Source organism: Streptosporangium sp. NPDC002544 (genome assembly GCF_040295965.1).
Taxonomy (GTDB): Bacteria; Actinomycetota; Actinomycetes; order Streptosporangiales; family Streptosporangiaceae; genus Streptosporangium.
In genome coordinates this window covers 1-115,343 of the sequence record NZ_JBEOWJ010000022.1, presented here as the reverse complement: position 1 = coordinate 115,343, position 115,343 = coordinate 1, and the positions used below count along the sequence as shown (strand labels likewise).

101 protein-coding genes and 1 pseudogene (1 of these 102 running past the window's edge) are annotated in these 115,343 nt (G+C 69.1%); 55 read left to right on the top strand and 47 right to left on the bottom strand.

Going from position 1 to position 115,343, the window contains the following annotated elements; translation table 11 throughout:
* The 3 genes in view from ABT061_RS29860 to ABT061_RS29850 are tightly spaced (each overlapping or abutting the next) and all read right to left on the bottom strand, a layout consistent with a single transcriptional unit that may run on beyond the window.
* On the bottom strand, positions 1-198 hold the start of the coding sequence (locus ABT061_RS29860; RefSeq protein ID WP_350924168.1) for an enoyl-CoA hydratase/isomerase family protein. The gene continues 585 nt to the left of window position 1, outside the view; the window shows 198 of its 783 coding nt (coding positions 1-198); its start codon is at positions 196-198; its stop codon lies beyond the left edge, outside the window.
* On the bottom strand, positions 195-1,736 hold the full coding sequence (locus tag ABT061_RS29855) for an AMP-binding protein (protein ID WP_350924166.1): 1,542 nt from the start codon (positions 1,734-1,736) through the stop codon (positions 195-197). The genes ABT061_RS29860 and ABT061_RS29855 overlap by 4 nt, the downstream gene beginning before the upstream one ends.
* Entirely contained in the window at positions 1,733-2,353 is a 621-nt protein-coding gene (locus ABT061_RS29850) for a TetR/AcrR family transcriptional regulator (protein ID WP_350924164.1), read from the bottom strand. Before ABT061_RS29850 ends, ABT061_RS29855 begins: the two co-directional genes overlap by 4 nt.
* 81 nt (positions 2,354-2,434) lie before the next feature.
* Between ABT061_RS29850 and ABT061_RS29845 the strand changes: the two genes are divergently transcribed.
* The gene (locus ABT061_RS29845) at positions 2,435-2,659 is read left to right on the top strand and encodes a response regulator transcription factor (RefSeq protein ID WP_350924162.1); all 225 of its coding nucleotides are present in this window, start codon (positions 2,435-2,437) and stop codon (positions 2,657-2,659) included.
* A gap of 825 nt (positions 2,660-3,484) precedes the next feature.
* On the opposite strand, the gene ABT061_RS29840 is transcribed toward ABT061_RS29845, so the two are convergent.
* Positions 3,485-4,564, bottom strand: coding sequence for an alpha/beta hydrolase family protein (locus ABT061_RS29840; RefSeq protein ID WP_350924160.1), 1,080 nt, complete (start codon positions 4,562-4,564; stop codon positions 3,485-3,487).
* 340 nt (positions 4,565-4,904) lie between these two features.
* Entirely contained in the window at positions 4,905-6,038 is a 1,134-nt protein-coding gene (locus ABT061_RS29835) for an alpha/beta hydrolase family protein (RefSeq protein WP_350924158.1), read from the bottom strand.
* Between the two features lie 148 nt (positions 6,039-6,186).
* Between ABT061_RS29835 and ABT061_RS29830 the strand changes: the two genes are divergently transcribed.
* From ABT061_RS29830 to ABT061_RS29820, 3 genes are all read left to right on the top strand, one after another.
* On the top strand, positions 6,187-7,284 hold the full coding sequence (locus ABT061_RS29830; protein ID WP_350924156.1) for a sensor histidine kinase: 1,098 nt from the start codon (positions 6,187-6,189) through the stop codon (positions 7,282-7,284).
* Positions 7,281-7,952, top strand: a complete 672-nt coding sequence (locus tag ABT061_RS29825) for a response regulator (RefSeq protein WP_350924154.1) — start codon at positions 7,281-7,283, stop codon at positions 7,950-7,952. The genes ABT061_RS29830 and ABT061_RS29825 overlap by 4 nt, the downstream gene beginning before the upstream one ends.
* A 98-nt stretch (positions 7,953-8,050) precedes the next feature.
* A complete protein-coding gene (locus ABT061_RS29820; RefSeq protein WP_350924152.1) occupies positions 8,051-8,446 on the top strand; it encodes a hypothetical protein in 396 nt (131 codons plus the stop codon).
* On the opposite strand, the gene ABT061_RS29815 is transcribed toward ABT061_RS29820, so the two are convergent.
* Positions 8,438-10,726 carry a glycoside hydrolase gene (locus tag ABT061_RS29815; RefSeq protein WP_350924150.1) on the bottom strand — a complete coding sequence of 763 codons (2,289 nt, stop codon included), beginning with the start codon at positions 10,724-10,726 and terminating at the stop codon, positions 8,438-8,440. The genes ABT061_RS29820 and ABT061_RS29815 overlap by 9 nt on opposite strands.
* A 172-nt stretch (positions 10,727-10,898) precedes the next feature.
* On the opposite strand from ABT061_RS29815, the gene ABT061_RS29810 reads away from it, so the two are divergent.
* The 7 genes from ABT061_RS29810 to ABT061_RS29780 are packed head-to-tail and all read left to right on the top strand — an operon-like array spanning position 10,899 to position 18,749.
* A complete protein-coding gene (locus ABT061_RS29810; protein WP_350924148.1) occupies positions 10,899-12,263 on the top strand; it encodes an ABC transporter substrate-binding protein in 1,365 nt (454 codons plus the stop codon).
* On the top strand, positions 12,260-13,126 hold the full coding sequence (locus tag ABT061_RS29805) for a carbohydrate ABC transporter permease (protein ID WP_350924146.1): 867 nt from the start codon (positions 12,260-12,262) through the stop codon (positions 13,124-13,126). Before ABT061_RS29810 ends, ABT061_RS29805 begins: the two co-directional genes overlap by 4 nt.
* Positions 13,127-13,164: 38 nt before the next feature.
* A complete protein-coding gene (locus ABT061_RS29800) occupies positions 13,165-13,977 on the top strand; it encodes a carbohydrate ABC transporter permease (RefSeq protein WP_350924144.1) in 813 nt (270 codons plus the stop codon).
* Entirely contained in the window at positions 13,974-14,822 is an 849-nt protein-coding gene (locus ABT061_RS29795) for an NAD-dependent epimerase/dehydratase family protein (RefSeq protein ID WP_350924142.1), read from the top strand. Before ABT061_RS29800 ends, ABT061_RS29795 begins: the two co-directional genes overlap by 4 nt.
* Before the next feature lie 2 nt (positions 14,823-14,824).
* On the top strand, positions 14,825-16,075 hold the full coding sequence (locus ABT061_RS29790; RefSeq protein ID WP_350924140.1) for an enolase C-terminal domain-like protein: 1,251 nt from the start codon (positions 14,825-14,827) through the stop codon (positions 16,073-16,075).
* A 25-nt stretch (positions 16,076-16,100) separates the two neighbouring features.
* Positions 16,101-17,126 (top strand): LacI family DNA-binding transcriptional regulator, encoded by a 1,026-nt coding sequence (locus ABT061_RS29785; protein ID WP_350924138.1) that lies wholly within the window; start codon positions 16,101-16,103, stop codon positions 17,124-17,126.
* Positions 17,127-17,147: 21 nt separating this feature from the next.
* Positions 17,148-18,749 carry an FAD-dependent oxidoreductase gene (locus ABT061_RS29780; RefSeq protein ID WP_350924136.1) on the top strand — a complete coding sequence of 534 codons (1,602 nt, stop codon included), beginning with the start codon at positions 17,148-17,150 and terminating at the stop codon, positions 18,747-18,749.
* Between the two features lie 40 nt (positions 18,750-18,789).
* On the opposite strand, the gene ABT061_RS29775 is transcribed toward ABT061_RS29780, so the two are convergent.
* On the bottom strand, positions 18,790-19,059 hold the full coding sequence (locus tag ABT061_RS29775; RefSeq protein ID WP_350924134.1) for an integrase core domain-containing protein: 270 nt from the start codon (positions 19,057-19,059) through the stop codon (positions 18,790-18,792).
* 515 nt (positions 19,060-19,574) lie between these two features.
* Here ABT061_RS29775 and ABT061_RS29770 point away from each other — a divergent pair.
* Positions 19,575-23,054, top strand: coding sequence for a M28 family peptidase (locus ABT061_RS29770; protein WP_350924132.1), 3,480 nt, complete (start codon positions 19,575-19,577; stop codon positions 23,052-23,054).
* A 96-nt stretch (positions 23,055-23,150) separates the two neighbouring features.
* Here the strand turns inward: ABT061_RS29770 and ABT061_RS29765 are convergent, their stop codons facing one another.
* Positions 23,151-26,033, bottom strand: a complete 2,883-nt coding sequence (locus ABT061_RS29765) for a helix-turn-helix transcriptional regulator (protein WP_350924129.1) — start codon at positions 26,031-26,033, stop codon at positions 23,151-23,153.
* Positions 26,034-26,698: 665 nt separating this feature from the next.
* On the opposite strand from ABT061_RS29765, the gene ABT061_RS29760 reads away from it, so the two are divergent.
* From ABT061_RS29760 to ABT061_RS29730, 7 genes are all read left to right on the top strand, one after another.
* A complete protein-coding gene (locus tag ABT061_RS29760) occupies positions 26,699-28,672 on the top strand; it encodes a prolyl oligopeptidase family serine peptidase (protein ID WP_350924127.1) in 1,974 nt (657 codons plus the stop codon).
* 36 nt (positions 28,673-28,708) lie between these two features.
* Positions 28,709-28,867, top strand: coding sequence for a hypothetical protein (locus ABT061_RS29755; protein ID WP_350924125.1), 159 nt, complete (start codon positions 28,709-28,711; stop codon positions 28,865-28,867).
* Positions 28,864-30,135 (top strand): NAD(P)/FAD-dependent oxidoreductase, encoded by a 1,272-nt coding sequence (locus ABT061_RS29750; protein WP_350924123.1) that lies wholly within the window; start codon positions 28,864-28,866, stop codon positions 30,133-30,135. Before ABT061_RS29755 ends, ABT061_RS29750 begins: the two co-directional genes overlap by 4 nt.
* A gap of 252 nt (positions 30,136-30,387) precedes the next feature.
* A complete protein-coding gene (fabG, locus tag ABT061_RS29745; protein ID WP_350924121.1) occupies positions 30,388-31,149 on the top strand; it encodes a 3-oxoacyl-ACP reductase FabG in 762 nt (253 codons plus the stop codon).
* Between the two features lie 254 nt (positions 31,150-31,403).
* Complete coding sequence (locus ABT061_RS29740) at positions 31,404-32,213, top strand: enoyl-CoA hydratase/isomerase family protein (protein WP_350924119.1); 810 nt, start codon at positions 31,404-31,406, stop codon at positions 32,211-32,213.
* A complete protein-coding gene (locus ABT061_RS29735) occupies positions 32,210-33,862 on the top strand; it encodes an AMP-binding protein (protein WP_350924117.1) in 1,653 nt (550 codons plus the stop codon). The genes ABT061_RS29740 and ABT061_RS29735 overlap by 4 nt, the downstream gene beginning before the upstream one ends.
* The gene (locus tag ABT061_RS29730) at positions 33,855-34,508 is read left to right on the top strand and encodes a DUF6308 family protein (RefSeq protein ID WP_350924115.1); all 654 of its coding nucleotides are present in this window, start codon (positions 33,855-33,857) and stop codon (positions 34,506-34,508) included. The genes ABT061_RS29735 and ABT061_RS29730 overlap by 8 nt, the downstream gene beginning before the upstream one ends.
* Positions 34,509-34,532: 24 nt before the next feature.
* On the opposite strand, the gene ABT061_RS29725 is transcribed toward ABT061_RS29730, so the two are convergent.
* Complete coding sequence (locus ABT061_RS29725; protein WP_350924113.1) at positions 34,533-36,083, bottom strand: PucR family transcriptional regulator; 1,551 nt, start codon at positions 36,081-36,083, stop codon at positions 34,533-34,535.
* Positions 36,084-36,546: 463 nt separating this feature from the next.
* Here ABT061_RS29725 and ABT061_RS29720 point away from each other — a divergent pair, with 463 nt between their 5' ends.
* The 10 genes from ABT061_RS29720 to ABT061_RS29675 all read left to right on the top strand — a co-directional run bounded on the left by ABT061_RS29720 (position 36,547) and on the right by ABT061_RS29675 (position 48,850).
* Entirely contained in the window at positions 36,547-37,617 is a 1,071-nt protein-coding gene (locus tag ABT061_RS29720) for an ABC transporter substrate-binding protein (protein ID WP_350924111.1), read from the top strand.
* A gap of 25 nt (positions 37,618-37,642) precedes the next feature.
* A complete protein-coding gene (locus ABT061_RS29715; RefSeq protein ID WP_350924109.1) occupies positions 37,643-38,710 on the top strand; it encodes an ABC transporter ATP-binding protein in 1,068 nt (355 codons plus the stop codon).
* Positions 38,688-39,563 (top strand): ABC transporter permease, encoded by an 876-nt coding sequence (locus tag ABT061_RS29710; RefSeq protein WP_350924107.1) that lies wholly within the window; start codon positions 38,688-38,690, stop codon positions 39,561-39,563. Before ABT061_RS29715 ends, ABT061_RS29710 begins: the two co-directional genes overlap by 23 nt.
* A gap of 5 nt (positions 39,564-39,568) precedes the next feature.
* On the top strand, positions 39,569-40,375 hold the full coding sequence (locus ABT061_RS29705; protein ID WP_350924105.1) for an ABC transporter permease: 807 nt from the start codon (positions 39,569-39,571) through the stop codon (positions 40,373-40,375).
* Between the two features lie 17 nt (positions 40,376-40,392).
* On the top strand, positions 40,393-41,382 hold the full coding sequence (locus tag ABT061_RS29700) for a phosphotriesterase family protein (protein ID WP_350924103.1): 990 nt from the start codon (positions 40,393-40,395) through the stop codon (positions 41,380-41,382).
* A complete protein-coding gene (locus ABT061_RS29695; RefSeq protein ID WP_350924101.1) occupies positions 41,379-42,221 on the top strand; it encodes an acyl-CoA thioesterase family protein in 843 nt (280 codons plus the stop codon). The genes ABT061_RS29700 and ABT061_RS29695 overlap by 4 nt, the downstream gene beginning before the upstream one ends.
* A 177-nt stretch (positions 42,222-42,398) precedes the next feature.
* Positions 42,399-44,444, top strand: coding sequence for a hydantoinase/oxoprolinase family protein (locus ABT061_RS29690; RefSeq protein WP_350924099.1), 2,046 nt, complete (start codon positions 42,399-42,401; stop codon positions 44,442-44,444).
* Positions 44,445-44,487: 43 nt separating this feature from the next.
* Complete coding sequence (locus ABT061_RS29685; protein ID WP_350924097.1) at positions 44,488-46,302, top strand: hydantoinase B/oxoprolinase family protein; 1,815 nt, start codon at positions 44,488-44,490, stop codon at positions 46,300-46,302.
* Entirely contained in the window at positions 46,299-47,630 is a 1,332-nt protein-coding gene (locus ABT061_RS29680; RefSeq protein WP_350924095.1) for an NAD(P)/FAD-dependent oxidoreductase, read from the top strand. The genes ABT061_RS29685 and ABT061_RS29680 overlap by 4 nt, the downstream gene beginning before the upstream one ends.
* Positions 47,630-48,850 (top strand): acetyl-CoA C-acetyltransferase, encoded by a 1,221-nt coding sequence (locus ABT061_RS29675; protein ID WP_350924093.1) that lies wholly within the window; start codon positions 47,630-47,632, stop codon positions 48,848-48,850. The genes ABT061_RS29680 and ABT061_RS29675 overlap by 1 nt, the downstream gene beginning before the upstream one ends.
* Positions 48,851-49,028: 178 nt before the next feature.
* Here ABT061_RS29675 and ABT061_RS29670 read toward each other — a convergent pair whose 3' ends face one another.
* Entirely contained in the window at positions 49,029-49,715 is a 687-nt protein-coding gene (locus ABT061_RS29670; RefSeq protein WP_350924091.1) for a GntR family transcriptional regulator, read from the bottom strand.
* A 129-nt stretch (positions 49,716-49,844) separates the two neighbouring features.
* Between ABT061_RS29670 and ABT061_RS29665 the strand changes: the two genes are divergently transcribed.
* The 11 genes from ABT061_RS29665 (at position 49,845) to ABT061_RS29615 (ending at position 61,262) form a co-directional block, all read left to right on the top strand.
* Positions 49,845-50,294 carry a tripartite tricarboxylate transporter TctB family protein gene (locus ABT061_RS29665; protein ID WP_350924089.1) on the top strand — a complete coding sequence of 150 codons (450 nt, stop codon included), beginning with the start codon at positions 49,845-49,847 and terminating at the stop codon, positions 50,292-50,294.
* A 10-nt stretch (positions 50,295-50,304) separates the two neighbouring features.
* A complete protein-coding gene (locus ABT061_RS29660; RefSeq protein WP_350924087.1) occupies positions 50,305-51,855 on the top strand; it encodes a tripartite tricarboxylate transporter permease in 1,551 nt (516 codons plus the stop codon).
* Between the two features lie 66 nt (positions 51,856-51,921).
* A complete protein-coding gene (locus tag ABT061_RS29655) occupies positions 51,922-52,920 on the top strand; it encodes a Bug family tripartite tricarboxylate transporter substrate binding protein (protein WP_350924085.1) in 999 nt (332 codons plus the stop codon).
* Positions 52,921-52,930: 10 nt separating this feature from the next.
* On the top strand, positions 52,931-53,698 hold the full coding sequence (locus tag ABT061_RS29650) for an SDR family NAD(P)-dependent oxidoreductase (RefSeq protein ID WP_350924083.1): 768 nt from the start codon (positions 52,931-52,933) through the stop codon (positions 53,696-53,698).
* A 50-nt stretch (positions 53,699-53,748) separates the two neighbouring features.
* The gene (locus ABT061_RS29645; protein WP_350924081.1) at positions 53,749-54,735 is read left to right on the top strand and encodes a zinc-dependent alcohol dehydrogenase; all 987 of its coding nucleotides are present in this window, start codon (positions 53,749-53,751) and stop codon (positions 54,733-54,735) included.
* Positions 54,732-55,589, top strand: coding sequence for a sugar phosphate isomerase/epimerase family protein (locus ABT061_RS29640; RefSeq protein ID WP_350924079.1), 858 nt, complete (start codon positions 54,732-54,734; stop codon positions 55,587-55,589). Before ABT061_RS29645 ends, ABT061_RS29640 begins: the two co-directional genes overlap by 4 nt.
* Entirely contained in the window at positions 55,586-56,380 is a 795-nt protein-coding gene (locus ABT061_RS29635; protein ID WP_350924077.1) for an SDR family NAD(P)-dependent oxidoreductase, read from the top strand. Before ABT061_RS29640 ends, ABT061_RS29635 begins: the two co-directional genes overlap by 4 nt.
* A complete protein-coding gene (locus ABT061_RS29630; RefSeq protein ID WP_350924075.1) occupies positions 56,377-57,180 on the top strand; it encodes an SDR family NAD(P)-dependent oxidoreductase in 804 nt (267 codons plus the stop codon). Before ABT061_RS29635 ends, ABT061_RS29630 begins: the two co-directional genes overlap by 4 nt.
* 32 nt (positions 57,181-57,212) lie before the next feature.
* On the top strand, positions 57,213-58,082 hold the full coding sequence (locus ABT061_RS29625; protein WP_350924073.1) for an alpha/beta fold hydrolase: 870 nt from the start codon (positions 57,213-57,215) through the stop codon (positions 58,080-58,082).
* Positions 58,083-58,165: 83 nt separating this feature from the next.
* The gene (locus tag ABT061_RS29620) at positions 58,166-59,152 is read left to right on the top strand and encodes a 3-carboxyethylcatechol 2,3-dioxygenase (RefSeq protein ID WP_350924071.1); all 987 of its coding nucleotides are present in this window, start codon (positions 58,166-58,168) and stop codon (positions 59,150-59,152) included.
* A 181-nt stretch (positions 59,153-59,333) separates the two neighbouring features.
* The gene (locus ABT061_RS29615; protein ID WP_350924069.1) at positions 59,334-61,262 is read left to right on the top strand and encodes a propionyl-CoA synthetase; all 1,929 of its coding nucleotides are present in this window, start codon (positions 59,334-59,336) and stop codon (positions 61,260-61,262) included.
* A 115-nt stretch (positions 61,263-61,377) separates the two neighbouring features.
* Here the strand turns inward: ABT061_RS29615 and ABT061_RS29610 are convergent, their stop codons facing one another.
* The 8 genes from ABT061_RS29610 to ABT061_RS29575 all read right to left on the bottom strand — a co-directional run bounded on the left by ABT061_RS29610 (position 61,378) and on the right by ABT061_RS29575 (position 70,593).
* Positions 61,378-62,382 carry an N-acetylglucosamine kinase gene (locus ABT061_RS29610; protein WP_350924067.1) on the bottom strand — a complete coding sequence of 335 codons (1,005 nt, stop codon included), beginning with the start codon at positions 62,380-62,382 and terminating at the stop codon, positions 61,378-61,380.
* A gap of 5 nt (positions 62,383-62,387) precedes the next feature.
* On the bottom strand, positions 62,388-63,275 hold the full coding sequence (locus ABT061_RS29605) for an alpha/beta hydrolase (RefSeq protein WP_350924065.1): 888 nt from the start codon (positions 63,273-63,275) through the stop codon (positions 62,388-62,390).
* Positions 63,276-63,343: 68 nt separating this feature from the next.
* Positions 63,344-64,738 (bottom strand): NAD(P)/FAD-dependent oxidoreductase, encoded by a 1,395-nt coding sequence (locus ABT061_RS29600; RefSeq protein WP_350924291.1) that lies wholly within the window; start codon positions 64,736-64,738, stop codon positions 63,344-63,346.
* Between the two features lie 200 nt (positions 64,739-64,938).
* Positions 64,939-65,775: an ABC transporter permease gene (locus ABT061_RS29595; protein ID WP_502991499.1), complete on the bottom strand. Its 837-nt coding sequence runs from the start codon at positions 65,773-65,775 to the stop codon at positions 64,939-64,941.
* A gap of 46 nt (positions 65,776-65,821) precedes the next feature.
* Entirely contained in the window at positions 65,822-66,673 is an 852-nt protein-coding gene (locus ABT061_RS29590) for an ABC transporter permease (protein WP_350924063.1), read from the bottom strand.
* A gap of 42 nt (positions 66,674-66,715) precedes the next feature.
* Positions 66,716-67,945: a polyamine ABC transporter substrate-binding protein gene (locus ABT061_RS29585; RefSeq protein WP_350924061.1), complete on the bottom strand. Its 1,230-nt coding sequence runs from the start codon at positions 67,943-67,945 to the stop codon at positions 66,716-66,718.
* Positions 67,946-67,964: 19 nt separating this feature from the next.
* Positions 67,965-69,110 carry an ABC transporter ATP-binding protein gene (locus tag ABT061_RS29580; protein ID WP_350924059.1) on the bottom strand — a complete coding sequence of 382 codons (1,146 nt, stop codon included), beginning with the start codon at positions 69,108-69,110 and terminating at the stop codon, positions 67,965-67,967.
* A 25-nt stretch (positions 69,111-69,135) separates the two neighbouring features.
* Positions 69,136-70,593 (bottom strand): gamma-aminobutyraldehyde dehydrogenase, encoded by a 1,458-nt coding sequence (locus tag ABT061_RS29575; protein ID WP_350924057.1) that lies wholly within the window; start codon positions 70,591-70,593, stop codon positions 69,136-69,138.
* 193 nt (positions 70,594-70,786) lie between these two features.
* Here ABT061_RS29575 and ABT061_RS29570 point away from each other — a divergent pair, with 193 nt between their 5' ends.
* On the top strand, positions 70,787-71,281 hold the full coding sequence (locus tag ABT061_RS29570; RefSeq protein WP_030906137.1) for an Lrp/AsnC family transcriptional regulator: 495 nt from the start codon (positions 70,787-70,789) through the stop codon (positions 71,279-71,281).
* A 4-nt stretch (positions 71,282-71,285) separates the two neighbouring features.
* Here the strand turns inward: ABT061_RS29570 and ABT061_RS29565 are convergent, their stop codons facing one another.
* Both ABT061_RS29565 and ABT061_RS29560 read right to left on the bottom strand, forming a co-directional pair.
* Positions 71,286-71,972 carry a DivIVA domain-containing protein gene (locus tag ABT061_RS29565; RefSeq protein ID WP_350924054.1) on the bottom strand — a complete coding sequence of 229 codons (687 nt, stop codon included), beginning with the start codon at positions 71,970-71,972 and terminating at the stop codon, positions 71,286-71,288.
* A gap of 319 nt (positions 71,973-72,291) precedes the next feature.
* Positions 72,292-75,051: a glycosyl hydrolase family 95 catalytic domain-containing protein gene (locus ABT061_RS29560; protein WP_350924052.1), complete on the bottom strand. Its 2,760-nt coding sequence runs from the start codon at positions 75,049-75,051 to the stop codon at positions 72,292-72,294.
* Between the two features lie 797 nt (positions 75,052-75,848).
* Between ABT061_RS29560 and ABT061_RS29555 the strand changes: the two genes are divergently transcribed.
* Positions 75,849-76,634, top strand: coding sequence for an ATP-binding cassette domain-containing protein (locus tag ABT061_RS29555; RefSeq protein ID WP_350924050.1), 786 nt, complete (start codon positions 75,849-75,851; stop codon positions 76,632-76,634).
* A complete protein-coding gene (locus ABT061_RS29550) occupies positions 76,631-77,302 on the top strand; it encodes a hypothetical protein (protein WP_350924048.1) in 672 nt (223 codons plus the stop codon). The genes ABT061_RS29555 and ABT061_RS29550 overlap by 4 nt, the downstream gene beginning before the upstream one ends.
* A gap of 315 nt (positions 77,303-77,617) precedes the next feature.
* Here the strand turns inward: ABT061_RS29550 and rlmN are convergent, their stop codons facing one another.
* Positions 77,618-78,742, bottom strand: a complete 1,125-nt coding sequence (rlmN, locus tag ABT061_RS29545) for a dual-specificity RNA methyltransferase RlmN (protein ID WP_350924045.1) — start codon at positions 78,740-78,742, stop codon at positions 77,618-77,620.
* A 72-nt stretch (positions 78,743-78,814) separates the two neighbouring features.
* On the opposite strand from rlmN, the gene ABT061_RS29540 reads away from it, so the two are divergent.
* On the top strand, positions 78,815-79,897 hold the full coding sequence (locus ABT061_RS29540; RefSeq protein ID WP_350924043.1) for a suppressor of fused domain protein: 1,083 nt from the start codon (positions 78,815-78,817) through the stop codon (positions 79,895-79,897).
* A 6-nt stretch (positions 79,898-79,903) separates the two neighbouring features.
* On the opposite strand, the gene ABT061_RS29535 is transcribed toward ABT061_RS29540, so the two are convergent.
* The 6 genes from ABT061_RS29535 to ABT061_RS29510 all read right to left on the bottom strand — a co-directional run bounded on the left by ABT061_RS29535 (position 79,904) and on the right by ABT061_RS29510 (position 85,139).
* Complete coding sequence (locus ABT061_RS29535) at positions 79,904-80,728, bottom strand: phosphatidate cytidylyltransferase (protein WP_350924041.1); 825 nt, start codon at positions 80,726-80,728, stop codon at positions 79,904-79,906.
* A 74-nt stretch (positions 80,729-80,802) separates the two neighbouring features.
* On the bottom strand, positions 80,803-81,360 hold the full coding sequence (gene frr / locus ABT061_RS29530) for a ribosome recycling factor (protein WP_343971771.1): 558 nt from the start codon (positions 81,358-81,360) through the stop codon (positions 80,803-80,805).
* A gap of 276 nt (positions 81,361-81,636) precedes the next feature.
* On the bottom strand, positions 81,637-82,332 hold the full coding sequence (gene pyrH / locus ABT061_RS29525; RefSeq protein WP_350924039.1) for a UMP kinase: 696 nt from the start codon (positions 82,330-82,332) through the stop codon (positions 81,637-81,639).
* A 122-nt stretch (positions 82,333-82,454) separates the two neighbouring features.
* A complete protein-coding gene (gene tsf, locus ABT061_RS29520; protein WP_350924037.1) occupies positions 82,455-83,288 on the bottom strand; it encodes a translation elongation factor Ts in 834 nt (277 codons plus the stop codon).
* Positions 83,289-83,396: 108 nt separating this feature from the next.
* The gene (rpsB, locus tag ABT061_RS29515) at positions 83,397-84,302 is read right to left on the bottom strand and encodes a 30S ribosomal protein S2 (protein WP_350924035.1); all 906 of its coding nucleotides are present in this window, start codon (positions 84,300-84,302) and stop codon (positions 83,397-83,399) included.
* 228 nt (positions 84,303-84,530) lie between these two features.
* A complete protein-coding gene (locus ABT061_RS29510) occupies positions 84,531-85,139 on the bottom strand; it encodes an ArsR/SmtB family transcription factor (protein ID WP_350924033.1) in 609 nt (202 codons plus the stop codon).
* A 103-nt stretch (positions 85,140-85,242) separates the two neighbouring features.
* Here ABT061_RS29510 and ABT061_RS29505 point away from each other — a divergent pair, with 103 nt between their 5' ends.
* Positions 85,243-86,490, top strand: coding sequence for an MFS transporter (locus ABT061_RS29505; RefSeq protein ID WP_350924031.1), 1,248 nt, complete (start codon positions 85,243-85,245; stop codon positions 86,488-86,490).
* A 23-nt stretch (positions 86,491-86,513) separates the two neighbouring features.
* Here the strand turns inward: ABT061_RS29505 and ABT061_RS29500 are convergent, their stop codons facing one another.
* A complete protein-coding gene (locus tag ABT061_RS29500) occupies positions 86,514-87,866 on the bottom strand; it encodes a CoA transferase (protein ID WP_350924029.1) in 1,353 nt (450 codons plus the stop codon).
* Between the two features lie 86 nt (positions 87,867-87,952).
* Here ABT061_RS29500 and ABT061_RS29495 point away from each other — a divergent pair, with 86 nt between their 5' ends.
* Positions 87,953-88,585: a murein hydrolase activator EnvC family protein gene (locus ABT061_RS29495; RefSeq protein ID WP_350924027.1), complete on the top strand. Its 633-nt coding sequence runs from the start codon at positions 87,953-87,955 to the stop codon at positions 88,583-88,585.
* A gap of 93 nt (positions 88,586-88,678) precedes the next feature.
* On the opposite strand, the gene dprA is transcribed toward ABT061_RS29495, so the two are convergent.
* On the bottom strand, positions 88,679-90,007 hold the full coding sequence (gene dprA / locus ABT061_RS29490) for a DNA-processing protein DprA (protein WP_350924025.1): 1,329 nt from the start codon (positions 90,005-90,007) through the stop codon (positions 88,679-88,681).
* Positions 90,004-90,663 carry an ATP-binding protein gene (locus ABT061_RS29485; RefSeq protein ID WP_350924287.1) on the bottom strand — a complete coding sequence of 220 codons (660 nt, stop codon included), beginning with the start codon at positions 90,661-90,663 and terminating at the stop codon, positions 90,004-90,006. Before ABT061_RS29485 ends, dprA begins: the two co-directional genes overlap by 4 nt.
* A 79-nt stretch (positions 90,664-90,742) precedes the next feature.
* Between ABT061_RS29485 and ABT061_RS29480 the strand changes: the two genes are divergently transcribed.
* From ABT061_RS29480 to ABT061_RS29470, 3 genes are read left to right on the top strand one after another with little or no spacing between them, the layout of a single operon-like run.
* Positions 90,743-91,921: a tyrosine-type recombinase/integrase gene (locus tag ABT061_RS29480; protein ID WP_350924023.1), complete on the top strand. Its 1,179-nt coding sequence runs from the start codon at positions 90,743-90,745 to the stop codon at positions 91,919-91,921.
* The gene (locus tag ABT061_RS29475; RefSeq protein ID WP_350924021.1) at positions 91,918-94,527 is read left to right on the top strand and encodes a tyrosine-type recombinase/integrase; all 2,610 of its coding nucleotides are present in this window, start codon (positions 91,918-91,920) and stop codon (positions 94,525-94,527) included. Before ABT061_RS29480 ends, ABT061_RS29475 begins: the two co-directional genes overlap by 4 nt.
* Complete coding sequence (locus tag ABT061_RS29470) at positions 94,524-95,117, top strand: DUF6262 family protein (RefSeq protein ID WP_350924019.1); 594 nt, start codon at positions 94,524-94,526, stop codon at positions 95,115-95,117. Before ABT061_RS29475 ends, ABT061_RS29470 begins: the two co-directional genes overlap by 4 nt.
* Before the next feature lie 273 nt (positions 95,118-95,390).
* Here ABT061_RS29470 and ABT061_RS29465 read toward each other — a convergent pair whose 3' ends face one another.
* From ABT061_RS29465 to rpsP, 12 genes and pseudogenes are all read right to left on the bottom strand, one after another.
* Positions 95,391-95,855 carry a hypothetical protein gene (locus ABT061_RS29465; RefSeq protein ID WP_350924017.1) on the bottom strand — a complete coding sequence of 155 codons (465 nt, stop codon included), beginning with the start codon at positions 95,853-95,855 and terminating at the stop codon, positions 95,391-95,393.
* Between the two features lie 200 nt (positions 95,856-96,055).
* Positions 96,056-97,051 (bottom strand): annotated as a pseudogene (locus ABT061_RS29460) (ATP-binding protein); the annotation flags it as partial.
* 62 nt (positions 97,052-97,113) lie between these two features.
* Positions 97,114-97,467, bottom strand: a complete 354-nt coding sequence (locus ABT061_RS29455; protein ID WP_350924013.1) for a YraN family protein — start codon at positions 97,465-97,467, stop codon at positions 97,114-97,116.
* 167 nt (positions 97,468-97,634) lie between these two features.
* Complete coding sequence (locus ABT061_RS29450) at positions 97,635-97,958, bottom strand: DUF2469 domain-containing protein (RefSeq protein WP_030511723.1); 324 nt, start codon at positions 97,956-97,958, stop codon at positions 97,635-97,637.
* Entirely contained in the window at positions 97,955-98,683 is a 729-nt protein-coding gene (locus ABT061_RS29445; RefSeq protein WP_350924010.1) for a ribonuclease HII, read from the bottom strand. The genes ABT061_RS29450 and ABT061_RS29445 overlap by 4 nt, the downstream gene beginning before the upstream one ends.
* Before the next feature lie 64 nt (positions 98,684-98,747).
* Positions 98,748-99,341, bottom strand: a complete 594-nt coding sequence (gene lepB / locus ABT061_RS29440; protein ID WP_350924008.1) for a signal peptidase I — start codon at positions 99,339-99,341, stop codon at positions 98,748-98,750.
* Positions 99,342-99,350: 9 nt separating this feature from the next.
* Positions 99,351-100,217, bottom strand: a complete 867-nt coding sequence (lepB, locus tag ABT061_RS29435; protein ID WP_350924005.1) for a signal peptidase I — start codon at positions 100,215-100,217, stop codon at positions 99,351-99,353.
* Between the two features lie 155 nt (positions 100,218-100,372).
* The gene (gene rplS, locus ABT061_RS29430) at positions 100,373-100,726 is read right to left on the bottom strand and encodes a 50S ribosomal protein L19 (RefSeq protein WP_350924003.1); all 354 of its coding nucleotides are present in this window, start codon (positions 100,724-100,726) and stop codon (positions 100,373-100,375) included.
* Between the two features lie 276 nt (positions 100,727-101,002).
* Complete coding sequence (gene trmD / locus ABT061_RS29425; RefSeq protein WP_350924001.1) at positions 101,003-101,794, bottom strand: tRNA (guanosine(37)-N1)-methyltransferase TrmD; 792 nt, start codon at positions 101,792-101,794, stop codon at positions 101,003-101,005.
* Between the two features lies 1 nt (position 101,795).
* Entirely contained in the window at positions 101,796-102,311 is a 516-nt protein-coding gene (gene rimM, locus ABT061_RS29420; protein ID WP_350923999.1) for a ribosome maturation factor RimM, read from the bottom strand.
* A gap of 93 nt (positions 102,312-102,404) precedes the next feature.
* Positions 102,405-102,647, bottom strand: a complete 243-nt coding sequence (locus ABT061_RS29415; RefSeq protein ID WP_030906210.1) for an RNA-binding protein — start codon at positions 102,645-102,647, stop codon at positions 102,405-102,407.
* 1 nt (position 102,648) lies between these two features.
* Positions 102,649-103,116, bottom strand: coding sequence for a 30S ribosomal protein S16 (gene rpsP / locus ABT061_RS29410; protein ID WP_350923997.1), 468 nt, complete (start codon positions 103,114-103,116; stop codon positions 102,649-102,651).
* A 258-nt stretch (positions 103,117-103,374) separates the two neighbouring features.
* Between rpsP and ABT061_RS29405 the strand changes: the two genes are divergently transcribed.
* Positions 103,375-103,950 (top strand): hypothetical protein, encoded by a 576-nt coding sequence (locus tag ABT061_RS29405; RefSeq protein ID WP_350923995.1) that lies wholly within the window; start codon positions 103,375-103,377, stop codon positions 103,948-103,950.
* On the opposite strand, the gene ffh is transcribed toward ABT061_RS29405, so the two are convergent.
* The 5 genes from ffh to ABT061_RS29380 form a co-directional block, all read right to left on the bottom strand.
* On the bottom strand, positions 103,928-105,487 hold the full coding sequence (gene ffh / locus ABT061_RS29400; RefSeq protein WP_350923993.1) for a signal recognition particle protein: 1,560 nt from the start codon (positions 105,485-105,487) through the stop codon (positions 103,928-103,930). The genes ABT061_RS29405 and ffh overlap by 23 nt on opposite strands.
* Before the next feature lie 85 nt (positions 105,488-105,572).
* Positions 105,573-106,166 (bottom strand): GTP-binding protein, encoded by a 594-nt coding sequence (locus tag ABT061_RS29395; RefSeq protein ID WP_350923991.1) that lies wholly within the window; start codon positions 106,164-106,166, stop codon positions 105,573-105,575.
* Positions 106,147-106,605: a DUF742 domain-containing protein gene (locus ABT061_RS29390; protein ID WP_451935512.1), complete on the bottom strand. Its 459-nt coding sequence runs from the start codon at positions 106,603-106,605 to the stop codon at positions 106,147-106,149. The genes ABT061_RS29395 and ABT061_RS29390 overlap by 20 nt, the downstream gene beginning before the upstream one ends.
* Positions 106,606-106,629: 24 nt before the next feature.
* Positions 106,630-107,043, bottom strand: coding sequence for a roadblock/LC7 domain-containing protein (locus ABT061_RS29385; RefSeq protein ID WP_326646986.1), 414 nt, complete (start codon positions 107,041-107,043; stop codon positions 106,630-106,632).
* Positions 107,044-107,086: 43 nt separating this feature from the next.
* Complete coding sequence (locus ABT061_RS29380) at positions 107,087-110,092, bottom strand: nitrate- and nitrite sensing domain-containing protein (protein WP_350923989.1); 3,006 nt, start codon at positions 110,090-110,092, stop codon at positions 107,087-107,089.
* A gap of 677 nt (positions 110,093-110,769) precedes the next feature.
* Between ABT061_RS29380 and ABT061_RS29375 the strand changes: the two genes are divergently transcribed.
* The 5 genes from ABT061_RS29375 to ABT061_RS29355 all read left to right on the top strand — a co-directional run bounded on the left by ABT061_RS29375 (position 110,770) and on the right by ABT061_RS29355 (position 115,258).
* Positions 110,770-111,756 (top strand): ABC transporter substrate-binding protein, encoded by a 987-nt coding sequence (locus ABT061_RS29375; protein WP_350923987.1) that lies wholly within the window; start codon positions 110,770-110,772, stop codon positions 111,754-111,756.
* Positions 111,753-112,541 (top strand): ABC transporter permease, encoded by a 789-nt coding sequence (locus tag ABT061_RS29370; protein WP_350923985.1) that lies wholly within the window; start codon positions 111,753-111,755, stop codon positions 112,539-112,541. The genes ABT061_RS29375 and ABT061_RS29370 overlap by 4 nt, the downstream gene beginning before the upstream one ends.
* Positions 112,541-113,332 carry an ABC transporter permease gene (locus ABT061_RS29365; protein WP_350923983.1) on the top strand — a complete coding sequence of 264 codons (792 nt, stop codon included), beginning with the start codon at positions 112,541-112,543 and terminating at the stop codon, positions 113,330-113,332. Before ABT061_RS29370 ends, ABT061_RS29365 begins: the two co-directional genes overlap by 1 nt.
* A 9-nt stretch (positions 113,333-113,341) precedes the next feature.
* Positions 113,342-114,124: an ABC transporter ATP-binding protein gene (locus ABT061_RS29360; protein WP_350923981.1), complete on the top strand. Its 783-nt coding sequence runs from the start codon at positions 113,342-113,344 to the stop codon at positions 114,122-114,124.
* A gap of 129 nt (positions 114,125-114,253) precedes the next feature.
* Positions 114,254-115,258: a methyltransferase gene (locus ABT061_RS29355; protein WP_350923978.1), complete on the top strand. Its 1,005-nt coding sequence runs from the start codon at positions 114,254-114,256 to the stop codon at positions 115,256-115,258.
* The last annotated feature ends 85 nt before the right edge of the window (positions 115,259-115,343 follow it).

Sequence of the window (115,343 nt, the reverse complement as noted above, 5' to 3'; positions counted from 1 at the left end):
CTTCAGGTCGGTACCCGCCGAGAACGCCCGGCCGGTGCCGGTGAGCACGACCACGCGCACGGCCGGGTCGTCAGCCGCCTCCTCCAGGGCGGTGACCAGCTCACGGTAGGTCTGGTCGCGGAAGGCGTTGAGCACCTCGGGCCGATCGAAAGTGATCACCATGGTGGCGCCCTCGTGGCGTACCTTCAGGTCGGTCATCGTTTCCCCGTCTCTCTGTCGAATGCCGTCTCACGGCTGATGGGCAGCAGATGCTTGGCTATGCGCTCGGATGGGGTCATCGGGAACGCGTCGACGAACTCCACGAACCTGGGCACCTTGAAGGCGGCCAGCCGCGCGGCGACGAACGCGGTCAGTTCGGCCGGTTCGACCGGCGCGACGAGCTGCACGAGGGCCTTGGCCTCTTCGCCCAGTACGTCGTCGGGCACGGGGATGACGGCGGCGGCCCGCACCGCCGGGTGCTCGGCCAGTACGGCCTCCACCTCGGCGGCGGCGATGTTCTCGCCGCCGCGCCTGATCATCTCCTTGAGCCTGCCGACGAGGTGGAAATGTCCTTCGGGGTCGCGGTAGCCGAGGTCGCCCATCCGGTACCAGCCGTCGGTGAACAGCGCCTCCTCGCGGCCCCAGTAACCGAGCATCATCGGCTCGCCGCGTACGACGATCTCGCCGATCTCGCCGTCGGGCAGCGTGGCGCCGTCCTCGCCGACGACCTTGGCCTGCTTGCCCGGAACCTCCCGGCCCATCGCGCCGGTGCCGACGCACGCCGTGTCGTCGGCGGCCACCGCCAGCACCACGCCCGCCTCGGTGCTGCCGTATGCCTCCCGCCAGGGCACGCCCCAGCGTTCCTCGAAGGTGGTGTGCAGGTCGGGGGCGATGCCCGAGCAGAGCACGAGCCGCATCCGGTGGTCGCGCTCGACGGCGGGGTCGGGCGGCTGCTTGAGCAGCATCAGCGGCATCGTGCCCAGCACATAGCTGAAGGTGACGCCGTGCTCGCGGACCGAACGCCAGAAAGTGGAGGCGGAGAAGCGCTCCAGGATCACCAGCGGGATCCCGGCCAGCAGGGCCAGGACCGTGTTCCACTGCGGGTCCATGTAGTAGAAGGGCTGCGCGGTAAGGTCCACGTCGTCGCCGGTGACCAGCGCCATCTCGCCCGCCAGCTCCGCCAGGTGCAGCCAGTAGCCGTGGGTCAGCATGCAGCCCTTGGGGAAGCCCGTGGTGCCCGAGGTGTACTGCAGGTTGAGCAGGTCGCCACGGGTGAGGTCAGGCAGCTCGTGGACGGCCTCGGCCTCGGCCAGCTCGGCTCCCGCGTCGAACGCCCCGTCCGCGGATTCGACGGCGGGGCCCGCGTCCGCGGGGTCGAGCAGCCCCACCTGGCCGATCTTCACTTCCCGCAGAGCCCGTACGGCTTGCGCCGTGCCGGTCAGTGCGAGGACCGCGCCCGAATCGCCGATCACGTGGGCCAGGTCGGCGCTGCGGTAGCCGGGGTTGACCGGCACGATGACCGCGCCGAGCTTCGCGATCGCCAGCCACGCCACGGGGAAGCCGATTCCGTTGGGCAGCATCACCGCCACCCGGTCGCCTCGCCGTACCCCTCGGGCGGCCAGCACGTTCGCCAGGCGGTTGGTACGGTCTTCGACCTCGGCCACCGACGTCGATCGGCCGCCGAACCTGAACAGCACCCGCTCCCCGTCCTCCCCGGCGCGTTCGCGCAGCAGGTGACCGAGACTCCGCGCGCTCACGCCCGGGTCGCCAGGTCGAATATGGCCACCAGCTCGGCCGCGCAGCCGGTCAGGTCGACGGCGTGCTCGTCGAAGACCCACTGGAGCATGACGCCGTCGATGGCGCCCTGGATCGTGGTGGCCAGTGTGGAGGGATCGAAAGCCCTGAAGGCGCCGCTGTCCTGGCCCTGTCGCAGCAGGCGCTCCACGTGGCGGCGGCACGGGTCGTACATCGTGGCGTTGAAGCGCTGTTTGGCCTCCGGGGAGCCGAAGCTCCCCCAGATGTCGACAAGGGCCACAAAGTTGTCCCGGTTGTCGATCATGAATTCGAAGCTCGCCTCGATGTAGGCGCGCAGCTTGGCCGCGGCGTCCTCGACGGCGTCGACCCGCGCCTTGACGAAGCGGTTCGTCTCGACGAACAGTGCGTTGATGACCTGCTCGATGAGCTCGTCACGGCCGGAGAAGTGGTAGGAGATCACCCCTCTGCTGACTCCCACGTCGGCCGCGATCTTCGCCAGCGACGAGTGCGCCAGACCGTTGGCCGCGATCGTGGAGATCGCGCCCGTCACGATCTGCTTGCGGCGAACTCGCTCGATGAGGGAGCCTTTTAGACCGTCGTGCTCAAATTTTGTCCTCATGGCCAGAATTCAAACGGCGTGGTACAAATCCGGCAAGAGCAAGTGGAGAGGTCAACGGTTTACCCTCAGAACGGACCCCCCATGAACGATCCGAAACTCGCCCGCCTGGGCGAGCAGGAGCGCGAGATCCTCGCCCTGATGGCCGAAGGCTGCTCGAACGCGACGATCGCCGCCCGGGTCTGCCTGTCCACCGCGTCGGTGGAGCGGCACATCTCGGCCGTGTTCGCCAAGCTCGAACTGCCGCACACCGCTAACCGCAGGGTGCTGGCCGTACTGAGCTACCTGAGCCAGGCTCCTCGACGGTGATGGTCCGCGCTCTCTGACTGATCGGGATGGACTCCCGATTCGTCGGCTCCGCCTGACCGGACCGGGCCGCCTTCGGCCGGACCGTGGCGGAGGCCAGGGACCAAAGGTCACGCGAGCGGTATGGCCCGACGGGAACCCCTGCTGACCTCAACGCGGGCCAAGCGAATCCTCAACACGCCGCGACCTACCTTCCTGCCTCCGGCTGAGCTCGCGCTCTTCAGCGATCGCCTCGCTGAGCGGGCAGAAAGGGCAGATGTTGAAGTCGCTGAGCTGCGCGAGTGTCGACCGCCGAACGCGTCGCCGTACGGCGGTCGTCCGCCGTACGTGCGCGATCCACCTTCCACAACAAGACTGCCGTTAAGCCAGGCGTGCGCAACCCTCTGACCGAACTGCGCGGCTAGGCTCGCGCCGCGCGCGAGCTGCAGGCCGCCGCATGGGCCCGCAACAACGCCCACGAAAACGAGCGCCGGGCCGTCATCGCCGCCGGCATCTCGGTGAGGCGCGCAGCCGAAATCGGTGAGGTCAGCATCGACTCGGTCACCCGCTGGAGCAAGCCCGGCACCGCCGTACCCGCCGACCGGCCCGCGGTGGCCGGCCAGATAGCACCGAAGGACCCCTGCCACTTATCGCAGCGAAAGGTCACAGCCAGCGACGCCGCGGGCGACCTCACTGGTATAGACGCTCTCGTCCCCAGCCCAACCCGACCCTGGGCAGGAAGACGAGCTGGGTGAGCGCGTACCCAGCGTGGTTTCGGACACGAGGGCCCCCCTTGCAAACGACAGGGGCCATCGCCGAGGCGGACCATGACGCGGCGTGCAATTCGCATCAACGCTGGTAGCCGATCTCGGGGAACTGCGCCGAAGGGGCCTTGAGCAGGGCGGAGGGGTGGCTGCGGAGGTGCTCGTCGAAGAAGGCCGCCGGGTACTCCCTCTGGAAGGCGAGCGCCTGTTCCACCGGGATGGTCCCCACCAGCTCCTCCAGCTCCGCCTTCCCCAACCCCAGCTGCGCGGCAGCCAGCCGGATCAGCACCACGTCGTCGCCCATGGAGTTATGCCCAGCGCCCTTGATCGTGAGGTGCAGCCGCCACCCGGTCAGCTTGTCCCAGAACTGCCGGACCAGGGGGTTCTTGTCCATGCCGCCCTTGCCCGTAGTGTCCACCACGACGAATGGGCGGTCCAGAGCCCCCCGGCCCTCGTCACTCTTGCCGAGTTTGGCGCCGTCCAGCCCGAACCCGGCCTTGATCCGCGTGTCGGCGAACATGGCGGACGCCGTGGTCCAGGCGCCGAGCGAGTGGCCGAACATCCCGATGCGCTCCAGGTCGAACGAGCCCGCCTTGTCGAGCGAAGGGAGCTGGTCGAGGACGAAGCGCACGTCGGCCACCCGGACGACGACGGCCTGGTCGAGGTCGGTGGGCTGCTTTCCGGCGACCACCCGGCCGCCGGGGAACTCCACGACGGCCGCGTCGTACGGATGGTCGATCGTGACCACGACGAAGCCGCGGCTGGCCAGCTCCTGCGCGACTCCGGTCCCGTAGGAGCGGGAGGCGTCGAGGCCGGGCGAGTACAGGATCACGGGCAGCTTGCCCAGCCCGGTGTCCATCGGCGCGCCCTCATATCCGCTGGTGCGGTCCAGGCGCAGCCCGGTGATGCCCTGGTCGCGCATATAGTGCTCGGCTGCTGCCTTGGGCATCCACGGTGCCACAGGAAGGCCGGCCGTCGTCTTGGCCGGGTACCACAGGCTGATCATCAGCTCCCGCCCGCGCTCCGTGTCCTCCAGGCGCGTCGCGGTCGTGCCCACCGGGTGGGGTCCGGACGGCTTGGGCGGCTCGAACGTGACCGGCTGCCGCTCCGAGCACGCGGTGACCAGCACCAAGAGGCAGGCGAGGAGGAAGGTGGTTCGCTTCATGTCTCCAGGCTCGCCTCCGGCCGGGCCGCCCGCCTCGGCCGCGCGACCGAACCTGCCGTCAGCCCAGAAGGGTACGAAGGTCGAGGAGCTCGGTACAAAAGCAGCTGTCAAGGAGCAGTTTCGCCCCCACTCGCCCACCCGTCGCTGAGGAGTCCGCTGCCATCAGGTCAGCGGCCCTGGGGTGGGTTTTCGCGGTGCGAGCGGGGTCTTCGACTACGTCGAGGACCCGGCCTGGTACGACCCGTCGTCACCCACCCGGACAAGACATGGACATGGAAGAAGCTCATCGCCAGCGCCCTGGCCGCGTCACTCGGGCGGCCCGTTCCGGGTTGTGAGTGACCTATCTGGTGTAGGTCACCTCGGGAAAGCGCGGCGTCGGCCTGTCCAGCAGCGGGGACTTCCGCCCGCGCAGGAACCGGTCGAAGAAGGCCAGCGGGTAGGCCCGTTGGAAGGCCAGCGCCCGCTTCTCCGTGATCGTCCCGACGGATCCTGCCAGCTCCTCCTTTGGCAGCCCGATCAGAGGCGCGACCTTCCTGATGAGCCGGGCGTCGTCGCCGAAGGAGTTGTGCGCCGCCCCCTTGACGGTGAGGTTGAGCCGCCAGCCGCGCAGGTTCTTCCAGAACGTCTGAAGGACGGGGTTGGTGGCCAGCCCGCCCTTGCCCGGGGTGTCGACCACCAGGTATGGCCGGTCCAGCCCGGCCTCCGCGACCGGACCGAGCACCGCGCCGTCGAGCCCGAGCCCGGCCTTGATGCGCTTGTCTGCGTACATGGCCGAGGAGGTGGAGGCGCCGCCGAGGGAGTGGCCGAACATCCCGATCCGCTTCATGTCCAGCACCCCCGACAACCCCGCCGGGAGCTTGTGCGCGGCCAGTTGGTCGAGCACGAACCTGGTGTCGTCGGCGCGCACCTTGGCCGCCTTGACGAAGTCGGTGATCTCACCCGTGGGGTTGGTGGCGACCCGGCCGCCGGGGAACTCCACGACGGCCGCGTCGTAGGTGTGGTCCATAGTCACCACCACGTAGCCGCGGCTGGCCAGCTCCTCGACCACCCCGGTCCCGTAGGAGCGCGAGGCGTTGGCGCCCGGCGAATACAGCACCACCGGCAGCTTCCCGAGCCGCCGGTCGGCAGGGGCGCCCAGATGACCGTCCGTCGCGCCCAGCACCAGCTTGCCCGGCGGCACGCCGAGCGCGCGCAGATAGCGGTCGGCAGCCGCCTTCGGCATCCACGGCGCGACCGGGTATCCCGCCGTCTTGCGCGCCGGATACCAGATGCTGATCATCAGTTCGCGCTTGTTCCCTGCCACCCACGGGTCGGTCCTGGACTTGTCGACCAGGTGCAGCGCAACCGTGCCGATCTTGTGCGGGCCGGTGGGGGACGGCGGCTCGAACCGCACCGGGGCGGTGGCCGCGACTGCCGGGGCGGCGGCCACCGCCAGGAGCGCGACGACGCCGATCACGAGAGTTGTTCGTTTCATGCTCTCCACGCTGCCGTCCGGGCAGGCGTACGGCATCGCGCCGCGGAACGAATCTCGCCTCAACCCAGGACGCTACGCGAAAACCGCTGCTCCTCCTCGCGGACGATGTTACTTCCCGGCCGGTGACCTGCGCGGATACTGTCGGCTGGTGAACGAGACCCTGGTGGTGCACAGACTGCGCCACGGCCACTGGGTGGCCCTGGACGTGGCGGCCGCGCTGCTGCTGGCCGCCGCCTTCGCCGCCGCGGCCCAGCTGAGGACCGGCCTGCCACCGGCGACCGCGCTGTCCGCCCTGGCCGCACTGCCGGTCGCGACCCGGCGCGGGTGGCCGCTGCCCTCGCTGGCGGTGTCGCTGGCCGCAGCCGTCGCCGCGCTGCTTATGGGCGTGGACTCCGCCTACCTGCCGGTCGCCGTCGTGCTCTACTCGGTCGGCGCGCAGAAGCCGCGCAGGCGGGCCGTCACCGGACTGGCCGTGTCCCTCGTCTGCGTGGCGGCCGCCCTGCTCGCCGCCGCCTGGCCGTCCTGGACGCAGGCGCTCGGCAGCGCTGGGTTCGGCCTGGCCCTCATGGGCCTGTCCTGGACGGCAGGCCTGGCCGTACGCGAGAAGAATCTTCTTGCCGCGCGTACGGCGGAGCGGGCCGTGGTCGAGGAGCGGCTGCGGATCGCCAGAGACCTGCACGACGTCGTCGCGCACAGCATGAGCCTGATCACGATGAAGGCGGGGGTTGCCGGGCTCGTCGCCGAGACCCGTCCCCAGGAGGCGCGCGAGGCGCTGCGGCTCATCGAGACCACCGGCAGGGAGGCGATGCTGGAGATGCGCGCGATGCTCGGCATGCTGCGCTCGCAGACCAGCCCCCAGGGCACGGCGCCCGCGCCCCGGCTGCAGGACCTGCACGCGCTGGCCGCGCACGCGGGGGTCGAGGTGGACCTGCGCGTCGAGGCCGAAGGTCTGCCCGAGGGGGTCGGCCTGGCTGTCTACCGGATCGTCCAGGAGGCGCTGACCAACGTGGTGAAGCACGCGGGAACCGGCTGTCGGGTGCGGGTCACCGTACCGAAGGCAGGGGTGGTGGAGGTCGAGGTAGCCGACGAAGGCCGGGGCACGCCGCGCGATGGGGGCGGCCACGGGCTGCTCGGCATGCACGAACGCTGCCTCATGTACGGCGGGCAGCTCACCGCCGGCCCGGACCCGAGCGGCGGCTTCCGCGTCCTTGCCCGCCTCCCCTACGCGCTGAAGGACACCCCGTGATCAGGGTCGCCGTCGCCGACGACCAGCCGTTGCTGCGCGCCACCCTCACTAGGCTGGTCGGCACCGCCGACGACATGGTCGCCGTCGGCGAGGCGGGCACCGGCGACCAGGTCGTCGAACTGGCCGCGCGCACCAGGCCCGACGTCGTGCTCATGGACGTCCGCATGCCCGACATGGACGGACTGGCCGCGACCCGCAACATCCGCGCCGACCCGGCCCTGTCGCAGGTCCACGTCATCATCCTGACCACCTTCGACCTCGACGAGTACGTCTACGAGGCGCTCCGCGCCGGGGCCAGCGGATTCCTGCTCAAAGACATCCCGCCAGCCGACCTGCTGGCCGCGATTCGGGTGGTCGCTTCCGGCGAGGCGCTGCTCGCGCCGACGGTCACGCGCCGGCTCATCGCCGAGTTCGCCCGCAAGGAGGCGGCCGAGCCCCTGATCGCGCGCGAGCTGGCAGCGGTGACCGGGCGCGAGCGCGAGGTGCTGACGCTCATCGCCCGTGGCCTGACCAACCCCCAGATCGCCGCGCACTTGGGGCTCAGCATCTCCACGGTTAAAACCCACGTGCGCAGGCTGCTGTCGAAGCTGGACGTGCACGACCGCGCCCAGCTCGTCATCGTCGCCTACGAATCAGGCCTGGTCACCACCGCCAAGCGGAGCAGGTAAACGATCAGGCCGCCGCGATGGCCGTGAGGAGGCCGAGCCGTGCCGCCCGCCTGGCGGGCAGGAGCGCGGCCAGGAAGCCGACCACCACGGCAGCCGCCATGACCGTGCCGACGTGCCCACGGGATCACGAGCTCGGTGATCCCGTCCTGCGACCGTTGTATGGCCACCCCCCAGGCCAGCCCGAGGAGGCCCTGTTCGAACGCGAGCTCACCGCCGACCAGATACAGCCGCCACACCCTGGCCTGCTCCTCGCCGACCAGCGTGACGGCCTCGGCGTAGCGGGCCTCGAACGACGCACGCGGCTACGCGCCACCCTCGCCGCCCACGACACCGGCACCGGGGTGTACTTCGACTCACGCGCCTGGATCATCACAGCCCTGCGCCTGCCGGTCGCCCGAACTGCGGTCGCCCAGGCCCTGAACCGGCCATGGCCCAGAGGTTCGGCCGGGAAGACAACCATCGTTCCGCCGCTGGGTGGAGTGGCCTCAGGGTAGCTGGTCAGGGGCCGCTGTCAGGCCGTAGTAGATGCGCGGGGCGCCGTCCAGCCGGATTTTGACCTTGCCGCCGCGGGCGGTGAGCCGCCGTTCCCTGCCGAGGCAGTCGAGCTCCCTCACCGAGCTTCCAGCGGCGGCCACCTTCAGCTCCGTCTTGGTCGGCCAGCCGTCCACCCATGGTTCCGGCGCGGCGAACCACATGGAGCCCGGCGCGTGGTCGGTGTTGAGCAGGTACCCGTCCTTCCTGCTCCACAGGATCGAGACGGGTCCTTCCTCCGTGCTGAACAGCAGTCCTTTCAGATCGGGGTCGGCCGGCTTCAACCAGCGCACGAACGTCGCCCGGTCCAGCACCTGCGCAGCCGTGGCGTAGGCGAGCATGGACGGCTTGGCGCTGGTGTCGCGGTTCATGAGCCCGTAGTGGTACTCGGGGTTGGTCGGGTCGGCCATCTGCGGCTTGCCAAGGACGCTGTCGTGCAGCTGGTACCAGTTCACGCAGCGCACCCCCTCGGCCTTGGCCAGTGCCAGGGTGAGCAGGACGTTCTCTGCAGCCTGCCGGTAGGTGTCGTGCCACCAGCTGTTCGGCTTCGTACAGGCGTAGGCCTCGGTCAGCCACAACTCCTTGTGCCCGTACTCCGCGATCGTCTCGCGGGCCTTGCGCAAGCCACCGAGGAAGTTCCAGTAAGAGCCGTTGGCGCCCTGCGTCCACTCCTCAGGAGGCGGCGCGTAGTCCGGCGTGAAGTTGCCCCTGCCCGGGTGGAAGGCGAACCCGTCGATGAGGTCCCAGCCGCCGGCGTCGTGGAAATTCTTGGTCCAGACGTGATCCATGCCGGCCAGGCCTGCGTTGAGCACCTTGGTGGGCGCTCCCGCGGCGGTCAGCCGGTCGCGTACCGGGCGTAATCCGTCCCGCACGTAGGCGGCGGCGGTCTCGCCGCTCATCCATGGCTTGTTCACCTCGTTGGCGACCTCGAAGTAGTCGGCACCCGAGCCGATCGCCTTCTGCGTGTTCGTGTCGGCCCAGGCGGCGACCTCGGCGGCCGTTCCGCCCAGGGGGATCCCGGCGAGCTCGATGTTGTGACTGATCCCCGCCGCGTCGAGGGCGGCGGGCGGGAGGCCCGGTCCGCCGTCGTAGGAGATGCGGACGCGCTGGATGCCCAGGCGTTTCATCAGTCCCACAACAGCGGCGGCGTCGGGCTGGAGCAGCCAGGGGTAGTTGGCGATGCCGAACATGCTGTCGGCGCCCGCCTGGTAGGTGTGCGGTGGCAGGACGGTGAGGTTGGTGCGGGCGAACGCGCTGTCGGTGCCCGCGGTGGCGCTCACCTCGGTGAACACGATTCCGCGGGGTGGCGAGGTGACGGTGAAGGTCTGTCTCCACGCGGCTCCTGCCGCGACCGTGCCGGTCACGCTGCCGCCGGCCAGCGTCCTGCCGTCGAAGTCGCGGGCCCACCACGAAAGCTTCACGCTGCGGGCGGCGCTTCCCCCGTTGGCGACCTCGGCGTGCAGGGCCATGGGCTGGCCGCCGGCGTCCCAGAGGGAGAAGGGCTGGTCGGTCCAGACCTCCACGCCGAGTGGAAGGCCCGCGCCCATGGTGCCGCCCGCGGCGGGTCGCATCGAGCCGAGCACCAGGTCGGCCTCCGTCGCGGCCGCGCTCGCGGTTCCCGTGCCCGGGGCGTGGATCCAGGTGGCGTTGGTCCAGGCGGGGGTGGTGGTGGCCAGCCGGAAGTAGGCGCGGGTGTCGGCCCAGGTCTCCTGGTAGACGACCCCGGCATTGCTTTCGTACGGCACTCCTCCGCCGGCGTCGCGGTTCCACGTCGTCAGCGCGGCGAAGGACTCGGGCGCCGAGGGCGAGACGACGGCGCGGCCGAGCATGAAGCCGGCCGGGATCAGCGTGGTCGAGCCGCCGACCTCCCAGCGAAGCTTCACACGGTGCGGCGCGACGCGGAAGACGCCGCGGATGGTGATTCCCCCGGCCGTGCTGGGGAGCGTGTAGTCGACCTGGATGGCCTGCGTGCCGTCCTGGAGCGTGACGAGCGACGGCGTTCCGCCGGTGGTGCGCTGGATGCCGGTGACGGAGTCCTTGGCCATGAACCCGGTGAGCCTGACCCGTTCGACGCCGCCGCCGTCGCGGACGGTGATGCCGCCGTCGGTGCCGGCGGTCAGCGTGATGCCGTCGGCGGAGATCGAAGGGGTTTCGGCCTGGGCCTGTGCCGCGGGAACCAATGCCCCTGCGAGTCCGACCGCTACGGCTCCGCCGAGGAAGCGGCGTCGGGGGATGTCAGACATGAAGATCTCTTCCCTGTCGACCTAATGCGGATTAGGGAGATGTGTACTCCGGCCGGAACGGGAGCGTCAAGGGCGATCTGTGCGCATCAGGTAATCCGCCGGTAACACCTTGACACCTTTTCCTAATGCGGATTAGATGCCACCTAATCCGCATTAACCCAGAGGAGTAGCCATGGATGTGCCAGCCTCCAGAAGGTGGATGGCGGGGGCGCTCGTGCTCGCCGCCGCGACGGCGGGCTGCGCGTCCGGCTCGTCGGATGGGGACTCGGGTAAGACCACGATCATCGTGGCGGGCATGCCTCCCACGACCGCCGCGAAGACCCGCACCCAGTTTCTCGACGCGGTCGCCGCGTTCGAGAAGGCCAACCCCACCATCAAGATCAAGCCGACCGACACGCAGTGGGACGCCAGGACGTTCGCGACCCGGCTGGCCGGTGGAAACGCGGAGACGGTGCTGACCGTGCCGCTCACCGAGCCGCCGGCGCTCATCGCCCGGCGCCAGGTCGCCGACCTCAGCACCGAGATCAAGAGCCTGCCGCACGCGGGAGACTTCGACCCCCGCGCGCTGGCCCCCGCGACCGGTGCGGACGGCAAGGTTTACGGCCTGCCCGTCACCGAGTACGCGCTGGGCCTGGTCTACAACCGCGCCCTGTTCACGAAGGCGGGCCTCGACCCGGACCGGCCACCGGCCACGTGGGACGAGGTCAGGGCGGCGGCCAAGAAGATCGCCGGGACGGGAGCAGCCGGGTACACGCAGATGACGGTCAAGAACACCGGCGGCTGGATCCTGACCGCGATGACCTACTCCTTCGGCGGCCGGATGGAGAAGCAGCAGGGCGACAAGTACGTCTCCTCGCTCCTGGACGGCCCGGCGGAGCAGGCGCTGCGGCACCTGTCCGTGATGCGGTGGCAGGACGACTCCATGGGCGCCAACCAACTGCGCACCCAGCAGGACGCGGAGCGCGACTTCGCCGCCGGCAAGATCGGCATGATGATCGGCACCGTGAACAGCTACAACCGCTACACCACCCTCTACTCCGGCAAGCCGGACGACTTCGGCATCGCGGCGCTGCCGCAGCAGGGCAGCGGCAAGGCGACACTGCTGGGCGGGCTGGTGGCGGCCGTCAACGCCAAGGCCACAGCCGCACAGCGAGCCGCCGCGGTGAAGTGGATCGACTTCTACTACCTCAAGCCCAACTACGACCCGGCGGCCGCCGAGCAGCTGGCCGTGGCCAACGCCGCGGACAAGCTGGCCGTCGGCCTGCCCACGCTGCCGTTCTACGGCACGTCGGTGTCAGGCCCGGTGAACGCCGCGATCGCCAAGCACACCAACATCCCGGTGTCGAACTTCGCGCCCTACGTGAAGGAAACCGACAAGCTGGAGTACGTCGTCGAGCCTCCTGTCGCCGCCCAGGACCTGTACGGCGCGCTCGACACCGCCGTGCAGGCCGTGCTGACCCGCAAGGACGCCGACCCGCGCGACGAACTGACGAAGGCGGCGGCGCGCGTCGCGCCGCTGCTTGAGAAAGCACAGTGACCCGGGGTAAAGGCGCCGCGGCTGCATTGTTCCTCATCCCGACGGTGCTGGTCTTCGGCCTGTTCTCGTGGTGGCCGATCATCCGCAGTGTGGTGCTCGGCTTCCAGCAGACCAACCTGGTCGAGGCGGCCACCTTCGCGGGCCTGGACAACTTCCGCACCCTGCTCGCCGACCCCCTGCTGGGCACGGCGGTGCGCAACACGCTGCTGTTCACCGGCCTGGCCCTGCTGATCGGCTTTCCGCTGCCGATCTTCCTGGCGGTGCTGATGTCGGAGCTGCGGCGCGGCTCCGGGCTGATGCGGGTGCTGGTCTACCTGCCGGTGGTGGTGCCGCCGGTGGTGGCCGTGCTGATGTGGAAGTGGTTCTACGACCCGGACTCCGGCCTGTTCAATCAGCTGCTCGGGTTGGTCGGGCTGGGACCGTACCCCTGGTTGCAGTCCACGGGCATGGCGATGCCGAGCCTGGTCCTGGAGGCGACCTGGGCGGGCGCCGGCGGCGTCGTGCTCATCTACCTGGCCGCGCTGTCCAGTGTTCCCACCGAGCTGTACGAGGCGGCCGAGCTGGACGGGGCGTCGGTGTGGCGCAGGTTGTGGCACGTGACGCTGCCGCAACTGCGGCCCATCCTGCTGATCATGCTGCTGCTCCAAGTGATCAACACCTTCCAGGTGTTCACCGAGCCGTTCGTGCTGACCGACGGCGGGCCGGAGGACTCGACGGTCACGGTGCTGCTACTGATCTACAGGTACGCGTTCGTCAACGGCGACTACGGCACGGCAGCGGCATTGAGCGTGAGCCTGGCCGTGGTGCTGGCGGTGCTGTCCGCCGTGTACCTGCGGCTCACCAGAACTTGGGGGACGAAGTGAGGGGAGTGATCTCCGACACCGAAAGACGTGGGCGCGGGATGCGCCTCGGACTGGGCACCACCCAGGTGTTGCTCATCGTGGCCCTGGTCCTGGAGGGTGCCGGGCCGATCTACTGGATCTTCAAGGGCGCGATCTCCTCCACCCAGGAGTCACTGCGCCATCCGCTGGCCCTGTGGCCGGCGGACGTGCGATGGTCGAACCTGACGGAGGCGTGGACGACCCTGGAGGTCGGCCACTACCTGACGAACACCGTCGTACTCGTCGGCGGCTCCTGGTTCACGCAGCTGTTCGTCGCGACGACAGGCGCCTACGCGCTGTCGGTCCTGCGGCCCTCCTACGGCAAGTACGTCTACGGCGCGGTCCTGGCGACGCTGTTCCTGCCTGGCACGGTCTCGATGGTCTCGCTGTACCTGACCGTCCTGGACCTGTCCATCGCCAACACCCCGCTGTCGGTGTGGTTACCCGCTGGGGCGCACGCCTTCAACGTCCTGCTGGTCAAGCAGTTCTTCGACGGCATCCCCAAGGAGCTGTTCGAGGCGGCGCGCCTCGACGGCGCCGGGCCGTGGCGGATCTTCACCCGGGTGGTGCTGCCCATGTCGCGTCCGATCCTGGCCGTGGTATCACTGCTGGCTGTCATGAACGCGTGGAAGGACTTCCTCTGGCCCATGATCGCCATCACCGACACCGAGAGCCAGCCGCTGGCGGTGGCCCTGCCCCGGCTGGCGGACACCTCTGACCAGGCCCTGCTCATCGCCGGGATGCTGATCGCGATCATCCCGCCTGTCGTGGTATTCCTGCTGTTCCAGCGGCAGATCATCCGGGGCATCGCCTTCACGGGGCTGAAGGGATGAGGGTCCTGGTCACCGGGGCGGCAGGCCGTCTCGGCTCCGCCGTACTGACAGAACTCGCATCGCGGGACATCGCCGTGACCGCGCTCGTCGCGCAGGATCCCGGCGCGCCGACGGCGGAGCGGGTCGTCGTGGGCGACGCCCGCGACCCGGCCACCGTCCGCGCGGCCCTCGAAGGGGCCGACGCCGTCGTGCACACGGCGGCGCTGGCCTCGCCCGAGGTGGCGGCGCCCGAGGTGGTGTTCTCGGCCAACACGATGGCGACGTTCGTGGTGCTGAACGAGGCGGGAGAGCAGGGGGTACGGCGGGCCGTGATCGCCAGCAGCCTGTCGATCACCGGCCTGCCCTTCGCCAGGTCGCGCCCGAGCCCGCCGTATCTGCCGCTGGACCAGCACGTGCCGTTGCAGGTCGAGGACCCGTACGCGCTGTCCAAGCAGGTGGACGAGGCCACGGCGGCGATGATGCACCGGCGGCACGGCATGACCGTCGCCGCGCTGCGCTTCCCCTTCCTCGGTGACCAGGTCAGGCTCGCCGCGCGCGCGGAGCGGCTGGCCAGGGATCCCGCGGCCGGGGCCGCGGAGGTGTGGAGCTACCTCGACCTGCGCGACGCCGCGCGTGCCTGTCTGCTCGGGCTGACGGCCCCGCTGCACGGCGCGCCGGTCATCTTCATCGCCGCGCCCGAGACGCTCGTGGCGACCCCCACCGAGGAGTTGCTCGCGGCGCACCACCCCGGCGTGCCGCGCCGTACGGCGTTGCCCGGCAGGACCGTGGCCATCGATCTCGAGCCGGCCAGGCGACTGCTCGGATTCACTGCTCGGTATCCGTTCCCAGAGGGGCGACAATCATGATCATGCCGGAGACGCAGGCGCCGTGGCAGGCCAGGGACGGGCTGCGCATCACCGGTGTACGCACGATCGTCACCGCCCCAGGCGGGGTCCCGCTCGTCGTCGTGCGGATCGACACCTCGGAACCCGGGCTGTACGGCCTGGGCTGCGCCACCTTCACCCAGCGCTTCCACGCCGTGGTCGCCGCGATCGAGCGGCACATCGCTCCCATGGTCATCGGCCGGCATCCCGCCGACATCGAGGACATCGGCCGGATGCTGCACTACTCCTCGTACTGGCGAGGCGGGCCTGTGCACAACAACGCGTTGTCCGGCATCGACCAGGCGTTGTGGGACATCGCGGGCAAGCGTTTCGGCGTGCCGGTGTACGAACTGCTGGGCGGGCGGGTCAGGGCGGCTGCCGCCGTCTACACCGGGGCTCGCGGTGGCGAGGTCGAGGAGTCGATCGAGCGGGCGGCCGCGCTCGCCGAGCAGGGTTACCGCTACGTGCGGCTGCAGGCGGGCGGGCCGGGACTCGGCACGTACGGCGGCGTCGGCACGCCCGGCGGGTATCCGGACAGCCCCCATCCCGACGGCTGGGACGTCGGCCACTACCTGCGGAGCACGCCGAAGCTGTTCGAGCGCGCCCGCGAGGTCCTCGGTGAGGAACTCGGCCTGCTGCACGACGCGCACAACCGGCTCACGCCGAAGGAGGCCGTAGCGCTCGCGCGGTCGCTGGAGCCGTACCGGCTGTTCTTCCTGGAGGACCCGCTCGCACCCGAGCACTTCGACAGGCTGCCCGAGGTGCGGGCGGCGGCGCCGATGCCGATCGCCTCCGGCGAGCTGGTCTCCTCGGTGACCGACGCGGCGCGTCTCATCACCTCGGGTGGCGTCGACTACCTGCGTCTGCACGTCTCAGCCGTCGGCGGGCTGACGCCCGTGCGCAAGCTCGCCGCGCTGTGCGAGCTGACCGGGGTGCGGACGGCCTGGCACGGGCCGCCGGACGTGTCGCCGGTGGGCGCGGCGGCCAACGTCACGCTCGACGTCACCAGCCCCGCGTTCGGGATCCAGGAGGCGCATGTCTACCCGGAGACCGTGCACGAGGTGTTCCCGGGAACGTTGCGGACGGTGAACGGCTACATCACCCCCGCCGATCGGCCCGGCTGGGGCATCGACCTCGATGAGAACGCCGCCAAGCGATACCAGCCGGAAACGCACCTGCACGAGCGGTGGGCCGCGCAGGTGCGCAGGCCCGACGGCGGGATCGAGGCTCCGTGATCTACTACTTCTTGGGGGGTATGCCATGAGGCCGAGCGGTCGCCCTCGTCAGGCGGACATCGCTCGACTGGCCGGCGTCTCACAGCCGACCGTGTCCCTGATCCTCGGCGGCGGCGCCGCAGCCATGGGCATCGCCGAGGAGACCCAGCGCAAGGTCATGGAGGCCGCCGAGCAACTCGGGTACGTGCCCGACCCGATCGCCACCCGCCTGGCGGCCGGGCAGAACAACCTGCTCGGCCTCTACACCTTCACCGCGACCTTCCCCACTGAGATGTCCCACGCCTACCACCCGTTCCTGGTGGGCATCGAGGAGGAGTCGGCGGCGCAGGGCTACGACCTGCTGATGTTCATCGCCTCCAGCGTCACGGGCGAGCGCCCGCACGCCCAGGTGCTCAACCGGGTACGGCTGGCCGACGGCTGCCTGTTCCTGGGCAGGCACCTGCCCGTGCCGGAGATGGACCGCTTGCTGGCCACCGATCTGCCCGTCGTCTACATAGGGCGGCACGACGAATTCGGCGACCGCCTGCCCTACATCGGCGCCGACTACGTGTCCGCCGGCGCCGCCGTGGTGCGGCACCTGGCGGGGCTGGGCCACGAGCGCATCCTGTACGTGCGCGAAGCCGACGAGGCGATCACCTCCGTCGACAGGGAGGCGGGCTTCAGAAGCGGCATGGACGAATGCGGGCTGGCAGCCGAGGTGGTGCGCACCGATGGCACCGACCTGACCCCCGATCTGCTGCGCGCCTGGCACGACCAGGGTGTCACCGCGATGGTCACCGAGGCCACCGACACCGACGCCGCCCACCGCGCCCTCCTGGCGGCTGCCGAGCGCGCGGGGCTCCGCTTCCCCGACGACCTCTCCCTGGCCACGCTCGGCGACCCCCGCGACCGCGCGGCAGGTCTCACCGGCTTCGCCGTACCCCGTCGCGAAATGGGGGCCGCGGCCGTCCGGCTGCTCACGAAACTCATCGCGGGAGACCGTACGGTCCCCAGGCACCAGCTCATGACCTGCGAGCTGGTGCCTGGCGAGACCGCGGCACCTCCCCGCTAGCCCTCTCGAAAGGCACCACCTATGACCGACATCCTCATCATCGGCGGTGGGCTCGGCGGCGTCGCCGCAGCCCTGGCCGCCTGCCGCGCGGGCCACGACGTCGTCCTCACCGAGGAGACGGACTGGATCGGCGGCCAGCTCACCGCGCAGGCCGTACCCCCTGACGAGCACCCATGGATCGAGAGCTATGGAGCCACCGCCACTTATCGTGACGTGCGCGGCTCCATCCGCGACTACTACCGGCGCTGGTACCCCATGACCGGCGGCGCGCAGCGCTGGCGCGAGCTCAACCCCGGCGCCGGATATGTCAGCAAGTTGTGCCACGAACCACGCGTCTCCCTGGCGATCCTGCAGGCCATGCTGGCTCCCCATGTGGCCGCCGGACGCCTACGCGTCCTCCTCGAACACCGCCCCGTCGATGTCGAGGTGGACCGTGACCGCGTCAGAGCCGTCACGCTGCTGGACCTCCGCTCCGGTGACTCGCACACCATCGCCGCCGCCTATGTCCTCGACGCGACGGAGACCGGCGAGTTGCTGCCGCTGGCGAAGACGGAGTACGTCACGGGTGCGGAGGCCCGCCGCGAGCACGACGAGCCGCACGCGCCGGACGAGTACCAGCCACTGAACATGCAGGGCATCACCTACTGCTTCGCCGTCTCCCACCACGACGGGGAGAACCACGTCATCGACCGGCCTTCGGACTACGGATTCTGGCGCGATTACCGGCCCGACTTCTGGCCCGGGCCGCTGCTCGGCTTCAGCGCACCGGACCCACGCACCCTGGAGCCCGAAGCCCGCTGGTTTGACCCCAACCCACCCGGTGACCCCCGCGGGGTGCTGGCCGACCAGAGCGCCCAATCAGGGGACAAGGATCTGTGGATGTTCCGCAGGATCCTCGCCCGCGATCTGTTCGAGCCCGGCTTCGCCGCTTCCGACATCACTTTGGTCAACTGGCCGCTGAACGACTACTGGCTGCGCCCGATCATCGAGGTGGATGCCGACACGGCGGCGCTGGCGCACAGGGAGGCCAAGCAACTGTCGCTGTCGTTGCTGTACTGGCTCCAGACCGAAGCACCCCGCCCTGACGGCGGCACCGGTTTCCCCGGGCTCCGGCTCCGCCACGACGTGGTCGGCACCGCCGACGGGCTGGCGAAGTCCGCCTATGTCAGGGAGTCGAGGCGCATCCGCGCGGTCACCACCGTCACCGAGCACCACGTCTCCAGAGCCGTCCTCGGCGACCGCGGCACGCTGCGGCACCATGACTCCGTCGGAGTCGGCGCGTATCGCATCGACCTGCACCCGTCGACCGGTGGGGACAACTACATCGACATCGCCAGCGTGCCCTTCGAGATCCCGCTCGGCGCGTTGCTGCCTGTCAGAATGCGCAACCTGCTGCCCGCGGGGAAGAACGTCGGCACCACGCACATCTCAAACGGGTGTTTTCGCCTGCATCCTGTGGAATGGAATGTGGGTGAAGTCGCGGGCCATCTGGCCGCGTACTGCCTGCGCCGGGAGGTGGAACCGCAGGAGGTCAGGGAGAAGGAGACCTTGCTGGAGGAGTTCACCGGGGAACTGGACAAGATCGGAGTCGAGCGCCACTGGCCGGCACCGGCGGGCTACTGATCCTTGGCCCTGCGCCTGCCGAAAACCCCGTCCGCGCAGTTCAAGCGGCATGCGTGTATTCGTGGAGGACGCCACCGAGCCGGTCTCGTCGGCGCACGTTCAGGTCGGCGATTCGCTCTGGATCGGTGATCGGATCCGGGACGGTACGCAGCGGGGCGGCTTGGGCCAGTGCTTGATGGGCGCGGTGCCGGTTGTAGAACCGTTCGTACTCGCGCAGGGCGTGCCGCAGGTGGCGTTCGTTCCAGAGCAGGCAGCGGTCGAGAAGCTCACGGCGGCACGACTGCACCCACCGCTCCGTGACCGCGTTCATCCGCGGCATCCGGATACCGGACCCGCACCAGCCACCTCGCGCGCCTGGAACTGGCAGAACTCGCCCTCGCCGCCTGAGCCGAGTTAACCAGCGGGGTCATCACATCGAGCAAACGTGGGAGCCTGTCGCGGACCTCGTCAGGTGGTCTGCCGGCCGCCGCGACAACGCGCTGCGCGTACGGAACGGCTCTCCTGCCTGCTCGCCCCGGCTCCCGGTGCCCCACGGGCGACGGACACGTGTGCGGCCCGGCGGCCGGTGTCGCCGGGCCGCGTGCATGCCGGGCGCTGTTCATGGCACGTCTACGGAATTTCCGTAGGCCTACGGATGTGTTAACGGATTTTCGCGGATGCCGCCGATGCCTATCGTCTGGCGACAACAGGGTGAAACGCGATCACCCTCTCAACACCCCCCGTTTCCCATCTCACCTCGCCTGCTCGGAGATCCCCGGCGGCGTGGTGGTCCGACGTGCGCCGACAGGCGACACGGACCGGGAAGACCGAAAGGAACAGCCCCGAGTGAAACACAAGGTCTTAGCCGCGGTGACCGCCGGTGTCGCCACGGTCGCCTCGATGGCGCTCGTCGCGCCACCCGCGGACGCCGCCCCGTTCCACGGCGCCCTTGCCGGATCCCTCACCCCCGCGGCCTCCGTCTCTTCCACGACCGCGGCTCCGGCCGCCGATCCCAAGTCGCTCGCCGTGGCCGCCGCCGACCGGGCCGTCGCCAGCGGGCTCGACGAACTGCGCGCGGGACCGGACGAGTCCTACGAGCGGGCCGGCGTGACGACCGGCCCCGGCGGCATGCAGTACGTCTCGTACGAGCGCACCTACAGGGGGTTGCCGGTGATCGGCGGCGACGCCGTGGTCGTCACCGACGCCTCCGGACGGGTGCGCGACACCACCGCCGCCTCCGGGCCGAGCCCGCGGAACATCCCGCTGGTGGCGAAGATCACCGCGGAGCAGGCGACTCAGACCGCCAAGGCGCGGCTGTCACGGGTGGACGACGTCGGCGCGCCCCGGCTTGTGGTGCTGGCCTGGGGCGGCAAGCCCAAGCTCGCCTGGGAGGCCGTCGTCGCCGGTGTGGCGAAGAACAAGCCGAGCATCCAGCACGTGTTCGTCGATGCCCGCACCGGCGCGGTCGCCGACTACTACGACGAGGTCGTCGCGGGCAGCGGCAACGCGCACTTCGCCGGTCAGGTCACCATCGACACCAGCCGCGTCGGCAGCTCCTACTCGATGACCGACGCTGGGCGGCCCGGCATCCAGTGCGGCGGCCAGAACGGCTCGGCGTACACGAAGAGCACTGACACCTGGGGCAACGGGTCGGGCACCGACCTGGAGACCGCGTGCGTGGACGTCATGTACACGGCGGCCCAGGAATGGAACATGCTGCGCGACTGGCTCGGCCGCAACGGCATCGACGGCAGTGGCAGGGGCTTCGGCGCGCGAGTCGGGATGACCGACGTCAACGCCTACTGGACCGGCACTTACACCACCTTCGGCCGCAACCAGGCCGGCAACAAGCAATTGACGTCGATCGATGTGGTGGCGCACGAGTACGGCCACGCCATCTTCCAGACGACACCCGGCGGGGCCGGGTCGCAGAGCGACAACGAGCGCGGCGGCCTGAACGAGTCCACCGGTGACATCTTCGGCGCCATCACCGAGGCCTACGCGAGCAACCCCAAGGAGCCGCTGGACTACACGGTCGGCCAGGAGGTCAACCTCGCGGGCAACGGCCCGATCCGCTACATGTACAACCCGTCCAAGGTCGGCGACCCCAACTGCTACTCCTCCTCGATCCCCAGCACCGAGGTGCACGCGGCGGCGGGCCCGCAGAACCACTGGTTCTACCTGCTGGCCGAAGGCAGCAACCCGACCAACGGCCAGCCGACCAGCCCGACCTGCAACAGCAGCACGGTCACCGGCATCGGCATCCAGAAGGCCGGGAAGATCTTCATGGGCGCGCTGTCCCGGAAGTCGTCCACCTGGAAGCACTCCAGTGTGCGCTCGGCCTCGGTCGCGGCGGCCGTGGAGCTGTTCGGCGCCAACAGCGCCGAGTGTGCGAGCACCAAGGCCGCCTGGAGCGCGGTGAGCGTGGCGGCCCAGTCCGGTGAGCCCACCTGCACCGATCCCGGTCCGGGCAGCGCCGACTTCTCCCTGTCGCTGAACCCGTCGTCCGGCTCCGTGCAGCCGGGCGGCCAGGCCACCGCCACGGTCGGCACGCAGACCACCGTGGGCAGCGCGCAGACGGTCAACCTGACCGCCTCCGGGCTCCCGTCCGGAGCGACCGCGAGCTTCACCCCCTCGTCCGTCACCTCGGGCGGCTCCGCCACGCTGACCGTCTCCACCACGTCCGCCACTCCCACCGGGACGTACCAGATCACGGTCACCGGCACCGGGACGGGCACCGGAACGCCCCGCCACACCGCCACCTACACCCTGACGGTCGGCGGCGGATCCGGCGGGACCGAGCCGCCGGACATCAGCGTCACCAACATCAAGTCGCACCTGCAGCAGTTCCAGACCATCGCCACCGGCAACGGCGGCAACCGCAGGTCCACCGGCGCCGGGTACACCCAGTCGGTCAGTTACCTCGAGCAGAAGCTGACCGCGGCCGGCTACACCGTGACCCGGCAGAACTGCACCTCGGGCTGCACCGCCGGCGCGGGCCCCAACCTGATCGCCGACTGGCCGGGTGGTGACACCAACCAGGTCATCATGGCCGGCGCGCACCTCGACGGCGTCGCCGCCGGACCCGGCATCAACGACAACGGCTCCGGCTCCGGCATGCTGCTGGAGGTCGCCCTCACCCTCGCCGCCCAGAAGCCCAGCATGGCCAAGCACGTGCGCTTCGGCTGGTGGACCGACGAGGAGCAGGGCCTGAACGGGTCGAAGTTCTACGTCAACTCACTCAGCTCCACCGAGCGCAGCAAGATCAAGGCGTACCTCAACTACGACATGATCGGCTCGACCAACGCCGGATACTTCATCAACAACATCACCACCGCCACCGCCGCGAACCTCAAGGCCTACTACGACAAGCTGAACCTCCAGCCGGAGGAGAACGTCGAGGGCCAGGGCCGCTCCGACGACGCCTCGTTCAAGAACGCCGGAATCCCCACATCCGGCCTGGCGGCGGGAGCCAGCGCCACCAAGACCTCCGCGCAGGCGGCCAAGTGGGGCGGCACCGCGGGCCGGGCGTACGACTCGTGCTACCACTCCGCGTGCGACACCGTCTCCAACGTCAACGACACCGTGCTCGGCCGGGCCGCGGGCGCGACCGCGTACGCGCTCTGGAAGGCCGCGGTGGGTGGCGACACCCCGCCGCCGACCCGTGACTTCTCGCTGTCGCTGAACCCGTCGTCCGGCTCGGTCCAGCCGGGTCAGCAGGCCACCGCGACGGTCGCCACGGCCACCACGTCCGGCACGGCCCAGACGGTCAGCCTGTCGGCCACCGTGACGCCCGCCGGGCCGACGGTCAGCGTCACCCCCACCCAGGTCACCTCGGGCGGCTCGGCCACGCTGACCGTGTCCACCTCGGCCTCCACCCCGGCCGGCACCTACAGCGTGACGGTGACCGGCGGAGGCGAGACCGCCACCCGTACCGCGACGTTCACGCTCATCGTGAACGGCCCGACTGGCGGTGACCGGACCTTCACCAGCACCACCGTCTACTCGATCCCCGACAACGGCTACGCGTTCAGCCCGATCCAGTCCACCGCGACCGGTCAGGCCTCCTCGCCGGTGCAGGTCGCCCTCACCGTCGAGCACCCGTGCTCGGAGACCCTCAGCGTGTACCTGATGGCCCCGGGCAGCAGCGACTTCATCACGATCAAGGACCAGGAGTTCAGCACCACATGCACCCCGTGGTCCGGCTCCCGCACCTACCAGGTGCCGGTGAGCTCGACCGCGAGCGGGGCCTGGTACCTGCTGGTCATGGACGGCAGCCAGGACAGCAGGACCGGGAAGCTCACCGGCTGGAGCATCACGCTCTGACCGGTTCGTAACCCGGGGGCGAGGCCCCGGCCGGTGACCCCGGCCGGGGCTCTCGCATGTCCGGGCCGGTAACCGGGCGACCCGTCGGCGGAGGGGTCAGCGGGGCGGCGCCACGTCGTTGCGCGAGCGCACGCCGAGCTTGCGCAGCACCTTCGCCACGTGCGTCTCGACCGTACGGGGAGAGAGGAAGAGCACCTCGGCGATCTCCCGGTTGGTACGGCCGAGCGCGACCAGCCGGGCCACCTCGCTCTCCCGAGTCGAGAGCACGCCGCCCTTGGCCTTCCTGGCCCCGCGCGGCAGGCTGCCCGCGCCGATGTCGCGCAGCGTGCGGCGGCAGCGCGCCGCATCGTGGGTCGCGCCGAGCCCGGTGAACCGTTCGGCCGCCTCGGTGAGGATCTCCCCGGCGGCGGCGCGGTCGCCGAGGCGGAGCCGCGCGCCCGCCTCTGCCTCGGCCGCCCGCGCCGCCCCGTACGGCTGGGGCATCGCCGCCTGGGCCGCACGGGACCTGGCGAGGAACTCTGCCGCCGCTTCGTGCCGGCCCTCGGCCTGGGCCGTCATGCCGCGCGCCATGTCGAGCGCCGCCTCGGCCGAGGGTGCGCTCCGATCCTTGATGCTGTCGGCGAAGTCGGACACCAGGGTGGCCGCGTCGCCGAAGCGCCCGGCTGTGAGCAGTGCGGCGACCGCGGACGGCACCAGGTGGGCGCCCCACACCCAGACGCCCTTGCGGCGCAGCCGGGACAGAGCGCGGTCTGCCTCGGAGACGGCGGCGTCCACGGAGCCGCGGGCCAGGTGCAGCTCGATCACTCCGCCGGATGCCGCGGCCAGGACGGGATGGAAGCCGGAGCCGGGGTGGCGCAGGCCTGCGGCGTGGAGGTAACTCGCCGCCTCCTCCCACTCGCCCGCGACCAGCGCGAGCATGCCGAGGACCAGTTGCGCGTCCGCCGCGAGGAGCGGCGCCTCCGGCGTCATCTCCACCACGGCGGCGGCGCGCCGCCGCAGCCCGTCCCAGCGCCCGGTGAGCCAGTCGAGCCGGACCGACGACACCTCCACCAGGTAGCCGGAGTAAAGGGCGCCGGTCTCCTTCGCGAGCCGCCTGCCCTCCTGGGCGAACCGCTCGGCGGCGGCGTAGTGGCCGAGCGGGATCGCCCCGTCGCACAGGTTCGAGTACGCGCGGGCGGCCTGCCTGCGCACCGCCGCCGACGGATCGTTCACAGGGAGCGTCGCCGCCAGGGTGAAGGCGTCGGGCGAGCCGACCAGCATGGCGAAGGCGACTCTGTTGGCCTGCACCGCCGCCGTGACCTCGGGGTCGTTGACGACGGCGAGCAGCCGCTCGGCCCGGTCCATCCACTCCATGTGGGTGGTGAGCGGCTCGTCGCCCCACGCGGGCATCGCCAGCAGGGCGAGGCCGCGGGCGGCGGTGGCGGGCCGGTCGTCCAGATCGTTGAGCGCCGCGATGATCTCCTGCCGTCCGGCGGCGATGGCACCCGCCTGGTTGGACATCAGCACGCCGAGGTTGAGCCGCACCTCGCCGCGTACCTCCCGTGACAGGAAGTCGTCGGAGAGCAGGCGTCGCAGCAGCCGTACGACCCGCCGGTGGGAGAGCCCGATCGCGGCCACCTTGCTCAGCCGCAGCATGAGCGGGCCCCGGCAGGAGCGCGGCAGGTCGGGGTCGCCGAGCATGCCCTCGAGCACCTCGACCGCGAGCGGGCTGTCGCCCAGCGCGGCGGCGTGGTCCGCGGCGGCCGCGCCGTACCGCCACCAGGCCTCGATGTCACCCGCGCGGCGGGCGTGGAACGCGAGCTGGACGAGCGGCGGCGAATCGAGCGCGGCGAGTGCGGCCATCGCCCGCATGTGCGCCCGCCGCCGGTCCGGTCCGGGGATCACGTCGTAGACCGCCTGCTGCGCGAGCACGTGGCGGAAGCCGTACCGGCCGTCCCCGTCCTCGTGCAGCACTCCGGCGCGCAACGCCTCGCGGATCCCGGCCTCCGCCTGCGACGCGCCGAGGAGCGGGCCCGGGCCCGTGGACTGTCCTGTGACGGCGGCGATCAGCGGCTCGGTTGCGGGCAGCCGGAGCGCGGCGGCGGCGTAGACCGCGTTCAGCCCGGCAGGGGACAGATCGCTGAGCCGATCCGCCATCGCCTCACGCAGGAGCACTGGCACGGTGATGTGCTCGAGCGCGTCCGGCTCGCCGTCGTCGTCCGTGCGGCGCCCGTCGGCGCCGGGCAGCGAACGGACCACCTCCTCGATGACGAACGGGATCCCGGCGGTGCGGTCGAGCAGCCTGGCGGCGAAGGCGGAGGTCACGTCCGCCCGGCCGAGCAGCGCGCCCGCCAGGCTCCGCACGCTCTCCGCGTCCAGCGGCGTGAGTGAGATGACCTCGCTCGTCGTCCCCGGCAAACGCCGATGGGCACGGCCGAGCGGCAACTCCGGCACCGGCAGGTCGGACCGCCGATAGGTCGTCACCAGCGCGAGGCCGTCCGGCGGCTGACCGATGAGGAAGCGCAGCAGGTCCCGGGTGCCGTCGTCGGCCCAGTGCAGGTCCTCGATCACCAGGACGGCCGGGGAGACTGCCTCGAGTAGCGCGTGGACCGCGCGGAACAAGCGGTGCCGTTCCGCCAGCGGATCATCGAGCGGCGCGGGCGAGGGCGGCAGCCCCCGGGCGAGTTCGGGAAGGTGGCCGCGCAGCGCCCCGACGACCGGGTTGAGGCGGTTCGATTCCGGGAGGGCGTCGGCGGCGTTCCGGAGGGCGTCGAACACCGGGCCGTAGGGGAACGCCTCGCGGATCTGGTGGCAGTGGCCGAGCAGGACGATCCGCTCACCGCCGCCGAGCCGGTCGACCGCCGCCTTGACCAGCCGCGTCTTGCCGATGCCCGCTTCGCCCTCCACCAGCGCAACGGCGGGCGGGCGGTTGATCGCCCTCAGGAGGGTTCGCAGTTCGGTGTCACGTCCGACAAGTACGGGAGAGGCCACAAGCGTCATCGACGGCTCCGAACGGTGCGAAGTACGGGCCCCCCGTCCCTGACACACTCCAGCATCGGCCGCGCGGGGGTCAACCTTCTCAGGTAACGTCCCAGCGTCTTTCAGCGACGTCCAGGATGGCCGGTCCGTGAACAGTGGGGCGTCACACATGACCTGATCGCGTTCCTGCAGGCACGTATCAACGAGTCGCGGCAGATCGCCGGACGGGCAGAGCGTCAGGGAACCAAAGCGACCACTGTGATCTCGACAGGCTGTGCGGGTGCCGACTGCGCGGATGAAGCACCCGCAGGACCATGCGGTGGAAGGCGCCCTTGAACGCCTTCCAGATCGCCTTCGAGGGACGCCTCACCCCCGCCAACCACTGACCACTTCAACAAGCAAGATCAGCCGTTAAGTTGACACTCCCTCGCTGCTGCGCAACACAGCCCGCCGGCCCCGTCTGCCGAGGCTGGCGGCCCTGAAACCCGGATTACCGTTTGAGTGAGTCGTCCCCGTCTTCGACTCCACGAAGCGGAGTTCCAGGTCGCGGGTTCCGCCGGTGAAGTGCGCGGCCTTCCACCGGCCCCTGTAAGGGGTTCCGACCTCGACACCCGTAGAGTCCGAGCCCCCCGGTTTCCGACCTGAGTCGATAGGAGATGAACCGCCCCATCGCGTAGGGTCCGCCCATGAACGGTAGGGACGTGCGCGGCAGCGCCACTTGGGGCCAGGTCGAAGAGTATTTCCTGCGGTTGCACGAGCCGGCGTTGGGACAGCCGTACAAGCTGCTGGAGCCGTCCTGCTCCGCCGACGGGTCGCGGATCGCCGTGACCGGCCTCGTGTACGACGAGCTGGCCGGCCTTCCACGCCAGGCCTGCTTCCTGGTCGACGGTGCGGACCTGCGGCCGCTGACGGGGCCGTCCGGTTCCTCCCGGCAACCGCGCTTCTCCCCGGACGGGGCGACGGTGGCATTCCTGTCGGACCGCACGGAGGCAGGCCGGTTCCAGCCGTACCTGTTGCGCACCGGTCAGCTGGGTGAGGCGGAGGCGGCCCCGGCCGTGCCCGGGACGGTGGAGTACTGCTCCTGGTCGCCGGACGGCACGAAGGTGCTGCTCGGGGTGGCGGGGCTCGGTGCCGACCTGGCCGGTGGTCAGGGGAGCGGCACGACGTACAAGCCGAAGGAGGAGCTGCCGGATTGGCACCCGCGCGTCGAGATCGGCGTGACGGAGGAGTCGTGGCGGTCGTTGTGGATCCACGACCTCGCGGCAGGTACGACCACCAGGCTGTCGCCGGAGGGTCTCAACGTCTGGGAGGCGGTCTGGCTCGGCCCCGACGCGGTCGTCGCGGTCACCAGCCCTGCTCCGGACGAGGCCGCCTGGTACACGGCCGTGCTCTCCCGCCTGGGCCTCGACGGGGCGGTCACCGAACTGGCCCGCTCCGAGGTGCAGTTCGGCTGGCCCGCGGCCTCGCCTTCCGGCGGACGGTTGGCGGTGGTCGAGGCGGTGGGCAGCGACCGCGGGGTCGTCGCGGGTGACCTGCTGGTGGGCGCTCCCGGTGCTGCCTTCGAGCGGGTCGACACCGGTGAGGTGGACGTCACCGCGACCCAGTGGATCGACGCGGATCGCCTGGGAATCCTGGGGATCCGCGGCCTGGAGACCGTCGCCGCGGTGTACGACGCGGTGACCGGGAAGATCACCGAGCTGTGGTCGAGCACGGACACCAGCTGCGGCACGCGCTACCCGGAGGCGGCCTGGTCCGCCGACGGCCGCGTGGTGCTCGTCGAGGAGGGCTACTCGGTGCCGCAACGGGTCGTGGTGCTGGGTGACGACCGGGTCGAGCTCGCGGGGATCGGACACCTGGGCACCGAGTACCTGCTGTCGGTCGCGGGCAAGGCCGAGACGGTCGCCTGGTCCGCACCGGACGGGCTGCGAATCGAGGGGATCCTATGCGTCCCTGCCGGGGACGGGCCCTTCCCGCTCGTGGTGAACATCCATGGTGGCCCGGTGTGGGCCTACCGGAACACGTGGTCGATGTTCTCCCCCTATACCCCGCTGCTGGTGGCCCAGGGGTACGCCGTCCTCAGCCCCAACCCGCGGGGCAGCTCCGGCCGCGGGCAGGACTTCGCCCGGCTGGTCTTCGGGGACATGGGCGGCGAGGACACGGCCGACTTCACGTCCGCGATCGACGCTCTCGTCGAGCGCGGGATCGTGGACCCGGCCAGGGTCGGCCTCATCGGCGGGTCGTACGGCGGCTACATGTCCTCGTGGCTGGTCACCCAGGACCAGCGCTGGGCTGCCGCCGTACCGGTCTCACCCGTGACGAACTGGTACAGCCAGCACTTCACCAGCAACATCCCCTACTTCGACGCGCTGTTCCTCAACGGGAACCCGGAAGTCCCCGGCGACAGGTTCCACTCCAGGAGCCCCGTCATCCACGCCGGCAAGGTGCGCACCCCGTGCCTGAACATCGCCGGCGCCCTGGACCGTTGCACTCCCCCGACGCAGGCCCAGGAGTTCCACCAGGCGCTGCTCGAGCACGGCGTCGAGTCCCAGCTCGTGATCTACCCGCAGGAAGGCCACGGCGTCCGTCGATTCCCGGCTCTGATCGACTTCTGCACCCGCGTCGTGGACTTCTTCCAGAAGCACATGCCGGCCCGCGGCTGACACCCTTCGTGCCCGAAGGTCCGGCTATGGCGCAGCGTGCGATGGCAGCAGGTGACCGGCTTCGGCACGGTGACCGCGTGGGACGACCTCGGCGTCTACCGGCTGCTCGTGCAGCTGCCGCTCTCCGACCTGCCGGAGGACGCCATCCCCGACGGGCTGCGCACCCTCATGGAGGAGGCGAGACTTTGCACATGAGTGTGACAGCAGACGTAGTGGTGGTCGGTGCCGGCGTGATCGGCTCCTCGATCGCCTTCGAGCTGGCCAAGACGGGCCGCTCGGTGGTGGTGGTCGACAAGGCGAGCGGGCCCGGCCAGGGGTCGACCAGCGCGTCCAGCGCTGTGATCCGGTTCAACTACTCGACCTGGGACGGCATTGCGCTGTCCTGGGAGTCCAAGCACTGCTGGGAGAGGTGGGCCGACCACCTCGAGGGCGTGGACGACGCCGGGATGGCGAGGTTCCACCGCGTCGGCAAGGTGTTCATGGACGTCGACATCGCGCCGATGGACCGTGTCCTCCAGATGTTCGACCGGGCGGGGATCCCGTACGAGGTCTGGGAGGCCGACGAGCTGGCCCGCCGGATGCCCGGGCTCGACCCTGGCCGGTTCTGGCCTCCGAAGCGCATCGAGGATCCGGTCTTCTGGGAGGACACGGACAAGCGCCTGGGTGCGCTGTGGACCCCGGACGCCGGCTTCGTCGACGACCCGGGGCTGGCTGCCGTCAACCTCGCCAACGGCGCGAAGCGGCGGGGTGCGCAGTTCCTGTTCAGGCGTCAGGTGGTCGCCGTCCTCGGCGACGGTGCGGTGAGCGGTGTCCGGCTCGACGACGGCACGACCGTGAGCGCGCCCGTCGTCATCAACGCGGCCGGGCCGTGGTCCGGCAGGCTGAACGCGCTGGCGGGCGTCGGCGCAGGCTGGTCGGTCACCGTCCGGCCGATGCGCCAGGAGGTGCACCACGTGCCCGCGCCGGCCGGCTACAACGGCGAGGGCATCGGCCCGTGCATCGCCGATCTCGACCTCGGCATCTATATGCGGGGCGCCCCGGGTGACGGACTGCTGGTCGGCGGCACCGAGCCCGAGTGTGACGAGCTGCAGTGGATCGACGATCCCGACGCCATCAATCCCAGCCCCACCCGGCAGGTCTTTGAGGCACAGGTCACGCGTGCCGCCCGCCGCCTTCCCGGCCTCGGTGTGCCCGGCAGGCCGATCGGTGTCGCCGGCGTCTACGACGTCACCGAGGACTGGACCCCGATCTACGATGGCACGGAACGCGCGGGCTTCTACGTCGCGATCGGGACCAGTGGCAACCAGTTCAAGAACGCCCCCATGGCCGGGCGCCTGATGCGGGCCGTGATCGACGGTGAGAGCCGCGTCGTCGGTGAGCACACCGGGTTGGAGATAGGGCTCGCCGCCTTCGGTCGTGCCCGGCCGCGCAACGCGGACTCGACGGGCACGGTGCTGGGATGACCGAGCCCGTCTTCATGCCGTCCAAGCCAACTCCACCGAAACCGGGGTGATTCAACACCAGCTCACCGGGCTGGGGGTAGGTGGCGATCATCTAGGATCTCTCATCGACGACGCCGGCCCCAACGGTGAGGGAGCCGCTGTCAGCCTGAGAGCCTTGTACACCGGCCCGGCGCGCCCGTGCCGCCTGGGGCCGGCTACTCACGCAGCTGACCACCGGCACCTCCCCTGAAAAAAGAGAGTCAAGGAGACGACATGAGCAACACCAACGGCCGTATCGCGATCATCACCGGAGCCGCCTGCGGAATCGGTGCCGCCATCGCGAAGCGACTCGCTGCGGACGGCTTTGCTGTGGCGGTGCTCGACCTCGACGAGGCTTCCTGTAAGCCGGTCGTTCACGCGATCGAGTCCGCCGGCGGTCGCGCGCTGCCGGTCGGCGTTGACGTCTCCGATGCGGCCGGCGTCGAGGCCGCGGTGACCCGGGTCGCCGAGGAACTCGGTGACCCCACGGTGCTGGTCAACAATGCCGGCATCACCCGCGACAACATGCTCTTCAAGATGAGTGCCGAGGACTGGGACTCGGTGATGAACGTCCATCTGCGCGGGTCGTTCCTCATGAGCCGCGCCGTGCAGCGCTATATGACCGAGCACAAGTGGGGTCGCATCGTCAACCTCTCCAGCACTTCCGCGCTCGGTAACCGCGGCCAGGCCAACTACTCTGCGGCCAAGGCCGGCATCCAGGGCTTCACCAAGACCCTGGCCATCGAACTCGGGAAGTTCGGCGTTACCGTGAACGCGATCGCGCCAGGCTTCATCGAGACCGAAATGACCGCCGCGACCGCTGAGCGGGTCGGCGTCCCGTTTGAGGAGTTCAAGGCTGCGGCCGCCGCGCAGATCCCGGTTGCCCGCACCGGCAAGCCGGAGGACATCGCCCACACGGTGTCGTTCTTCGTCAGCGAAGGGGCGTCCTTCGTCTCCGGGCAGGTCATCTACGTCGCCGGCGGCCCCCGCGCCTGACCGGTGCCGGCAGCATCGCCGTCGCTCCCGCTTCGCCACCCGGCCCCCTCAAGATCATGCCTTGACGACTTCGCCGGGGCCCTACCACCGAATCCGCCATGCTCCACGCCCGGCGGTACTCCCTCTCACCGCACCCACGATTGGAGTCGGGATGGACAAAGGGAGTGCTGGGATCGTTCGCTCTCGACATGTGTCCGATGACAGGGCAGACGACCCGCCAGTACTTCTTGAACAAGCTCAGGATGAGGAGCGGAATGAAGAATCATCAAGATCGAGAGCCCGGATCAACGATCGAGTACGTGGCCCAGGACGGAGTGGCGCGGATCGCCCTCAACCGCCCGAGCCGACTGAATGCCGTCACCCCGCAGCTCGTGCGCGAGTTGCTGGAAGCGATTGAACAAGCACATAGGGACAGCGCGCGGGTCATCGTGCTCAGCGGACGGGGTCGTTCATTCTGCTCCGGTTACGACCTGAAGCATGAGGTGGTCGGAAGCCCGCCGGCCGACGAGCGCACCGAACGACTGGGCCGTATTCAGGCCCTGACCACCGAGCTACGTGGTTCACCCTGTTGTGTCATCGCTCAGGTTCACGGATACGCGTTAGGTGCGGGCGCGGAACTTGCGCTTGCTGCCGATTTCGTCGTCGCAGCTGAAGACGCGGTATTCGGATTTCCCGAAGTCGAAGCCGGCCTGAGTGTGACCGGCGGCATCTCCGCCATCCTTCCTCGACTCATCGGACCGGCACGTGCCCGGCGACTGATGATTTTGGGGGAACGGGTCGGCGGGAAGCAGGCGTACGAGATGGGCCTTGTCAGTCATGTAGCCGCCGGTAGCGATGTGCCGGCTGTCGTGGATTCGCTGGCCGATGCGGTCCTAAGCCGTCCGAGGGGGGCCGTCGAGGGCGCCAAGCGACTCCTTGAACAGGGCACTTGGGCGAACCTGGAAACTGCGCTTGACGCTGAGGTGCGATTCGCCCTCCGGGCCCAGGACTCGGGAGAGGCTCGTGAAGCACAGAAGAGATTTGCCGCAGGCTGCGGCCTTCATGTTGCGGGAGATGCGGGATGACGGGGACCGGCGGAGATGACGCCGTCAAGGTGCAGGATCTGGCCACGCTCGTGCGACGGGCGGCGAAGCTCTGGCCGAGCCGGTGCGCCCTGAGATTCGATCAGCATGACCTCGACTACACCTTCGCCGAACTCGACGAACTGTCGGACCGATACGGAGCCGTCCTCGGCACCCTCGGGATCAGGTACGGCGATCGGATCGCGTTGGTCTTCGACAACCGTCCGGATTACCCGCTGCTGTGGCTGGGCGCGGCCAAGATCGGCGCGGCGGTCGTGCCGGTGAACCCGAGATATTCGGTCAGGGAACTGACACGACTCCTGGACCACGCGGACCCCGCCCTCGTCGTCACCTGCTCCGACCACCTCGATCTCGTGCTCGAGTCGTCAGCCGAACGCCGTCGAGTTGCGGTGACCGACGTTGAGGGCAGGCCGGGAGTGATCGGCTTGAACGGCGTGGACGCCGCCGCGGGCTCCGCGCCGGGTGAGGCGGTTTATCCCGAGACCTTGGCCAACATCCAGTACACCTCCGGCACCACAGGCCACCCCAAGGGATGCATGCTGTCGCACGGCTACTGGACAACGATGGTGCGCAAGTACGCGGACGGCTTTCCCTATCTCGGTCCCGATGATGTCCTTCTCACGGCGCAGCCGTTCTACTACCTGGATCCGCAATGGAGCCTGGCGGCATGCCTCCTGGTGGGGTCGTCGCTCGTCGTCCTGGATCGTTTCCATCCCACGTCGTTCTGGGACAAGGTCCGTACGTACGACGTGACATACCTCTACTGCATCGGGATGATGCCGACCCTCCTGCTTCGCCAACCGGAGAAGCCCACCGACCGAGATCACTCGCTCCGTGCTGTGGCCTGCTCAGGCATTCCCAAGGACATTCATGCCGCGCTTGAAAAGCGGTTCGGGGTTCCCTGGTACGAGGGCTTCGGGATGACCGAGACCGGCGGTGACCTCCGGGTCCTACCCGACGATCATGACGAACTGGTGGGCACCGGGTGCGTCGGGAAGCCCAACCCGCATCGGGAGGCCAGGATCGTCGACGAGCGGGGCCGCGCCGTACCTCGTGGCGCCACGGGGGAACTGATCCTGCGCGGAGCGGGCATGATGGACGGCTACTACAGGGACGAGCCGGCGACTCGTGAGGTATTCCGCGACGGGTGGTTCCACACCGGCGACCTGGCGCGAATGGACGGCCTCGGCCGGGTGTATCTGACGGGCCGGTTGAAGGACATGGCACGCCGCAGCGGGGAGAACATCGCGTTGAACGAGGTCGAGGCGGTGCTGTGCTCATCCGAGCGGGTCAGCCAGGCGGCCTGCGTCCCGGTCGCCGACGACGTGCGAGGGGAGGAGGTTCATGCGTTCCTCGTCGTCGGCGGGGAGGTCGTCGGCGGGAAAGCGGAGGTCGCGGCGACGACTTTGGCTGAAGTCGTGGCACACGCAAGTGCGAACCTGGCACCCTTCAAGGTGCCGAGGTACTGGAGTTTCGTCGATCAGTTGCCGCTGACCCCGTCACAGCGGGTCGCCAAGGAGAAATTGCGTGTCCTGCCGGTTACCGCGTTCGACCGCACCACAGGGGAATACGTGCGCCTCGGGTCACCCTCGATCTCACCCGGGCTCGTCTCCGAGCGAGCCGATGCCTGAGCCTCGTCTGAAGATCGCCGGCCACTCGATCCGGGCGTCGGATGCCTGGGTGCTCCTCCAGTTACCACCTGATCTGGAATTCATCGGGTTCGACTATGCCGGCGATCTCAGCAACGACCCGCCGGGCGCGAGCGATGTCGTGGAGTTACAGGACTTCGGTCGCCTGCTGCTGCTGGGCGTCTCGTTGACTTCGGATGATGTCCGCTCGTGTCTGATGGCGGCCGAGCAGGCGCCGTGGTCGTCCGTCCCGGGGGACGCCCGGCTCGCCGAGACGCCGTACGGGGGCGTGGGGACGCCATACGCGCACGCAACTGTGCTGTACCGGCACTTCCGCTATCGTCATCGGCTCGAGGTCACGATCGCGTCGGCGATCCTCCATTTGAAACGCCCGTCCCTGGTTCCGCTCCTCAACAACCGGATCCTCGCTTTCTACAGCGAGCGGGCTGTCGACCTCGCCGCCTCAAGCATGAGCGAGTCCCCGCTGTACTGGGAGGTCTTCCGGCGGGACCTGATCGACAGCGCCCCCGGGATCGACGCGCTGAGACAGAAACTCATCACGGCCGATGACGCGGTATCGCGCGCGTTGTCGAGGCTGAGCGATGTACGGCTCTTCGGCATCGTGGTGAACGGCGTCGCGGCGAATTAGCCGCCTTTCCCCGGTATCGCGCGTTCAGAGGGCGGTTTGCAGGATGGCGTGCATCTGCAACGCGATTCCGAAGCTCAGCATCCACTCCGGGCTGCGCGGGTCCTTCCCTGTCAGCTGGGCGACGCGATCGAGCCGGTAGGAGAGCGTGTGCCGGTGTACGCACAGCTTTTCGGCGGTGGGTCCAGGACGGCAACCCATGTCGAAGAAGGCGGCCAGAGTGTTGACGAGCTCTGTGTTGTTGGCGGCGTCATGACTGATCAGCTCGCCGAGCAGGGTGTCGGCGAACGGCCTCATCACGTTCTGCGGGTCGAGGCCCGCGAGCAGCCCCGGCAGACCGAGAGAGGTAACGTCCTGGATCTGACCGGCCGTCTGTCCTGAGTACTGGCTGGCGGTCGCCGATTCGCGGATCGCCAGGGCGAGGCTCTCCGCGTCGGTCTTGGGCCGGCTGCGGCCGATCGTGATCGCCTTCCACCCGCGGGCCTGGCATGCCCGGAGGAAATCCTCGGGCACTGTGCTGTCGACCGGCTGCACCAGGCAGAAGATCTTTCCCTGCAGGCCGCCGACTATGGGTCTCGTGCTCGCTGCCGCGACATCCTCTAGCAGGGTGAACGCCCGCGCTTCGGGAGTGCCCCGGTCGAGCCGCACCGCGAAGACCCGGTATCCCTCGGCCGGTTCGAGCCCCATCCCGCGCAGCGCCAGTGCCAGCTCTCCGTGGTTCATCGATCCGTCCACCGCGGCGCGCAGGAGCTGCTCGACCGCGGCGCGCTGGGCGTCGCGCCGGGACTTCTCCCGCGCGAAGCGGAGCAGCATGGCGGAGCGGGCACGCTCGAAGAGGAGGAGCTCGGGAGAGGTCAGCCGACGGCGCCCGATGTACACGACGGCGCCTTCGACCTGATCGTGCAGACCGACGCCGACCAGAACCGCGAAGCGGCCATCGCTCAACTCGATCTGCGTCGTGTCGATGAGGGGCAACGTACTCAGCACGGCCTCGAGCTCTGCGGGCACGTTCAGGCTGCGCTGGCCGCGGTGACTCCACGAAGAGACGACAAGGCCGGTGTAGTCGACGAACATCGCATCGAACCCGGACACCTGACGGGCGGTCAGTTTCAGGATCGTTTCGAGGTCGGCGCCCACCATGACCGCGGCGACGAGCGAATCGTGCAGTTTCAGGATCCGGGTCAGGCTCGCCCGCCGAAGGGTTTCCACGAGCCGCCGCAGATCCCGTACGAAGGTCGCGGCGTTGACGGGGCGAGGGCAGCAGGCCAGGGAGAGTCCGGGCGTTCCGGCGTCCACCGCCAAAGCCGGCTTCGCCGCACCCGGCTCCATGCCGACCACCACGAGTGTCCCGGCGAGGTGGGGCAGCTCACGGACCCTTGCGAGGGCGGCCGGGATGCTGGCGGCGTCCACGACCAGGATTTCCCCTCGTCCGTGAAAAGCCGACGGCTCCGCGGTGACGGCCTCCACCGGCAGCGTCGCGTCGGTGGTCTCGCGGATGAACGTGGTCGGGTGTTCGAGCGCACTCAGTGCGGTGGATGCGGACACGTCGAACACGCTGGGTGTGCTGGCGTGCGTCAAACGTATCTCCTTGTGTGCTGCGCCTCCGGCTGGAGCCCTTCCCGCCCCGGGCCCGTCACGATCTGTACACTCCCTGGCGCTGATGGTGTGACCTACCATACGGCCGACGCCCGCCGACCGGCACCCGTACCTTAGCGTTCTTGCCTAAAGCGCTGCGAAGGTGGACAAAACGCTGGCCAGGACCGACGGCCATCCTGGCAGCGCCGGCGGCGGGTCCGGAAGCGCCGGACGCACGATGTCCCCGCCCTTCTTTGGCCACTTGGCCATGTGCGCGCCGTCGAGACTGTCCATCCGTCGGCTGACGTGATCCGGGCCACGTGTGACTCTCTTACGACCGATCCATCGCGGTGACGCCGACCGTCAGCGCGATGGATCGTGACAAGCCGTGCAGGCCGGCGACCAAGGGGCGAGTGGCAGGCTGCTGCACTGACCCAAGAGCGGGAGATCAACCGTGACGAGAAGAATGTCCAGAAGAGCCCTACTGCCACTTCTGCTAGCTCCAGCGGTGGTGCTTTCGGCGTGCTCGACCGGCACCGCCTCGGATGGGGCCGACGGTGACAAGACCACCATTCGTCTGATGGCTTATGCCACCGGCGGATTCAAGGAAAAGTATATCAAGGCGGTTGTCGAGCCGTTCGAGACTGCGAATCCGGACGTCAAGGTGGAGTACGACCCGGTCGTCTCGTCCGCGGAGATGCTTGGCAGACTGCGTACCCAGAAAAACAACCCGACGGTCGACGTTGTGATCATGGACCTGTCGGTCGCCGAGAGCGCCAACAAGGAAGGCATCTTCACCCCGCTGGACCCCACTGCGGTCCCCAACATGAAGGACCTCAGCGAGCACGCGAAGGTGCGTGACAACTTCGGTCCCGGCATCACGTTCGACAACCTGACGCTCGTCTACAACACCAAGGCCGTGACCACTCCGCCGACGTCGTGGAACGACCTGTGGGACCCCGCCTACAAGGGGAAGATCTCGATCAGTGCTCCGCCTCAGCTGGACGGGATCGGGCTGACCGTCATCCTGAGCAAGGTCCTGGGCGGGGACTACAAGACGTCCATCGATCCGGCGATCAAGCGTCTTCGCGAGCTGGCACCGTCCGTTCAGACGTGGAACCCCCAGCCGGACACGTACACGCTGGTCAAGTCCGGTCAGGTCAACCTGGCCCTGGCGTGGAACGCGCGCAGCCAGCTGCAGCATGACGAATCCGATGGCGCACTGGACATTGCCCTTCCGAAGGAAGGCAGCATCATGCAGGTCAACACCATCAACCTCGTCAAGGGCAGCAAGCGGGCGAGTGCCGCGCAGACGTTCATCGACTACGCGCTGAGCCCCGAGGCGCAGGCCCTGTTCTCCGCGGAAATGTTCTACGCGCCGACCAACACGCTGGCCAAGGTCAGCGACGAGGTCGCCCAGCGGACCGTGATGACGCCGGACAAGCTCAAGACCATGATCGAAGTCGACTGGAACCGGCTCGGGGAGCAGCGCGCCCAGTGGACCGAGGTCTGGCGCAAGGACGTCATCTCGCAGTAGTTCCGGGCAGACCGAGGAGTCCAGTGTGGAAGACGCGTATCTCGCACTTAGCAAACTAACCAAAACATATCCGAACCAGTCCCGGTCGGCCGTGCACAACGTCGACATCGACGTCGCGCGTGGCGAGTTCATCTCGCTGCTCGGACCGTCGGGTTGCGGCAAGACGACGACGTTGCGAATGATCGCAGGTCTGATCACCCCCACATCCGGCCACATCCGTGTCGACGGGACCGACATAACCAACCGCCCTGTTCACAAGCGAGACATGGGGCTGGTGTTCCAGTCCTACGCGTTGTTCCCACACATGTCGGTAGGAGAAAACGTCGATTTCGGGCTTCAGATGCGCCGTGTCGCCAAAAGCGACCGCCGGCGTCGAGTCGCCGAAGCCCTCGACATGGTTCACCTGACGCACCTCGCGAACCGCCGGGTGAGCCAGCTCTCCGGTGGGCAGGCGCAGCGCATCGCGCTGGCGCGGGCGTTGGTGATCGAGCCCACCGTGCTGCTCCTGGACGAGCCGCTGAGCAATCTCGACGCGAAGCTGCGTGAGGAGCTTCGCGTCGAGATCCGGCGGATCCAGCAGGAAACCGGGATCACCACGGTATTCGTCACCCACGACCAGGACGAGGCGCTGGCGATGTCCGACCGGCTGGTGGTGATGTCCGAGGGGCGCGTCGAGCAGGTAGGTGAGCCGTGGGCCGTCTACGAGACCCCGGAGAACCGGTTCGTCGCGGACTTCATCGGCCGGACCAACATGTTCGACGGGCAGGTGGCCGGCCAGAACGACGGCGTACTGCGGCTGGAGGTCGAAGGGCTCGGGACCCTGTCGGTACGCGCGCAGCGGACCGACAGGGCGAGCGCCACCGTGATGGTTCGGCCGCACCGGGTGCGGATCGAGCCCGCTCAGCGGATGGCGAACGAACTGAAGGGGCGCGTCGTCCAGTCGAGCTATCTCGGCGATGTCGAGTCCGTCGTGATCGACGTCAACGGCACCCGCGTCCTGGCGGAACGGACACACAGCGGCCGGCCGCTGACGGCCGGTGTGACGGTCGGTCTTGGATGGGGTGACGCGGATGCGTACGTCATCCCGCAGTAGCGAAGGCGGCACTCTCAGGGTGGCGGCGGCCGCCCTGCTCACCCCGGGGCTGCTGGCCCTCGGGGTCAGCTTCCTGGTGCCCCTGGTGTGGCTGGCGCGTATGTCCTTGAACAGGACCGTCGGACCGGCCGAGCTCCAGCCGGCCGTGAGTCTGCGGTCCTACATCGACGTGCTGACCGACGGCTTCGTGTGGGAGGTCGCCTGGCACACGTTGTGGCTCGGCGTCCTGGTCACCGTCCTGGCGATCGTGGTGTCGTACCCCATCGCGCTCTTCCTCGCGCGGACGCGCTCGCGCCTGCGCGGACTATTGATGGCGCTGGCGATCGCACCGCTGTTGACGTCGTCGGTCGTACGGACCTTCGGCTGGCTGATCCTGCTATCCGACGACGGCATCGTGAACTCGGCGCTGAGCAGGCTGGGGATCACCAGCGAGCCGCTCACGCTCACCAACAACGTCGCCGGCGTGGTCATCGCGCTCGTCGAGATCACGATGCCGTACGCCGTCCTCGCGATGATCGCCGGGTTCGGCCGGGTCTCCAAGGATCTGGAGGACGCGGCCGGATCGCTGGGCGCCGGACGGCTGCGCTGCTTCGTCCGGATCACGTTCCCGCTGAGCCTGCCGGGTGTGCTCACCGGGGCGCTCATGGTCTTCGTGCTGACCGTCTCCGCGTTCATCACGCCGAGGCTCATGGGCGGCGGCCGGGTCTTCCTGGTCGCCACCGAGATCTACGACCAGGCGACGACGACGCTGGACTGGCCACGTGCATCGGCCCTCTCCGTGCTCTTGCTTCTCCTCTTCGGAGTCTTCCTGGTCCTGTATCAGCGCCTCTTCCGCATGGTGGAAGGAAGGTAAGCGGCATGAGATCTCTCTCCGAAGCGATCTACCGGACCATCGCCGGGATCGTGGTCGGCTGCAGCTATCTGTTCCTGCTGGCGCCGCTCCTCGTGGTCTTCGTCATCTCCTTCGGCGCCAGCCCGAACCTCGAATTCCCGCCCAAGGACTGGTCCATGCGGTGGTACGTCGACCTGGCGGGCAACGGCGAGTTCCTCGAGGGCCTGCGTGTGTCGCTGCTGCTCGGCCTGGTCGTGACGGTCGTCTCGCTCGTCGTCGGCACGGCCGCCGCTCTCGCGCTCACCCGGTACGGCTTCGGCGGACGGGACGCCGTGATCGGTCTGTTCACCTCGCCGCTGCTGCTCCCGAGCGTCGTCCTGGGCCTGGCCCTGCTGCTGGTGCTCGGGCCGGTAGGGCTCGTCGGCACGTATCCGGGTCTGGTCGTCGCGCATCTCGGCCTGACCATTCCGTACGTGGTCCGCACCACGATGATGAGCCTCAACGCGGTCGACCCCTACTGCGAGCAGGCGGCACGGACCCTCGGCGCCGGTCCGGTCACGACCTTCCGCCGGATCACCCTGCCCCTGATCACGCCCGGCCTGATCGCCGGCGCGGCGCTGTCGTTCATCATCTCCTTCGACGAGGCGGTGGTGTCGCTCTTCGTGGTCGGCACCGGCCGTACCACCCTGCCGGTGGTGGTGTTCCGCTACGTCTCCAACAACACCGATCCGCAGGTCGCCGCGCTGTCGGTGGTCCTCATCGTGTTCTCCCTCGCGGCCGTCGCGTTGATCGAGCGCGCGCTCGGTCTGAAGCGCGTGCTCAGTAAGGCCTGACCGATATGACACAGATCATGACCGTGACCGGAGCCGTCGAAGACTCGCAGCTCGGCACGACCCTCATGCACGAGCACGTCTTCATCAACCTGCTGCGCGAGTATCGGGGCACCGGGCTGATCCAGGATCTCCCGCTGATGCGGTCCGAACTCGACCGCTATCGCGAAGCCGGCGGTGTGACGCTGGTCGACGTGACATCCGCGGAGCTGACCTGGGGCGCGAGCCCGGACCCGGGTGGCGTGTATCGCACCGGGCAGCCGGTCACCGCCTCGGCCGAGCACACGAGGGCGCCGGACAACGTCGCCGCGCTGTATGAGCTGTCGGCTGCGACCGGCGTGCGCATCGTCCTAGGGACCGGCCACTACCGCGATCCCTATCTGGCCTACGAGGATTTCGACCGCAAGAGCGTCGATGCGATCTCCGAACTGTTGGTACGCGATCTGGTCGAGGGATTCGCCGGAACACGGATCCGGGCCGGCCTCATCGGCGAGGTCGGCTCGGACCAGTGGTTCATCTCGGCCAGGGAGGAGCGCAACCTGCGTGCCTCGGCCCGCGCGTGCCGTCGTACCAACGCGGCGATCAGCACGCACGCGGCGCGATGGCCGGTGGGCCGCCGGCAACTCGACCTGCTACTGGAGGAGGGCGTGCCGCCCGACCGGGTGATCATCGGGCATTGCGACACGGTGAATATTCCCGAGTATCACCTCGACCTCGCGAGAAGCGGATGCTACGTGCAGTTCGACACGATCCGGCCCGGGTCGGAATTCGCGCTGAACAGTCGGGTCGCACACATCGTCTCGCTGATCCGCACCGGTTTCATCGACAGCATTCTGCTGAGCCATGACGTGTGCGGCAGAGACCATTTGCAGGCGTACGGAGGCGGCGGGTTCGGCTACATTTCCCAGCACTTCTCACAGAGGCTGGCGCACGCCGGCGTCGATCACGGCGAACTCGACCACATCCTCATCGAAAATCCACGGCGAGCGCTTTCGGGGGAGGCCGGGTGACGGCGCCCCGCGATTGCGGGCAGGGCCGGCTGGCCATACGGTTCTCTGATCTCGATGTCGCAGGGCATGTCAACAACGTCGCCTGGCTCAGGTTCGTCCATATCGGGGTGTCTCGCGCGCTCGCTTCCCGGCCACCGCCTCATCGAGCAAACCAGGCAGGTGCCGAGCGCGGACCCGGCGAGATCGCATGGCGGTGTGCGGACATCCGCTACCGCCGGGCGATCCAGGCGGTGGGGACCCCGATCACAGTCCGCGCGAACCCCGTCGAACAAACGGACGGCGTGCTCGTCGTCGCCTGCGAAGTGGGCGCCGTCGAACCTGACGGCCGTGTGATCGATTGCGTCACAGCGGAGATCTTTCTCGGCCCGCCCGCGATGACCGCGCTCGAACCCGATGCGTCGAGCGCGCATCGCGGGCCCAAGCCGGCACCGCCCGTGCCCACTGACCGGTGGCCGTGGTCGATGGTCGTTCCGGTACGCGCGACGGACCGGACGGACAGCGGGTCCCTTTCGCCGACCGCAGCGGCCGACCTGCTGCAGGAGGCACGGCACGACGCGTTGTCCTCGTGGCGACATGGGCTCCGGGGCCGACTGATCGTGGCCCGAACCGTGTTCGGCTTGAGCCAGGCGACGGTCCGGGGGGAGATACGCCTCGACTCCCGGTGTTCCCGCGTCGGTCGTGCGTCCGTCGATCTGGCCTCGTGCGGCGTCGATCCGGCCAGCGGCGCGGTCGTGGTCCGGTCGACCACGAGGATCGCTCGGCTGATGACCGGTACCGACCCATCGGCTACCCCGTGGTCGGATGCCGAACGTGCCCTGCTTCAGGACATACGTGGATGAGTGTGCGACCGAGCCAACCGGGACCCGTGGCTCCAATTGGCCACGCCCCGTCGAGCGGTTGTGGACAGTTGGATATATGGCCTAACAACTCCGGCTCATACAGTTGCGAAAGTCGACAAAAGAAACTAACCCCGACAACCATGAGCGCGATGTCTTACGGAGAATTAGGGACACCGGATGTACCGAATTGGAATTGACACTGGCGGCACGCATACAGACCTCGTATTGCTAGATGAGGAAACCGGCAGGATATGGGTTGAAAAGGTCCCTTCGACGCCTCGGCGAATAGTCGACGCCGTGCTGTCCGGAGCCTCGCAAATCCTCGAAAAGGCGGGCGTCGAGCCCGGAGACGTGCACACGATCGTCTACGGGACGACCGTCGCGGTGAACATGATTCTCCAGGGAGAGCGCATCTCGGCGGGCCTGATCACCACCGCCGGATTCGGCGACGTCCTGGAGGTCGGAAACTCCTACCGGAGCGGCAACATCTACGACGTACAGTGGGAGCCCAGCCCGCCCATCATCGAACGCCGTCACTGCTTCGAGGTTCGCCAACGCCATGACTTCCGCGGGCGTGAACTGAAGCCCCTCGACGAGGAGCAGGTACGGCACATCGCCGGAGCCATCAGGGAACTGGGCCTGGAAAGCGTCGCGGTCTGCCTGCTGCACGGCTACACCCAGCCGGCCCACGAGGCGCGGGTGGCCCAGATCCTGGCCGAGGAGGTACCGGAAATTCCGGTGTCGCTCTCCTCGGTCGTGAGCCCGCGCATCTCCGAGTACGAGCGCGCGAGCACGACCGCCCTCGACGCCTACGTCAAGCCGAAACTGAGCGCCCATTTCGTGGACTTCGCCGAGCAGGCGGAAGAAGCCGGATTCGGCGCCACATTGCTGACCATGCAGGGCAGCGGGGGTACGTTCAGCCTCCGGCAGGCCGCAGAGAAACCAATCCGGGTCGCCAACTCCGGGCCGGTGGCCGGGGCCATCGCCGGCTCCTACTTCGCGGCCGAGGTCGGCCAGGCGAACGTCATCACGTACGACATGGGCGGCACCAGCACCGACCTGGCGGTGGCGATCGGCGGGGCGCCCATCGTCGTACCTCGCGACAAGTTGCTCGGGCACCCGATCCAGTTGTCGAGCATCGAGATCACCCCCATCGGATCCGGCGGTGGATCGATCGTCTGGATCGACGAGGGTGGCGCGCTGCGGGTCGGACCGGACAGCGCGGGAGCCAGCCCGGGGCCGGTCTCCTACGGCGCCGGCGGGACGCGGCCGACCCTGACCGACGCGGCCGTGGTCACCGGGCGGCTCAACCCGGACTACTTCCTCGGGGGGCGTCAGCGGCTCGACCGGCAGGCCGCTCACGATGCGCTGGCGTTGTCCAGGCACGACACCGACGACTGGGATCCCGAGCACTGGGCCGCCGGGGCGATCGCCATCGCCACCGCCGACAGCGTCCGCGCGATCAGGCGGGTGTCGATCGCCCGCGGGCTTGATCCACGTGATTTCGCGATCGTCGGCTTCGGCGGAGCGGGCGGCCTGATCGTCAGCGATGCCGCCCGCGAACTCGGCATCCCCACCGTGGTCATCCCGCCGAGCCCCGGCAACGTGTCGGCGATGGGCCTGCTGCTCGCCGACCAGAGCTGTGACGCGGTCGCTTCGCGGCTATGCCCGCTGGACGAGGTCGATGTCGGCGTGGTGAACGATTGGTTCGACCAGCTTGAGACCGAGGCGGCCAAGGAACTCCTGTCCGAAGGCATCGAGATCGATCGGATCACGGTGGTGCGGACCGCGGAGATGCGGTACCGGGGCCAGAGTTTCGAACTCGTGGTGCCCTTCGAGAAGAGGCACGGCGACCGGGCGCTCGACCACCTGGCCACGGCCTTCCACCAGCTCCATGAGCAGCGCTACGGCCACGCCTCCCCGGACGACCCGGTGCAGTTGGTGAGCCTGCGGGTGTCCGCGGTCGCCGCGACGGCCAAGCCGGCCTTCCCCCGGCTGGAGAAGGCCGCCACCGCCTGCGCCGACGATGCGCTCAAGGAACGGCGTCCGGTCGTGTTCGACGAGCGGATGGACACCCCCGTCTACGACCGCGCCCTGCTGCGGCCGGGCCATCTCATCGAGGGGCCCGCGATCATCGAGGAGCCGGGGAGCACCACCGTGATGTGGCCCGACCAGAAACTCTCCGTGAGTCCGATCGGCACGCTCGTGCTCACCGCGCTCTGAGCGCCTCATTCCGAACGAGACCCGACACATGAAAGAGAATTTCGTGAACTCAGCGGATACGCGAGACGCCGCCTCAGGTCGCAGCCTGGATGTGGTGACCGTGGAGGTCATCCGGAGCGCGCTGGAGTCTCTCGCGGAGCAGATGACCGAGACGATGACGCGTACGAGCTACTCCCTGCTGCTGAAGGAGGGCAAGGACTGCTCGTCGTCGATCTTCGACGCGCGTGGCCGGCTGGTCGCCGAAGGGGCCAACGTACCGGTCCACCTCAACGCGCTCGGGCCCTGCCTCAAGGGCATGCTGAAGCACCATTTCCCACCGGCGACGCTTGTCCCCGGCGACGTCATCCTGACCAACGATCCGTACGTCGACGGCAGCGTCGGGGCGCACCACACCGCCGACTTCATCATCTACGAGCCGGTCTTCTGGGACGGCGAACTGGTCGGCTTCTCCACGATCTTCGCGCATCTGGCGGGAGCCGGCGGTCTGGATCCGAACGACTGGCACACGAGCATCTTCGAGGAAGGCCTGCGGATCCCCCCGGTCAAGCTGTATTCCGGCGGCGTCCTGGACGAGGACCTGCTCAAGCTGATCCTGACGAACACCAGCGTGCCGTACGCGCAACGCGGTGACCTGCTGGCCCAGGTGTCCGGGGCCCATGTGGGTGCCGACGGGTTCCGCCGCCTGCTGGACCGGTACGGCCTGGACGTTGTCCTACAGGCGGTCGACGCGCAAATCGACTACGCCGAGCGGCGCACCGCGGAGTACATCCGGCGGATCCCGGACGGCGTCTACCGGGCGGAGAAGCCGCTGCTCGAAGACGGCAGCATGGGCGGTCCCGTCCGGCTCCGGCTCGCGATGAGGGTCGCGGACGACCGGATCACCTTCGACTTCACCGGTTCCGACGCTCAGATCGCGGGACCGATAAACTGTCCGAAGTCGGCGACCATCTCGGCCTGCCTGTTCGGCCTGCTGGCGATGATGCCGCCGGACATTCCCAAGAACCAGGGCCCGGCCAACCTCGTGATGATCGACGCGCCCGAGGGCTCCATAGTCAACCCGACCCCGCCCGCGGCCGTCTACCAGCGGATGGCGGTGACCCATCAGATCGTGGACATGATCTTCGAGGCCATGGCCGGGGTGCTGCCGAAGGCGGTGGTGGCCAACTCCTGCGGTCTCATCTACGGTCGCGGATCCGCGGTGAACACCACCACCCATCCGGACGGCGGCGACGTCTCGGCGCGCCAGGAGTGGCGGATGGGCACCGGACCGAGCACCGGCGGCCTCGGCGCCCGGGCGAGCCGGGACGGCCTGAGCGCGATGCCGGGTTGGATCACCAACGTGGCCAGCCCTTCCATCGAGAGTTCCGAGTGGGAAGCGCCCGTGCTGTACCGGTCGAAGACCCTGTACGCCGACTCCGGCGGGGCCGGTCGATGGCGTGGCGGGCTGGGCCTGAAACTGAGCTGGCAGGTCAAGGGTGAGGCGGCGAGGTTCTCGCACACCTCGCAGTACTCGGCCATCCCGCCGAAGGGCCTGTTCGGCGGGCACAGCGGCGCACCAAGCCGGTGGGTCGTCAACGAAGGCAGGGAGTCCGAGCAGGTTCTGCGGTATCAGACCGGCCCGACGATGAGCCTCGACTACGACGACACCGTCACCTTCTACACGCCCGGCGGCGGAGGGTACGGCGATCCGCTGGATCGGGATCCGGCTCTGGTACGGGCCGACGTGCTCAACCGCAAGGTGAGCGCCGAGGCCGCACGGGACGTCTACGGCGTTGTGCTCACCGGCACCTTCGAGGTCGACGAACCGGCGACCGCCGAGCGGCGGGCCGCCCTCCGATCGGCTCGGAGCCGGTCATGACGACTGTGCACACGAGTGCGAGGGGAACGGCGTCGAGGCCGACGGTCGTCGTCGGCGGCGGTGTGCTGGGGCTCTGCGTCGCGTGGGAACTCGCCCGGTGGGGCCACCAGGTCGTCGTCCTCGAACGGGACCGGGTCGGCAGCGGAGCGTCCCGCGGGAACGCAGGGGAAATCTGCTCGTCGATCGTGGGTCCGCTCCCGGCGCCCGGCATTGTCAGCACGGCGCTGAAGAACATGTACCGCAAGGACAGCGCCCTCTACGTCCACCCGGCGGCAGCGCTGACCATGGGCGCCTTCCTCTTGCGGATGGCCCGGAACGCCACCGCCGAGCGCTTCCACGCCGGGGTCCGTGCGCTGACGCAGCTGGGAGCGGACACCTACCAGCGGTTCGCCGCGCTGTCGGACAACGGGGTAGGCATCGAGGTCACCCGGCGTGAATACCTGTACCTCTTCCCGTCCCGCGCCCGGACCGAGCGAAAGCGGGCATTCCTTCGCGAGCACTATCCGGTCGAACACGACCTCGGCGAGATCCTGGACGGGCCGGAACTCCGTGCCCTGGAGCCTTGCCTGGGGGAGCGGGCTCAATCCGGGTTCGTACTGTCCGGTCAGGCGCAGGTCGACCCGAGCGCCTTCGTGGACGCGCTCGCCGATGCCCTGCGGGCCGGCGGCGTCGTGATCCACGAGGGCGCACGGGTGACGCGAGTCGTGCCGTCGTCGCGGGACGTACGCGTCGCGTCCACAGCCGGCACCTTCACGGCCGGGCACGTCGTCATCGCGGCCGGGGCCGGTTCGGCTGATCTGACCGGGAATCTCGGGCTCAACCTGCCCGTCCGTCCCGGTAAGGGATACAGCTTCAGCATCGCCCCCGCGGCACCGCTCACCCGGGTGCTGAAGCTGGAGGAGGCGCACGTGGGCGCCGTCCCGCTGGACGGGGTGGTACGAATCGCCGGAACGATGGAGTTCGACGCCATGGAAGACAGGTTCAACCGCAGTCGGATCCGGGAGGTCGTCAACGCGGCCGCGCCGTATTTCACCGGCGTCGACTGGGCACGGCGGACGGCGGAGTGGATGGGGCCGCGTCCGATGACCCCGGACGGGCTCCCGTTCATCGGCGCGATGCCCGGTGAGTCACGGGTCTTCCTGGCGACCGGGCACAACATGCTCGGTGTCATGATGGCCCCCTCGACCGCGCACCTGCTCGCGCGGCTGATCGACGGCCAGGACGTTCCGGCGTTGCGGCCGTTCGACCCCGCCCGCGCGCCACGGCGCCGTGGACCGCGGCCGACCGGCCCGGCGGCGCCGGGCAGGTCGCGACGGAGGGAGAAGTAGTGCCGGAGGCGGTCATCATCGCGGCGGTGAGATCACCCATCGGCCGCGCGGTGAAGGGTTCGCTGGCGTCGGCGCGCCCGGATGACCTGGTCGCCCAGGTCATCCGGCACGGCCTTGAGCTGGTGCCGGAGGTCGATCCGGCGGACTTCGAGGATCTGCTGCTCGGCTGCGCACAGCCCGCGGGGGAATCGGGCTTCAACATGGCCCGCACGGTGGCGATCCGGTTGGGCTTGGACGGGCTTCCGGGGACCACCGTCAACCGCTACTGCGGTTCGTCGATGCAGACCACACGGATGGCCTTCCACGCGATCAAGGCCGGCGAGGGCGAGGCGTATATCTCGGCCGGCGTCGAGACGGTCTCCCGGTTCGGCCGGGGAACGGCCGACGGATGGCCCGGTACGAGAAACGAAATCTTCACCGCGCCGGGCGAGCGGACCGTTCGACGTGTCCACGAGCGGGTCCACGGCTGGGACGACCCGAGGGATCTCGGGCTGCTGCCCGATGCGCATATCCCGATGGGCCAGACCGCCGAGAACGTGGCATGGCTGAGAGGGATCGAGAGGGAGGACATGGACCATTTCGCCGTGCGCTCACAGCGGCGCGCGGAGAAGGCGACCGACATCGGATTCTGGGCTCGGGAGATCTGTCCGGTGCGCCTGCCGGACGGGCGGATGGTCACCGCCGACGACGGACCGCGGCGCGGCGTGACGTACGAGGCGGCTTCCCGGCTTCCACCGGTGTTCCGGCCCGACGGCCGGGTCACCGCCGGCAACAGTTGCCCGTTGAACGACGGCGCGGCGATGCTCGTCGTGATGAGCGATACCAAGGCGCGTGAACTGCGACTCACGCCGCGCGCGCGTATCATCGCGACCGCCGTCACCGCGCTGTCCCCGGAAATCATGGGACTTGGGCCGGTCGAGGCGACCCGCAAGGCGCTCCGTCGAGCCGGCATGACCATCGCCGACATCGACCAGGTCGAGATCAACGAGGCGTTCGCGTCGCAGGTGCTGGCCTGCCAGAGAGACTTGGACATCGCCGACGACCGACTGAACGTGAACGGGGGCGCGATCGCGATGGGGCACCCGTTCGGAATGAGTGGCGCACGATTGACGGCGACCCTCCTGAACTCCCTGGAGTTCCACGATGGCCAGGTCGGGCTGCAGACGATGTGCACGGCCGGCGGACAGGGCATGGCCATGATCGTGGAGCGGCTCTCGTGAGGCAGGGTGCCGGCTGAGATACACCCTTCGGGCGAAGACCTCCATGACGACCAGGCAGTACAAGCGCTTGAGCGGCATGGTGCCGCAGTGGAAGAAGTCGCACGACACACAGGTGTCGGTGCCGCCGGCCCGGGTCCATCCCGCCAGGCCGGCTCCGGCCGTGAAGACCGCCGCGCCTTCATTGATCACCGTCGATAAGCCCGCTGGCGAGCATCACCTGCAGTGACCGCTCGTAGTGCTCCGCCAGCAGGGCGGTCGCCTTTTCGGTGTTTCGCTGGAGCGTCGCCTCAAGGATCAGCTCATGCTCCTCGGCTACGGACCGCGTGGACGCAGCGGGCGACGGGGCGGACCAGCGACGGTACAGCTCCGTCGAGTCGAAGGCGGTCTCGGCGATGGTCATGAGCATCGGAACCTCGCACGCCTCGACAAGAGCCAGGTGGAAGGCTCGATGAGCACGCGACCACGCTTCGGTCGTGTGCTCGGGGTCTTCGGGCGTGCGCCGGGGCGTGCGGGTGAGCACGTGGTACGCCGTCACCACCGAGGTCTCCCAGGCGAGGTCGCCTCTCTCGATGGCGAGCCTCAGCGCGAACGTGTCGCAGTGCGTGCGCACCCGAGTGAGGTCTTCCAGACCGCTCAGGGAGAGGCTCGGGACGAAGAAGCCCTGGTTAGGTCGGGCCACCACGAGCTTTTCCTGAGTGAGGCGGACCAGTGCCTCACGGATCACCGTCGTGCTGGTCGAGTGCCTGCTTGCGAGCTCCGCAGGCTTGAGGTGGGTTCCGGGCGGCAGCTTGCCTAGCACGATCTCGCCTTTGACGACCTCGTGGAAGTGCGAGGCAAGGGTGCTCGCCCCCTTCTGTCGGACCATACGGGAGATCATAACGGACGCTCGGCAAATAATGCATTCTCTGTTGACGAATGCACTATCTCTTGGCTAGCGTCCGTTCCCGCAGGATGTCCTGCCGGTTACGCAGGTGTTACGCGGAGGTCGCCGCCGATGACGAAGATTCGCCTCTACAGGCTCAACAGCCTGGTGATCATGCTGTTCGCGCTGGGGGTGATGGCCTACGCGCTCTCACTGCCGCTCGGTGGCCTGCAACAGCCCGGCGCGGGGATGTGGCCGCTGGCCGTCTCCGTGGTCATGGCCTTGGCGGCCCTGGGCCTGCTGGTCGGCGAGCGCGACGACGGCGACTACGAACCGCTGACCCGGCGGACCTGGATCATCGTCGCCGGGTTCGGGTTGATGGGCGCGTTCATCGTGATCTTCTCGATCGCCGGCCTGACCCTGGCGTCCTTTTTGATGTGCCTCGTCTGGCTGCGCTTCATGGCCGAGTACCGGTGGCGCACGAGCCTGGTGCTGTCGATCGCCCTGACCGCGATCGCCGTTCTCACCTTCTCCGTCATGCTCGGCATCCCCATGCCACACGACGTACTGAATGTCCTGTGAGGGGCGAACAATGAACTTTGGTGATCTCCTCCTTGGCTTCGAAGTCGCCCTCCAACCCGAAAACCTGCTCTATGTCTTCATCGGCGTCGTCGTCGGCATGGTCGTGGGCATCCTGCCCGGCCTCGGCCCCGCGCCCACGATCGCCCTCATGCTCCCGCTGACCTACCTCCTGCCGCCCGCCGGCGCGGTGCTGATGCTCGCCGGCATCTACTACGGGGCGTACTACGGCGGCACGATCACGTCGGTGCTGCTCCGCCTGCCGGGCGAGGCCGCCAGCGTCGTCACCGTGTACGACGGGCACCAGATGGCGCTGAAAGGCCGCGCCGGGCCCGCGCTCGGCATCTCGGCGATCGGCTCCTTCATCGGTGGCACGGTCTCGGTGGTCGGCCTGCTCTTCCTCTCCCCGGTGATCGCGGACTTCGCGCTCACCCTCGGCCCGCCCGAGTACGGCATGCTGGCGGTGGGCGGCCTGCTCATGGTCTCCGCCCTGGGCCAGGCCCGGATGCTGAAGAACATCATCGTCGCCTGCCTCGGCCTGCTCATCGCCGCCGTCGGCATCGACGCCATCACCGGCGTCGCCCGCTTCACCGCCGGCTCGACCGAGTTGCTGCGCGGCATCGACTTCGTCGCCGTCGCGATGGGCCTGTACGGGCTCGGCGACGTGCTGTACGACCTGGAGCAGAAGGCCCGCAACGCCCGGATCGACGGCAAACTGGGCCGGATCCTGCCCACCAGGCAGGACATGAAGGACTCCGCCGGGGCCATCGGCCGCGGCTCGGTCATCGGCTTCCTGCTCGGCCTGCTGCCCGGCGGCGGCGGGGTCGTCGCGTCGCTCGCCTCGTACGCCACCGAGAAGAAGGTCTCCAAGCACCCCGAGGAGTTCGGGCGCGGGGCCATCGCCGGTGTCGCCGGGCCCGAGACGGCCAACAACGCGGGCTCCACGTCCTCGTTCCTTCCGCTGCTGTCGCTCGGCATCCCGTCCAACGTCGTACTCGCCCTGATCTTCGGCGCGCTGCTGATCCAGGGGATCACCCCGGGCCCTCAGCTCGTCACCAGCCACCCGGAGATCTTCTGGGGCGTGCTCGCCTCGATGCTGGTGGGCAACCTCATGCTGCTGGTGCTGAGCATGCCGCTGGTCAAGGTCTTCGTGCACCTGATCAGGGTCCCGATCGGGATCCTGTCCACGGTGATCGTCGTGGTCACCATGGTCGGCGTCTACTCCATCTCCAACAGCACCTTCGACATGTGGATCATGCTCGCCTTCGGTGTCGTCGGGTACGCCATGCGCAAGACCGGGTACGACCCGGGACCGCTCGCGCTCGCCGTGATCCTCGGGCCGCTGCTCGAAACCTCGTTCCGGCAGTCCCTGCTCATGTCCGGCGGATCCCTCGGGATCTTCGTCCAGCGTCCGGTGTCGCTGATCATCGTGATCACGCTCGGCGTACTGGTGGTCTTCCAGGTGATCGCCCGGCTGCGCAGCGCCACCAGGCGGAAGTTCATCGAAGAGACCCGGCACGACGGGGCCGCCGCCCAGGTGGACGAGCCGGCCTCGACCGGCTGAACCGGCCTGGACCGCAAACCCTGATCGCTTCACCACCAGCCACCCCCGATGAAAGTAAGGCCAGAAATGGGTTTCTCACTGACCCGGTCCAGCAAGTCCGCAGGCGTGGCCGCGGCGCTGGTCACCGCCCTGTCGCTGACCGCGTGCTCGTCCGCCGGCGACGCCGGTGACGCCTCCTCCTACCCGTCCAAGGTCGTCGAGATGGTCGTCCCGTACGCGGCCGGCGGCCCCACCGACATCTCCGCCCGCGCCCTGGCCAAGGGCCTGAAGAAGTCGCTCGGCGTCAACGCGATCGTGGTCAACCGGCCCGGCGCCTCCGGCATCACCGGCACCGCCGAGGTGGCGACCGGCGCGAAGAAGGACGGCTACACGATCCTCTACAACACGGGTGACGCGTTCGTGCAGTCCACCATCCGCAGCGCGCCGTACAACTTCGACAGCTTCACCCCGGTGGCCGGCGTCATCTCCCAGCCGTACCTGCTGGTGACCTCGGCCAAGTCCGGTCTCAAGTCGTTCGCAGACCTGGCCAAGGGCAAGGACCTGACCTACGCGGTCTCCGGCATCGGCACCCCCACCCACCTCAACACCGCGATGCTCTTCGACGGGCTCGGCGTCAAGTCCACCGCCGTGCCGTACGACGGCGCCGGTCCCGCCGTGCAGGCGCTGGTCGGCAACCAGACCGACCTGGGGATGCTCGACGCGTCGGTCACCATGCCCTTCGTGACCAGCGGCGACCTCGTCCCGCTCGCCGTCTTCACCCCGGACGGCAAGAAGCTCGACTACGTCGACGCACCCACCCTCCAGGAGGCCGGTGTGGACGTCTCCAGCATGACGTCGTCGGTGTGGGGCGTCGCCGTACCGGCCGGGACGCCGGACGAGGTGGTCAAGAAGCTGCGCGAGGCCACCCTCACCGCCGCCCAGGACACCGAGTTCGTCACCTTCACCGAGAAGAACTACATGCCGCGCCTCGAAGGCGACAACGAGCTGAACTGGTACGCCGACCTGAAGACCACATCCGAGACCACCAAGGCCGCCCTGGCCAAGTTCAGCATCGAGCTGAAGTGAGCGTGACCTCATGACCCGGCTCACCGGCAAGGTGGTCGTCGTCACCGGCGCCGGCCGCGGGATCGGCTCCGCGATCACCGAGGCACTCGCCCGCGCGGGCGCCTCGGTGATCGCCACCGACCTGGACGGCGCGAGCGCCGAGGCGGTACGCGACCGGATCCTCGCCGACGGCGGCGACGCGATCGCGGTGACGATGGACGTCTCGGACCGGTCGTCCGTCGTCGCGGGCCTGTCCGCCGCGGTCGACCGGTACGGGCACCTGGACGTACTGTTCAACAACGCTGGGATCCTGCGGGAGAACCCGTTCCTCGAGGTGACCGAGGACGACTGGCGGCAACTGATGACCGTCAACGGCCTGGGCACCCTGATGTGCACCCAGGAGGCGGCGCGCATCATGATCGCCCAGGGTCGCGGCGGGAAGATCGTGAACACCACGTCGATCGCGGCCAGGCAGGCGAACGCCACATTCGCCCACTACGCGGCCAGCAAGGCGGTCGTCTCCTCGCTCATCCAGTCCGGCGCACGCGCGCTGGCCCCGTACGGCATCACGGTCATGGGCTTCGCGCCCGGGATCGTGCGGACCGAGATGTGGGAGGGCGTCGTGGCCGACCCCGAGGCCCGCGGGGCACGGGAGGCCGGTTACGCCGAGCGGATCCTGCTCGGCCGGGTCTCCGTCCCCGAGGACCTCGGCCCCACCGCCGTGTTCCTCGCCGGGCCGGGCTCGGACTACATGACCGGTCAGGTCGTCATGGTCGACGGCGGCATGGTGCTGGTCTGACCCGGCCACCATGACCGGCCACCCCAGCGGTAACGAAGGAAGGAGCAGTGATGCGGGCAGCGGTGCTCACCATGCCGGGCCGCCTCACCGTCGTGGACGACTGGCCCGATCCGGTGTGTCGCCCAGACCACGTCGTCGTCGCGATACGCGATGTGGGGATCTGCGGCACCGACCTCGGGCTGTTCGACGGGAGCCGGACGGTGCCCCACCTGCCGTGGGTCATCGGCCACGAGGCGCATGGCAGGATCGTCGAGGTCGGGCCGGGCGTGCCGCCCTCCCGGATCGGCGAGCGCGTCGCGATCGAGCCCAACTACCCGTGCCAGGTGTGTGTCCCCTGCCGGGACAGCGCTCCCTCGCTGTGCGTACGGCGGGGCAGCCCCGCGCTGAACCTTCCCGGCATGCTCGCCGAGCGGGTCGAGGTACCGGCCCGGCACGCCTGGGCACTGCCCGCCGGCCTGGCCGACCAGGACGCGGTGTGCGTCGAACCCCTCGCCGTCGCCCTGGCCGCGGTCCGCCGCGCTTCCCTGACCTGCACGGAGTCGTGCCTGGTGGTGGGCGCGGGCGCGCTGGGGCTGCTGCTCGTGCACGCCCTCCGCTCCGCCGGGCACCCGGTCGCCGTGCTTGAGCCGCACCCCGAGCGGCGGGCCAGGGCCGTGGCCCTGGGCGCCGCCCACGCGCCGGACGGCACGGAGTTCCCGGTCGCCTTCGAGACCTCCGGAACCGCCGCCGGCGGCGAGACCGCCCTGGCCCGGCTGGCGCCGCAGGGCCGTCTCGTCCTCGTCGGCGTGGGCTCCGACCCCATCCCGCTGGACACCAGGATCGCGGTCCGCCGCGGCCTCACCGTGCTCGGGTCGATGATCTACGACCACCCCGGCGACTACCGGGCCACGATCGACGCGGTCGCGCTCGGCTCGGTCGCCCCAGGGATCGTCGTCGCCGCGACCTACCCGCTGGAGCGCGCGCAGCAGGCGTTCACCGCCGCGTCCTCCGTACCGGGCAAGACCGTCATCACGCTCGCCGAAGGAGGCGCCGCATGACCGGCACCGCCCGCCCCTTCGGGGTCGACCACCTCACCATGCTCGACACCTCGCCGCCGGAACTGGTCGGCCTGGCCGCCGCGGCCGGATTCGCCCACGTCGGGCTGCGGATCCACCCGATGGACCCCACCGAACGCCCCTGGCCGATGGCGCCGGGCTCTCCCATGCTCGCGGAGACCGTCGCCCGCCGTGACGACACCGGGATCCGCATCCCGGTCATCGAGGTCCTCCTGCTCGACGAGCACGCCGACATCGCCGCCGTCGAACCGTACCTGCACGCCGGCGCCGAACTGGGCGCCCACCTGCTGTATGTGGTCGGCCAGGACCCCGAGTTGGACCGGCTCGCCGACCGCTTCGCCGAGCTCACCCGGCTCGCCCTGACATACCGGATCAGGCCGGTCATCGAGCCGATGGCCTACCGGCCGGTCCGCGATCTCGCCACCGCGCTCGCGGTGGTCTCCCGCTCCGGCGGCGGAGGCGTCCTGGTGGACTCGCTGCACCTGCTGCGCTCGGGCGGCACCCCCGCCGACGTCGCCGCGACCGACCCGGCGCTGCTGCCCGTCGCGCAACTCTGCGACGCGACCGCCCAGGTCGGCGCGATGCCCGCGGACGCGGTCGCCGCCCGCGGCCAGTCCGCCGAGGTGCCACCGCTGCAGTGGGAGGCCCGGGTCGGCCGACTGCTGCCCGGCGAGGGCGCGCTGCCGCTCGCAGACGTGGTACGCGCCCTGCCGGCCGAGACGCTGCTCGCGCTTGAGGCACCCAACTACCACGCCCTGCGGGAGCGCGGCGCCGAAGGTTTCCTCACCGAAGCCGCCCGGCGGATGACCCTGCTGCTCGATGAGGCACTCTCATGAGAGCACTGGTGACCGGGGCCACCTCGGGCATCGGCCGGGCCCTGGCCGATCGCCTGGCCGCCCGCGGATACGACCTGGTCCTCGTCGCGCGGGACGCGGACCGGCTGGCGACCACGGCGGAGGAGATCCGCGCCGCCCGCCGGGTGACCTGCGAGGTGCTCCCGGCGGACCTCACCGCCGAGGACGGCCTGGCCGCCGCGGAGGCGCGGCTGACCGCCGAGCGCGACCCGGTGGACGTGCTCGTCAACAACGCCGGCATCGGGCTGCCGCCGGGCGGTTACCTCGGCAACCCGGTGCAGGCGTCGATGACGCTGAACCGGATCAACGTGGACAGCGTGCTGCGCCTGACCCACGCGGCCCTGCCTGGGATGAAGGCACGCCGGCGCGGCGGCCTCATCACGGTCTCCTCCATCGCGGGCTTCGCCCCGGGCACTCCGGCGATCACCTACTCGGCGTCCAAGGCGTGGGCGACCACCTTCGGCGAGGGGCTGCACCACCTGCTGCGCGGCTCCGGCGTGACCAGCACGACGGTCGCACCGGGCTTCGTGCGCAGCGAGTTCCACCAGCGCTCCGGGGTGTCCACCGCGCACCTGCCGGACTGGTTGTGGCTGACGCCCCCGGTGGTGGCCGAGGCGGCGGTACGCGGCTTCGAGCGCGGCACGCCCCTGGTCATCCCCGGCCCGGCCTGGCGCACCGCGTACGCGATCAGCCGCCTGCTGCCCCGGCGCTGGGTCCGGGCCGGCTTCGCCAGGCTCATGAGCAGGACGTCACGAAAGGGAGCGAACCGATGACCGGCGACGATGCCCGAGGCGGACGACTGGACGGCAAGGTGGTGATCGTCACCGGGGCGGGCAACGGCATCGGCGCCGGATTCGCCACCGCCCTCGCGGCCGAGGGGGCGTCGGTCGCGGTGGCCGACATCGACCGCGGCGCGGCGGAGCGGGTCGTCTCCGCCATCCGGGAGCGGGGCGGCCGTGGCCTGGCCGTACCAGTGGACGTCACCGATCGCGCGTCGGTTCGGGCAATGGTGTCGGCAGTGCTCGCCGGCTTCGGCGACATCGACGTCCTGTTCAACAACGCCGGCATGCTGCTCAAGGAGCCGTACCTGAGCACGACCGAGCGGCAGTGGCAGAAGGTCCTGGACGTCAACGGCCTCGGCGTGCTGCTGTGCACGCAGGAGGTCGCCAGGCACTTCATCGCCAGGGGCCGGGGCAAGGTGATCAACACCTGCTCGACGTCCTCGCGCAGCCCCAGCGCGCACTTCGCCGCGTACGCCGCGAGCAAGGCCGCCGTCCTCTCGCTCACCCACTCCAGCGCCCGCGCGCTCGCCCCGTACGGCATCACGGTCAACGGGATCGGGCCGGGGATCATTCAGACCGACCTGTGGTCGCAGATGCACCGGGACGAGACCGGCTCGGCCAGGGCCGATGACTCCCCGGCCGCACTGGACGACTACACCCCGACCATCCTGCTCGGCCGGGTCGGCACCCCCGGCGACGTCGCGCCCACCGCGATCTTCCTGGCCGGTGACGACTCCGACTACATCACCGGCCAGCTGATCATGGTCGACGGCGGGATCGTCTTGCAGTGACCGCGTCAACCGCCACGAGAGAAGGAAACCGCATGAGCAACCGTTCATACCCGAGCGTCTGGTCCGACCTGCGGGAGGTGGAGTTCAGCCAGGGCTTCCTCCAGGCCGGCCCGTACCGCACTCGGTATCTGCGCGCCGGCGACGAGTCCAAGCCGACACTGCTCATGCTGCACGGCATCACCGGCCACGCCGAGGCGTACGTGCGCAACCTGGCCGCGCACGGCGAGCACTTCAACACCTACGCCATCGACTTCATCGGGCACGGCTACAGCGCCAAGCCGCGGCACCCGCTGGAGATCGAGCACTACATCGACCAGCTCCAGCACGTGCTTGACACCTTGGGCGTGGAGAGGGCGTACCTCACCGGCGAGTCGCTCGGCGGGTGGGTCACCGCGAAGATGGCCGCGCACCACCCCGACCGGGTGGAGCGCATCGCGCTGAACACCATGGGCGGCACGATGGCCAACCCGCAGGTCATGGATCGCCTGTACACACTGTCCATGGCGGCCGCGAAGGACCCGAGCTGGGAGCGGGTCAAGGCCCGGCTGGAGTGGCTGATGGCGGACCCGGCGATGGTCACCGACGACCTCATTCGCACCCGCCAGGCCATCTTCGAGCAGCCCGACTGGCTGGCCGCCTGCACGGCGAACATGGCCCTGCAGGACCTGGAGATCCGCAAGCGCAACATGGTCACCGATGAGGAGCTGGCGTCTATCAAAGCTCCCGCGCTGGTGCTGTGGACCACCAAGGACCCCTCTGGCCCGGTCGCCGAGGCCGAGCGCATCGCCTCTCTCATCCCCGGCTCGGCCCTCGCCATCATGGACAACTGCGGGCACTGGCCGCAGTACGAGGACGCCGAGACCTTCAACCGGATCCACCTGGACTTCCTGCTCGGTCGCTGAGCAGCCACCCGGTCTCCATGCGGCGACCTGCGCGTGGAGACCGGGTGGAGAACTCGAAGAGCTCAAGGAGAAGGAGAGGAACGATGACGCTCGCACTGGTGAACATGTCGCACAGTCCGCTACTGCAGTTCTCCGAGGCGTCGCGTGAAGTGCTCGACGATCTCAACGGGGCGTTCGGAGCCGCACGGCGGTTCGCGGCGGACTTCGACCCCGAGCTGATCGTCCTGTTCGCGCCGGACCACTACAACGGGTTCTTCTACGAACTCATGCCGCAGTTCTGCATCGGCTACCAGGCCACGGGTGTCGGGGACTACGACAGCGAGGCGGGCCCGCTCGACGTGCCCACCGAGATCGCCCAGCGGCTCGCGGCGTCGGTGCTCGACGACGGCGTGGACTGCGCGATCTCGCTGAAGATGGAGGTCGACCACGGCGCCGTCCAGCCGCTGGAGATCCTCTTCGGCGGCATCACCGCGAAGCCGGTGATCCCCATCTTCGTCAACTCCGTGGCGCCGCCGTTCGCTCCGATGCGGCGGGTCGGCGCGTTCGGAAGGGCCGTGGGGAACTTCCTCAAGGATCTGGACGCCCGCGTGCTGATCATCGGCTCCGGCGGGCTGTCCCACGACCCGCCGGTCCCACAGATCGCCACCGCCACCGAGGAACAGCGCAAGCTGCTCCTCAACGGCCGCCATCCGACCGCCGCCGCACGTGCCGCACGCCAGCAGCGTGTCATCGACGCAGCCAAGGCGTTCGCCAGGGGTGAGGCGAACATCCGGGACCTCAACCCGGAATGGGACCGCGAGTTCATGTCCATCCTGTCCTCCGGGCAGCTCGACCGGCTCGACGACTGGACGGCGGAGGAGATGGCCGCCGAGGCCGGAAAGTCCTGCCACGAGGTCCGTACCTGGGTGGCCTCGCACAACGCGATGAAGGCGGGGGCCGGCGAGTACCGCTCGACGTTCTCCTACTACCGCCCGATCCCGGAACTGATCGCCGGCTTCGGCGTGACCACGGTCTTGCCGGCGGATCGGGAGCAGCGGGGCGGCGCCGGAGCGATGATCGAGAGCCGTTGATCGTCGGGAAGGGGATACTGCCGGAAGGAGCCCGCGCAAGAGCACCGACCTACGCGGATGACATTGTCGGCAGGGGCACGTCGGATTGGAAGCCCGCAGCTCCGGCCAGGAGTCACCCTCCGTACGCGAAGGTCGGAGGGGGGCCTCGACCGGGCGCCCCCCAGGAGAGCATGATGGCCTGATGTCGTACGCTGACGCGTTTGCCCGCAGCATCACCGACCCGGAGGACTTCTGGGCCGAGGCCGCCGAGGCGGTCACCTGGAGCAGGCCCCCGCGCGAGGTGCTGGACTCCGGGGCGCCGCCCTTCTACCGGTGGTTCCCCGACGGGGAGCTGAACACCTGCCACAACGCGCTGGACCGGCACGTCGAGGCGGGCCACGGCGACCGGGTCGCGCTGATCTACGACAGCCCGGTGACCGGCACCGGCAGGCGCTACACCTACGCCGAGCTGCGCGACGAGGTCGCCAGGTTCGCCGGGGTGCTGCGCCACCTCGGGGTGGAGCAGGGCGACCGGGTGGTGATCTACATGCCGATGGTGCCCGAGGCGGTGATCGCCATGCTGGCGTGCGCGCGGCTGGGAGCCGTGCACTCGGTGGTGTTCGGCGGGTTCGCCCCCAAAGAGCTGGCGGCCAGGATCGACGACGCGCGCCCCAAGGTGGTCGTCTCGGCCTCCTGCGGGATCGAGCCCACCCGCGTGGTGCTGTACAAGCCGATGCTCGACGCCGCGCTCGACCTGGCCGGACACCGGCCCGCGCACTGCGTGATCCTCCAGCGCGAGCAGGCACCGGCGGAGCTGGTGCCCGGGCGGGACGTCGACTGGGCCGACACTGCGGCCGAACCCGCCGGGTGCGTGCCGGTGAAGGCGACCGACCCGCTCTACATCCTCTACACCAGCGGCACCACCGGGCTGCCGAAGGGCGTCGTACGCGACAACGGCGGGCACGCGGCGGCGCTGCTGTGGAGCATGGCCAACGTCTACGACATCGCGCCCGGCGATGTGTTCTGGGCGGCATCCGACATCGGCTGGGTGGTCGGGCACTCCTACATCGTGTACGGGCCGCTGCTGCGGGGCGCCACAACGGTGCTGTACGAGGGCAAGCCGGTCGGCACCCCCGACGCGGGCGCGTTCTGGCGGGTGATCGCCGAGCACCGGGTGAACGCGCTGTTCACCGCGCCGACCGCGTTCCGCGCGATCAGGAAGACCGACCCGGAGGCGGCCCTGCTGCACGGCCGTGACATCTCGTCGCTGCGGACGCTCTTCCTCGCCGGGGAGCGCCTGGACCCCGACACCTACCACTGGGCGGCGGAGAAGCTCGGCGTCCCGGTCGTCGACAACTGGTGGCAGACCGAGACCGGCTGGCCCGTCGCGGCCAACCTGCGCGGCCTGGAACCCATGCCGATCAAGCCGGGCTCCCCCACCGTGCCCGTCCCCGGCTACGACGTGCGCGTGCTGCGGTCCTCGGGCGCCGAGTGCGCCGCCGGCGAGGAGGGGGCGATCTGCATCCGGCTCCCGCTCCCGCCCGGCACCCTCCCCACGCTCTGGCAGGACGACGAGCGCTATGTGAAGTCCTATCTGTCGGCCTTTCCCGGCTACTACCTGACCGGCGACGGCGGCTACCTCGACGAGGACGGCTACCTCTTCGTGATGGGCCGCACCGACGACGTGATCAACGTGGCCGGGCACCGGCTGTCGACGGGGTCCATGGAGGCGGTGCTGGCCGCGCACCCGGCGGTGGCCGAGTGCGCGGTGATCGGAGTCGCCGACGATCTGAAGGGGCAGGTCCCGCGTGGCTTCGTGGTGCTGAAGAGCGGGGCGACGGTCGAGGTCGAGACCCTGCGGGCCGAGCTGATCCTGGCCGTCCGCGAGCAGGTGGGCGCGGTGGCGGCGCTGAAACAGGTGGACGTGGTCCCGGCGCTGCCGAAGACCAGGTCGGGGAAGATCCTGCGCAAGACCATGCGCGGCATCGCCGAGGGCGCCGACGAACCCGTCCCCTCGACCATCGAGGACCCGGCGGTGCTGGACGTGCTGCGACCCATCGTCGGGCGCGGCGCCACCGCCCCGGACGGCCGGGACGTCGATCCGCTCCGCTCGGGTTCCGGCGACGGCTGACAGGCCTGCCCCGGTTTTCAGGCCGGTACGGTCTTCCGGAAACGAGCCGGTCTCCTCTCCGGCGGCGAGGGGCGACCCGGCCGAGAGCGCGTTCGCTCCCGGCCGGCCGCCGGGATCAGTCGCCGGAGACGATGCGGGCGTGCAGCCGCGCGGCGGTCGCCGGGTCCCAGCCGAACGCCTCCCGCCCGGCCAGCCACGCCGCCGCGCCCGCGCCGTCACCCGCCAGGACCGTCGCGGCCCCCAGCTTCTCCCGTACCGCGGGGCCGACAGGTCCCTCACCGGTCAGCACGCTCCCGGCCAGCACGATCGGGCTCGTCTCGCCCGCCGGGCGGACCTCGGCCACCGTCTCGCAGAGCAGCCGGGCAGCGGTGGAGGCGATCTCCAGGGCGACCGGGTCGCCCTCGGCCGCCGCCCGGCTGACGAGCGGGGCGAGCCTGGCCAGCTCCAGCGTGGGCCGCGACTGGGCGCGGACCACCAGCCTGATCGCCAGTTCGCGCAGCTCCTCCGCCGCCGTCTCCCCGGCCCCGTCGCCCTGTCCAGCCGTTCTCCTCCCCTGCGGGAGCGGCTCGCCCTCCAGCAGGGCGTCGACGACGAGGCGGGTCAACGTCCCGCCCGCCTCCCCCCGGCTGAGGGCGTGGGCGGCGGCGCGGGCCGCCTGCCTGCCCAGCCAGAAGCCGGAGCCCTGGTCGCCCAGGAGCCAGCCGAGCCCGTCGGCGATCATCACGGGCTCGCCGTCCTCGATCCTGGCGGCGATCGCCCCGGTCCCGGCGATGAGCACGGTGCCGCGCGGCTCCGCCGTACCGGCGGCGAAGGCGATGCCCAGGTCGCCGGTGAGCCGGGGCCGGACGCGCAGGCCGGCCGAGGCCCACATGGGGTCGAACACCAGGCGGTCCAGCGCCCCGGCGCCCGCCATCCCGATGACCGCCCCCGCCACCAGGCCCGGGTCGATCCCGTGCAGGGCCTGCCGCAGGGCCAGGCCGATGTTGGCGACGGCGACGGCGTTGCCGTGGGCCGCCGGGTTGCCGCCCCCGGCCACGCCGTATCCGGCCCGCCGGCCGTCGGCGTCGATCAGGAGCGCCCGTGAGGACGTACCGCCGACGTCCAGTCCGAGGACGTACATCGCGTTCAGAGGTACTCTCCGAAGAACGCGGCGACCGCCTCGACCGCCCGGGTGACGTGTGGCTCGGTGTCATAGAGGTCGATATGGAGCCGGGTGTCCAGCCAGACGAGCCTCTTGGGATCGTCCATCCGCCGGTAGGCCTCCTCGGCGCCCTCGGGCGAACAGAAGCGGTCGACCACACCGTGCACGACAAGGCCCGGCTTGGGGGACAGGAAGTCGGCGCCCGTCATGTTGTCCAGGGTGATCAGCTCTCGGATCGAGGCCCGGGTCACCGTGTTGCTCCAGTGCGCCGAGGCGCCTCGGGATGTGCCGTAGTAGGCGAACGGCTCGTCGCCCGGCATGGCCGCCTCCCCCTCCTCGGCCACCGCGGGCAGGTACTCCACCTCACCGCTCCTGTCCTGCCGCTCCAGCACCTCCGTGAAGGAGGCCAACGCCCGCTGGTACCCGTCGGGCGACATCCCCGCGCGCATGCCGTAGGGGTTGTTGTACGCCCCCGCGACGCCCGCGAACGCCTTCACCCGGGGGTCGAACGCGGTGAACCTGAGCGCGTAGCCCGCGCCGAGGCAGATCCCGACCGCGCCGATCCTGCCGGCGTCCACCTCGGGCCGCGAGCGCAGCAGCGAGACCGCGGCCCGCAGGTCCTCCAGCTTGCCCTGCGCGTCCTCGTGGTTGCGCGGCTCGCCACCCGACTCGCCCCAGTTGCGGTGGTCGAACGCCAGCGTCACATATCCCGCTCCGGCCAGCCGGGACGCGTACAGGCCGGTGACCTGGTCCCGGGTTCCGGTGAACGGGCCGGTGAGGACCAGGGCGGGGTGCGGGCCCGGTGCCACCGGGACCCGCAGGTCGCCGGCGAGGGTGACCCCGCCGGCGGTGAACTTCACCTTTTCCGACATGGTGCAAGTCTGTACGGCCCGCGTGCCGGAAGCCAACGACCGTCCCCGGCCGGGGCCGGGGACAGTCCCTAGGAGTCGAACCCGAGGCCCATCCGGTCCAGGGTGCGCAACCAGAGGTTGCGGCGGCCCTGGTGCAGGTCTGCCTGGGCGATCGACCAGCGGGTCATCTGGATCCCGACCGAGCGGACCGGCTCGGGCGGGAACGGGACGGGCTTCTCCTTGACCATCCGCAGCTCGGTCCGCTCGGTCCGCGTCCCGGCGAGCAGGTCGAGCATGACGTTCGCCCCGAACCGGGTCGCGCCGACGCCCATACCGGTGTATCCGGCGGCGTAGGCCAGGCGCCCGCCGTGCGACCGGCCGTAGAAGGCGCTGAACCGGCTGCAGGTGTCGATGACCCCGCCCCACCTGTGGGTGAAGCGCAGCCCGGACAGCTGGGGGAAGGTGGTGGAGAAGTGTTCGGCCAGCTTGACGAAGGTCTCGTCACGCTGCTCGTACTCGGGCTTGATCATGCCGCCGTTGTAGTAGACCGCGTCGTAGCCGCCCCAGAGGATCCGGTTGTCCTCGGTCAGCCGGTAGTAGTGGAACTGGTTGGCCGCGTCCCCGACCCCCTGCCGGTTCTGCCAGCCCACCGAGGCCAGCTGGTCGGCGGAGAGCGGCTCGGTCATCAGCGCGTAGTCGTAGACCGGCACGAGGAGGTGCCTCAGCCGCCGCAGCAGTGGCTGGAACACCCCGGTGCCGAGCGCGACGTTGCGCGCCCTGACCAGGCCGTGCGGGGTGAGCAGGTCCAGGCTCGTCGGGGTGTCCTTCATGGTGCGTACCGGCGTGCGCTCATAGATGCGCACGCCCACCGAGAGGCAGGCCTCCCGAAGCCCCCAGGCCAGCCGGGCGGGGTCGAGCATGGCGCAGCCGTCGCGATCCCAGTGGCCGCCGATGTAGGTGGGCGAGTTCACCTCCGCCCGGATCTCTTCCGCGTCGAGGACGTCGAAGCGGGCGCCCAGCTCGCGGGCGATGTCGATACTCTGGTTCATCTCCTCCAGCTGCCACGGCTCGGTGGCCACGTGCAGCTCGCCGGTGCGCTCGTAGCCGCAGTCGATGCCGTACCTGGCTATGGCCTCGCCGATCTCGTCGAGGTTGTCGACACCGAGGCGTTCGAGCGTGGAGATCTCCTCGGGCCAGCGCTCCAGCCCGTTGGGGAGACCGTGGGTGAGCGTCGCCAGTGCGAAGCCACCGTTGCGACCGGAGGCCGCCCAGCCGACCCTCCGTCCCTCAAGCAGGACGACGTCGAGTGACGGGTCGCGTTCCTTTGCCATCAGGGCGGTCCAGAGCCCTGAGAATCCTCCGCCGACCACTGCCAGGTCGGCGCTCGTCTCACCGAAGAGCCGCGCCAGCGGCTCGGGTTTCGCCGGACTGTCGAGCCAGTACGGCTTGCGCTCCGCATCAGCAAGAGCCTTCAGCGGATCCACAAATCTCACTTCCCTACGTGAGTCAGGTTTTCTCTGTGTGTATCGCGTGGTCGTGAAGATCACGCGCGGGTTCCCCCCGCCTGAATCCGATCTCGCCTCCCTGTTCTGTGCCGTGGATGTTCTGTCATGGATGTCCTTGCGGGCATCCGGATACACCGAAGCCCCGCGCCACCCGGTGAGGGCACGGGGCTTGACGGCGGCTAGGTGCGGCGGCGCGCGTTGACCGTGTTGAACACGGCGATGGCGACGCCTACCGCGAATATAAGCGTCCCGAGGATGTTGACCTGAGGCGGCACCCCGATACGGGTGGCACCCCAGATCCACAGCGGGAACGTCTGGGTGGCACCGCTGGTGAACTGGGTGATCACGAAGTCGTCGATGGAGAGCGCGAAGGCCAGCAGCGCGCCGGAGACGACGCCGGGCAGGATCATCGGGAAGGTGACCCGCCAGAACGTCGTCCAGGTGGACGCGCCCAGGTCGCGCGCCGCCTCCTCGATCGACCGGTCGAGCCCGATCACCCGGGCGCGCACGGTGATCGCCACGAAGGAGAGCGAGAAGAGCACGTGCGCGATGACCACGGTCGCGAAGCCGGTCTGCACGCCGGCGCTGATGAACAGCGAGAGCAGCGAGGCGCCCATGACGAGTTCGGGCGAGGCGATCGCGGCGAACATCACCAGGTTGGTCGCGCCCTGCCCGCGGAAGCGGTAGCGGCCCAGGGCCAGGCCCATGAGCGTGCCGATCAGCGTCGTGATCACCGTGGCCAGTACGGCGATCTTGAGCGAGTTGATCACCGCTGTGACCAGCTCCGGATACTCGTCCAGGCGGCCCCACCACCTGAGGGTGAAGCCCTGCCAGGTCACGTTCGACTTGCTCTGGGTGTCGTTGAAGCCGAACACGATCATGACGGCGATCGGCAGGAACAGCCAGGCGATGATCAGCCAGACGTAGACCCGGAGCAGCCGGTCACCCAGCCGCCTCGTGTTCAGCGGAGACCTCCGCCTGGTGGGTGCCTCGCCTCGGACATCGGTTTCGCTGATGCTCACGGTCGCTCACCGTTCCTGGTCCTGCGGAGGGTGTCAGGGCTCATCGGGCCGCCGCCTCCAGGACGTTCTCGGTGCCGAGCGCCTTGGCGTAGGCGAAGATGCCGATCAGCATCGCCGCCATCAGCGTGAACGACAGCGCGGCGGCGGTCGGGTAGTCGTTGTTGACCAGGTACTCGGTCTGGATGATGTTGCCGATCATCGTGTTCTCCGGGCCGCCGAGGATGCCGGCGTTGACGTAGTCCGCGGTCATCGGGACGAACGTCATCAGCACCCCGGCGAACACGCCGGGCAGCGAGAGCGGCAGCACGATCTTGGTGAACGCCTCACGCTTGGCCGCGTACAGGTCCTGGGCGGCCTCGACCACCTTGGGGTCCACCCGCTCCAGCGCGACGTAGATCGGCAGGATCATGAACGGCAGGTAGTTGTAGACCAGGCCGCCGATCACCGCGAACGTCGTCTGCAGCACGTGGAAGTCCTCGGGCAGCAGCCCTGCCGACTTGAGCGGCGAGAGCAGCATGCCGTCGTCGGCGAGCAGGAACCGCCAGGACACCGTGCGCAGCACGAACGAGACGAAGAACGGCAGCAGCACCAGCAGCAGGTAGGTGGACTTGCGGTTGCCGCCCTTGAACGCGATCCAGTAGGCCATCGGGTAGGCCAGCGCGATGGAGACGACGGTCGCGGCCAGACCGTACCCGGCCGAGCGCAGGAACTGGGTCTTGTACTGCACCAGGGCGTCGCCGTACACCGAGAAGTTGAACGTCTGGGCGAACCCGTTGACCACGTCGCCCTCCTGGGTGGAGACCGAGGCCATGAAGACCATCGGCACCACCAGGAAGATCGCCAGCCAGAGTCCGCCGGGCAGGATGAGCAGATAGGGGGCGAGGCGTTTCACCGGCCGCTTGCCCCTTCCCGACTGGTTCGCTCTCTCATCGGCCTAACCCTGCGTGATCGGCTGGAAGATGTCCTCGAAGACCTTCTCCTCACCCGGGTTCAGCTTCTTGTACGACCGCAGCTTGGCCATGTCCGTCTCCGAGGGGAAGATCATCGGGCTCTCGGCGATCTGCTCCAGCGCGGCCTTCTCCTTGCCGGTGGCCTTGGCGGCGTCGGCGAGGACCAGGTCCTTGGCGGAGGAGACCGGCGTGATGTAGTTGATGGACTCGACCAGCATCGTGGCGATCTTCGGCTGGTAGACGTAGTCCATGAAGGTCAGCGCGTCGACCGGGTTCTGCGAGGTCTTCGGGATGCACAGGTTGTCCGTCCAGATCGTGCCGCCCTCCTCGGGCACCACGAACCTCAGGTCCTTGCCCTCGGCGACCTGCTGGAAGATGTCACCCGACCAGGCCATGGTGATCCAGATGTCTCCCCTGGCGAGGGCGTCGACGTAGTCGTTCTCGTAGTACTTGCGCACCAGACCCGCGTCGCGCTGCTGCTTGAGCTTCTCCCCCGCCTTCTTCCAGTCGGCCTCGGTCGACTTGTCAGGGTCGATGCCCAGGGCGAACATGCCGAAGTTGGCGACCTCCTGGGTGTCGAGCATCATGCCGACCTTGCCCTTGTACTTGGGGTTCCAGAGGTCGGCGATGCTCTTGACCTCCTCCACGTACTTGGGGTTGTAGGCGATGCCGGTCAGGCCGCCCGCCCACGGGACCGTGTGGGCGTTGTTCGGGTCCCAGGTGGGGTTCTTGACCACGGAGCTGGCGTTGGCGGCGAAGTTCGGCAGCTTGGCGTGGTCCAGCGGGACGAGATAGCCCAGCGCGATGGCCTTGGACAGCTGCAGGCCGTTGGTCAGGACCATCAGGTCGTAGCCGATGTCGTTGTTGGCGGCGAGCAGCGGCTGGATCTTGCCGAAGAACGTGGGGATGTCCTGGATGGCCTCCGTGTAGGTCACCTTGATGCCGGTGTCGGCCTCGAACATCTCCAGGGACGGGTACCGCTTGCCGTCCTTGTCGATGTAGAGCGGCCAGTTGGCGAAGCGCAGCGTGCCGTTCTTCTTCTTGGAGCCCCAGTACTCGGCGACGGCGTCCTTCTGGGGCGCCTCCACCTTCTTGCCCTGCACGCCGCAGGCGGCGAGGGCCAGACCTGCGGCCGACATTCCCCCCAGGCGGAGGGCGTCACGGCGGGTGACGGAGCGGCTCTGCGTCATGCCACGCAGGAAGGCGGGGTTCATGCGGGAGTACATAGCGGACTCAACTTCCGATCGCGTACGAGTGGTGCGGCTGCCACGACAGCCAAACGGCGTCGCCACGCTCCGCCGTACTCGTGCTGTCGAGTGCGTTCTGCTGGAAGACGGTCACCTCTGCCCCCTGGGCCAGGCCGACCGTGTAGGAGTTGTAGAGCCCCAGGTAGACCACCTCGGAGACGACGCCTCGTACGACGCTGAGGTCTCCGGTGGGCTCCTCGGTGGAAATACTGATCTTCTCCGGGCGCACCGTGATCGCGATCGGTTCCCCGGCGGTGAACGATCCGCCTTCGGCGAGCACCTGGTCCTCATCGCCCAGCCTAAGCACCGCGAAACCGGACTGGAGGCGGTCGACGGTGCCGCTGAGCAGGTTGGACGTGCCGATGAATCCGGCCACGAAGGCGGTTGCCGGCCGCTCGTAGATCTCTCTCGGAGTGCCCAGCTGCTCGACCATGCCGTCGTTCATGACCGCGATGCGGTCACTCATGGTGAGCGCCTCGCTCTGGTCGTGGGTGACGTACACGAAGGTGATGCCGACCTCACGCTGGATGCGCTTGAGCTCGATCTGCATGGCCTGGCGGAGCTTGAGGTCGAGGGCGCCGAGCGGCTCGTCCAGCAGAAGCGCGCGGGGGTTGTTGACCAGGGCCCGTGCCAGGGCGACCCGCTGCTGCTGGCCCCCGGACATCTCACGGGGGCGGCGCTTCTCCCGCCCGGTGAGATCGACGATCTCCAGGATCTCGCCGACGCGGCGCTTGATCTCGGCCTCGGCCACCTTCTTGCGCCGCAGGCCGAAGGCGACGTTCTCCCAGACGTTCATGTGCGGGAAGAGGGCGTACGACTGGAAGACCATGTTGACGTCGCGCTTGTTGGGGGGGACGTTGGTGACATCCTGGCCGTGCAGCCGCACGTTGCCCCGCGACGGATCCTCAAACCCGGCGATCATGCGCATGGTGGTGGTCTTGCCGCAGCCCGAGGGGCCGAGGAGGGAGAAGAACTCCCCCTCGGCGATGGTCAGGGTGACACCCTTGACCGCCTGGACGACCTCGCCGTGGGAGACATACTCCTTGACGACCCCATCGAGTTCGATCGCGGGCATTTGGGGCGAGCGGGAGGCGGCGTCGGCCGCCTCCGCACCCACCTGGATTTCGGTCATGCCAGGCTTATCCCTCTGTTCGCGGCTATTCGCCGATGTAGTGCATGACGTGCTTGACGCGAAGGTAGTCGTGCAGGCCAAAAACGGACAAATCCTTGCCGTAACCGGAGTGCTTGAAGCCTCCGTGTGGCATTTCTGAGACGAATGGGATGTGAGTGTTGACCCAGACGACACCAAAGTCGAGACGGTTCGACACGCGCATCGCCCGGCCGTGGTCGGAGGTCCACACCGAGCCCGACAGGCCGTACCTGACGTCGTTGGCCTTGGCCACCGCGTCCGCCTCGTCGGAGAAGGTCTGGACCGTGATGACCGGCCCGAACACCTCGTTCTGCACCATCTCGTCGTCCTGCCTCAGGCCGTCGACGAGCGTGGGGGCGAAGAAGTAGCCCCGCTCGCCGACCCGGTTCCCGCCGGTCAGGACCTTGGCGTGACCGGGGACCCGGTCGAGGAAGCCGGTGACGCGGGCCAGCTGCTCGGCGTTGTTGAGCGGGCCGTACAGGGCCTCCGTGTCGGAGAGGTCGCCCGTCACGGTGTTCGCCACCGCCTCGGTGAGCGCGGCGACGAACTCGTCGTGGACCTCCTCGTGGACCAGCACGCGGCAGGCCGCGGTGCAGTCCTGGCCGGCGTTGTACAGGCCCGCGGTGGCGATCGACTCGGCGGCGGCCTTGAGGTCCTTGACGTCGTCGAACACGATGACGGGCGCCTTGCCGCCCAGCTCCAGGTGGACCCGCTTGAGGTCCTCGGCGGCGCTCTTGGCCACGGCCATGCCGGCGCCGACGGAACCGGTGATCGCGACCATCGACGCGGTCGGGTGGCCGACGACCAGCGCGCCGGTCTCCCGGTCGCCGACGACGACGTTGAAGACACCCTTCGGCAGGACCTCGCCGAGGATCTCGGCCAGCTTGACCGTGGAGACGGGAGTGGTGTCGGAGGGCTTGAGCACGACGGTGTTACCCGCGGCGAGCGCCGGGGCGATCTTCCAGACCGCCATCATCATCGGGTAGTTCCACGGCGTCACCTGGCCCACCACGCCGATCGGCTCGTGCCTGATGACCGAGGTGTGCTCGGCCAGGAACTCACCGGAGGTCGGCCCCTCCAGCGTGCGGGCGGCGCCGGCGAAGAAGCGGAAGTGGTCGGCGGCGACCGGGGTCTCGTCCTCGGCCATCCGGGCGCGCGGCTTGCCGGTGTTGAGGCACTCGGCCTCGTTCAGCTCCTCGGCCCGCGCCTCGATCGCGTCGGCCACCTTCAGGAGCAGGTTGGCGCGCTCGCCCGGAGTGGCCTGACTCCACGACTCGAACGCGGCGGCAGCGGCGGCGTAGGCGGCGTCGACGTCCTCCTGTCCGGAGATGGGAGCACTAAGGTAGATCTCTCCGGTGCAGGGGTCGATGACGTCGGAGAACCGGCCGCTCCGGGCCTCCACGAGCTCACCGTTGACGTAGTTTCTCAGGCGGGGGAGCTCACTGGTCTCAACCGGGGTGGTCACCGTCGGCCTCCTATGGATCGGGGCTGAGTTGTCGCGACTCTTACAGAGCAAGAACCGTACGACAAGGGATTTCGTTGTTAAGATACCAAATTGCTACGAAATCGCTTGACAGATGGCCCGAAACTGACAGCATGTCGCATCGGAGCCGCAACACGCCGGAAACAGCCCCGCAATATGACGCCAGGGAGCGCGGATGACGACGCCGCCCAAGGTACGCCGTGACAACGACGCCAGGTCAGGCCCCGTCGTCCTCGACGAGATCTCCAAGCAGATCATCGAACAGCTGCAGGCGGACGGGCGCAAGCCCTATGCCGCCATCGGCAAGGCCGTGGGGTTGTCCGAGGCCGCGGTACGCCAGCGGGTCCAGCGCCTGATCGACGCGGGGGTCATGCAGATCGTCGCGGTGACCGACCCGTTGACCCTGGGTTTCTCCCGCCAGGCCATGATCGGCATCAAGTGCGAGGGCGACCTGGAGATCGTGGCCAACGAACTGTCGGCCATAAAAGAGATCGACTACGTGGTGCTGACCGCCGGGTCGCTCGACATCATGGTCGAGGTCGTCTGCGAGAGCGACCAGCACCTCCTGGAGATCCTCGGCAAGATCCGGGCCATCCCCACGGTCCGCGCCACCGAGACCTTCGTCTACCTCAAGCTTCACAAGCAGACCTACTCCTGGGGCACCCGCTGACACCTCAACGGCCGAGGTGGGCCTCAAGGACGTCCGCCAGGTCGGCGAGGAACTCGTCGACCTCGCCGACCGCGTAGCCCGGCCTCAGCAGCACCGTGGCGAACCTCGCTCCGCGCACGTCATCGGGGGTGAGGGGCTGGTCGGTGGTGCCGCGCAGGGTGGCCACGATCCGGTCGAGGAAGGTGTCGACCTGGTCCTCGTTGTAGCCCATGCCGAGCCGTCCGGGTCTGAAGGCGGCCCGCTCGACCCGGACGGCGTGCTCCTCGATCTCATCGGCGCCGAGCGGTTCCGGCAGCCCGCCGGCCACCGGCTCCCACACGGCCCGGACGACGGCCGCCGGTTCCCGCTCGGCCGCTCCCGGATGCCGGGTGACCGCCGCCGGTTCCCGCTCGGCGGCCCCCGGATCCCGGAGCGGCGGTTCAGCGCGCTGTGCCCACTCCTGTTCCTGGGGCGCGGTCGGCCAGGGCACGGGTTGCCGGCGCGCGGGAACGATCGGACGCCCGTCCGCCCCGGTGGGCCGGGTCTCGATCGCCACGATGAAGGCCTCCAGCGCGAAGTCGACGGCGATCTCGTGGTAGCCGCCGAGCTTCGTGCGGAAACGGGCCTCGCGGATCTCGTCCGCGGTGATCGGCTCCCCCTCCGGGGCGCCCCTGCCGAGGGTGCCCTCGATTCGGCGGACCAGCAGATCCACCTGATCAGGGTCATATCCCGTACGCACCCCGAGAACCCGTGGAAAGCGGTTCAACCCCGCATCCTTTCGCATCTCCCCGATTGGCCCTTTACCCGATGCATCCATTCTGAAGGGAGTCACCGGACAAAAGCGAGACGTCAGGAGCGGGCGCGGATCCGGGCGTTCCGGCGGGTGCCGAGCCCCGCGGAAACGGCCTCGGCACCCGGCGAGGTCGGATAACCCCGCGAGGACGACGGCAGCCGAGCCCGACAGATCGGGTAACCGGCGGGAATGACGAAAACCGAGCCCACCGAACTCGGTTTCCGCAAAATCAGCTGATTTAGTTATTTATCAGGTCGAACTGCTCCCAGGGACCGACCGCGTCGCGGTTGGCGATCAGCGCCTGGGCTCCGCCGCCCTCGGCGCACACGAACTTGCCGTTGACCTGAGCCTTGAGGCTGACCGAGCCGTCCGGGTTGGTGCTGAGCTGGAAGGTCTCCCAAGGCCCGGCGGAGGGGCGGTTGGCGATCAGCGCCTGAGCTCCGGCGCCCTCGGCGGCCACGAACTGATTGTTGATCTTCGCCCGGAGAGCCACGTTGCCGTTGCCCAGATCGACGCGGTCGAACTGCTGCGCCGTCCCGTTGGACGTCCCGTTCGCGATCAGCGGCGAGCCGCTGGAGGCGGTGACGTAGAGACCGTTGGCCTTGGAACGCAGGCTGATCGTCCTGGTGCCGGTCGTACCCCCCGGGAGACCCAGGGTGGAGGCGGTGCCGCTCAGCGCCTTGACGCCCTGGTTGGCTGATCCGGTCAGCATCGTCGAGGCGTAACCGCTCAGTGGCTTGGCGGTCCGCTCCACGACGTACACGGTGTTGGCGGCGGTGGCGAAGGAGACCTCGCCGGCGGAGACGGTGGTCAGGACGGCGTTGTCGGAGGCGCGGCGCACCCGGATCTGCTGGGTGCCCCAGGGGTTGACCACCGTGGCCTGCTTGCCGTGCAGGCTCCTGAGCCCGACGTACTTGATCTCCCCGGCCTCGCGCTCGGAGCTGACCTGGAAGCCGTCCTTGGCCAGGAGAGTGAACTTGCCGACGAAGGAGGAGTCGCCCGGCACCGCCGGGAACACCCTGATCTTGTCGTTGTAGCTCTGCATGAGCGACTCGTTCAGCGCCGACAGGTGCACGCCGAGATACTCGAAGACGCCGTTGGTGTTGGTGGTCATGCCGTTGGGGTGGTTCTGGTACTTCTGCAGCATCGTCTTCATGCCCTGGTAGGCCTGGTCACCGAGACCGAGACGGGCCGCCTGGACCGCGTCGTTGGACCAGACGTTGCCGTAGGGGAACGGCCGCTGGTTCCAGGTGTTCACCGCGGTCTGGTAGTCGGGGTAGCCGATGCCGGTGATGTTGTACGGCCAGATCAGCTCGGAGGCGACGTTCTCGTTGTTCCTCGTCTGTGAGATCGGCGGCTGGTGCGGCTGGTAGGCACCGTTGACCACGGAGTAGGCGGTCAGGTTGTTCAGGATGTTCTGCCAGTCGGCACGCAGGCCGCTGTCGAGACCGAGCTGCTGGCTGACCTGGATCGTCAGCGGGAAGATACTGCGCACCGCGGCCAGGTCGGTGATCGCGTTGCGGACGTTCCAGTACGTCTCGTGGGAGTTGGAGTTGGCCATGTAGTACTTGCCGGTCGGCCCGTCGAAGGACAGCAGGCCCTTGTAGAGCTTCGCGGTCTCCCGCATGTACGGGTACGCCACGTCCCGCAGGTAGTTCGCGTCGTTGGTGTAGCGGTACTGCAGGTACATGTTGTGGGCGGCCTGGTAGCCGGTCGTCAGGATGTTCTTGGTGTAGTCGCTGTTGATCGTGCCGCGCGCGTTGCCGTCCCAGCCCATGGTCTCGGGCACCCACAGGGCGTCGATCCCGTACCTCGTCGTCGTGTACGACTTCAGCGCGTTGTAATTACGGCTGTAGAGCCGGTTGAAGGTGTTCATCAGGTCGGTGTGGTTGGAGGCCAGGAAGGAGTTGTAGACGTCTCGCTGGTTCCAGTACCAGTAGGCGTTGCTCCACTTGGAGTTGTCCTGCGTGGCGCGGAAGACCCCGTTGATGAAGTGCAGCGGGTAGTCGCCGTAGCCGCCCGCGGCGATCATGTACGTGCTGAGGTAGTAGACGTTCTCCATGTAGTCCGCGTCGCGGGAGGAGTTGGAGTACTGGACGAACGACTTGGCCCAGAACGCGTGCCACCAGTTGCGGTAGTTGTTGAACGTGTTGGCGTAGCCGGTGTTCTTGACCGAGGTGAGCTGGCTGCGGGCCTGGGCGACCGAGTCTCGGTTGGGGGCGTTGATCCGGCTGGCGGCGGTGAACCAGATCGTGTAGCTGGAGGTGGGTGTGATGTTCAGCCGTACCCTCCTGCCGTCCACGACCTGGGTGGTGAAGTTCGCGCCCTCGACGGTGGCGGCCATGGTGTAGCCGAAGCCGCCTGCGTCGGTCTGGCCTCTGCTGAATCCGGCCACCCCGGCGTCGGAGAAGGTGGAGATCGTCCGCCAGGTGTTCAGGTCGGGCACGTCCGCGATGTTCTGGACGGTGGCCGGGTCCCACATGCTGAGGTCGAACGCCACGTTGGATATGCCGCCCCGGGTGTCCTCGACGTGGATGCCCATGACCTCGGAGTTCGGTGACCCCATCACGGTCACGGTCCGGTTGGAGTCGTACTTGGTGGTCAGCGTCCCGTCGTACAGCGACAGTCGCTGCTGGAAGGTCGTGTACCCGGTGTCCATGGCCGGGCTGGTGCTGAGGTTCGCCAGGCCCGCCGCGTAGGTCGACTGCGGCGACAGGTCCACCCCCGACACCTGCATCGTCAGCCCGTTCTGGTTCCAGGCCATGGCCCCGGTGCGGCCGTTGCCGACGGTCAGGCCCTGGATCGGGTTGGTGTTGGGGCGGTTGTAGACGATGTCGTGCTTCGACAGGTACGACCCGTAGTCGACCTTCAGAACCCCGGCCGTCTGGTCGAAGGCCGTGTCACCCGGTGCCGCCCACGCCGGCGCGGCCATGCCGACCGAGGCCAGGCATGTCACGAGGAACCACACGAGTAAGAGGCGTACTGGTTTTCTCGACATGATCTTCCTTAATCGCCACCGGGGACGGCGGCCACGCCGCCCCGCCTTGACCAAGCGCGCGACTCACCCACCTACGTGCCGGCGCCTCCGCCGGGTGAGAGCGGGTCGCTTGGGCGGGACGTTCCGGTGAGCGGGTGACGTGCTGCAGGGGAGCACTCCGGGAGTCAGTGAGCCGCCGCCGGCAATCGGCGACCGACGGCGGCTCCTTGACTTCCCCGTAGGTGCAGATCCGTCACCAGGACGACTGCCATCACAAAGTGGAACCTTGCTTCACAGTTGGTAGATCGGACCTGTCAGCCGTAGTTAACATCGGATGTCTAGATACGTCAAGACGTGAAATATCCCCCTTGGATGGGAAAAGCTGGCCAGATACTCACAGCAAGTCGCCGACCAGGCCATACTTTGGCCACCTCGGCCAGAAACCACCGGGTGCCGCAAATAAATACATCCGATGTATCGAGATCATCGTGCGTGAATCGCACGTAACACCCACGACCTACTGCCACTTTCGCCGGCTCGCGGGAATCTTTTGGGGTCTCCGCCATCCAGCAGCTCGGCGCGGCAGGAGGCTTCACGACAGCCGCCACGGAGGACGCGGACGCAGGCCAGTCACGACCTCCAGCGTGGAGAGCGGCAGCGCGCACGTCGGGGCGAACGCGGTGGACGGCAACGCGACCACCCGCTGAGGCAGCGCCTACGCAGACCCGCAGTGGATCACCGTTGACCCGGGCGCCACCCGCTCCATCAACCGGGTCCGGCGGATGATCGCGGTATGGTTGCGGCTTATGCGGCTCTCCATGCTGTCCTTCCGATACTCACGGCGCAGCCCCTGGATCCTGCGGGATGTCGAGCTCACGCTCCGTCCCGGCTCCGTCATCGAGGTCACCGGCCGCAACGGCGCAGGAAAGTCGACGCTGCTGCGGCTGATGGCGGGGTTCGTCCCCCCGTCCCGGGGCTCGATCACCGACCGGCCCGACGTCGTCGGCTACGCCCCCGACGTGTTCCCGGTGGACCAGCCGTTCACCGTCGCCGCCTACCTGACCCACATGTCCAGGATCCGGGGCATCTCCTCCACCTCCGCCGCCGGGGACCTGGCGGGACGGCTGAACGCGACCCACCTGCTGGACCAGCCGCTCGGCGACCTGTCCAAGGGCAGCGCGCAGAAGATCGGACTCATCCAGTCGCTGCTGGCCCCGCCGGACCTGCTGATCCTGGACGAGCCCTTCGCCGGGCTCGACGAGCAGACCCGCACCGAACTTCCCGTGATCATCGAAGAGATCGCCGCACGCGGCGGGACGGTCGTGGTCAGCGACCACCAGAAGCAACTCCAGGACTTCCCCGGCGCCGAGCACTGGCTCGTCGCGGACGGCAACGTCACCGTCGGCACCCACGCCCCCTCCCCGCCCGTTCTCTCCCCCCGAGACACCTACGAAGAACCGCGACCGCTTCCCCTGGTTCCCCGGAAGGCCTCGGAAGGATCGTCCCGGCAGGTGGTCATCGAGGTGATCGTGGACGTCGGCGACGCCGACGAGGTGGAACAGAAGCTCCGCGCCGACGGCTACCTCACCAGGCGGTCATCATGATCCATCTCGCGCGTTTCAAGCTCTCCGCCTACGCCCGATCGCACCGGCTGTTCCAGCCGATGATCGGGCTCCTGATGATGCTGGCCATCTTCTACTCCACGCTGACCCCGCCCGGCAAGGAGCTGTCCGCCTACGCCGACTCGGCCGGACTGCTGATCCTCGTCTTCGCCTGGGCCGCACGGGGACTGCTCGACACCGAGCCCCCGACGCAACGGCTGATCTCCATGACGGCGGCCGGACGGCCGGGCCGCGAGATCGGGGCCGGGCTGCTCGCCGCGCTGACGGTCAACCTCGGCATGGCGACGATCGCGATCGGGCTCCCGCTGATCCACGGCTTCGCCGCCATGCCCGCACCCGCCGACCTGGCAAGCGGTATCACGCTGCACGTGCTCGGCGTGAGCGCCGGGACCGCGCTGGGCGCGCTGACCAGCCGGCCGATCCTGGCCTCCCCCGCGGTCTCGATGCTCGCCCTCTTCGGCGGCTACCTGGCCCTGCTGCTGATCAGCCTGACTCCCGTGGGCCGCCTCTCGGTGCCGATCATGCCCTGGATGCGCGCCGCCAACGACGGCCTGCTCGACACGGTCCTCCTCCCTATCTCCGCCGCCACCCTCTTCTGGACCGCCGCGAGCCTCGCCCTCTACGTGCGCCTCCGCCGCCTGAACCCCTGAACGACTACCGAGCTTCGACTCGTGGCGTTTGGCGGCATGCTTTTCTCGACGCTTGGTCCGGATAGGCCGTGACCGCATGCGTGACGTGACATCGAGCGTGGACATGCCGGGCGGGGTGGGGATCCATCCGGGTCAGGCCGGGCCGCACGGCGATGCGCTGACCGGATCGACATGGCCGTCACCAGGTCCGAACGAGCCGCGCCGCGCCGGACGACGATGCGGCGGGGAGCGCGGACGGGAGAGGAGCGCCGCCCGGCGGGAGTGCGCCGGGCGGCGGTCGGCGCCTCGGGGGCGCAGCCGTAAGGAAAAGGGGGGTTACTCGGCGGCGGCGAGCTGGCCGCAGGCGCCGTCGATCTCGCGGCCGCGGGTGTCGCGGACCGTCACCGGCACACCGTGGAACTCCAGGCGCCGGACGAAGGCCCGCTCGTCCTGGGGCCGGGAGGCGGTCCACTTGGAACCCGGGGTCGGGTTGAGCGGGATCAGGTTGACGTGCACGAGCTTGTTCTTGATCAGCTTGCCGAGCAGGTCGGCCCGCCACTCCTGGTCGTTGATGTCCTTGATCAGCGCGTACTCGATGGAGACCCGGCGCTTGGTCCTGGCCGCGTAGTCCCAGGCCGCGTCGAGGACCTCGGCGACCTTCCACCGGGTGTTGATCGGCACCAGGGTGTCGCGGAGCTCGTCGTCGGGAGCGTGCAGCGAGAGCGCCAGCGTCACCGGCAGCCCCTCCCCGGCGAGCTTGCCGATCGCCGGAACCAGGCCGACCGTGGAGACGGTGATGCCCCGGGCGGAGATGCCCAGGCCGTCGGGCGCGGGCTCGACCATGCGGCGGACGGCGCCGACCACGGCCTTGTAGTTGGCCAGCGGCTCGCCCATGCCCATGAAGACCACGTTGCTGACCCGCCCGGGACCGCCGGGAACCTCACCGGCGGCCAGCGCCCGCGCTCCGGCGACGACCTGCTCGACGATCTCGGCGGTGGTCATGTTGCGGGTCAGGCCCGCCTGTCCGGTGGCGCAGAACGGGCAGTTCATGCCACAGCCCGCCTGCGAGGACACGCACATGGTCGTGCGGTCGCTGTAGCGCATCAGGACCGACTCGACCAGCGCGCCGTCGAAGAGCCGCCACAGCGTCTTACGGGTGGTGCCGGCGTCGGTGGTCATCTCCCGGACGGAGGTCAGCAGGCTGGGGAAGAACGCGGCGGCGAACTTCTCCCTGGCGGCGGCCGGAAGATCCGTCATCAGCGCGGGGTCGCCGTTGAGCTTCTCGAAGTAGTGCCGGGAGAGCTGGTCGGCACGGAACGGCTTCTCGCCCAGCTCGGCGACCGCCGCCCGGCGCTCAGCCATGGTCAGGTCGGCCAGGTGACGGGCGGGCTTGGCCCGGCGCGGCGCCACAAAGGTGAGCTGGCCGGGTACGGGGGTCCCGGACGGGCTGGCAGTCGACACGTCCAATGCCTTCTCTCGACGGTTACGCGAATACTCGAAGCGGTGCCCGACCGTAATCTAGAGTCCGGAGGTATGGCGACAAACCGCCCCACAGGAGAGCGGGGAGACGGCGTCGAGGTCGTGCTCACCGACGTCAATCCCTACGGGAGCCGCACCCTGGTGGTCGAACGCGACGAGACTTCCTCGGTAGCTTACCTGTGCGGGTCGCAGGGGGAAGTGCACGGAGCCGTCTGGCTGGCCAATCACGGCCCCGCTCCCGAGGGGCTCGACCAGGACCGCCTGGACTCCGCACTCCCGCCGACCGCCCCCAGGGCGAACACCCGGCACCCTGACGGCAGAGGCCCCCTGGGCACGCTGCGGGCGCTGTGGTTCGAGGAGGGCGACGGCGTCGCCCTGTACGAGAACGAAGAGCTGCTCGCGGTCATTCCCGGCTGGGCGGACATGCACCGGGGAATGCCCGGCTACTGCCGCGACGCGCTGGGCGAGTCCCCGCTCGCCTGGTCGCTGGAGGAGGCCCATGACGGCCTGGCCTCCCGGATCGCCAAGGCCCGCGCCTACTGGGAATGGCGAGGCGGCGACGGCGCCTGGGCGTCGTTCCAGCAGTTCGTGATGGGCCATCTGGACCGCGGGGTCGGCACCGCGGGCCGGTTCTGGGACGCCGGGGGCGAGCGGATGCCCACGGTGGGCATCACCGAGCGACCGCCGGAGCGGGGCAGGGAGTACACGATCCTGTCCACCGTCGGGATGAGCTGCCAGCGGATGCCCACCGTCGAGCAGTACATCGACCGGCCCGACGCCTACGCCCGGGTGGAGCTCGCCGTCGCCTCCCCCGGCGACGCCCGTGACGCGGCCCGGCTCTTCCTGTGGCTGGGACAGTACCCCTGGCACTCGGTCACCTGGCTGGGCCACGGCCACACCGCCAGGTGGTACCACCGGCCGGAGACCTTCCCGCTCGGCTCCGCCTACGGCGGGATCATGATGCTGACCGGGCTGCCGGGGCTGCCCGACCTGTCGGGCTTCTCCTTCGGCGGGGACTCCGTCCAGTGGCTCTGGCTCATCCCGATCACGCCGGACGAGCTGAACCTGGTCTCGGCCGAGGGCTACCGGGCGGTACTTCCGCGCCTGTCGGCGACCAGGCTCACCGGGACGAGATGAGCCTCTTCACAGCAGCAGGGTGAACAGCACCCAGACCGGAATCAGCGCCACGACGAGGGAGTCGAGGCGGTCCATCATGCCACCGTGGCCGGGGAGCACGCTGCTCATGTCCTTGACGCCGAGGTCGCGCTTGATCACCGACTCGACCAGGTCACCGAGGGTGGCGAAGACCACCACGACCGCGCCGATGAGGACACCCTTCCAGATGTCGTCCTTCAGCAGCCACGCCACCAGCCAGCCGCCCACGGCCATGCAGGCCAGTGCCGACCCGGCGAAGCCCTCCCAGGTCTTCTTCGGACTGATCGTCGGGGACATCTTGTGCCTGCCAAGGGATATCCCAGCGAAATATCCACCGATGTCGCTCGCGACCGTGGTGGCGATGAAGACGAGCACCAGGTCCGCGCCCTTGGTCGGGTGGGCGAGAAGCAGCGCCACGAACCCCGCGAGCAGGGAGGGATAGACAACGACCAGGATGGTCGCGGTGATGTCGCGGACGTAGTTCTCGGTGCCCAGGAACATCCGCCAGATCATCAACACCAGCACGGTCATCGCGAAGACGCCGACCAGCCAGGCGGGCCCGCCCCAGTAGGCGCCGGTCAGCATGGCGGCCATGCCGGCCAGAACCGGGATCAGCGGGATCCTGATGTCTCTGGCCTCGAACGACCTGACCAGCTCCGTCACTCCGACGCCCACCGCCGCGATCACCACGACGAGGAAGAGCACCTTTACGAAGTAGAGGGAGGCTATGGTGACCGCCGCCAGGGCGAGACCTACCGCCACCGCAGCGGGGAGATTCCGGCCGGTACGGCTACTGCCCGCCACGGGTTCCACAGGGGGTCCTACTTTCATACATACACAAAATCCTTGTCCCGCACGGAGCCCCCGCGCGGGACAAGGATCATGGATCAAACCTCAAGCAGCTCAGATTCCTTGTGCTTGAGCAGCTCGTCAATCTTGGCGACATGCTTCTGGGTGAGGTCGTCAAGCTCCTTCTCCGCCCGGCGTACCTCATCCTCACCGGCCTCGCCATCCTTGACCAGCTTGTCCAGGATCTCCTTGGCATTACGACGAATGTTACGGATGGAGACCTTGGAGTGCTCCGCCTTGTTCCTGGCGACCTTGATGTACTCCTTGCGGCGCTCCTCCGACAGCTCGGGGAAGGCCACCCGAATCACCGCTCCGTCGTTACCAGGGTTCACACCGAGGTCCGAGTTGCGGATCGCCTTCTCGATCGCGGCCATCGAGCTCTTGTCAAAAGGCTGGATGATGACCATGCGCGCCTCGGGCACGTGGAACGAGGCAAGCTGCTGAATGGGGGTGGGCGTCCCGTAGTACTCAGCGCTGATCTTGTTGAACATCGACGGGGTGACCCGACCGGTGCGGATGCCTGCGAAGTCTTCCTTCGCCACCGACACGGCCTTGTCCATCTTTTCCTCGGCTTCGAGGAGAGTATCGTCGATCACAGCGGCTCCCTGTCTTCTCGGTCACTCACCATCCTCGCTCACTTCGCGGCACGCACCTACCTCACGCACCACTCCGCTCGCTACGTCGGGCTCGCTCCCTGTCTCCTGGTCACTCACCACTCCTCACTCACTTCGCGGCACGCACCTACCTCACGCACCACTCCGCTCGCTACGTCGGGCTCGCTCCCTGTCTCCTGGTCACTCACCACTCCTCACTCACTTCGCGGCACGCACCTACCTCACGCACCACTCCGCTCGCTACGTCGGGCTCGTTCCCTAACGTGCCGGACTTACCAGCGTGCCGATCTTCTCACCGCGCACGGCCCGCAGGATGTTGCCCTCACCCATGAGGTCGAAGACCACGATGGGAAGGTTGTTGTCCATGCACAGACTGATGGCGGTGGCGTCCATGACCCCCAGTCCGCGGGTCAGCACCTCACCATATTCGAGGTGGTCGAACCGGACGGCATCGGGGTTCTTACGAGGGTCGGCGTCGTAGACGCCGTCCACCTGGGTGCCCTTGAGCAGAGCCTCGGCACCGATCTCCAGCGCTCGCTGCGCGGCGCAGGTGTCGGTGGAGAAGAACGGCGAGCCGAGCCCCGCCCCGAAGATGACCACTCGGCCCTTCTCCAGGTGACGGATGGCACGGCGGGGCAGGAACGGCTCGGCGACCTGCTGCATGGTGATGGCCGTCTGGACGCGGGTGTCGACACCCCGCTTCTCCAGGAAGTCCTGGAGGGCCAGGCAGTTGATGACCGTACCGAGCATGCCCATGTAGTCGGCCCTCGCCCGGTCCATGCCGCGCTCGGAGAGGGCGGCACCCCGGAACATGTTGCCGCCGCCCACGACCACCGAGACCTGGACGCCACCTCGGACGGCCTCGGCGATCGAGTCCGCGAGGTGACCCACGACCGCCGGGTCGATGCCCAGCGGCTCGCCACCGGCGAACGCCTCGCCGGACAGCTTCAACATCACCCGCTTCCAGCGAAGCGGATCCGAGTACGAAGAAACCGCCGACGTGGCGGGTCCTGGATTCTCCTGCACGGCGGCGGCCTCCTCGTTTGGTGCTCTGCGTAAAGAGCGGGTGTCTGGAATTAGGCCTGGCCAACCTTGAAGCGGACGAAGGCCTGGACCTTGACACCATTCTCGTCCGCGAACTTCGCGACGGACTTCTTGTTGTCCTTGACGAAGGACTGCTCAAGAAGGGTGAAGTCCTTGTACCAGCCGTTGATGCGACCATCGACGATCTTGCCGATGGCTGCCTCGGGCTTGCCCTCCTCGCGGGTCATCTCCTCGAAGAGCGCGCGCTCCTTCTCGATGACGTCGGCCGGGACCTCGGCGGGGCTGAGGTACTTCGGGGCCATCGCGGCGGCGTGCTGCGCGATGTCCTTGGCGACACCGGCGTTCGGGGTGTCGAGCTGCACGAGCACGCCGACCGCCGGGGGAAGCTGGGGGTCGGTCTTGTGCATGTAGGAGCCGATGAAACCGCCCTCGAGCACGGCGAACCGGCGGATCTCGATCTTCTCGCCGAGCGCGGCGTTGGCCTCGTCGAGGTGCGTCTTGACGCTCTTGCCGTCGAGCTCGGACTCGAGCAGCGAGGGCACGTCGGTCGGCCTGGAAGCCAGGACGTGCTTGACCACCTGGGCCGCGAGCTCCTGGAAACGCTCGCCCTTGGCGACGAAGTCGGTCTCGCAGTTGAGCTCCAGCAGCGCGGCGGCGGAGTCGCTGTCCTGCTCCAGGGCGACCAGGCCGTTGGAGGCGGTGCGCGCCTCACGCTTGCCGACGTCCTTGGCACCCTTGAGACGGAGGAGCTCGACCGCGCGGTCGAAGTCGCCCTCGGACTCCTCAAGAGCCTTCTTGCAGTCCATCATGCCGGCGGCGGTCAGCTCACGAAGCCGCTTGACGTCGGCCATGTTCACGGAAGCCATTGTCTTTTCCTCGTGGGAATCGTCGTGGATCGGGTGGGTGCCCCCGACTGAGCGGCACCCACCCGGAAGGGTCTTGCGGGTCGTACGGCCAGGCCGTACGGAGATGACCTAGGCCTGCTTCTCGTCGGTCTCGGCCTCGGCGGTCTCGGCGGAAGCCTCCGCGGCCTCGGTCTCGGCAGGGGCCTCCACGACCTCGGCCTCGGCCTCGGCGGCCGGGGCGCTCTCGGCGCCACCGGCCAGCAGCTCCTGCTCCCACTCGGCCAGCGGCTCGGCGCCACCGGCGACGGCCGGCTTGTCGTCGCCACCACGGCCCGCACCGGCGCGGGCCATCAGACCGGCGGCGACGGCGTCGGCGACGACGCGGGTCAGCAGGCCGACGGCGCGGATGGCGTCGTCGTTACCCGGGATCGGGTAGTCGACCTCGTCGGGGTCACAGTTGGTGTCGAGGATGGCCACGACCGGGATGTGAAGCTTGCGAGCCTCGCTGATCCCGATGTGCTCCTTCTTGGTGTCGACGACCCACACGGCGCTGGGAATCCGGGACATGTCCCGGATGCCGCCGAGGGTGCGCTCGAGCTTCTCCTTCTCACGACGGCGCATGAGGAGCTCCTTCTTCGTGAGCCCCGAGGCGGCCACGTTGTCGAAGTCGAGCTCCTCCAGCTCCTTCAGGCGCTGGAGCCTCTTGTGCACGGTGGAGAAGTTGGTGAGCATGCCACCCAGCCAGCGCTGGTTGACGTACGGCATGCCGACGCGGGCGGCCTGCTCGGCGATGGCCTCCTGGGCCTGCTTCTTCGTGCCGATGAACATGATCGTGCCGCCGTGCGCGACGGTCTCCTTGACGAAGTCGTAGGCCCTGTCGATGAAGGCCAGCGACTTCTGCAGGTCGATGATGTAGATGCCGTTACGCTCGGTGAAGATGAAGCGCTTCATCTTCGGGTTCCAGCGACGGGTCTGGTGGCCGAAGTGCACGCCGCTTTCGAGCAGCTGTCGCATGGTGACGACGGGGGTGGACATTGATTGTCCTCCAGATCGGGGCGCCCATCTCTGGGCGCTGTTCTCGGTTGGCCGCGACAACCTGCGGCTGTCGCCCTGATGCCCCGAACCGGATCCAGCCGGGCTCTCACCCGGACCGAGGGATCTTGGCTCTTGACGGGGCATGCGAAGTCGGCCCATGACGAATGGGCCACCAAAAATTGTACCCGTAACCGGGCCTCTCCCTGACCTTCGGTCGTCAAGCGCCCCTTACGCGTCACGGGGGAGGCCGTGTGGCCGGCGTCGGACCCGGGGAAAGAGGTTGATCTGCGCCTCGGCGATCCGGGCCCCGGACGGAGCGTCCGCCCGGTCTCTGACGGTGGTCTTGTAGGGGGCGAGCAGCTCATCGATCCGCTCGTTCAGCCGCTTCAGCTCATCGGCGTCGACCAGCAGGACGGCGCGGTTGAACACCGCGGCCCCGCGCCACTCCCGGGACTCCCGCTCCATGTTCTCCATGGCCCGGGTCACCTCGTCCGCCGCCTGGTCCCGTAGGGCCTTGATCAGGAACTCCTTGGCGCTGCGCACGTCCGGGCCGTCCTCCGGATCGGGAGTGACGCTCAGGCCCACGGAACTGGAGCGCCACAGCCGCTCCCTGCCGTCGCCGCGCGCGGGCGCGTCCTCGACGAAGCCGTACTTGGCGAGCATGCGCAGGTGGTAGCTGGCCGCGCTCGGCGTGACCCCGACGACCTCGGCGACCTCGGTCGCGGTGCAGGGCCCCTCGGCGTGGAGCCGGTTGAGGATCGCGAGCCGCGCGGGGTGGGCCAGCGCGCGCATCGCCGTGGGATCGGTGAGGGACCTGTGCTTCCGTACCTCGGTCATGTGCAGACCGTACCCATTCCAAATATGAAACATTGCCTTCATAACTATGAAGGACTACCTTCACAATTATGAAGCATTCCCTTCGCAGTTTCCGGAGGACGACGTGACCTCCGTGTTCCAGCCGGTGCCGCTCAGGAGGCAGCGCGACTACCGGCTCCTGCTCTCCGCCCGTGCCGTCACCGAGACCGGCGCCGAGGTCTCCCGGCTGGCGGTGCCGCTGACCGCCGCCGTCCTGCTCGGCGCCTCCCCCGTCCAGATGGGCATGCTCACCGCCGCGACCTCGCTGCCCTACCTGCTGATCGGGCTCCAGGCGGGTGCCCTCGCCGACCGGCTGAGGCGGCACCGGCCGGTCATGATCGCCTGCGACCTGATCTCGGCCGCCACCATGGCCACCATCCCGGCGGCCTGGATCATCGGGCTGCTGACCGTGCCATGGCTGATCACGGTGGCCTTCGTGGTCGGCACCTGCTCAGTGATCTTCAGGACGGTCAACTTCCCGCACCTGGCCACCGTGGTCCACGAGAGCCAGCGGACCGAGGCGCTCGCGGGTTTCCAGTCGGCCTTCGCCGTGGCGAGCGTCGGCGGCCCCGGCCTCGCCGGGCTGCTCGTCCAGCTGATCACCGCGCCGTTCGCGATCCTGGTCAACGCGGCGTCCTTCCTGCTCTCGGCGTTCCTGATCCGGGGGATCAACACGCCGGAGACCCACACCCCCGCTCCCCCGCGCGGCATCTGGGCCGAGATCCGTGAGGGCCTGGACACCGTGGCCCGGCACCCGGCGCTCCGCGCGCTCTGCGGCAGTGGGGCGACGATCAACTTCTTCGGCGGCGTGTACATGGCGCTGTTCGTGATCTACGCGCTCAACGTGCTCGACCTGCCCGGGGGCCTGGTCGGCGCGATCACCGCCTGTTTCGGCATCGGCGGCCTGCTCGGTGCCGCCGTGGTGCCGCGCCTGACCAGACGGTTCGGTGAGAACCGGATGCTGGTCTGCGCCACCCTGCTCTTCCCGGTCGACTACGCGGTCACGGCGCTCGCCGACGGCCCGGTGTGGCGCAGCTTCCTGCTCATGTCCGCCAGCGCGATGACCTCCGGCATGGCCGTCGTGGCCTTCGCCGTCTGCATGGGCGCCATCACCCTGCGCGAGGCCCCAGCCGAGCTGCGCGGCCGGGTCAACGCCACCACGTCCTTCGTGGTCCAGGGCGTCGTCACCCTCGGCAGCCTGACCGGCGGCCTGCTCGGCGAACTGCTGGGACTTCGCCCGGTGCTGTGGATCTCCGCGGCCGGGGTGCTGACCACGCTCGCCTGGATCGGCCTCTCTCCGCTCCGCCACTCCGCCGGCACTTCGACACGGTGATCGCGATGCCCCGCGCGGCCACCTCACCACCAGGCGGGCGGGTGCTCGCCGTTCTCCGGAGGCGGGCTCGACCAGTACGGCGAGACGCCACCGACGGTGCCGGGGGGCCGGAGATAGGTCAGGCGGCCGAAGGCGCTGTCCATCTCCTCGATCAGATCGGTGACGTCCGGCTCCGGGGTGGCCGCGCCGTCGATCCGGCCGAGGCCGTCCAGCCATCGCGCGGTCCCCGCCAGGGAGAGCTCAACCCTCCAGGAGCCTCCCTCGGCGGACCGGCGGAGCAGGGCGGCCATCGCCCCGAAAGCGGCCAGGTAGCCGGTGGCGTGGTCGAGGACCTGGGCGGGAAGCGGATGCGGCCGCGATCCGTCACCGCCCTCGTGCGCGATGCCGCACGCCATCTGCACCAGGCTGTCGAACCCGCGCCGGAGCGCCCACGGCCCACGTCCCCCGTACGCCGAGACGTCCACGCAGACGATCCCCGGCCTGATCGCCGCCAGTTCCCCGGGGCCGAACCCCAGCGATTGGAGAGCCCCCGGCCGGTAGGACTGCACGAGCACGTCCGCCCCGGCCACCAGGTCGCGCAGCGCGGCGCTCCCGGCCGTCGTCCTCAGGTCGAGGTGACAGGACCGCTTGCCGAACGCGGTGCCGATCACCAGCCCCGGCACCTCGGGAAGGTGCCCGGCGCCCACCCTGAGCACCTGGGCGCCGTGGGCCGCCAGCGTGCGTGTCGCCACCGGCCCCGCGATCACCCTGGTCAGGTCGAGCACCCGAACCCCGTCCAGCGGCCGCCCTTCTCCCCTCCTCGGGGCACGGGTCCGCCCACCGCCGGAGTCTCCGAACCGGGTCAGGCCGACGAGCGGCGACCTGGCGACCTGGCGGGCCTGGGGGTGCTCGCCCCATTCGGCACGGCTGCGCATGGCCGCGGCGCATCCTCCCGCGGCCGTCACCGACTCCTCGACCTCGACGGCGGCCCGGCCGGCGCAGGCGCGCACGACGGCGTCCCTGCCCGCGGCCGGGGGAAGCCCCAGCGCCGCGAGAGCCGCGTCCCGGTGGTGGTCGAAGTTACCGTGCAACCGGACCCAGCCGTCGGCGGCGCGGTAGTCACCCGAGAGGGGGGCCCACAGCTCCCCGGCGACTCCGTCGATCCTGAAGTGACGCTCGTCCCTGAAGGCCGCTGCCGCCTCCCGTACGTCCACCGCCGCCTCACGTCCGCCTCCCCCGAGCGCCGCGGCCGCCGCGGTGGCGGCTCCGACGGCGACGGCGGCGGCGGCGCCCACCCGGAAGACGGAAGGCAGCACCGGATCATCCCCGGTCACCCGTACCGGCGGCAGCTCGACCCCCACCTCGGCCGCCAGCTCGCGAATACGTTCTTCGGCCACGCGATCCCTCCACATCCTCGGCCGCCTATCCACAGAATCCAGTTCGGCCCATACCCGACGCACCACTGGTCCGCATGCTCACAGGCATGAGCCCCTTCTCCGCCATCGGACTGCGAGCCGTGCTCTGCTCGCTGATCCTGGCCACTCCGGCAGCCGGCGCCCACCACGCGACCCCCCTCGCATCCCCCGGCGGAGAAACCGGCGGAGCAACCGGCCGCGAGGCCACGCTCGGCATGGCGGGGGCGACGCGTCCGGGCGAGGCGCCCGCCCCCTCTCCACTCTGGGGATGGCCGCTCGCCGGGCGACCACGGGTGCTCAGGGGGTTCGCGCCACCGGCGCAGCCGTGGCTGGCCGGCCACAGGGGCACCGACCTCGCCGCGTCGCCCGGAGCCGAGGTGCGTGCCGCGGGAGCCGGAACGGTCGGCTACGCGGGCCCGCTCGCGGACCGTGGAGTGGTGACCGTGCTCCACTCCGGCGGCCTGCGGACGACCTACCTGCCCGTCCAGCCCTCGGTGGGACGCGGGCGGGCGGTGGCCACCGGCGAGGTGATCGGCGTCCTCCAGGACGTCCCCGGGCACTGCCCCACCGCCTGCCTGCACTGGGGGCTGCTCCGCGACCGCGCCTATCTCGACCCCCTGCTCCTCCTCGGTCACGGCCAGGTCCGCCTGCTCCCACTGTGGCCCGGCCGGGATCTCGCCGGCCGTCCCGCGCAGCGGTGATCGCCGATGGGCACGCCGGTGCTCGTCCCTGACGGATGCCGAGGCGGCCTTTTCCCCGGGCAGGCCTCCCGCCCTCCCTGCCCGGGGAAAAGGCTATCCGCCGAAAGGGCGATCGGCGCGGAGACGCCAGCCCTGAGAGACACGCTCGACGTAGCCCGCGGCGGCCAGGCCGCCGAGGCAGGAGAGCACGGTCTCCAGGTCGACGCCCGCGGCGACGGCTATCGTCGCCGGACCCATGCCGATCCGGGTGGGCATGGCCTCGACGACCTTCCTGCTCTCCGGGTCGAGCCGGTCACGGGGGAGCACCGGCCCGCGCGTCTCTGGGGCCAGGTCGGTGCCCATCGTTCCGGCGAGCTCGATCACCTCCTCGGCACCGGTGACGCAGATGGCTTTGCCCTGGCGGATCAGCCGATGGCACCCCGCCGAAGCATCCGAGGTCACCGGGCCCGGCACCGCGGCCAGCTGCCGGTTGAGCGCGACCGCGTGCCCGGCGGTGTTGAGCGCCCCGCTGCGCACGGCGGCCTCGACGACCACGGTGCTCCGTGACAGGGCCGCGATGAGACGGTTCCTGACCAGAAACCTCGGCCGGGTCGGGTGCGCGCCCATGGGACATTCGCTGACCAGCACCCCCTGCGCCCGAACGGCCGCGAACAGCTGCTGGTGCGCGCTGGGATAGGCGACGTCGGCGCCACAGGCGAGCACGACGACCGTCGGTGCCTCGCCGGCGAGCGCACCGCGATGGGCGGCACCGTCGATGCCGTAGGCGCCGCCGGAGACGACCCCCCATCCCCTCTCGCTCAGCCCCGCCCCGAGCTCCGCCGCCACGTGCGTGCCGTATGGCGTGGCGGCCCGGGAACCGACGACCGCGACGGACCTGAGGCAGGAGAATCGCAGGTCGGCGTCGCCGTGCAGCCAGAGCGCATGGGGCCGGGAGTCTCCCAGGTCATCCAGCTGGCTCGGCCACTCGGCGTCGCCGGGAATCACCAGCCTGGCGCCTATCCGCTCGCCCTCGGCCAGATCACGCTCGGGGTCGGCCGTCTTCAGCCGGGCCGCCCAGGACGCGACCATCCGGTCGAACCTGCCCGCGAGCCGCCCGTCCCACCCGGCCCTCCTGCCACCGCCCGCCCCTGAGGCGCCGGCTGAGGCACCATCGGACGCGCCGGCCCCTCCCCCACGCCGGTCCGGGCCCCTGTCGTACAGATTCCCGCCGTACGGACCGGAGCCCCCGTCGCGGGGACCGGGGCCTCCAGCCGGGCGACCGTGGGTGTCGGCGAACCATCGGGTGAAATCCGCGTCCGCGGCGCCCTCCCGGACCAGGGCGACGGCGGCCTGTGGACCGCGTAGGGCGACGAGCGCGCCCATCGCGGTGTCACCCGGCTCTGCCAGGCGCGTCAGGGTGAGCCGCGCGAGCCTGTCGTTCAACGTTCCTCCCCCAGCCACAGCCCGAGGGCGGAGTTGGTCTCGTGCGGCTCCGGCCGGTCCTTGCCGGCGAGATCGGCCAGGGTCCAGGCCAGTTTGATGATCCGGTCAAGACCCCGGGCGCTCAGCAGGCCGCTGTCGAGATGCCGGAGCAGCGGTGACATCGCCGCGGGCGGCGGCCGGTATTCGGCATGGAGGGCGCGGGCGGGCATCTCCGCGTTGCAGCGCCACGGCGTGTTCGCGAACCGCTTGGCGGCGCGCTCACGGGCGAGCAGCACCCGCTCCGCCACCACCCTGCTGGGCTCGATGAAGCGGCGGTCGGCGAGGAGTTCGCGCCGGGTCGACCTGAAGAGGCTGACCTTGACGTCCACCCGGTCGAGCAGCGGGCCGGAGAGCCTGGCGAGATAGCGGCGGCGGGCGGCGGGAGCGCACACGCACGGATCCTTGGGGGTGGCGGGCCGCGCGCACGGGCACCTGTTGGCCGCCAGCACCAGCGCGAACCTGGCGGGAAAGGTCACCGCCCCCAGCGCCCTGGAGACCGTCACCCGGCCCGATTCGAGCGGCTGCCTGAGCGCGTCGAGAACGGTCGTCGAGAACTCGGGGGCCTCATCGAGTTTTCCGGCCTGTGAGAGTGCTGTTCGTGATGTCCGTTGAGGCAGTGACCTGGGACATCACGACCTCGTTTGCCGACCGACGTCGTTATGTTCGCGATGTCAGCGCAGTCGGCATGGAGGTCATGTGGCACAGAGACTGGCGATGGGGCAGCTCAGGGTTCAGAAGGTGCGGCATCGAGACGGCAGCCGTTCGTACACCATCTTCGACTCGACGAGCGGGCTTCATCCGGCAGCGGAGCGGTACCTCGCTCTGTTCGCGGGCAGGGGCTCGGACCGGACGTATGCGTATCTGCTCGTCGACCACCTGCGGTGGCTGGAGTACGAGGGGCTGACGCCTGAGACCGTGGGCTTCCGCGATCTTCAGCGGTATATGAAGGCGGTCGGGGCGAAAGTCTCGATGCCCTACGGATCTCCGTGGCGGGTGGGCAAGCGCCCGTATCAAAACGATGCTCTGCGGGGTGCCGCAGCCTGCCTGAAGGGCTTCTACCTGCGGCAGGCCGAGCTGGGCGTGAACACGGCACTCGCTGAGGCCCTGGCTCTTGAGCGGCTGCCGACGCAGCGGGATAAGGACCGTGCTCTGCTGGGCCACCTCAAGCGGAGCATGGACGCGAACCCGCTCGCGCCGAAGGAACTGCGGCGCCGGCACAAGAAGATGCTGCCGGACGGAGCTCGTGAGGTCCTGCTGGAGGAGGTGAACTCGGCCCGCGACCGCATGACCGTGGAGTGGCTGAGCGACGGCGGCCTCCGGATCGGCGAGTTCTGCGGTCTCCACCTCGCCGACCTGCACCTTCGCGAGAACGCCTCCTGCGGCGAGTGCCGCACCCCGCACGCGCATGTCTGCCACCGCGACGGGCTGGTAACCGACGCCCGCGCGAAGACGAAGTGGCCTTGGGAGTTCGAGGGCGGAGTGATCCGGGGCGGGCTGATCAAGCGGGTCAGCCCGGCGATGATCCACACCTACTTCGACTACATGATGAGCGAGTACCCGCGCGGCGCCGCCCACGGGATGCTGCTGGTCCAGCAGCACGGGCCCGACAAGGGACTGCCCTGGGCACCCGAGGGCGCCCGCAAGATGCTCAAGCGGGCCGGCTTCCGCGCCGGCCTCGGCCTGATCCGCCCGCACATGTTCCGCCACACCTGGGCCAATGCCGTGCTGGATGCCGCGGACGGCAACCTCGTCATCGTCCGGGACGCCGGCGGCTGGGCCTCGACCCAGACGATCGATGAGATCTACGCGCATGTCGATGTCAACGACCCGGCCTTCAACTCGGCCCTGCTGACAGCGTGGGGTGAGATGCAGTGAACGACACCTTGCTGCCGCTGCACACCATCGTCGATAGGGTCCGGCGCCGGGAGACACGCGACCGCTTGGAGGTGCTGACCGCTCTACTCGGCGGCCCGCACGTCGAGCCGCTCTTTCGCGAGGCACTGATCCATGTCCCCGCCGAGCACCCGGTCTTCGGATGGCTCTGCCGGGTGGAGGAGTGCCACCACTCCCGCAGCAACGACCACGATCTTTGCCACCCCCACAGGATGGAGTGGGCACGCGGCCTCCAGGCCAACCCGCAACTGACGCGCCGCGAGTTCCTGCGCGAGGCGAAGCCCTTGAAATTCTACGGCCGCGCGGGCGAGCCCCCGGTCTGCCGGATCTGTCTGGTCCGCCCGGCCCGCCACCACGGTCTCGAGCTGTGTCTGGCCCACCACGGCCGCTGGAAGAAAGCCTTCGCCGCGCAGCCCACTTTGGCCTTGGAGGACTGGCTCGCGACGCAAACCGAGCCGTTCCACAGCTACGGCGACTGCATCGTCTCCTCCTGCCAATCCCTGGCCAGCAGCCCGCTCGGGCTTTGCCGGGTCCACGAGATCCGCTACGACACCGAGGGCCGCCCCGGTGATGCTCTGCGGCCGCCGAGGTGGTTCAACCGCTACGAGAAGATCGGCCGCCCGGTTCCGATTCTCTACGGGGATAAGGCCGTGTTCCTGCAGTGGTGCAAGACCACACACCCCGTCTCGCGGGCCGGCACGATCAATCTTCAGGGGTTGCCGCCGCTGGTGAGAGCCGAGCTGCAGTGGACGCTGTTCGCACATACCCAGCGAGCCGCCCATACCTACTGGCCCACCTGGTGGATCCAGCAGGTGGTGAACCTGGTCCGCGAACGCCGCGTCGGCTCGCTGACCGAGCTCGCCGAGGAACGCAGCCAGCTCGATTCCCGCAAGCGCTTCATCCTGCACGAGGCCCTGACCGAGCTGCGGATCGTCTACTTCACCATGGAGGAGACCAAGGAGGCTGGCTACATCGAGACCGAGCACTTCGGGGTCAAATTCCCCCACCGGCACAGCAACTGGGACCTCACCGACGTTCCCCAGCGATGGTTGCGTGACCTGCTCTGGGAGCATCTCGCCAACCGGCTGCGATCCTCGAAGGGCCCCCGCAGCACCGGCCCGCTTGACAACGACCGGCGCTCCTGCGTCGAACTTGGTGCCTTCCTGGAGATCACAGCCCCCGAGGGCGGACACAATCCGCGACTGCTGGAGGCAGAGCATATGGAGCGGTTCGTCGCTGACCACAACCGACGGATCCGCGAGAACCTGCCCGCCCTGGGCGTCCGCAGTCATATGGGGAAGCCGAGCACGGTCACCGAGAACACCGGCCGCTTCGTCTTCAACCACGCTCGGGTGATCTTGCGCTTCGCTTTGGACAGCGGGCTGGCCGAGGAGATCGGACTGTCGAGGAAGTTCATCGTCGCGCTGCCGACCGGCGGAGCGCCGACCGTCAAGGCCCGGCGCCCGTTCCCCGACCCGGTCGCCCGAGCCTTGGCCGACCAGTCGAACATGGAGATGCTGGCGGACCGCTACGACCCGAACAACCACGGGCTCCGCGATGCCTGGGAGGCCCTGGTGTTCACCGGCCGCCGCGCGAACGAGGTGCTGAAGCTGCGGTTGGACTGCATCACGATCCACCGCCGCGTTCCGTTTCTCTGGCACGACCAGACCAAGGTCGGCAACTTCGACGAGGCGATCCGCATCCCTGAAAACCTCTACCTGCGGCTGCAGAAACGCCAGCAGATCACTCTCGAGAAATTCGAGGACCGTCACGGCCGGCCGCCCACCTCGAAAGAACGGGCCGAGCTGGCCCTGTTTCCTTCCCGCAGCCGCAACCCGAAGGGCACGGTTTCGATTTCCTACACCTTCTTCCACACCGGCTTCAGCGGCTGGCTCGAAGACCTCGACATCGGCGCCTGGGTCCCCCATCAGGCACGTCACACCCTGGCCACCAATCTCCTCAAGCACGGCGCCGGCCTGCATCACATCAAGAAGTACCTTGGCCAGGTCTCTCAGCGGATGGCGGAGCATTACGCGAAGGTTGCCTCCTCGGAACTTGACCAGGTCCTGGAGCGGGTCTGGGTCGGTGGCCCGGGCTCGGCCAACCCCGGTCAGCTCCTCGTCTCCCCGGCCGAGGGCATGACGAAGGCCGACGCCGAGGCGATGGCCCTGGACCTGGCCCGCCGCAGCACACCGGCCGAAGGCGGCTTTTGCACCTTCCAGCCGGTGGTCCGCGGGGACGCCTGCCCCTGGAACATGGACTGCCACAACTGCGACAAGTTCGTCATGTCCGGCGCCGACCTCCTCTACTGGCGCCGCAAGGCCGAACAGTGGCGGACCCTCGCTGAACGCGCCCCCGACGACGCGACTGCCGACTACCTGCACCAGGTCTTCGAGCCCACCGCCCACGCGATCGACGGCCTGGAGAAGGCCCTGGCCGCCCTTGGCCTGCTCGAAGAGGCGCTCGCGCTAGACCTGCGACGTCCTCAGGACTACTTCCATCGGCTCTGGAGCCTCGCCTTCAGGGCCAGCGACCTGGCCGATGAGCACGACGACGACACCAGCGACTTGCCGGAGATGACCGAATGACCGCCCCAACCATTCCCGCCGCCCGGACCTCCCGAGCCCTGGAGGTCCGGCGGCAGAAGACGGCAGCCGGTCTGGACCGGATCAAGGACGTCCTGGACCAGATGATCAAAACCAGGGCGCCCATCACAATGGCCGCGGTCGCGCGGACCGCAGACGTCTCGCGCACGTTCCTTTATGAGCATGCCGGCGCCCGAGCTCTGGTGGATGAGGCAGTGAGCCAGGCCGCCGGCCGGCGCGTCCAGGATCGCCAGGCCGTCCAGGACGAACTCGAAGCGTCCTGGCGCGAGCGGGCCCTGAACACCGAGGCCGCCCTCAAGACCGCTCACGCCGAGATCCTCGCCCAGCGCGAGCAGATCGCCGAGCTGATCGGGCAGGTCCGTGACCTGCGGAGCGAATGGTCCCAAGAAGACATCGCCCGGATCATCACCGACAACGGGAACCTGAAGAGGCAAGTCCGTGAGCTGACGGCCGAGGGCAGGTCCTTGACCGGGAAACTGTCCGCCGCCCGCGACAACGTCCGCTTTGCCGACAAACGCATCGCTGACCTCGAAGTCCAGCTCACCGAGCAAAGCCACTCCGCAACGTCCTGAGGGACACGAGGGACAGATTTCCCGACCATCTGACCGATCTCTATGCCCAGGGGGCCCAGCGCTTCGCGCTGGGCCCCCTGGGCGCGCGGCAAGCACCACGCCGATCACTCATCCGAGCGACCACCCACGTTCAGGGGCTTCAGACATGTCAGTGCGGCAGCTGACAGTCTGGGAAACGCCCGAAACCCTGGGCCTCCTGACCTGAGGGCACCCCGGCTCAAAGCATCCACGAAGAAGATCAACGGCTAGTGCAGAGAATTCGCCGGGGCGCAGTCAGATGGCCTCACCCAACTGTTCGGCCAGCCACTCCATGCCCTCCTTGATGAGCTGGCCATGCTCGTCGTCGCCAAGTGCGCCGATCCCGGCCCGCGCCTGCTGGAGGTGCTCACGGGCGCGGCCGAGATCGCCCAGCTTGCAATAGCACTCACTCAAGTTCAGGTGCAACGACGGATACAAGCCGGCCACCGAAAGCGGCACCCCGGCTTGCGCCACCCGCTCATCAGTGATCAGGCCGACGGCGGCAAGCGCTCGCAGATCCCACATCAGCTCTTGGTGCACGTCGTCCTGCACATCGGCCATCGAGTGGGCAAGGACGTAAACATGCAGCGGGTCGCCTTGCTCGCCGCCGATGTCGTCCCAGATCTGCGCGAACAACTCGCGAGCTGCTTCACGCTGACCTTGGTGGTGATGCAACTCCACCCCCTGGCCGATCCGGGTCATCGTTGGGTCGGCGGTCATGAGCGGCTCCTTCACCGTTGCAGGCGATCGCGGTCAGCGTACTTGCCTTACGTGGCTTAACGACCTTCAAGCTTCTGACCAGCTGGTTCGCTTGACAACCCCAGATAACGGAGTGAGTCACCTACCAACTTCCCGGACATGTTCGCTATGTTGAGTCCCAGGTCACAGCCCATCTGCGGACGTCCTCAGCCGGAAAATTTGAGAAAGAGCACTCCCCGGTGGGCCAGCGAGACCGCACCAGGACGGATCATCCCGCTGCCCCCACCGATGACGGACGCGACGGTCGCGGTGTGGTGTGGCGCCACGAACGGCGGGCGGACCAGCAGCGGGCGGTCCCTGGGCAGCACTCCGGCGACCGAGTGTATGGCGGTCACCTCCAGGGCCTGATCCCACTCCAGGGCCGGAAGCAGGGTCGGCAGCCGCTCGGCGAGCATGGTCTTGCCGGTGCCGGGAGGACCGAGCATCCAGAGGTTGTGACCACCGGCGGCGCAGACCTCCAGCGCGCGGCGGGCGACGGGTTGCCCGGCGACGTCTCCCAGGTCGGGGCCGTCCTCGGCGCCACCGGCGGCACTGTCTCCCAGGTCGTGCCCGGGGACGGCCTCGCCGGGACATCCCGACGGAAGCGGGCGCGCGGCCCGGTGACCGGGGTCTCCGGCGCCGTCCAGGACGCCTCCCGGCGGCTCGCCGCTTCGCAGCCCGCTCACCAGCGCGCCCAGGGTGGTCGCGGGGATCACGGTCACGCCCGGCACGAGACCCGCCTCGGCGGCGTTGCGCGCGGGGACGACGACGGTGCGGGCACCCGCGGCGACGGCCGCCAGCACCGCGGGGAGAACGCCCCTCACCGGCCTCACCGAGCCGTCGAGCCCCAGCTCACCCAGGAAGAACGGCTCGGCGACCCTGGCCGCGGGCACGAATCCGGCCGCCGCGAGCAGGGCCATCGCGATCGCCAGGTCGAAGAGGCTGCCCCGCTTGGGCAGGCTGGCGGGAAACAGGCTGACGGTGATCCGGGCGTCGGGCCACGCGTACCGGCTGTTGACCAGGGCGGAGCGGACCCGGTCGCGGGCTTCGCTCAGCGCGGTGTCCAGCATTCCGATCAGGTGCAGACCCGCGACACCGCTGCCGATGTCGGCCTCGATCTCGACGAGACGGCCGGTCACCCCGACCAGGGCGACGCAGCGCGTACGTGCGACGGCCACTCACCTCACCTCCCACGGGGTGGGATGTGGGGAGCGAATGATCCAGGACAGGCCAGGAGACATCAGCACACCCCCCGCTCGTGGCGGATGGCGAAATCCCCGGCGAACCGCTCAAGGGCGACGACGTCGACGCGGATCGCGTCGAACCCCTCCTGGTGCTCGGCGACCCATCTGGCCACGAGCATGCGCAGGCGCGCGATCTTCGCATCGGTGACCGCCTCGAAGGCGGTGCCGTGACGGCGGCCGGAGCGGGTCTTCACCTCCACCGCGACGAGCGTGCGCCCCTCTCGGGCGACGACGTCGATCTCCCCGTCCGGGCATCGCCAGTTGCGATCCAGGATCTGCAGGTCGTGCGCGAGCAGATAGTCGACGGCGACCTGTTCGCCGTACCTGCCGAGCTCATCCTTCGCGGCCATGGAACCACCTCCGGTTCCCGACCTTCGCTCAGCTCACCGCGCCCCCGACGAGCCGAACGGGACTCTGTGGACAACCGGCCGGACACCAGGCGCCCCTGTGGACGACGCCCCGGCCCCGCGGACAGCGTTCTCACCGCTCAGCAATGGTCAAAAAGCCGCAAAGCCCCTCAGGAGGAGAAGCCCTCCTTCGGCATCTCCAGATCGGGTTTGGCGAGCTCCTCGACGTTCACGTCCTTGAAGGTCACCACGCGGACGTTCTTGACGAACCTCGCGGGCCGGTACATGTCCCAGACCCAGGCGTCCTGCATCTTCACGTCGAAGAACACGTCGCCGTTCTCGGCGGTCCGCACGTCGAGATCGACGGAGTTGGTGAGATAGAAGCGCCGCTCAGTCTCCACGACGTATGTGAACAGGCCGACAACGTCGCGGTACTCACGGTAAAGCTGCAGCTCCATCTCGGTTTCGTACTTCTCGAGATCCTCTGCGCTCATACCGGTCCTCCTGTTAAACGCACACCCCGGCCCGCCCGATCAGACGCACCGGCCCCCAGTTCATTCTCACCCATCACCTCGCCCGCTCCTGACCGTGCCACCGTCGAGAACGAGAAGCGGTGGTCCGGACACGGACCGTAGGTTCTGAGAGCCCTGCGATGATCGACGGTGCCATACCCCTTGTGCACGGCGAATCCGTACCGGGGATGACGTTCGTGCAACGCGACCATCATCTCGTCCCGCGTCACCTTGGCCACGATCGAGGCCGCGGCGATGCAGGCCGCGACCTGATCTCCCTTCCACACCCCCAATGACGGCATGGGCAACCCGGGAACGGGAAACCCGTCGGTGAGAACGTAGCCGGGCTGACGGGGAAGTCGTGCCACGGCCCTGCGCATTCCGTCGATGTTGGATCTGTGCAGACCACGGGCGTCGATCTCACCCGGCGGGATCACCATCACGCTCACCGCCTCCGCGGTCGCCGTGATCCGCTCGTACAGCGACTCACGGCGGGAGGCCGTCAGCTGCTTGGAATCACCCAGGCCGTCGATCCGGCCGCCCAGCACCACGGCGGCGACCACCAGAGGCCCGGCACAGGCACCACGGCCCGCCTCGTCGACCCCTGCCACGGGACCGAGCCCGCGGCGGTCAAGGGCCCGCTCGTAGCCGTACAGCCCTAAATCGCGCCGGACCACGCTGGGCCTGGGGCGAAACGCAACCGTCATGACACCTCGGGTGACACAGCGACCATGACCAGAGAGTACGCCCCCTCCGGTGCATTCGGTACCGCTATCTCACCTTGAGAAAGCTCTCCGGCCTCGAAAGGATCGTGGCCCTGGAGAACGGCCAGTAGATCGCCACCGCACGGCCGACGACGTCGTCCTCGGAGATCGTGCCCTCCTCCTTCCGCTCCTCGTAGGAGCGCGAGTCGGCGGAGGCGGTGCGGTGGTCGCCCATGACCCACAGTCTCCCGGCGGGGACCACCTTCTCGAACGCGTCCCCCGAGGGGAAGTCGCCGGGGTACAGGTAGGAGCCCTCTTCGAGCGGCACTCCGTTGACCGTGATCCGCTTCTTGGCGTCGCAGCACTTCACCGTGTCACCACCGACCGCGATGACCCGCTTGATGGTGTCCTCGTCGTTCCAGCCCTTGAAAACCACGATGTCGCCACGCTCGGCGTCGCCGTGCAGCTTGTTGACGACCACCCGGTCACCCACCTGAAGGGTGTTCTCCATCGACTCCGACGGGATCCAGAACGACTGGAAGACGAAGGCCTGCAACAGCAGCGCCACCACCACCCCGCACACCAGCAGGAACAGCGACTCGCGCAGGTTGCCGCCCTTACCGGACTTCTTGTTCTTGTCAGCCTCGGGTTCCACGGTCATGAGGTCCGGTTACCGCCTTGAACGCCGGCGACGACGCCACAGCACCAGCGGCACGGCGCCTGCGAAGCCCGCGAGGAACGGGGCCGCGCCTCCCACGGCCGCGGCGGCCTTGAGAGCCGGTTGACCGAAGGTATCGGGAATGGGGATGGTCGTGGCCCTGGAGAACGGCCACACGATCACGAAGGCCCGGCCGATCACCTTGTCCACCGAGATCGTCCCGCCGCCGGGATCGCCCAGGTGGGAGCGGGAGTCGAGGGAGACCAACCGGTGGTCGCCCATCACCCACAGGCGGCCCTCGGGGACCTTGGCCTCGAAGAACCTCTGGGACGGCACGTCACCCGGGTAGAGGTAGTCCTCGTCGAGGGGGACCCCGTTGACCGTCACCCGGCCTTGGGCGTCGCAGCACTTCACCGTGTCGCCACCGACGCCGATGACCCGCTTGATGTAGTCCTTCTCGCCGGGGACCACGCCGAAGGCGGTTCCGACCCAGCGGAAGAACCCCGTGACCGGGTTGGACGGCTCCTCAAGGACGATCTCGGGATCCCAGGAGTCGACCCCGGAGAACACCACCACGTCGCCGCGTTCGATGTCCCGGACGCGGTAGACGAGCTTGTTGACCAGGACCCGGTCGTTCGTGAGGAGGGTGTTCTCCATCGACTCCGAAGGAATGTAGAACGCCTGGATCACGAAGGTCTTGATTATGAGAGCGAGCACCACCGCCACGACGATCAGAACAGGCAGCTCCTTCCAGAAGGAGCCCTTCTTCTTGCCCTTGTCGCTCTTGGCGTTCTTCTGGGTGTCTTCGGCGACCACGTCCACCTCGTCCTCGACAGGTCGACGCGAGACTGCGCCGTACTCCCGGTCTTCGCTAGTCATCGCTGACGAGCCTAGATGATGGGCGGCACCAAGTGGTCGAGTGACGGGGTACCGCATAGCCATGCGTATTGCCATAGGAGGTCAAACCTCCTTACATGCGACTGGCCCGCTCCCCGGAAAAGAGGGCGCGGGCCAGGGCGGCGACTACCGCGCGCCTAGCGGGCCTCGCGCTTCTCGCGGATACGGGCGGCCTTGCCGCGCAGGTCACGCATGTAGTAGAGCTTGGCCCGGCGGACATCGCCACGGGTCACGAGGACGATCTTCTCGATGACCGGGCTGTGCACCGGGAAGGTGCGCTCGACGCCGACGCTGTAGCTGACCTTGCGAACCGTGAAGGTCTCGCGGGCGCCACCGCCCTGGCGGCGAAGGACGAAGCCCTTGAAGACCTGGACACGGGACCTGCTGCCCTCAATGACCCGGACGTGGACCTCGAGCGTGTCACCGGGCCGGAAGTTCGGGATGTCGGTGCGGAGCGCGGACTTCTCGAGCTCGCTGATCAGCGTGTGCATGGCAGTGGTACCTCATTTTTAAACGCACCCGGAGGTCCATCCGGCCGCGACGGAGCGGCGTCGTGATGGACACGCGTGCTGAAGTGGACTGTGTCTCGGAGCCGGAACCGTCTACCCGGCGGCGCGTGCGCCGCGGCGAGACCGGCCTGGGGGCCGGGAAGGCAGTCGGCGGCAACGCTTCAGTCTGCCATATTTTCCCGACCGATCGGAAATCAGCCGGTCAGGGCGGCCGGGCCGGCCTCCGCATCGGCTCCGTCGGCCAGGGGACGGAACCGGTCAGGGAGCCTGGCCGACGGGTCCGGTCCCGGGCTGGTCGAGCTCGGACAGGAGCTGCCTGTCGTGCTTGTCCAGGCTCTGCGGGGCGAGCGCCGCCAGCAGTTCGGGCCGGTTCCTCGCGGTACGGCGCAGTGCCTGGTCCCGCCGCCACCGGGCGATCTTTCCGTGATGCCCGGAGAGCAGGATCTCCGGCACCTCGTGCCCCCGCCACTCGGGCGGCTTGGTGTAGACGGGGCCTTCGAGAAGGTTCTCCATCGCGCCGGGCGCGAAGGAGTCGTCCACGGCCGAGTGGACGTTGCCGAGCACACCCGGCAGCAGCCGCCCGATGGCCTCGATCATCACCAGCACGGCCACCTCGCCTCCGGCGAGCACGTAGTCCCCGATGCTGACCTCGTCCACCCGCATGCGCGCGCCGTACTCGGCCATCACCCTGGAGTCGATGCCCTCGTAGCGGGCCGGGGTGAACAGCAGCCAGGGCTCGGCGGCGTACTCCATCGCCAGCTTCTGGGTGAAGGGCACACCGCTGGGAGTCGGCACGATCATCCGCGGCAGGGCCACGGGGTCCGCGGCGAGGACCTCGTCGAGGGCCTCTCCCCAGGGCTCGGGCTTCATGACCATGCCGGGGCCGCCCCCGTAGGGTGTGTCGTCCACCGTGCGGTGCACGTCGTGGGCGTGGTCGCGGAGCTGGTGGAGACGGACGTCGAGGATGCCGCGCTCGCGGGCCTTGCCGATGAGGGAGACGTCGAGGGGGGCGAAGTACTCGGGGAAGATCGAGATGACGTCGACGCGCATGTCAGACGATCTCGTCCGGATCGAGCAGTCCCGCCGGGGCGTCCACGACGAGGATGCCCTTCTCAAGGTCGATCACCGGGACCAGCGCCTTGACGAACGGCACGTAGACCTCCGCCTTCCCACGCCGTACGACGAGCAGGTCCTGGCCGTGGTGGAGCACGTCGGACACCTCGCCCACCCGCTCGCCGTCGGGCTTGACCACGGCGAGGCCGATGAGCTGGTGATCGTAGAACTCGTCGGGATCGTCGGACGGCGGAATGTCCGCCGAGTCGATGACGAGCATGGTGCCGCGGAGTTCCTCGGCGTGGTCGCGGTCGCTCACGCCCTCGAACCTGACCAGCAGGATGCCCGAATGCCAGCGGCGGGACTCGACGACCAGCGGGCCGGCCGAGGCGGGGTCGGTGGCCAGGGCGGTGCCCGGGGCGAAGCGCCTGTCAGGCTCGTCGGTGCGCACCTCCACGGACACGTCTCCGCGGAGTCCGTGCGGGCGACCGATCCGCCCTACGACGAGCTGCACGCCCGCCTCCTCACATAGTGGTGCCGGTGGAAAGCAGACGGGCCACCCGCGCTGGGCGGGTGGCCCGTTCGCTCGATTGGACGCGTCCGGCGGCTAGCGGGCCTCGTTCAGGTCGAGCAGATCGACCCGGACGTACTTGCCGTCGCCGAGGGCGTTCACGACCGTGCGAAGCGCCTTGGCCGTACGGCCACCGCGGCCGATGACCTTACCGAGGTCCTCGGGATGCACCCGGACCTCAAGCACACGCCCGCTACGGATGCGGCGAGCGTGAACCTGGACGTCGTCGGGATATTCGACGATGCCCTTCACCAGGTGCTCGAGGGCCTCCTCAAGCACCTCAGGCCTCGCCTTCCGGCTTCTCCTCGGCGGCCGCGGTGGGCTCAGCCGGGGCCTCGGCGGGGGCCTCTTCAGCCTTGGGAGCCGCCTTGCGGGTCGACTTCCTCGGCGTGGTGGCGGCTTCCAGAGACAGCGCCTCCTTGGCCGCGGCCTCGTAGGCGGCGTGGCGGTCGGCCTTGGGCTCAGCGACCAGGAGCGGAGCCGGAGCCGACTCGCCCTTGAACTTCTGCCAGTCGCCGGTGAGCTTGAGGAGCTTGAGGACGGGCTCGGTCGGCTGCGCGCCGACACCCAGCCAGTAGGCCGCCCGCTCGGAGTTGACCTCGATGCGCGAGGGGTTCTCCTTCGGGTGGTAGAGGCCGATCTCCTCGATCGCCCGGCCGTCACGCTTGGTGCGGCTGTCAGCGATGACGATGCGGTACTGCGGGTTGCGGATCATGCCGAGCCGCTTGAGCTTGATCTTGACTGCCACTGGTGTGGTCTCTCCTGCATTAGAGCGTGGGTGAACGGTGTCTCATCGAGTGGGGCACGAGGAGAGGACCGATCGAGGGACAGGCATGGCACGCGGGAGTGAGAGGGCAACCACGTGTCACGATGTTCCAACATGTCATTGTGCCAGACGCGCGGGGGTGCCCGGCCAATCCGCGGCCATCCCCCGCGGCGGCCGGAGGGCAAATCTCGGTAATCCACGTGTGTCCGGGCCCCCGGCGGGTCCGGCCTGCTGCGCTAAATGGCCGCCGTGGCAACCACCCTCAGATCTCTGCTGCTGACCGCGACCGGATCCATCACCGTGCTGGGAGCGGTGCTGACCATCAGGGCGACCCCTGCCGGTCAGGCCGACGCACCTCCGGCGTCCGCCCCGCCCCCCGCCGTAACCCCGGGAACCGGCCACGACGGTGTCCCCTGGGTCCCCTGGCCGTCTCACGTCCCACGAGGAACGTCCGCGCCTCCTCAGACCCCGCTCCTGCCCGGGGCTCCGGCGCGGCCGGAAGCACCCGCCCCGCCGGAGACCCTCGACCCGCCGGGGACCGCCTCGCGGCTCGGAGCCCCCGTCCTGCCCGAGGCGCCGATCCTGCCGGGAGCCGCCCAGCCGCCGGAGATTCCCGCACCCCCGGGAGCACCCGCGCGGCCCGCGTACCCGCCGTACGATCCGTCGGCCGGGATGCCGTGGTGGGAGCGCTACTTCGGACGTACCCCGAGCAGTTCGAGCACGGCCACCAGGATGAACCCCCCGACGATGATCACCCAGATCCATCTGGCACGCGCGTGGAAGGGGCCATCGCTCATTTCTGACCGGGGAGCTTGAACTTCGAGGGGTCGAAGCCCGGCGGCAGCTCCAGGCCAGGAGGCAGCTGCTGCCGGGAACCGAGCTTGCCGAGGAGGCCGTTCCCCGCCGGGGCCGCGGGCTCGCCGGACTTGTCGGGGGCGGCCTTGCCGAGCGCCGCCTTGCGCGGGTCACCGCTGACCCTGCGTCCCTTGGCCGCCTTCTTCTGCGCGGCCTTGGCCCCCTTGCGACCGCCGGGCATGCCGGGGATGCCCATGCCGCCGGCCATCCGCTTCATCATCTTCTGGGCGTCGAAGAAGCGGGTGACCAGGCCGCTCACCTCGGTCACCGTCACACCGGAGCCCCTCGCGATACGGGCACGACGTGAGCCGTCGATCATCTTCGGATTGTGACGCTCGGCGGGGGTCATGGAGCGGATGATGGCGGCGATGCGGTCGAGGTCTCGGTCGTCCACCTGGTTGAGCTGATCACGCATCTGCCCCATGCCGGGCATCATGCCGAGCAGGTTCTTGATGGGGCCCATCTTCTGGACCATCATCATCTGCTCGAGGAAGTCCTCCAGGGTGAAGCCCTCGCCCGAGGTGAGCTTGCTCGCCATCTTGGCGGCCTCGGCCTCGTCGAAGGTCTTCTGGGCCTGCTCGATCAGGGTGAGGATGTCACCCATGTCGAGGATGCGGGAGGCCATCCGGTCCGGGTGGAAGGCGTCGAAGTCCTCGAGCTTCTCACCGGTGGACGCGAACATGATCGGCCTGCCGGTGATGTGGCGGACCGACAGTGCGGCGCCACCGCGGGCGTCGCCGTCGAGCTTGGTCAGCACGACGCCGTCGAAACCGACGCCCTCCATGAACGCCTGGGCCGTGCTGACGGCGTCCTGGCCGATCATCGCGTCGACGACGAACAGGACCTCGTCGGGCGAGACCGCGTCGCGGATGTCCGCCGCCTGCTTCATCAGCTCCTGGTCGATGCCCAGGCGGCCCGCGGTGTCGATGATGACGATGTCGTGCTGCTGCCGCTTGGCGTGGTCGATCGACTGGCGGGCCACCGCGACCGGGTCGCCGACGCCGTTTCCCGGCTCGGGCGCGTAGACCGCGACGCCCGCGCGCTCGGCCACGACCGAGAGCTGCTGTACCGCGTTGGGCCGCTGGAGGTCGGCGGCGACCAGCAGCGGCGTGTGGTTCTGCTCACGCAGCCAGCGGGCGAGCTTGCCGGCCAGGGTCGTCTTGCCCGCGCCCTGCAGGCCCGCGAGCATGATGACGGTCGGCGGGTTCTTGGCATAGCGGAGCCGCCGGGTCTCGCCGCCGAGGATCTCGATGAGCTCGTCATTGACGATCTTGACGACCTGCTGCGCCGGGTTCAGCGCCTGGGAGACCTCGGCGCCGCGGGCGCGCTCCTTGACCTGGGCGACGAACGCCTTGACCACGGGCAGCGCGACATCGGCCTCGAGGAGCGCGATGCGGATCTCGCGGCAGGTCGCGTCGATGTCGGCCTCGGAGAGCCGACCCTTGGATCGAAGGGAGGAGAAGACCGATGTCAGCCGGTCGGAAAGCGTCTCGAACACGTGATTGGCCAGCCTCTGCGCTACAGGTCTGCGACTCGACCTCCCAGCCTATCCGCTGGGAGGTGCGACTGACGCCCTCCCGCGGTCAGCGGCCCCAGCCGGGAACGGCCATCCGCACGGTGAGCGCGTGCTCCACAAGCGTGATGAGCGTGGCCTTCACCGCGTCGCGCGAGCGGGCGTCGGTCCTGGAGATGGGGATGTGAGGCGCCAGCGTCAGCGCCTCGCGTACCTCCTCCTCACCGTGCAGGTAGGTGCCGTCCCACCCGTTGACCGCGACCACGAAGGGGAGCTTGGCCTCCTCGAAGTAGTCGATCGCCGGGAAGCTATCGGCCAGCCGCCGGGTGTCGACGAGCACGATCGCGCCGATCGCGCCGCGGACCAGGTCGTCCCACATGAACCAGAACCGGTGCTGGCCGGGCGTGCCGAACAGGTAAAGGATCAGGTCGCGGTCCAGCGAGACGCGACCGAAGTCCATCGCGACCGTGGTGGTGGTCTTGTTCGGAGTGAGGCCGAGATCGTCGATCCCGGCGCTGGCGTCGGTCATCACCGCCTCCGTGGTCAGCGGCAGGATTTCCGACACCGCCCCCACGAACGTGGTCTTACCGACACCGAATCCCCCGGCGACGACGATTTTCGTCGATGTCAGGCCGCCGCCGCGGCTAGAGCCTGCGAAGTCCACTGAGCACCCTTTCCAGCAGGTTGAGATCCGGCTTGCCCGCGTCCAGCTGCGGCTGATGCAGCTGGATCAGACCCTCGGCGGCCATGTCGGCGACCAGGATCCGGGTCACGCCGAGCGGGATGCGGAGCATCGCGGAGATCTCAGCGACCGAACGCACTTGCCGGCACAGGGCACTGATCGCCTGATACTCCGGGGTGCGGGTGGATAAATCGTGATGTATGGAAGTCGCCGAGGAGACCAGGGCCTCCAGGGCGAGTTGGGTCCGGGGGGCGGTGCGCCCCCCGGTCACGGCATACGGACGGACGAGGGAGCTCTGCTCCGACGGCGCCGGCTGCATGAGATGCGAAGGACCCCCCTGTTGCCGGTGGGGGTCGTCCATCGATTGGTAGGGAAACCCGCTGTGCGGGTCGCCCTCACCGGTCCAGCCGCGGCCTGCCACGACAGCCTCCTAGCGTCATCGCCGTCACCGTGAGTGGGAAGACTGCAGTTCCGCGCGGACGGCCGGGGTCAGCACCTGGCCCGCCCGCTCGACGAGCATCGTCATCTGGTAGGCCACCAGTCCCATGTCACAGTCGGCGGCGGCCAGCACCGCCAGACAGGAACCGTCACTGATGGACATGATGAGGAGCAGCCCTCGTTGCATCTCCACCACGGTCTGGGTGACCGCACCGCCTTCGAAAACCCGTGAGGCGCCCTGGGTCAGGCTGATCAGGCCGGCCGCGACCGCGGCCAGCTGGTCCGCCCTGTCCCTGGGAAATCCGTCGGAATACGCCAACGGCAGACCGTCCGCCGACACGACGACTGTGTGCGCCACACCTGGGACGTTGTTCACAAAGTCAGTGATCAGCCAATTGACCCCCCGGGCGGCCTGGCTCATTTCGCGCACGTGTCATCCTCCTTGGCGACCATGATGAGCTCGCTCACCGGTCCTCCTTGTTTCCTTCAACGTCCCGGCCGAAGTCGGGATACGGCCGTCCGTCCGCGGCTCCGCCCCTGGCGGCCGCGCGGCCCTGCCGTACGCCCTGCTGGAAGCTGGCCAGCCTGTTGCGCACCGCCTCCGGGGAGACTGTCGGCCGGAGCACGGGAGTTTGGGGGGCCGCGCTCAGGTCGGGCGCGGCCGTGCCGGGCACCAGGTTCGCCTTGGGCACCCGCTTGGGCAGCCCGGAACCGGTGATCCCGCCGAGTGAGGGCTCGCTGGCGGCCTTGGCCGCCTGCCAGCCCACGTCGGCGGGTGACGACCAGCCGGTCCCCTGCGTGGGGGCGGCCTGCTGTGAGAGCTGGACGGTCTCCTGAACGGCCTGGGCCGGCCGGGCCGGTTCGACCTCCTCGTCCCGTTCCTCGGCGGCCTGGACCGGATCGACCTTCCTGAACCAGTCGGACTCGACGGCCGCGAAGATCGGCAGGAACTCCTCCTTCGCCTCTTCCATGGGCGAGGAGTCGGGGATCACCGGCAGCGGGCCGGTGTTGTCCGCCGCGTCGAACGGGCGCCGCCCGAACGGACCGGAGTTGCCGGTGGACGGCCAGCCTCCGGAGTCGCCGCCGCGGAACGAGGAGCTCGACCAGACGTCGGAGCCGCCGTCCCTGCTCTGCCCGCCGGGCCAGACGGGGGCGTCACCGCGCGCGGGCGCGCTCGGCCCCCCGGACCACATTCCGGTGTCGCCTCTGGACGGGCTGCCCTGGCCCTGATGCCACGCGGTGGGGTCGGGCTGGGAGGCGTCCGGCCAGCCGGGGGTGGCGCCGGGCGGCGGAAGCTGTCCCGGCCACGGGGTGTCGACGGGTGCCTGCCCGAACTGGCCGCCTCCGAAGGGAGACTGCGAGGCCTCGAAGGAGTTGAACTGCTGCCCCAGGTCGAAGGAGGCGAACGAGTTCTGGTGGGCGGCCTCGAACGAGGCGAAGGACGGCATCTGGGGAGCCGCGGGGCTGGCCAGCACGGGCGGGCGGTCCATGGAGGCCATGGACCCGGCCCAGTCTCCGCCCTGCGCCGTGGCACCGGGCGCGCCTCCCGGGCGGGCGGTGACGGCGAGCAGGTTCTCCGGGAGCAGGACCATGGCGGTCAGGCCGCCGCTGTCCTGCTGCCTGAGCTGGACTCGGATGCCGTGCCGCAGGGCAAGGCGGCCGACCACGAACAGGCCCATCCGGCGGGAGACCGAGACGTCCACCACCGGCGGGTTGGCCAGTCGCCAGTTGGCCTGGGCGAGCTCCTCGGCGGTCATGCCGATGCCGATGTCGGTCACCGAGACCATCACGCCACCGCCGTCGATGCGGTTGCTGGAGACGATGACCTTGGTCTCCCGGGGGGAGAAGGAGATCGCGTTCTCCACGAGCTCCGCGATCAGGTGGACGACGTCGTTGACGGAGGTTCCGGCCACGGCCACGCCCGCGGACAGCTGCAGGTCGACCCGCTCGTAGTTCTCGACCTCTGACAGCGAGGCGCGGACCACGTCGATGAGCGGGACCGGCTGGCTCCACCGGCGGGCGGGCTCCTGACCCGCGAGGACCAGGAGGTTCTCCGAGTTGCGGCGCATGCGGGTGGCGAGGTGGTCGAGGCGGAAGAGGCTGCCGAGCCGGCCCTCGTCCTGCTCGCCCTGCTCCAGGCTCTCGATGAGGGAGAGCTGACGCTCCACCAGGGTCTGGCTGCGCCGGGAGAGGTTGACGAACATCGAGTTGACGTTGCTCCGCAGCGTGGCCTCCTGGCCCGCCAGCCGCACGGCCTCGCGGTGCACCTCGTCGAAGGCCCGGGCCACCTCACCGATCTCGTCGTCGGAGGCGACACCGATCGGGGTGATGTCGGTGGTCGAGACCTCGCCGCTCTCGCGCATGCTCTGGACGGTCTCGGGGAGACGCTGGCCGGCGATGGACAGCGCCTCGGTGCGGAGCCTGCGCAGCGGCCTGACCAGCGACCGCGCCATGACCGCGGTGATGATCAGGACGAGGATGAGCAGCAGCGCGCTCAGCCCAGCGGCGATCAGCGCTCCGCGCTGCTCCGACTCCTGCAGGACCCGGCTCTGCGTGATGAGGGTGTCGGCGACCTGCTCCTCCACGGTGCGCATGCGCTCGACGATGTCGCTGGAGGCGTCGAACCACGTCGTCTGGTCACCGAGTCCGGTCCTGGAGACGTCGACGTTCCTCAGCGGCTGACCGTTGAGGGCCAGGACGATGGCGCGGGCGCGCAGTGCCGCCGCGCGGTCCTTCTTCTGGCTGCTGACCGTGTCGTCGTAGAGCTGGCGCTGGGCGACCGAGGCCTCGGAGCGGAAGGTCGCGAGCTCGCTGTCGAACTGCGCCCGGGCGGCCAGCATGGCGTTGAGGCCTTCGGCGCTGAACCCCCTGACGGCGAGGGCGATGGCGAGGTTCGCCCGCTCCCTGGACGCCTGTTCCTTGGCCCTGGCCAGCGCGGCGAACGCGGCCGCGCTGGCGGTGATCTCCTGGTCCGCGACGCCCTGAATGATCTCGTCGTGCAGGGCGAGCAGGTCCGCGATGGTACGGGAGTACGCGGCGACCATGGGCTGGGCCGGCATCTGGGTGGCCGTCGCCGCGTCACGCAGGCTCTTGAGCTCGTCGATGCGGGCGCGGATCTGCGTGAGCTCGTCCCTGCTCCGGGTGCTGAACGCCTCAACGATGCCGCTGTCATTGGTGACGCCGTCGATGCGGGCGCGCACCTCACGGGCGACACCGTCGACGCTCTCGTACTGCTTGCGCAGGTTCGACTTGCCGGTGCTCAGACGCCCCTGTGCCACGTATCGGGCCGACAGGTCCCGCTCGAGCTGCAGCTCGTCGGCCAGGTTGCTCAGGCCCGCGGTGAGTTCGGCGGTGGTACGCACGCGCTCGTACTCGGCGGCGCTACTGATCGAGGTGGTGACCCGCAGGCCGCCCAGCACGATCGCGGCGGCCGTGGGGATGACGATGAGCGCGACCAGTCGCGACCTCACCCGCCAGTTCTTGAGCGCGAGCTTGCCGCCGTTCCTCGCAGACCTCTCGGAGCCGGAGCCGTCTGGGCCCTGACCCGGGCCGCTCTGCGGCTGCCCCCCCTGATTGTCGAATCCCAGGGCAGGTGCCAGCCCGGATTCGCGTTCGCTGGGGATTGACGCTGTCCTCACTGGCCTCCGCTGCCTCTCCTCGGATCGTCTGCTTGGAGGGGATCGCGTCACGCAATGATGTGCTAGTGACGCCGACGCATCCATGGGGTAGGGGTTATTGGAGCACAGCCGGATGAGTTCGGCCAACAGCACATAACTCGCATTTCCCACCGAACGGGCACACCGCACCCGTAACCGGGCGATGACTCTCCGCCCTGTAACCACAAACTTCCACAAAGTTGCGAAACAGATTTATTGACATCTTTGCTTTTGCCCGCTATGCGGACCTATCTGTTGATTGTTACGGATGCGGTAACTGGGTGGCGTATGCCTGCTTTGTAGCTTCGGGGCGATAGGGGCGAAAGGGGTGATATTTGTAATTTGACTGATCTACTCCGCTACTCTGATCCGCGGTCGGCAAACCCCCCCTTGACCAACATGCCTCCCGGGACCCCCTCCATGTCGCCCGATGAGTTACCGCGAGTTCCGGCAGGGGCGGTCAAATGCAGCTAATGCAGCTAAGGAGACCCATGAGGTTCACACTTGCGAGCCGGGCCGTCATCGCAGGAGTCGCCGCCGCCCTGGTGCTGAGCGCCTGCGGAGGTTCCGACAAGTCCACTGACACCACCGCCGCGAACGCGGGCGGTCTGGAGAAGACCCAGATCAAGATCGGCGCGCTGCCGATCCCCGACTCGGCCGCGCTCTACATCGCCAAGGACAAGGGCTACTTCAAGGATGAGGGGCTCACCGTCGACATCGAGCCGGTGGTCGGCGGAGCCCAGGCCCAGCAGGCCCTCGTCGGCGGATCCCTGGACGCCACCCAGACGAACTACGTCTCGGCCTTCCTCGCCGTCGCGGCCGGCAACAAGATGAAGATCATCTCGGACCTCTACCAGGCCGCTCCGAACTCGTTCAACATCATGGTGCCCAAGGACTCGTCGATCAAGACGCCCGCCGACCTCAAGGGCAAGAAGATCGCGGTCAACAGCCTCAAGAACATCGGCACCCTGGCGGTGACCACGGTGCTCAAGACGCACGGCCTCACCGAGAACGACGTGCAGTTCCTGGAGTTCCCCTTCCCCGAGATGGGCGCCCAGCTGGCCAGCAAGACCGTCGACGCGGCCTGGATGACGGAGCCGGCCCTGACCGCGGTGCAGAAGAACCTCGGCGCCCAGAAGCTCGCCGACACGATGGTCGACTCCACGGCGGACTTCCCCATCGCCGGCGTGGTCGTCATGGAGAACTTCGCCACCGAGAACCCCAACACCGTCGCCGCCTTCCAGCGGGCGATCGCCAAGGCCCAGCAGATCTCCGCCACCGACCGCAAGGCCGTCGAGCAGATCCTGCCGACCTACACCAAGATCGACGCCGCGACCGCCGCCGTCATCACCCTCGGCTCCTTCCCCACCAGCCTTGACGAGACCCGCCTGCAGCGCGTCGCCGACCTGATGGTCGAGCAGGGCTACCTGAAGAGCCCGATCCAGGCCAAGACCATCCTTCCCGGCAACCTCGGGTGACACGGCGCAACCCGCTCGACAACAGACTGCTCTGCGGCGCCCTCGGCGTCGCGGGGCTGTTCTGCGTCATGGAGGTCGCGGGCCGGACCGGGCTGATCGACCCGCTCGTGTTTCCGCTGGCCTCCACGGTGCTCGGTCGAGCAGCCACGCTGGTGACCGACGGGGAGTTCCTCTCCGACGTCACCTCGACCCTCGGGGCCTGGGCTCTTGGACTGCTGTTCACCGTCGCGCTCGCCGTGCCCGCCGGGTTCCTGCTCGGCAGCCTGCCCCGGGTGGAGAGCGCGCTCCGGCCGATCCTTGAGTTCCTGCGCCCGATCCCGTCGATCGCGCTGATCCCGCTGGCGCTCGCCGTGTTCTCCGACAGGTTCGACATGAAGGTCACCCTGATCGTCTACGCGGCGACCTGGCCCGTCCTGATCAACACGATGTACGGCCTCAAGGACGTCGACCCGCTCGCCAAGGAGACCCTCCGCAGCTTCGGGTTCGGGAAGTCGGCCGTGCTGTGGCGCGTCTCCCTGCCGAGCACGGCGCCCTTCATCGCCACCGGTGTCCGGCTGGCGTCCGCGATCGCGCTCATCGTGGCGATCAGCGCGGAACTGCTCGGCGGCGGCGCCCAGGGCATCGGCAGTTACGTCCTGGAGAGCGGCGGCAGCGCGGACGCGGTGGAGTACATCATCGCCGCCGCCATCTGGGCCGGGATCATCGGCGTGGTCACCAACAGCCTGTTCGTGCTCGCGGAACGGCGGATCTTCCGCTGGCACACCGCCCGTACGGAGGTGGTCTGATGAACGGCCTGCTGCGCGGCGTGGTCCGGCTGTGGCCGGTGCCCGTCGTGCTGCTGCTGTGGGAACTGCTCACCCGCGGCATCGAGATGCTGAGCTTCCCGCCGCCGTCGCAGATCGCGACCAGCATGTACACGATGTGGCTGACCGGCCCCGCGGAGCGGCTCTGGCTGACCGAGGCGGCGCTGACGAACATCCCCGCGAGCATCGGCCGGCTGCTGGCCGGGTGGGTGCTGGCCGGGGTCGTCGGGATCGTCCTCGGGGTCGCCCTGGGCCGCTCCCCGCTGCTCTTCCGCTTCATCGACCCCCTGGTCCAGTTCGCCCGCGCCATCCCGCCGCCCATGCTGCTGGCGTTCTTCATGGCGTTGTTCTCCATCGGCCCCCGGATGCAGATCAGCTTCATCGCGTTCGGCATCGTCTGGCCGGTCCTGATCAACGCCTCCGAGGGGGCACGGCAGGTCGACCGCCAGCATCTGGACACCGCCAGGGTCTTCGGGCTGTCGGGCGGTGAGCGGCTGTTCCGGATCATCCTGCCCTCGGCCATGCCGAAGATCTTCGCCGGACTCCGGGTCAGCCTGTCACTGGCGCTGATCCTCATGGTGCTCTCCGAGCTGGTCGGCAGCACCGACGGGATCGGCTTCCAGCTTCTGGACGCCCAGAGGTCATACGACTTCTCCGGCGTGTGGGGAACCATCGTGGTGCTCGGCGTCCTGGGATACGTGTTCAACTCGGCGTTCCTGGCGGCCGAGCGACGTGTCCTGTCCTGGCACCGCTCCGCCAAGCAGACGACCTGAGGACCTGCTGTGCTTGAGATCACGAATCTGTCCCACACCTACGGCAGCGGACCGACCGCCCACAACGCGCTGGGTGGCATCGACCTGAAGGTCGCCCAGGGTGAGCTGGTGTGCATCGTCGGCCCCTCAGGATGTGGCAAGTCCACACTGCTGCGCTCCATCGCGGGGCTGCTCCGGCCCAGTGGCGGCCAGGTCACGCTCAACGGCGCCCAGGTCGAGCAGACCCCCGACAACCTGGCCGTGGTCTTCCAGGACTACAGCCGCTCCCTGTTCCCCTGGATGTCGGTGGTCGAGAACGTCTCGCTCCCGCTGCGCCGCAGGGGAATGGACAAACGGCAGCGCGGGCAGGCGGCGATGGAGGCGCTGGAGGAGGTCGGCCTGGACAGCGCCGCTGCCAAGTACCCGTGGCAACTTTCCGGGGGCATGCAGCAGAGGGTGTCCATCGCCCGTGCCCTGGCCTACCGCCCGGCCCTGTTGCTGATGGACGAGCCCTTCGGCTCCGTGGACGCCCAGACCCGCGAGGACCTGGAAGACCTGACCCTGCGGGTCCGCAACCTGCACAACATGACCATCGTGCTGATCACCCACGACATCGACGAGAGCGTCTACGTCGGTGACCGCGTCGTGGTCCTGTCCAAGGCCCCTGCCGGGATCGTCGGTGACCTGCGCGTGGACTTGCCGGGACCGCGCGACCAGATCACCACCCGCGAGCACCCCGACTTCGTGCACCTGCGCGCCGAGGTCGGCCGCCTGGTGCGCGGCATGCGGAGCCCGTCGGCCTCGACCCCCTGAGGCCCGATCTTCAAAAACGCCTGCCGGAACCCGAACCGCTCCCCGCCCGAGCACGCGGGTCCGGCGCGCACGCTTGCCGGGGCGTGCTGGTCCCCCCTCAGGGCCGCACGCCGCAGAGAGAGGATTTTCATGAGCGACCCACAGGCACCGGTATGGGATGCGATCGGTGGTGTCTCCCGTTTCGCCGCCCTGGCCACGATGGCCGAACTGGGCTGCGCCGACCACCTGCGAGACGGCGCCCTGAGCGTTGACGAGCTCGCACTGCGCTGCGGCGCCGACGCCTCCGCGCTCGGCAGGGTGCTCCGCGAGCTCGCCGCCATGGGCATGGTCGCCACCGCGGCGCCCGGCACCTACGAGCTGACCGAGGCGGGTGTCACCCTCCGCACCGACGTGCCCGGCTCGCTCCGCCCCGCCGTACGGATGATCGTCGAGGAGGGCTTCTGGTACGGCATGGGCATGCTCCCGCAGACCGTGCGCACCGGCAGGTCGGGCTTCGTCGAGCGGCACGGGCACCTCTACGGCTACCTGAAGGCCAACCCCGGGGCCGGTGCGCTGTTCAACGACTACATGGTGGTCAGGGCCCGGCCGTTCGCGGACGCCGTGGCCTCCCGCTACGACTTCTCCGGGGTGCGAACCCTGGTGGACGTGGCCGGCGGCAAGGGGCACATCCTGGCCGCCGTTCTGAAGGCCCACTCAGATCTGGACGGGGTGCTGTTCGACCAGAAACAGGTGGTCAGCGCGGCCAGGGAGTTCTTCACCGAGGCCGGCCTTGAAAGCCGGTGCAAATTCGTGGACGGTGACTTCTTCGTCTCGGTGCCCGCCGGGGCGGACGCCTACCTGCTGAGCAGTGTGATCCACAACTGGTCCGACGAGGACTCGGTGCGGATTCTGCGCAATGTCAGGGAGGCCATCTCCGACGACGGCCGAGTACTCCTGGTGGAGGCCGTGGTGCCGGACGACGACAGGTCGCACATCAGTAAGGACATCGACATGCGAATGCTCGCCCTTTTCGGCGAGGGCATGGAGCGCAGCACCTCCGAGTACGCCGAACTCCTGGGCAAGTCCGGTTTCCGGCTCAACCGGCAGGTGGAACTGCCCGGCGGCGCCTCAATTGTTGAGGCCCTGCCTATTTAGGGGCTGATACGGGGCCGGCGTAAAGGCCGACCTCGGGCTCGCGAAAAAGCGGCGGCCGGTGACGTGAGGTTCACGTCACCGGCCG

Coding starts and splice junctions, on each gene's coding strand:
- ABT061_RS29850 (WP_350924164.1), bottom strand. CDS start 2,353: ATGAGGACAAAATTTGAGCACGACGGTCTAAAAGGCTCCCTCATCGAG.
- ABT061_RS29845 (WP_350924162.1), top strand. CDS start 2,435: ATGAACGATCCGAAACTCGCCCGCCTGGGCGAGCAGGAGCGCGAGATC.
- ABT061_RS29840 (WP_350924160.1), bottom strand. CDS start 4,564: ATGAAGCGAACCACCTTCCTCCTCGCCTGCCTCTTGGTGCTGGTCACC.
- ABT061_RS29835 (WP_350924158.1), bottom strand. CDS start 6,038: ATGAAACGAACAACTCTCGTGATCGGCGTCGTCGCGCTCCTGGCGGTG.
- ABT061_RS29820 (WP_350924152.1), top strand. CDS start 8,051: ATGACCGTGCCGACGTGCCCACGGGATCACGAGCTCGGTGATCCCGTC.
- ABT061_RS29815 (WP_350924150.1), bottom strand. CDS start 10,726: ATGTCTGACATCCCCCGACGCCGCTTCCTCGGCGGAGCCGTAGCGGTC.
- ABT061_RS29810 (WP_350924148.1), top strand. CDS start 10,899: ATGGATGTGCCAGCCTCCAGAAGGTGGATGGCGGGGGCGCTCGTGCTC.
- ABT061_RS29800 (WP_350924144.1), top strand. CDS start 13,165: ATGCGCCTCGGACTGGGCACCACCCAGGTGTTGCTCATCGTGGCCCTG.
- ABT061_RS29795 (WP_350924142.1), top strand. CDS start 13,974: ATGAGGGTCCTGGTCACCGGGGCGGCAGGCCGTCTCGGCTCCGCCGTA.
- ABT061_RS29790 (WP_350924140.1), top strand. CDS start 14,825: ATGCCGGAGACGCAGGCGCCGTGGCAGGCCAGGGACGGGCTGCGCATC.
- ABT061_RS29785 (WP_350924138.1), top strand. CDS start 16,101: ATGAGGCCGAGCGGTCGCCCTCGTCAGGCGGACATCGCTCGACTGGCC.
- ABT061_RS29780 (WP_350924136.1), top strand. CDS start 17,148: ATGACCGACATCCTCATCATCGGCGGTGGGCTCGGCGGCGTCGCCGCA.
- ABT061_RS29775 (WP_350924134.1), bottom strand. CDS start 19,059: ATGAACGCGGTCACGGAGCGGTGGGTGCAGTCGTGCCGCCGTGAGCTT.
- ABT061_RS29765 (WP_350924129.1), bottom strand. CDS start 26,033: ATGACGCTTGTGGCCTCTCCCGTACTTGTCGGACGTGACACCGAACTG.
- ABT061_RS29760 (WP_350924127.1), top strand. CDS start 26,699: ATGAACGGTAGGGACGTGCGCGGCAGCGCCACTTGGGGCCAGGTCGAA.
- ABT061_RS29750 (WP_350924123.1), top strand. CDS start 28,864: ATGAGTGTGACAGCAGACGTAGTGGTGGTCGGTGCCGGCGTGATCGGC.
- fabG (WP_350924121.1), top strand. CDS start 30,388: ATGAGCAACACCAACGGCCGTATCGCGATCATCACCGGAGCCGCCTGC.
- ABT061_RS29740 (WP_350924119.1), top strand. CDS start 31,404: ATGAAGAATCATCAAGATCGAGAGCCCGGATCAACGATCGAGTACGTG.
- ABT061_RS29735 (WP_350924117.1), top strand. CDS start 32,210: ATGACGGGGACCGGCGGAGATGACGCCGTCAAGGTGCAGGATCTGGCC.
- ABT061_RS29730 (WP_350924115.1), top strand. CDS start 33,855: ATGCCTGAGCCTCGTCTGAAGATCGCCGGCCACTCGATCCGGGCGTCG.
- ABT061_RS29720 (WP_350924111.1), top strand. CDS start 36,547: ATGTCCAGAAGAGCCCTACTGCCACTTCTGCTAGCTCCAGCGGTGGTG.
- ABT061_RS29710 (WP_350924107.1), top strand. CDS start 38,688: ATGCGTACGTCATCCCGCAGTAGCGAAGGCGGCACTCTCAGGGTGGCG.
- ABT061_RS29705 (WP_350924105.1), top strand. CDS start 39,569: ATGAGATCTCTCTCCGAAGCGATCTACCGGACCATCGCCGGGATCGTG.
- ABT061_RS29700 (WP_350924103.1), top strand. CDS start 40,393: ATGACCGTGACCGGAGCCGTCGAAGACTCGCAGCTCGGCACGACCCTC.
- ABT061_RS29690 (WP_350924099.1), top strand. CDS start 42,399: ATGTACCGAATTGGAATTGACACTGGCGGCACGCATACAGACCTCGTA.
- ABT061_RS29680 (WP_350924095.1), top strand. CDS start 46,299: ATGACGACTGTGCACACGAGTGCGAGGGGAACGGCGTCGAGGCCGACG.
- ABT061_RS29670 (WP_350924091.1), bottom strand. CDS start 49,715: ATGGTCCGACAGAAGGGGGCGAGCACCCTTGCCTCGCACTTCCACGAG.
- ABT061_RS29665 (WP_350924089.1), top strand. CDS start 49,845: ATGACGAAGATTCGCCTCTACAGGCTCAACAGCCTGGTGATCATGCTG.
- ABT061_RS29660 (WP_350924087.1), top strand. CDS start 50,305: ATGAACTTTGGTGATCTCCTCCTTGGCTTCGAAGTCGCCCTCCAACCC.
- ABT061_RS29655 (WP_350924085.1), top strand. CDS start 51,922: ATGGGTTTCTCACTGACCCGGTCCAGCAAGTCCGCAGGCGTGGCCGCG.
- ABT061_RS29650 (WP_350924083.1), top strand. CDS start 52,931: ATGACCCGGCTCACCGGCAAGGTGGTCGTCGTCACCGGCGCCGGCCGC.
- ABT061_RS29645 (WP_350924081.1), top strand. CDS start 53,749: ATGCGGGCAGCGGTGCTCACCATGCCGGGCCGCCTCACCGTCGTGGAC.
- ABT061_RS29640 (WP_350924079.1), top strand. CDS start 54,732: ATGACCGGCACCGCCCGCCCCTTCGGGGTCGACCACCTCACCATGCTC.
- ABT061_RS29635 (WP_350924077.1), top strand. CDS start 55,586: ATGAGAGCACTGGTGACCGGGGCCACCTCGGGCATCGGCCGGGCCCTG.
- ABT061_RS29630 (WP_350924075.1), top strand. CDS start 56,377: ATGACCGGCGACGATGCCCGAGGCGGACGACTGGACGGCAAGGTGGTG.
- ABT061_RS29625 (WP_350924073.1), top strand. CDS start 57,213: ATGAGCAACCGTTCATACCCGAGCGTCTGGTCCGACCTGCGGGAGGTG.
- ABT061_RS29620 (WP_350924071.1), top strand. CDS start 58,166: ATGACGCTCGCACTGGTGAACATGTCGCACAGTCCGCTACTGCAGTTC.
- ABT061_RS29615 (WP_350924069.1), top strand. CDS start 59,334: ATGTCGTACGCTGACGCGTTTGCCCGCAGCATCACCGACCCGGAGGAC.
- ABT061_RS29610 (WP_350924067.1), bottom strand. CDS start 62,382: ATGTACGTCCTCGGACTGGACGTCGGCGGTACGTCCTCACGGGCGCTC.
- ABT061_RS29605 (WP_350924065.1), bottom strand. CDS start 63,275: ATGTCGGAAAAGGTGAAGTTCACCGCCGGCGGGGTCACCCTCGCCGGC.
- ABT061_RS29585 (WP_350924061.1), bottom strand. CDS start 67,945: ATGAACCCCGCCTTCCTGCGTGGCATGACGCAGAGCCGCTCCGTCACC.
- ABT061_RS29580 (WP_350924059.1), bottom strand. CDS start 69,110: ATGACCGAAATCCAGGTGGGTGCGGAGGCGGCCGACGCCGCCTCCCGC.
- ABT061_RS29570 (WP_030906137.1), top strand. CDS start 70,787: ATGACGACGCCGCCCAAGGTACGCCGTGACAACGACGCCAGGTCAGGC.
- ABT061_RS29560 (WP_350924052.1), bottom strand. CDS start 75,051: ATGTCGAGAAAACCAGTACGCCTCTTACTCGTGTGGTTCCTCGTGACA.
- ABT061_RS29555 (WP_350924050.1), top strand. CDS start 75,849: ATGCTGTCCTTCCGATACTCACGGCGCAGCCCCTGGATCCTGCGGGAT.
- ABT061_RS29550 (WP_350924048.1), top strand. CDS start 76,631: ATGATCCATCTCGCGCGTTTCAAGCTCTCCGCCTACGCCCGATCGCAC.
- ABT061_RS29540 (WP_350924043.1), top strand. CDS start 78,815: ATGGCGACAAACCGCCCCACAGGAGAGCGGGGAGACGGCGTCGAGGTC.
- pyrH (WP_350924039.1), bottom strand. CDS start 82,332: ATGTTGAAGCTGTCCGGCGAGGCGTTCGCCGGTGGCGAGCCGCTGGGC.
- tsf (WP_350924037.1), bottom strand. CDS start 83,288: ATGGCTTCCGTGAACATGGCCGACGTCAAGCGGCTTCGTGAGCTGACC.
- rpsB (WP_350924035.1), bottom strand. CDS start 84,302: ATGTCCACCCCCGTCGTCACCATGCGACAGCTGCTCGAAAGCGGCGTG.
- ABT061_RS29510 (WP_350924033.1), bottom strand. CDS start 85,139: ATGACCGAGGTACGGAAGCACAGGTCCCTCACCGATCCCACGGCGATG.
- ABT061_RS29495 (WP_350924027.1), top strand. CDS start 87,953: ATGAGCCCCTTCTCCGCCATCGGACTGCGAGCCGTGCTCTGCTCGCTG.
- ABT061_RS29470 (WP_350924019.1), top strand. CDS start 94,524: ATGACCGCCCCAACCATTCCCGCCGCCCGGACCTCCCGAGCCCTGGAG.
- ABT061_RS29465 (WP_350924017.1), bottom strand. CDS start 95,855: ATGACCGCCGACCCAACGATGACCCGGATCGGCCAGGGGGTGGAGTTG.
- ABT061_RS29455 (WP_350924013.1), bottom strand. CDS start 97,467: ATGGCCGCGAAGGATGAGCTCGGCAGGTACGGCGAACAGGTCGCCGTC.
- ABT061_RS29450 (WP_030511723.1), bottom strand. CDS start 97,958: ATGAGCGCAGAGGATCTCGAGAAGTACGAAACCGAGATGGAGCTGCAG.
- ABT061_RS29445 (WP_350924010.1), bottom strand. CDS start 98,683: ATGACGGTTGCGTTTCGCCCCAGGCCCAGCGTGGTCCGGCGCGATTTA.
- lepB (WP_350924008.1), bottom strand. CDS start 99,341: ATGACCGTGGAACCCGAGGCTGACAAGAACAAGAAGTCCGGTAAGGGC.
- lepB (WP_350924005.1), bottom strand. CDS start 100,217: ATGACTAGCGAAGACCGGGAGTACGGCGCAGTCTCGCGTCGACCTGTC.
- rplS (WP_350924003.1), bottom strand. CDS start 100,726: ATGCACACGCTGATCAGCGAGCTCGAGAAGTCCGCGCTCCGCACCGAC.
- trmD (WP_350924001.1), bottom strand. CDS start 101,794: ATGCGCGTCGACGTCATCTCGATCTTCCCCGAGTACTTCGCCCCCCTC.
- ABT061_RS29405 (WP_350923995.1), top strand. CDS start 103,375: ATGGCCGCCGTGGCAACCACCCTCAGATCTCTGCTGCTGACCGCGACC.
- ABT061_RS29385 (WP_326646986.1), bottom strand. CDS start 107,043: ATGAGCCAGGCCGCCCGGGGGGTCAATTGGCTGATCACTGACTTTGTG.
- ABT061_RS29375 (WP_350923987.1), top strand. CDS start 110,770: ATGAGGTTCACACTTGCGAGCCGGGCCGTCATCGCAGGAGTCGCCGCC.
- ABT061_RS29365 (WP_350923983.1), top strand. CDS start 112,541: ATGAACGGCCTGCTGCGCGGCGTGGTCCGGCTGTGGCCGGTGCCCGTC.
- ABT061_RS29355 (WP_350923978.1), top strand. CDS start 114,254: ATGAGCGACCCACAGGCACCGGTATGGGATGCGATCGGTGGTGTCTCC.